General features: G+C 71.6%; 93 protein-coding genes and 3 pseudogenes. 42 read left to right on the top strand and 54 right to left on the bottom strand.

The window, feature by feature from the left end; translation table 11 throughout:
• Positions 1-94 precede the first annotated feature (94 nt).
• Positions 95-658, top strand: coding sequence for a lipocalin-like domain-containing protein (locus JL475_RS19340; RefSeq protein ID WP_016828298.1), 564 nt, complete (start codon positions 95-97; stop codon positions 656-658).
• A 62-nt stretch (positions 659-720) separates the two neighbouring features.
• On the opposite strand, the gene JL475_RS19335 is transcribed toward JL475_RS19340, so the two are convergent.
• Together JL475_RS19335 and JL475_RS19330 are read right to left on the bottom strand one after the other, a co-directional pair.
• On the bottom strand, positions 721-1,887 hold the full coding sequence (locus JL475_RS19335) for a transporter (RefSeq protein ID WP_202279033.1): 1,167 nt from the start codon (positions 1,885-1,887) through the stop codon (positions 721-723).
• Positions 1,884-2,321, bottom strand: a complete 438-nt coding sequence (locus JL475_RS19330) for a Zn-ribbon domain-containing OB-fold protein (RefSeq protein ID WP_016828296.1) — start codon at positions 2,319-2,321, stop codon at positions 1,884-1,886. The genes JL475_RS19335 and JL475_RS19330 overlap by 4 nt, the downstream gene beginning before the upstream one ends.
• Before the next feature lie 445 nt (positions 2,322-2,766).
• On the opposite strand from JL475_RS19330, the gene JL475_RS19325 reads away from it, so the two are divergent.
• The 3 genes from JL475_RS19325 (at position 2,767) to JL475_RS19315 (ending at position 6,194) form a co-directional block, all read left to right on the top strand.
• Positions 2,767-3,579, top strand: coding sequence for an enoyl-CoA hydratase/isomerase family protein (locus JL475_RS19325; protein ID WP_109383192.1), 813 nt, complete (start codon positions 2,767-2,769; stop codon positions 3,577-3,579).
• A 75-nt stretch (positions 3,580-3,654) separates the two neighbouring features.
• Positions 3,655-4,692 (top strand): LLM class F420-dependent oxidoreductase, encoded by a 1,038-nt coding sequence (locus tag JL475_RS19320; protein WP_202279031.1) that lies wholly within the window; start codon positions 3,655-3,657, stop codon positions 4,690-4,692.
• Positions 4,689-6,194, top strand: a complete 1,506-nt coding sequence (locus JL475_RS19315) for an acetyl-CoA acetyltransferase (RefSeq protein WP_202279029.1) — start codon at positions 4,689-4,691, stop codon at positions 6,192-6,194. The genes JL475_RS19320 and JL475_RS19315 overlap by 4 nt, the downstream gene beginning before the upstream one ends.
• Positions 6,195-6,454: 260 nt before the next feature.
• Here the strand turns inward: JL475_RS19315 and JL475_RS19310 are convergent, their stop codons facing one another.
• From JL475_RS19310 to JL475_RS19245, 14 genes are all read right to left on the bottom strand, one after another.
• Entirely contained in the window at positions 6,455-7,609 is a 1,155-nt protein-coding gene (locus JL475_RS19310) for an acyl-CoA dehydrogenase family protein (protein ID WP_202279027.1), read from the bottom strand.
• Between the two features lie 37 nt (positions 7,610-7,646).
• Positions 7,647-8,750: a CaiB/BaiF CoA-transferase family protein gene (locus tag JL475_RS19305; RefSeq protein WP_202279041.1), complete on the bottom strand. Its 1,104-nt coding sequence runs from the start codon at positions 8,748-8,750 to the stop codon at positions 7,647-7,649.
• 66 nt (positions 8,751-8,816) lie between these two features.
• Positions 8,817-9,869, bottom strand: a complete 1,053-nt coding sequence (locus tag JL475_RS19300; protein ID WP_202279025.1) for an LLM class F420-dependent oxidoreductase — start codon at positions 9,867-9,869, stop codon at positions 8,817-8,819.
• 115 nt (positions 9,870-9,984) lie between these two features.
• Complete coding sequence (locus JL475_RS19295) at positions 9,985-10,746, bottom strand: 3-hydroxyacyl-CoA dehydrogenase (protein WP_202279023.1); 762 nt, start codon at positions 10,744-10,746, stop codon at positions 9,985-9,987.
• Positions 10,747-10,788: 42 nt separating this feature from the next.
• Positions 10,789-11,982 carry an acetyl-CoA C-acyltransferase gene (locus JL475_RS19290; protein ID WP_016828288.1) on the bottom strand — a complete coding sequence of 398 codons (1,194 nt, stop codon included), beginning with the start codon at positions 11,980-11,982 and terminating at the stop codon, positions 10,789-10,791.
• 96 nt (positions 11,983-12,078) lie between these two features.
• Entirely contained in the window at positions 12,079-12,882 is an 804-nt protein-coding gene (locus tag JL475_RS19285) for a crotonase/enoyl-CoA hydratase family protein (protein ID WP_202279021.1), read from the bottom strand.
• A 70-nt stretch (positions 12,883-12,952) separates the two neighbouring features.
• Entirely contained in the window at positions 12,953-14,407 is a 1,455-nt protein-coding gene (locus JL475_RS19280; protein ID WP_202279019.1) for an aldehyde dehydrogenase, read from the bottom strand.
• A gap of 269 nt (positions 14,408-14,676) precedes the next feature.
• Positions 14,677-15,642: an LLM class F420-dependent oxidoreductase gene (locus JL475_RS19275; RefSeq protein ID WP_202279018.1), complete on the bottom strand. Its 966-nt coding sequence runs from the start codon at positions 15,640-15,642 to the stop codon at positions 14,677-14,679.
• A gap of 261 nt (positions 15,643-15,903) precedes the next feature.
• On the bottom strand, positions 15,904-17,058 hold the full coding sequence (locus JL475_RS19270) for an acyl-CoA dehydrogenase family protein (protein WP_202279016.1): 1,155 nt from the start codon (positions 17,056-17,058) through the stop codon (positions 15,904-15,906).
• 207 nt (positions 17,059-17,265) lie between these two features.
• Positions 17,266-18,222: a PDR/VanB family oxidoreductase gene (locus JL475_RS19265; protein WP_307825105.1), complete on the bottom strand. Its 957-nt coding sequence runs from the start codon at positions 18,220-18,222 to the stop codon at positions 17,266-17,268.
• Between the two features lie 364 nt (positions 18,223-18,586).
• Entirely contained in the window at positions 18,587-19,069 is a 483-nt protein-coding gene (locus tag JL475_RS19260) for a hypothetical protein (RefSeq protein WP_202279012.1), read from the bottom strand.
• Between the two features lie 331 nt (positions 19,070-19,400).
• Positions 19,401-20,363 (bottom strand): electron transfer flavoprotein subunit alpha/FixB family protein, encoded by a 963-nt coding sequence (locus tag JL475_RS19255; protein ID WP_202279010.1) that lies wholly within the window; start codon positions 20,361-20,363, stop codon positions 19,401-19,403.
• Positions 20,364-20,451: 88 nt separating this feature from the next.
• A complete protein-coding gene (locus tag JL475_RS19250; RefSeq protein WP_202279008.1) occupies positions 20,452-21,252 on the bottom strand; it encodes an electron transfer flavoprotein subunit beta/FixA family protein in 801 nt (266 codons plus the stop codon).
• A 206-nt stretch (positions 21,253-21,458) separates the two neighbouring features.
• The gene (locus tag JL475_RS19245; protein WP_202279007.1) at positions 21,459-22,211 is read right to left on the bottom strand and encodes an enoyl-CoA hydratase/isomerase family protein; all 753 of its coding nucleotides are present in this window, start codon (positions 22,209-22,211) and stop codon (positions 21,459-21,461) included.
• 162 nt (positions 22,212-22,373) lie between these two features.
• On the opposite strand from JL475_RS19245, the gene JL475_RS19240 reads away from it, so the two are divergent.
• The gene (locus JL475_RS19240) at positions 22,374-23,144 is read left to right on the top strand and encodes an SDR family NAD(P)-dependent oxidoreductase (RefSeq protein WP_202279005.1); all 771 of its coding nucleotides are present in this window, start codon (positions 22,374-22,376) and stop codon (positions 23,142-23,144) included.
• 41 nt (positions 23,145-23,185) lie between these two features.
• Here the strand turns inward: JL475_RS19240 and JL475_RS19235 are convergent, their stop codons facing one another.
• The 3 genes from JL475_RS19235 to JL475_RS19225 form a co-directional block, all read right to left on the bottom strand.
• Positions 23,186-24,193, bottom strand: a complete 1,008-nt coding sequence (locus JL475_RS19235; protein ID WP_202279003.1) for an NADPH:quinone oxidoreductase family protein — start codon at positions 24,191-24,193, stop codon at positions 23,186-23,188.
• A gap of 234 nt (positions 24,194-24,427) precedes the next feature.
• Positions 24,428-25,624, bottom strand: a complete 1,197-nt coding sequence (locus JL475_RS19230) for a CaiB/BaiF CoA-transferase family protein (protein ID WP_202279001.1) — start codon at positions 25,622-25,624, stop codon at positions 24,428-24,430.
• A gap of 155 nt (positions 25,625-25,779) precedes the next feature.
• The gene (locus tag JL475_RS19225; RefSeq protein ID WP_202278999.1) at positions 25,780-26,940 is read right to left on the bottom strand and encodes an acyl-CoA dehydrogenase family protein; all 1,161 of its coding nucleotides are present in this window, start codon (positions 26,938-26,940) and stop codon (positions 25,780-25,782) included.
• A gap of 250 nt (positions 26,941-27,190) precedes the next feature.
• On the opposite strand from JL475_RS19225, the gene JL475_RS19220 reads away from it, so the two are divergent.
• The 9 genes from JL475_RS19220 to JL475_RS19180 all read left to right on the top strand — a co-directional run bounded on the left by JL475_RS19220 (position 27,191) and on the right by JL475_RS19180 (position 36,592).
• Positions 27,191-28,687, top strand: coding sequence for a carotenoid oxygenase family protein (locus JL475_RS19220; RefSeq protein ID WP_202278998.1), 1,497 nt, complete (start codon positions 27,191-27,193; stop codon positions 28,685-28,687).
• Between the two features lie 351 nt (positions 28,688-29,038).
• Complete coding sequence (locus JL475_RS19215; RefSeq protein WP_202278997.1) at positions 29,039-30,064, top strand: hypothetical protein; 1,026 nt, start codon at positions 29,039-29,041, stop codon at positions 30,062-30,064.
• A 4-nt stretch (positions 30,065-30,068) separates the two neighbouring features.
• On the top strand, positions 30,069-31,073 hold the full coding sequence (locus JL475_RS19210; protein WP_202278996.1) for a phosphotransferase family protein: 1,005 nt from the start codon (positions 30,069-30,071) through the stop codon (positions 31,071-31,073).
• Positions 31,070-31,474 carry a hypothetical protein gene (locus JL475_RS19205; RefSeq protein WP_202278995.1) on the top strand — a complete coding sequence of 135 codons (405 nt, stop codon included), beginning with the start codon at positions 31,070-31,072 and terminating at the stop codon, positions 31,472-31,474. The genes JL475_RS19210 and JL475_RS19205 overlap by 4 nt, the downstream gene beginning before the upstream one ends.
• Before the next feature lie 25 nt (positions 31,475-31,499).
• Positions 31,500-32,414 (top strand): LLM class flavin-dependent oxidoreductase, encoded by a 915-nt coding sequence (locus JL475_RS19200; RefSeq protein WP_202278994.1) that lies wholly within the window; start codon positions 31,500-31,502, stop codon positions 32,412-32,414.
• Between the two features lie 114 nt (positions 32,415-32,528).
• Positions 32,529-33,674, top strand: a complete 1,146-nt coding sequence (locus tag JL475_RS19195) for an acyl-CoA dehydrogenase family protein (RefSeq protein ID WP_202278993.1) — start codon at positions 32,529-32,531, stop codon at positions 33,672-33,674.
• On the top strand, positions 33,674-34,735 hold the full coding sequence (locus tag JL475_RS19190; RefSeq protein ID WP_202278992.1) for an acyl-CoA dehydrogenase family protein: 1,062 nt from the start codon (positions 33,674-33,676) through the stop codon (positions 34,733-34,735). Before JL475_RS19195 ends, JL475_RS19190 begins: the two co-directional genes overlap by 1 nt.
• Before the next feature lie 91 nt (positions 34,736-34,826).
• A complete protein-coding gene (locus JL475_RS19185) occupies positions 34,827-35,978 on the top strand; it encodes an acyl-CoA dehydrogenase family protein (RefSeq protein WP_202278991.1) in 1,152 nt (383 codons plus the stop codon).
• Between the two features lie 44 nt (positions 35,979-36,022).
• Positions 36,023-36,592, top strand: coding sequence for a TetR/AcrR family transcriptional regulator (locus tag JL475_RS19180; RefSeq protein ID WP_202278990.1), 570 nt, complete (start codon positions 36,023-36,025; stop codon positions 36,590-36,592).
• Here JL475_RS19180 and JL475_RS19175 read toward each other — a convergent pair.
• Together JL475_RS19175 and JL475_RS19170 are read right to left on the bottom strand one after the other, a co-directional pair.
• Complete coding sequence (locus tag JL475_RS19175; RefSeq protein ID WP_202278989.1) at positions 36,580-37,236, bottom strand: TetR/AcrR family transcriptional regulator; 657 nt, start codon at positions 37,234-37,236, stop codon at positions 36,580-36,582. The genes JL475_RS19180 and JL475_RS19175 overlap by 13 nt on opposite strands.
• A gap of 196 nt (positions 37,237-37,432) precedes the next feature.
• On the bottom strand, positions 37,433-37,921 hold the full coding sequence (locus JL475_RS19170) for a PaaI family thioesterase (protein WP_202278987.1): 489 nt from the start codon (positions 37,919-37,921) through the stop codon (positions 37,433-37,435).
• Positions 37,922-38,302: 381 nt separating this feature from the next.
• Here JL475_RS19170 and JL475_RS19165 point away from each other — a divergent pair, with 381 nt between their 5' ends.
• Together JL475_RS19165 and JL475_RS19160 are read left to right on the top strand one after the other, a co-directional pair.
• Positions 38,303-39,799 (top strand): class I adenylate-forming enzyme family protein, encoded by a 1,497-nt coding sequence (locus JL475_RS19165; RefSeq protein ID WP_202278985.1) that lies wholly within the window; start codon positions 38,303-38,305, stop codon positions 39,797-39,799.
• Positions 39,796-40,203 (top strand): nuclear transport factor 2 family protein, encoded by a 408-nt coding sequence (locus JL475_RS19160; protein ID WP_202278983.1) that lies wholly within the window; start codon positions 39,796-39,798, stop codon positions 40,201-40,203. Before JL475_RS19165 ends, JL475_RS19160 begins: the two co-directional genes overlap by 4 nt.
• Positions 40,204-40,896: 693 nt before the next feature.
• Here JL475_RS19160 and JL475_RS19155 read toward each other — a convergent pair.
• A complete protein-coding gene (locus tag JL475_RS19155; RefSeq protein WP_202278981.1) occupies positions 40,897-41,727 on the bottom strand; it encodes an enoyl-CoA hydratase/isomerase family protein in 831 nt (276 codons plus the stop codon).
• Between the two features lie 511 nt (positions 41,728-42,238).
• On the opposite strand from JL475_RS19155, the gene JL475_RS19150 reads away from it, so the two are divergent.
• Positions 42,239-43,354 carry an NAD-dependent epimerase/dehydratase family protein gene (locus JL475_RS19150; RefSeq protein WP_202278980.1) on the top strand — a complete coding sequence of 372 codons (1,116 nt, stop codon included), beginning with the start codon at positions 42,239-42,241 and terminating at the stop codon, positions 43,352-43,354.
• Positions 43,355-43,463: 109 nt separating this feature from the next.
• Entirely contained in the window at positions 43,464-44,309 is an 846-nt protein-coding gene (locus JL475_RS19145) for an alpha/beta fold hydrolase (RefSeq protein ID WP_202278978.1), read from the top strand.
• Positions 44,310-44,464: 155 nt separating this feature from the next.
• On the opposite strand, the gene JL475_RS41240 is transcribed toward JL475_RS19145, so the two are convergent.
• From JL475_RS41240 to JL475_RS19120, 5 genes are all read right to left on the bottom strand, one after another.
• Positions 44,465-44,866, bottom strand: coding sequence for an EthD domain-containing protein (locus tag JL475_RS41240; RefSeq protein ID WP_202278976.1), 402 nt, complete (start codon positions 44,864-44,866; stop codon positions 44,465-44,467).
• 82 nt (positions 44,867-44,948) lie between these two features.
• Positions 44,949-45,833 carry an SMP-30/gluconolactonase/LRE family protein gene (locus JL475_RS19135; RefSeq protein ID WP_202278975.1) on the bottom strand — a complete coding sequence of 295 codons (885 nt, stop codon included), beginning with the start codon at positions 45,831-45,833 and terminating at the stop codon, positions 44,949-44,951.
• 248 nt (positions 45,834-46,081) lie between these two features.
• On the bottom strand, positions 46,082-47,245 hold the full coding sequence (locus tag JL475_RS19130; protein WP_202278973.1) for a thiolase family protein: 1,164 nt from the start codon (positions 47,243-47,245) through the stop codon (positions 46,082-46,084).
• A complete protein-coding gene (locus JL475_RS19125) occupies positions 47,242-48,246 on the bottom strand; it encodes a nitronate monooxygenase family protein (protein ID WP_202278971.1) in 1,005 nt (334 codons plus the stop codon). The genes JL475_RS19130 and JL475_RS19125 overlap by 4 nt, the downstream gene beginning before the upstream one ends.
• Before the next feature lie 68 nt (positions 48,247-48,314).
• Positions 48,315-49,115: an enoyl-CoA hydratase/isomerase family protein gene (locus JL475_RS19120; protein ID WP_202278969.1), complete on the bottom strand. Its 801-nt coding sequence runs from the start codon at positions 49,113-49,115 to the stop codon at positions 48,315-48,317.
• 130 nt (positions 49,116-49,245) lie between these two features.
• Here JL475_RS19120 and JL475_RS19115 point away from each other — a divergent pair, with 130 nt between their 5' ends.
• Positions 49,246-51,213: an NAD(P)/FAD-dependent oxidoreductase gene (locus tag JL475_RS19115; RefSeq protein WP_202278967.1), complete on the top strand. Its 1,968-nt coding sequence runs from the start codon at positions 49,246-49,248 to the stop codon at positions 51,211-51,213.
• A 387-nt stretch (positions 51,214-51,600) separates the two neighbouring features.
• Here JL475_RS19115 and JL475_RS19110 read toward each other — a convergent pair whose 3' ends face one another.
• The 4 genes from JL475_RS19110 to JL475_RS40115 all read right to left on the bottom strand — a co-directional run bounded on the left by JL475_RS19110 (position 51,601) and on the right by JL475_RS40115 (position 54,503).
• Positions 51,601-51,816, bottom strand: a complete 216-nt coding sequence (locus JL475_RS19110) for a ferredoxin (RefSeq protein WP_202278965.1) — start codon at positions 51,814-51,816, stop codon at positions 51,601-51,603.
• A gap of 195 nt (positions 51,817-52,011) precedes the next feature.
• Positions 52,012-52,767: an enoyl-CoA hydratase gene (locus JL475_RS19105; protein WP_202278963.1), complete on the bottom strand. Its 756-nt coding sequence runs from the start codon at positions 52,765-52,767 to the stop codon at positions 52,012-52,014.
• A gap of 272 nt (positions 52,768-53,039) precedes the next feature.
• On the bottom strand, positions 53,040-53,534 hold the full coding sequence (locus JL475_RS19100) for a DUF3237 domain-containing protein (RefSeq protein WP_202278961.1): 495 nt from the start codon (positions 53,532-53,534) through the stop codon (positions 53,040-53,042).
• 492 nt (positions 53,535-54,026) lie between these two features.
• Entirely contained in the window at positions 54,027-54,503 is a 477-nt protein-coding gene (locus tag JL475_RS40115) for a PaaI family thioesterase (protein ID WP_202278959.1), read from the bottom strand.
• A gap of 492 nt (positions 54,504-54,995) precedes the next feature.
• On the opposite strand from JL475_RS40115, the gene JL475_RS19090 reads away from it, so the two are divergent.
• The 13 genes from JL475_RS19090 (at position 54,996) to JL475_RS19030 (ending at position 67,951) form a co-directional block, all read left to right on the top strand.
• Positions 54,996-56,189, top strand: coding sequence for a thiolase family protein (locus JL475_RS19090; RefSeq protein ID WP_202278957.1), 1,194 nt, complete (start codon positions 54,996-54,998; stop codon positions 56,187-56,189).
• Positions 56,190-56,208: 19 nt separating this feature from the next.
• Positions 56,209-56,976, top strand: coding sequence for an SDR family NAD(P)-dependent oxidoreductase (locus JL475_RS19085; RefSeq protein ID WP_202278955.1), 768 nt, complete (start codon positions 56,209-56,211; stop codon positions 56,974-56,976).
• Positions 56,973-57,740, top strand: coding sequence for a crotonase/enoyl-CoA hydratase family protein (locus JL475_RS19080; protein ID WP_202278953.1), 768 nt, complete (start codon positions 56,973-56,975; stop codon positions 57,738-57,740). Before JL475_RS19085 ends, JL475_RS19080 begins: the two co-directional genes overlap by 4 nt.
• Positions 57,725-59,209: an MFS transporter gene (locus tag JL475_RS19075; RefSeq protein WP_202278951.1), complete on the top strand. Its 1,485-nt coding sequence runs from the start codon at positions 57,725-57,727 to the stop codon at positions 59,207-59,209. Before JL475_RS19080 ends, JL475_RS19075 begins: the two co-directional genes overlap by 16 nt.
• 285 nt (positions 59,210-59,494) lie before the next feature.
• Positions 59,495-59,929 carry a nuclear transport factor 2 family protein gene (locus JL475_RS19070; protein WP_202278949.1) on the top strand — a complete coding sequence of 145 codons (435 nt, stop codon included), beginning with the start codon at positions 59,495-59,497 and terminating at the stop codon, positions 59,927-59,929.
• Between the two features lie 57 nt (positions 59,930-59,986).
• Positions 59,987-60,769 carry an SDR family NAD(P)-dependent oxidoreductase gene (locus JL475_RS19065; protein ID WP_202278947.1) on the top strand — a complete coding sequence of 261 codons (783 nt, stop codon included), beginning with the start codon at positions 59,987-59,989 and terminating at the stop codon, positions 60,767-60,769.
• Positions 60,770-60,886: 117 nt separating this feature from the next.
• Positions 60,887-61,264, top strand: a complete 378-nt coding sequence (locus JL475_RS19060) for an EthD domain-containing protein (RefSeq protein ID WP_202278945.1) — start codon at positions 60,887-60,889, stop codon at positions 61,262-61,264.
• A 109-nt stretch (positions 61,265-61,373) separates the two neighbouring features.
• Positions 61,374-62,174, top strand: coding sequence for an SDR family NAD(P)-dependent oxidoreductase (locus JL475_RS19055; protein ID WP_202278944.1), 801 nt, complete (start codon positions 61,374-61,376; stop codon positions 62,172-62,174).
• Positions 62,175-62,222: 48 nt separating this feature from the next.
• The gene (locus JL475_RS19050) at positions 62,223-63,443 is read left to right on the top strand and encodes a cytochrome P450 (RefSeq protein ID WP_202278943.1); all 1,221 of its coding nucleotides are present in this window, start codon (positions 62,223-62,225) and stop codon (positions 63,441-63,443) included.
• Between the two features lie 5 nt (positions 63,444-63,448).
• A complete protein-coding gene (locus JL475_RS19045; protein ID WP_202279040.1) occupies positions 63,449-63,646 on the top strand; it encodes a ferredoxin in 198 nt (65 codons plus the stop codon).
• An 8-nt stretch (positions 63,647-63,654) separates the two neighbouring features.
• Positions 63,655-64,899 (top strand): NAD(P)/FAD-dependent oxidoreductase, encoded by a 1,245-nt coding sequence (locus JL475_RS19040; RefSeq protein ID WP_202278942.1) that lies wholly within the window; start codon positions 63,655-63,657, stop codon positions 64,897-64,899.
• A 297-nt stretch (positions 64,900-65,196) separates the two neighbouring features.
• The gene (locus JL475_RS19035) at positions 65,197-67,047 is read left to right on the top strand and encodes a long-chain fatty acid--CoA ligase (protein ID WP_202278941.1); all 1,851 of its coding nucleotides are present in this window, start codon (positions 65,197-65,199) and stop codon (positions 67,045-67,047) included.
• A gap of 364 nt (positions 67,048-67,411) precedes the next feature.
• On the top strand, positions 67,412-67,951 hold the full coding sequence (locus JL475_RS19030) for a nuclear transport factor 2 family protein (protein ID WP_202278940.1): 540 nt from the start codon (positions 67,412-67,414) through the stop codon (positions 67,949-67,951).
• A gap of 197 nt (positions 67,952-68,148) precedes the next feature.
• On the opposite strand, the gene JL475_RS19025 is transcribed toward JL475_RS19030, so the two are convergent.
• Complete coding sequence (locus JL475_RS19025; RefSeq protein WP_202278939.1) at positions 68,149-69,504, bottom strand: MFS transporter; 1,356 nt, start codon at positions 69,502-69,504, stop codon at positions 68,149-68,151.
• 335 nt (positions 69,505-69,839) lie between these two features.
• Here JL475_RS19025 and JL475_RS19020 point away from each other — a divergent pair, with 335 nt between their 5' ends.
• Genes JL475_RS19020 through JL475_RS19000 form a run of 5 tightly spaced genes read left to right on the top strand, consistent with a single transcriptional unit; the run spans position 69,840 to position 74,748 of the window.
• Positions 69,840-70,676, top strand: coding sequence for an ABC transporter ATP-binding protein (locus JL475_RS19020; RefSeq protein ID WP_202278938.1), 837 nt, complete (start codon positions 69,840-69,842; stop codon positions 70,674-70,676).
• Positions 70,673-71,575 (top strand): branched-chain amino acid ABC transporter permease, encoded by a 903-nt coding sequence (locus tag JL475_RS19015; protein ID WP_202278937.1) that lies wholly within the window; start codon positions 70,673-70,675, stop codon positions 71,573-71,575. The genes JL475_RS19020 and JL475_RS19015 overlap by 4 nt, the downstream gene beginning before the upstream one ends.
• Positions 71,576-71,588: 13 nt before the next feature.
• Positions 71,589-72,713, top strand: coding sequence for a branched-chain amino acid ABC transporter permease (locus tag JL475_RS19010; RefSeq protein WP_202278936.1), 1,125 nt, complete (start codon positions 71,589-71,591; stop codon positions 72,711-72,713).
• Positions 72,713-73,969 carry an ABC transporter substrate-binding protein gene (locus tag JL475_RS19005; protein ID WP_202278935.1) on the top strand — a complete coding sequence of 419 codons (1,257 nt, stop codon included), beginning with the start codon at positions 72,713-72,715 and terminating at the stop codon, positions 73,967-73,969. Before JL475_RS19010 ends, JL475_RS19005 begins: the two co-directional genes overlap by 1 nt.
• 17 nt (positions 73,970-73,986) lie before the next feature.
• Complete coding sequence (locus JL475_RS19000; RefSeq protein ID WP_202278934.1) at positions 73,987-74,748, top strand: ABC transporter ATP-binding protein; 762 nt, start codon at positions 73,987-73,989, stop codon at positions 74,746-74,748.
• 732 nt (positions 74,749-75,480) lie between these two features.
• Here JL475_RS19000 and JL475_RS18995 read toward each other — a convergent pair.
• The 5 genes from JL475_RS18995 to JL475_RS41505 all read right to left on the bottom strand — a co-directional run bounded on the left by JL475_RS18995 (position 75,481) and on the right by JL475_RS41505 (position 81,082).
• Positions 75,481-76,965, bottom strand: coding sequence for an aldehyde dehydrogenase family protein (locus JL475_RS18995; RefSeq protein ID WP_202278933.1), 1,485 nt, complete (start codon positions 76,963-76,965; stop codon positions 75,481-75,483).
• 93 nt (positions 76,966-77,058) lie between these two features.
• Complete coding sequence (locus tag JL475_RS18990) at positions 77,059-78,147, bottom strand: zinc-binding dehydrogenase (RefSeq protein WP_202278932.1); 1,089 nt, start codon at positions 78,145-78,147, stop codon at positions 77,059-77,061.
• Positions 78,148-78,598: 451 nt separating this feature from the next.
• Positions 78,599-79,372 carry a hypothetical protein gene (locus tag JL475_RS18985; RefSeq protein WP_202278931.1) on the bottom strand — a complete coding sequence of 258 codons (774 nt, stop codon included), beginning with the start codon at positions 79,370-79,372 and terminating at the stop codon, positions 78,599-78,601.
• Complete coding sequence (locus JL475_RS18980; RefSeq protein ID WP_202278930.1) at positions 79,369-79,734, bottom strand: DUF4277 domain-containing protein; 366 nt, start codon at positions 79,732-79,734, stop codon at positions 79,369-79,371. The genes JL475_RS18985 and JL475_RS18980 overlap by 4 nt, the downstream gene beginning before the upstream one ends.
• Positions 79,735-79,876: 142 nt before the next feature.
• A complete protein-coding gene (locus JL475_RS41505; RefSeq protein ID WP_202278929.1) occupies positions 79,877-81,082 on the bottom strand; it encodes a cytochrome P450 in 1,206 nt (401 codons plus the stop codon).
• Between the two features lie 344 nt (positions 81,083-81,426).
• Between JL475_RS41505 and JL475_RS40105 the strand changes: the two are divergent.
• Positions 81,427-81,762: pseudogene (locus JL475_RS40105) on the top strand (DNA cytosine methyltransferase); the annotation flags it as partial.
• Positions 81,763-82,009: 247 nt separating this feature from the next.
• Here JL475_RS40105 and JL475_RS18970 read toward each other — a convergent pair.
• The 8 genes from JL475_RS18970 to JL475_RS40100 all read right to left on the bottom strand — a co-directional run bounded on the left by JL475_RS18970 (position 82,010) and on the right by JL475_RS40100 (position 89,344).
• The gene (locus JL475_RS18970) at positions 82,010-82,528 is read right to left on the bottom strand and encodes a nuclear transport factor 2 family protein (RefSeq protein WP_202278928.1); all 519 of its coding nucleotides are present in this window, start codon (positions 82,526-82,528) and stop codon (positions 82,010-82,012) included.
• A complete protein-coding gene (locus tag JL475_RS18965; RefSeq protein WP_202278927.1) occupies positions 82,525-83,991 on the bottom strand; it encodes an FAD-dependent oxidoreductase in 1,467 nt (488 codons plus the stop codon). The genes JL475_RS18970 and JL475_RS18965 overlap by 4 nt, the downstream gene beginning before the upstream one ends.
• On the bottom strand, positions 83,984-84,817 hold the full coding sequence (locus tag JL475_RS18960) for an SDR family NAD(P)-dependent oxidoreductase (protein WP_202278926.1): 834 nt from the start codon (positions 84,815-84,817) through the stop codon (positions 83,984-83,986). Before JL475_RS18960 ends, JL475_RS18965 begins: the two co-directional genes overlap by 8 nt.
• Positions 84,814-85,275 carry a nuclear transport factor 2 family protein gene (locus JL475_RS18955; protein WP_202278925.1) on the bottom strand — a complete coding sequence of 154 codons (462 nt, stop codon included), beginning with the start codon at positions 85,273-85,275 and terminating at the stop codon, positions 84,814-84,816. The genes JL475_RS18960 and JL475_RS18955 overlap by 4 nt, the downstream gene beginning before the upstream one ends.
• A complete protein-coding gene (locus JL475_RS18950; protein WP_202278924.1) occupies positions 85,272-86,087 on the bottom strand; it encodes an SDR family NAD(P)-dependent oxidoreductase in 816 nt (271 codons plus the stop codon). Before JL475_RS18950 ends, JL475_RS18955 begins: the two co-directional genes overlap by 4 nt.
• A complete protein-coding gene (locus JL475_RS18945) occupies positions 86,084-87,427 on the bottom strand; it encodes an MFS transporter (RefSeq protein WP_202278923.1) in 1,344 nt (447 codons plus the stop codon). Before JL475_RS18945 ends, JL475_RS18950 begins: the two co-directional genes overlap by 4 nt.
• Positions 87,428-87,491: 64 nt before the next feature.
• A complete protein-coding gene (locus JL475_RS18940; RefSeq protein ID WP_202278922.1) occupies positions 87,492-88,691 on the bottom strand; it encodes a homogentisate 1,2-dioxygenase in 1,200 nt (399 codons plus the stop codon).
• Between the two features lie 110 nt (positions 88,692-88,801).
• On the bottom strand, positions 88,802-89,344 hold the full coding sequence (locus tag JL475_RS40100; protein ID WP_237407590.1) for a hypothetical protein: 543 nt from the start codon (positions 89,342-89,344) through the stop codon (positions 88,802-88,804).
• Between the two features lie 284 nt (positions 89,345-89,628).
• Here JL475_RS40100 and fahA (JL475_RS18930) point away from each other — a divergent pair, with 284 nt between their 5' ends.
• The 3 genes and pseudogenes from fahA (JL475_RS18930) to JL475_RS40095 all read left to right on the top strand — a co-directional run.
• Complete coding sequence (gene fahA / locus JL475_RS18930) at positions 89,629-90,837, top strand: fumarylacetoacetase (protein WP_202279039.1); 1,209 nt, start codon at positions 89,629-89,631, stop codon at positions 90,835-90,837.
• A gap of 23 nt (positions 90,838-90,860) precedes the next feature.
• The gene (locus tag JL475_RS18925; protein ID WP_202278921.1) at positions 90,861-91,550 is read left to right on the top strand and encodes an IclR family transcriptional regulator; all 690 of its coding nucleotides are present in this window, start codon (positions 90,861-90,863) and stop codon (positions 91,548-91,550) included.
• Positions 91,551-91,788: 238 nt separating this feature from the next.
• Positions 91,789-91,989, top strand: a pseudogene (locus JL475_RS40095) (IS5/IS1182 family transposase); the annotation flags it as partial.
• Between the two features lie 385 nt (positions 91,990-92,374).
• On the opposite strand, the gene JL475_RS18920 reads toward JL475_RS40095, so the two are convergent.
• From JL475_RS18920 to JL475_RS18885, 8 genes are read right to left on the bottom strand one after another with little or no spacing between them, the layout of a single operon-like run.
• Positions 92,375-93,016 (bottom strand): CoA transferase subunit B, encoded by a 642-nt coding sequence (locus JL475_RS18920; protein WP_202278920.1) that lies wholly within the window; start codon positions 93,014-93,016, stop codon positions 92,375-92,377.
• Complete coding sequence (locus JL475_RS18915; protein WP_202278919.1) at positions 93,016-93,777, bottom strand: CoA transferase subunit A; 762 nt, start codon at positions 93,775-93,777, stop codon at positions 93,016-93,018. The genes JL475_RS18920 and JL475_RS18915 overlap by 1 nt, the downstream gene beginning before the upstream one ends.
• Positions 93,778-93,779: 2 nt before the next feature.
• Positions 93,780-94,982 carry a fumarylacetoacetase gene (gene fahA / locus JL475_RS18910; RefSeq protein WP_202278918.1) on the bottom strand — a complete coding sequence of 401 codons (1,203 nt, stop codon included), beginning with the start codon at positions 94,980-94,982 and terminating at the stop codon, positions 93,780-93,782.
• Complete coding sequence (locus JL475_RS18905; RefSeq protein WP_237407588.1) at positions 94,979-95,851, bottom strand: hypothetical protein; 873 nt, start codon at positions 95,849-95,851, stop codon at positions 94,979-94,981. Before JL475_RS18905 ends, fahA (JL475_RS18910) begins: the two co-directional genes overlap by 4 nt.
• Positions 95,848-97,044 carry a homogentisate 1,2-dioxygenase gene (locus JL475_RS18900; protein WP_202278917.1) on the bottom strand — a complete coding sequence of 399 codons (1,197 nt, stop codon included), beginning with the start codon at positions 97,042-97,044 and terminating at the stop codon, positions 95,848-95,850. Before JL475_RS18900 ends, JL475_RS18905 begins: the two co-directional genes overlap by 4 nt.
• Positions 97,045-97,070: 26 nt before the next feature.
• Positions 97,071-97,211 carry a hypothetical protein gene (locus JL475_RS18895; protein WP_202278916.1) on the bottom strand — a complete coding sequence of 47 codons (141 nt, stop codon included), beginning with the start codon at positions 97,209-97,211 and terminating at the stop codon, positions 97,071-97,073.
• A 58-nt stretch (positions 97,212-97,269) separates the two neighbouring features.
• Complete coding sequence (locus JL475_RS18890; protein ID WP_202278915.1) at positions 97,270-97,509, bottom strand: hypothetical protein; 240 nt, start codon at positions 97,507-97,509, stop codon at positions 97,270-97,272.
• Entirely contained in the window at positions 97,506-99,149 is a 1,644-nt protein-coding gene (locus tag JL475_RS18885) for an FAD-dependent monooxygenase (RefSeq protein WP_202278914.1), read from the bottom strand. The genes JL475_RS18890 and JL475_RS18885 overlap by 4 nt, the downstream gene beginning before the upstream one ends.
• 149 nt (positions 99,150-99,298) lie before the next feature.
• Between JL475_RS18885 and JL475_RS18880 the strand changes: the two genes are divergently transcribed.
• A complete protein-coding gene (locus JL475_RS18880; protein WP_307825103.1) occupies positions 99,299-99,979 on the top strand; it encodes an IclR family transcriptional regulator in 681 nt (226 codons plus the stop codon).
• 232 nt (positions 99,980-100,211) lie between these two features.
• Here JL475_RS18880 and JL475_RS18875 read toward each other — a convergent pair.
• Positions 100,212-100,691: pseudogene (locus JL475_RS18875) on the bottom strand (IS6 family transposase); the annotation flags it as partial.

The raw sequence follows: 100,691 nt of genomic DNA, 5'->3' as shown, positions 1-100,691 counted from the left end.
CAACGACTACGGACACACTGCGTCACCACCCGCCGAGCCCGCGGACACCTCCGCACCGCTCAACTTTGAAGACCCGCCGAACGATCGGACCGTCATGCCACCTGCCGCACACACCCCCGACGGGCGGACGCCGCCCGACACCCGCGTCCCCTCCCCCTCGGCACCGGCTCCCGAGGAGAACGCCCCCGACGAGCACACCGCCCAGGGCCTCGCCGCCTCGCTGCTCGGCGGCTGGAACCTGGTCGACCACACCCGGCTGGTCGACGGACAGGTCGTCGGGCACCCGCTGGGGCCGGGGCCGCTGGGACGGCTGGAGTACCGGCCCGACGGGCGGATGAGCGCGCTGCTGATGCGTCGCGACCGTCCCTGGCCCGACGGCCTCTCCTTCACCCGGGCCACCGACGAGCAGCGGGGCGCGGCCGCCCTGGGCTTCGTCGGCTACGCGGGCCGGTACACGCTCCGCGGCGACCTGGTCCTGCACCACGTGGAGATGTCGCTGTACGTCGAACACGTCGGTGACGTCCTGACCCGGCGGATCTCGTGGGAAGGTCCGCGGCTCGTGCTGCACACCGAACCGCGTCCCACCCGCACGGGCGGCACCACGACGGACCGGCTGGAGTGGTCCCGCGACCCCGTCCGACCGGATCACCCCGCGTGAACGCCACCGGGCGCGCCCGACCCTGACGGTCGGGCGCGCCCGGTGACCTCCGCCCCCACGAATCAGAGGGTGTCCTCGCCGCCCAGCACCACGGCGCTGACCAGGGGGGCCGCGGGGCCGCCGGTGAGCAGCGAGATGCGGGCCCCGGGGACCTGGTTGGAGGAGGTGCCGCGCAGTTGCCGGACGGCCTCGGCTGCCAGACCGATGCCGTGCACGAACCCGCCCGCGATGTTGCCGCCGGCGGTGTTGACCGGGAGGCGGCCGCCGGGGGCGGTGAGGTTCTCGACGGTGAGCAGCTCCCCGATGTTCTCCCTGGTCACCAGTCCCAGGTCGAGCATGACGGCGACGGCGGGGCCGGTGAAGTTCTCGTAGATCTGGGCGACGTCGACCTGTTCGGGGCGGATGCCCGCGTCCGCCCAGAGCTCGTCGGCCAGCGGGGCGAGGCCGGCCGAGGAGTAGTCACGGTCGTTCTCGTGCAGCTCGCCCCAGTCCTCCCCCGCGCCCTGGGCCCCGGACAGGACGTAGGCGGGGGTCTGCCGCAGGTCCCGGGCGCGTTCGGCGGTGGTGAGCAGCACGGCCCCGGCGCCGTCGTTCTCCCGGGAGGAGTCGAACAGCCGCAGCGGCTCGGAGATCATGCGCGAGGACAGGTAGGTCTCGTCGGTCAGCCGTACGTCCCGTCCGGCGGCCAGCGGGTTGCGCCCGGCGTGGACGTAGCAGGCCTGGGCGAACGCCCGCAGCGCCTCGGCCGGGACGCCGTCGTGCTCGATCATGCGCTGGGTGCGCAGGGCGCAGACCTGGGCGGGCGAGACCAGTCCGTGCGCGCGGTAGTGCTCGTCGAAGAAGTAGCTGGAGACGGCGGCGGACAGTCGTCCGCTCTGCTGCTGGGCCAGGGCACGGTAGACGATCACGTACCGGGCCTGTCCCATGGCCAGGGCGGTGGCGCCCTGGAGGAGCGCGGCGCCCAGGCCGCCGCCTCCGCCGCCGGCCACCTGGGAGGCCCAGCGCAGGCGGCGGGTGCCGAGTGCGGGGGCGAGCGCGGTGGCGTCGGCGTCGTGGCCGTAGGTGGAGAAGCCGTCGACGTCGGCCGGGTCCACGCCCGCGTCCTCGCAGGCCTCGACGATGGCCTGCAACCGCAGGCCGTCCTCGTCCAGCGGCGCCTTGCCGCGCTTGTGGTACGGGGTCTCCCCGATGCCGACCACGGCCGTCGCGCCGCGCAGTGGGAACGTCATGCCGAGAGCCTCCAGCGCAGGACGGGGGTGTCATGGGTGAGCGGGCCCGCGGGCTGGATCACGCCGTGCAGGGCGGCTCCGATCCGCAGGGTGCTCTCGTCGTCGACGAGCATGCCCAGCAGGCGTACCGAGGGGACCTCGTCGAGTCGGGCCAGGACCACGGTGTAGGGGACGTGGTCGGCGAGTTCGGGCAGGAAGGGGTGCCAGGTGCGGGTCCAGGAGAAGACGGTGGCGGTCGGGGCGACGACCGGCCAGTCGAACGCGGCGCCTCGGCAGCCGGGGCAGATGCGTTGCGGGGCCCAGACGTGGCGGCCGCAGTCCCGGCAGCGGGGGATGCGCAGTTCGCCCCGGCGCAGTCCGTCCCAGTAGGGGCGGTCAGGGCCGTCGGGGTCCGGGGTGATCGGTCCGGCGGTGGGTGCCTCGGAGAGTTTCACGGGTGTCGGCCTTCCTCCGTCGTGCGGTGGGGCGGGTCCTCGATGTCGGGCGGTCGCGCGGGGGCCGTCGGGCCCCCGCGGCCGGGCCGGGCGCGGTGCGGGTCCGAACCGGCGGGCCCGCGCCCACGGGGCGGCGCCGGTCCGGTCCGGGGTGGTCGTCGGCGGGTCCGGGGCCCGGGTGCGTGCGGGGGGTGCGTGCGGCACGGAGTCCGCGCGGGCCCGGCGGGCCCGGTGGTCCTCGGCGGCCCACTCTCCCACACCAACCTAAAGCCTTCTGGTTATCCACGACAAGCGCATGCACTGAACCGTGACACCAGCGCAACCCTTGCCTGTTGAATCTTATGCTATTAGGTTAATTCGACGACCCTTCCTGCCGCCGTGCCGACGACCGCGGCAGCCTCGGCGGGCCGGGCCGATCTCATCGTGACGGGACCAAGGAGCACCGATGACCAGCACAGTGATCGAGACGGAGGAGCCCCGTCCGGGCATCCTGCTCGTGCGGCTGAACCGGCCGGACAAACTCAACGCCATGACCTCCGAGCTCATCCAGGGGCTGCACGAGGTGCTCGACCGTGTCCGGGACGACTCGCGGGTGCGGGCCGTGGTGCTCACCGGGGCGGGCCGGGCATTCTGCGCCGGCTTCGACTTCCGCGGCTACGGCGACGCGCCCGGCGCGGTGCCGGACGAGGGACGCCCGCAGGCCGGTCTGCGGGTGCAGGAGCACATCGTCGACCTGGGCGAGGCCTTCCGCCGGGTGCGCGCGCCGATCATCGCCGCCGTCAACGGGGCCGCGGCCGGAGGCGGCATGGCCCTGTCCCTGTTCTGCGACATCCGGGTGATGGCCTCCTCGGCCGCCTTCCACGCCTCGTTCATCAAGCGCGGCCTGGGCGGCGGCGACATCGGGGTCAGCTGGCTGCTGCCGCGTCTGATCGGCTTCTCGCGCGCCTCCGAACTGCTGCTCACCGGCGGCACCCTGGACGCCGCCGAGGCCGAGCGCATCGGCCTGGTGTCGACCGTGGTCCCGGACGAGGAACTGCTGGAGGCGGCGCTGGACCGGGCGTCGGCGATCGCCGAGAACAGCCCGTTCGGGGTGTGGATGACCAAGAGCGTGCTGTGGGCCAACCTGGAGAACCCGAGCTTCCGTTCGGCCGTCCAGCTGGAGAACCGCACCCAGATCCTGAGCACGATGACCGAGGACCACCAGGAGGCGGTCGAGGCGTTCCTGGAGAAGCGCCCGCCCGTCTACCGCAACCGCTGAGGCCCGCGTGGACGCACCCGACACGGAGCGCGCCGGCCGCCCCCGGTCGCTCCCGCACACCGCGGAGGCACGCGCATGAAGGTCGGATTCCAGGCCGGCTACTGGGGCTCCGGCCCACCGGCGAAGGTCGAGCAGCGCCTGCACGAGGCCGAGGCGCTGGGCGTGGACAGCTTCTGGACCGCCGAGGCCTACGGCTCCGACGCCTTCACCCCCCTGGCCTGGTGGGGGGCGCGGACCTCGCGGATCCGGCTGGGCACCTCGGTGGCCCAGATCTCGGCCCGCACCCCGACCGCGACGGCGATGGCGGCACTGACCCTGGACCACCTCAGCGGGGGCCGGGTGGTGCTAGGCCTGGGCGCCTCCGGACCCCAGGTCGTCGAGGGCTGGTACGGGCAGCCCTACCCGCGGCCGTTGGAGCGCACCCGGGAGTACGTGGAGATCCTGCGCAGCGTCTGGGAGCGCCGTGAGCCCGTGACCTACGAGGGCCGCCACTACCGGCTGCCGCATCCGGGCGGCACCGGGCTGGGCAAGCCGCTGCGGTCCACGGTCCACCCGCTGCGGCCCGACATCCCGGTGCTGCTGGGAGCGGAGGGTCCCAAGAACGTGGCGCTGGCGGCGGAGATCGCCGACGGCTGGATCCCGCTGTGGTTCTCGCCCCGGAGCGACGCGTTCTACCGGGACGCGTTGCACGAGGGGTTCACCCGCCCCGGTGCCCGGCGCGGACCGGAGGACTTCGAGGTCGCCGCGGTCTGCCCGATCGTCGAGCACGACGACGTCGAGGTCGCGGCGAGGAGGATCAAACCGATGATCGCGTTGTACGCGGGCGGGATGGGCGCCAAGGGCGCCAACTTCCACACCGAGGTCTTCGCCCGGATGGGCTGGGGCGAGGTGTGCGCGGAGATTCAGGACCTGTATCTGGCGGGACGCAAGGAGGCAGCGGTGGAGGCCGTACCGACGGCGATGGTGGAGGACGTGGCACTGGTGGGACCGGTCGACAAGATCTGCGAGGAGATCGCCCGCGCGTGGCGTCCCACCTGTGTCACCACGATGATCCTGGCCGGCTGGCCCCGGTCAGAGGCGCGCGGGCGCATCCTGGAGGCGGTGCGCGGATGAACCTCGATCCCCGTACCCCCGTCCTGGTCGGCACCGGGCAGCTCAACCAGCGGGACGACGCCCTCGAACCGGTCGACCTGCTGGCCGCGGCGGCCCGCGAGGCCGAGCGCGACTCGGGCGGCACCTCGCTGCTGAAGTCGCTGGACGCCGTCCGCCTGGTGCGCATGCTGTCCTGGCGCTACCGCGACCCCGGCGCCCTGCTCGCGGAGCGGGTCGGTGCCTCCCCCCGGGACACCGCGTACACCGCCGACGGCGGCAACAACCCACAGGCGCTGCTGAGCGGTGCCGCGTCGGACATCGCCGCCGGACGCGCCGACGTCGTGCTGATCGGCGGGGCGGAGACGTGGCGGACCCGGATGCGGCTGCGGGCCCGGGGCGAGCGCCCCGCCTGGACCGTGCAGGACGAGACGGTGCCGGCCGCACCGCTGCTGGGCGGCTCCGGTCCGCTGCTGGGCCAGGGCGAGAAGCGGATCGGGCTGGAGCCGCCGTCCTGGGTGTACCCGCTGTTCGAGCAGGCGCACCGGATCGACGCGGGCCGCACCGTCGAGGAGCAACTGCGGGTCGGCGCACGGCTGTGGGCGGACTTCAGCCGGGTGGCCGCGGACAACCCGCACGCCTGGATCCGGCGGGCGCACACGGCGGAGGAGATCCTGACGCCCTCGCCGGACAACCGCTGGATCGCCTGGCCCTACCCGAAGCTGATGAACTCCAACAACATGGTGGAGCAGGGGGCGGCGCTGCTGCTGTGCTCCGTGGAGACCGCCCGCCGTCACGGGGTGCCGTCCGACCGCTGGATCTTCCCGCAGTCCGGCGCGGAGGCGAACGACACCCTCGAACTGGGCGCGCGCGGGGAGCTGCACCGCTCCCCGGCGATCCGGATCTCCGGGCGACGGGCGCTGGAACTGGCGGGCACGGACGCCGGCTCCGTGGATCTGGTCGACGTCTACTCGTGTTTCCCCTCCGCGGTGCAGATCGCGGCCCGGGAACTGGGGCTGGCGCTGGACGACGCCTCCCGTCCGCTGACCGTGACCGGGGGGCTGACCTTCGCCGGCGGCCCCTGGAACAACTACGTCAGCCACTCCATCGCCACCATGGCCGCCCGGCTGCGGGACGCGCCGGGGGCGGTGGGACTGGTGACCGCGAACGGCGGCTACCTGACCAAGCACGCGATGGGCGTGTACGGGACGCGGCCGCCGCAGGCCGGTTTCCGGGCGCAGAACGTGCAGGCGGAGGTGGACCGCGAGCCGCGCACCCGGGCGCTGGTGCAGTGGGAGGGCACCGGTGCGCTGGAGGCGTGGACGGTGCTCCATGACCGGGAGGGCCGCCCCGAGCGGGCGTTCCTGAGCGTGCGCACCCCGCAGGGCGGACGGACCCTGGCGGTGTGCCAGGAGGCGGACGACCTGGCCGAGATGACCGGACGGGAGCTGGCCGGCGTCCCGGTGCGGGTGGCCCTGGACGGCACCGCCCGGCTGGCGGACGCCGAGGACGCAGCCGGTCCCTGAGCCGGTCCGCGTGCAGGACGCCCCGGTCGGTTCCGCACCCCTCCAAGGCAAGAGGAGAGGGCGGAACCGACCGGGGCGTCGTCCGTTCCCGCGGTCGCGCGTGCGCGAGGGCCCGGTCGTACGTGTGCGACGACGTCACGCACCGGTGCGGAACCGACCCCGCACCGGGACGGGACGCGTCGTCGTCGCACGCCGTCGTCACGCACCGGTGCCCGCGCCGCCCGAGGGGCGTGGCGCGGGCACCGAGGGGTTCGGGCGGGTCACTTGCGGCCGATGAGGTCCCGACCGATGATCTGCTTCATGATCTCGTTGGTCCCACCGAAGATCTTCTGGATGCGGGAGTCCTGGAAGGCGCGCGCCACCGGGTACTCCAGCATGTAGCCGTAGCCGCCGTGCAGTTGCAGACAGCGGTCGACGACCCGGTTCTGCACCTCGGTGGCCCACCACTTGGCCTTGGCGGCGTCGACCACGGTGAGGTCGTCCTCGCCGTGGGCCAGGACGGCCCGGTCCACGAAGGCCCGGGTGACGTCGAGTTCGGTGCTCAGCTCGGCCAGTTCGAAGCGGGTGTTCTGGAAGTCCGCGATGGGCTGTCCGAAGGCGACGCGCTGCTGGGTGTATTCGATGGTGTCGGCGAGGACCGCGTCGGCGAGCGCGAGGGCGTGCGCGGCGATCGACAGGCGCTCCAGCGGCAGGTGCGAGACCAGCTGGCCGAAGCCGCCGCCGACGGTGCCCAGCACGTGGGAGTCCGGGACGAACACGTCGTCGAAGAACAGCTCGGCGGTGTCCTGTGCGTGCAGGCCGACCTTGGCGAGCTTGCGGCCGCGGGTGAAGCCGGGCATGTCGCGCTCGACCACCAGCAGGCTGAAGCCCTGCGAGCCGCCCTCCGGGTCGGTGCGCACCACGACGATGACCACGTCGGACTGGATGCCGTTGGTGATGAAGGTCTTGCTGCCGTTGACCAGCCAGCCGCCGTCCACGCGGGTGCCGGAGGTCTTGATGCCGCGCAGGTCGCTGCCGGTGCCCGGCTCGGTCATCGCGATGGCGCCGATGAGCTTGCCGGCGGCCATCCCGGGCAGCCAGCGCTTCTTCTGCTCCTCGGTGCCGAGCGAGGTGAGGTACGGGATGGCGATGTCGTCCTGGAGGGAGAAGCCGGACGCCAGCGAGGAGGCGAAGACCTTGGCCAGTTCCTCCTGGACGACGTTGCGGTAGCGGTAGTCGCTCAGGGCGGCCCCGCCGTGCTCCTCGGGTGCGGCGAGGCCGAGCAGGCCCTGTTCGCCCGCGGCGAGCCAGACGTCCCGGTCGATGAGACGCTGCTCGTCCCAGCGCTCCAGGTTCGGGGCGACCTCCCTTCGGACGAACTCGGCGACGACCTCGCGGAACTCCTCGTGGTCGGCGGTGTACAGGCCTCGTCTCATCGTGGCTCCTCGGGGCGTGGTGCGGGTGCGTCCGGCGTCATGGGGTGATGCCCCAGTCGGTGAGTACGGCGTGGGTGTCGGCGCCGGGGGTGGGTGGGGTGGTGGGTGGGGTGGGGGTGGTGCGGGAGAAGCGGGGTGCGGGGGCGGCCTGGGGGATGCCGTCGGGGGTGATGTGGGTGGTGCGGGCGGTGAGGTGGGGGTGGGTGGTGGCTTCGGCGAAGGTCAGCACGGGGGTGACGCAGGCGTCGGTGTCGGCGAAGGCCTCGGCCCACTGGTCGCGGGTGCGGGTGGCGAAGACACGGGTGAACGTCTCGCGCAGTCGGGGCCAGCCCGCCCGGTCCTGGGGATCGGGCAGGTCGGCCGCCTCCAGACCCAGCCCTTGCAGCAGACGGGCGTAGAACTGGGGTTCCAGGGCGCCGACGGCTACGTGCCGGCCGTCGGCGCAGGCGTAGGTGTCGTAGAAGGGGGCGCCGGAGTCGAGGAGGTTGTGGGCGGGGGTGTCGTCCCACACGCCGGTGCCGCGGAACGCCCAGATCATCTGGGCCAGCGAGGTGGTGCCGTCCACGATCGCGGCGTCCACGACCTGGCCGGTGCCCGAACGGTGCCGCTCGTGCAGGGCCGCCAGGATGCCCATCACCAGGTAGAGGGAACCGCCACCGAAGTCGCCCAACAGGTTGAGGGGGGCGGTGGGGCGGGCGCCGGAGGTGCCGATGGCGTGCAGGACACCGGTCACCGACAGGTAGTTGATGTCGTGCCCGGCCCGCTGCGCCCACGGCCCGTCCTGCCCCCACCCGGTCATCCGGGCGTAGATCAGACCGGGATTGCGCTCCACGAACGCCTCCGGCCCGATCCCGAGACGCTCGGCCACCTGCGGACGGAAACACTCCACCAGCACGTCGGCCCGCTCCACCAGCGCCCGCACCACCTCCAGACCCGCCGGGTCCTTCAGGTCGGCCGCCACCGAACGCCTGCCCCGCAGCAGCCAGTCCGCCGCGCCCTCGGGCACCGTGCGCAGACCCCCGCTCGGGCGCTCCACCCGCACCACGTCCGCACCCAGGTCCGCGAGCAGCATCGCCGCGTGCGGACCCGGCCCGATACCCCCCAACTCCACCACCCGCAGGCCGTCCAAAGGTCCGGGCATCATGTCCTCCTCGAGCCCCGCGGCGTGCGGGGCGGGCTTGTCGACGTTACGTGCGGGGGGAGCCGGTCAGCCGGCGGCGAGTGCGGCGACCCGCTCGACGAGCGCGATGCGCGCGGCCCGGTCGCCCGCGTCGGGGCCCACCGGCTGCAGGGACAGGGTGGTGACGCCGGCCGCGGCATAGCCGGCGAGCCGCTCGGCGACCTCGTCCTCCGTGCCCACCAGGCACAGGGCGCGCACCAGTTCCTCGGGCAGCACCGCGGCTGCCTCCTCCTTGCGCCCGGCCAGGTAAAGGTCCTGGGTACGTCCGGCTTCCTCCTCGTAGCCGTAGCGGCAGGCCAGGTCGTTGTAGAAGTTCTTGCCCTTGGCACCCATCCCGCCGATGTAGAGGGCGAGTTGGGCGCGGACCGCGTGCAGCGCCTGTTCGGTGTCGGTGCCGACGGCGGCGGGGACGCCGATGCTGATTCCCAACTCGCCCAGTTCCGGGTCGCGTCGGGCCCGGCCCTCGTCCAGCGCGGGGCCGAAGACCTCGGCCGCCTTGCCGGGGTGGAAGAAGATCGGCTCCCACTCCTCGGCGATCTCGGCGGCCAGCGACACGTTCTTGGGGCCGATGGCGGCGAGCATCACCGGGATGCGGGCGCGCAGCGGGTGGTTGATCAGCTTGAGCGGCTTGCCGAGACCGGTGCCCTGCTCCGCGGGCAGCGGGATGCGGTAGTGCTTGCCCTCGTGGACGACGGCCTCGCGGCGCCAGACCTTGCGGCAGATCTCGACCAGTTCGCGGGTGCGGCCGAGCGGTGCCTGGTAGGGCAGGCCGTGGAAGCCCTCGATGACCTGCGGGCCGGAGGCGCCCAGGCCGAGGGTGAAGCGCCCGCCGGAGACGTAGTCGAGTCCGGCGGCCGTCATGGCCATCAGCGTGGGGGTGCGGGAGTAGATCGGCAGGATGCCGGAGGCGATCCGCAGCCGTTCGGTCTTGGCGGCGATGTAGCCGAGCTGGCTGACGGCGTCGAAGCTGTACGCCTCCGCGACGTAGACGACGTCCAGCCCCACGCGCTCCAGGTCGCGCAGTTCCTCGACGGCCTCGACGAAGCCGCCGCTGTAGTCCAGTTTCATGCCGATGCGCATGACGGGGTTCCCTTCCGTGGGGAGCCGGGTGGGTGCGCCGGCGGTGCCGGGCGGGGACGGCGCCCACGGGTCCGCGACGCAGGTGCGGACCCGTGGACGCCAGGGGGACGGGAGGTCAGCGCGGACCCATCCGGATGGCGCCGTCCAGGCGGATGGTCTCGCCGTTGAGCATCGGGTTCTCCACGATGTGCGCGGCCAGCGCCGCGTACTCGACGGGGTTGCCGAGGCGGGCGGGGTGCGGGATCTGCTCGCCGAGCGAGGCCTTGGCGTCGTCGCTCAGTCCGGACAGGATCGGCGTCTCGAACAGGCCGGGCGCGATGGTGACCACGCGGATCTTCAGCGAGGCGAGGTCGCGGGCGACGGGCAGGGTGAGCCCGACGACGCCGCCCTTGGAGGCGGAGTAGGCGGCCTGGCCGATCTGGCCGTCGAAGGCGGCGACGGAGGCGGTGTTGACGATGACGCCGCGCTCGCCGTCGATCTCCTCGGCGCGGCTGATGCGCTCGGCGGCCAGGCGGATCACGTTGAACGTGCCGATCAGGTTGACCTGGAGGACCTTGGTGAAGTCGGCCAGCGGGAAGGCCCCCTGCTTGCCGACGGTCCTGATCGCGTTGCCGATGCCGGCGCAGTTGACGGCCACCCGCAGGGTGCCCAGTTCCTGGGCGACGTCCAGCGCGGCGGTGATGTCCTGCTCGCTGGTGACGTCGGCGGGGGCGAAGGCGACGTCGTCGCCGAGCCTTTCCGCGACTTCCTTGCCGGGCGAGGAGGGCAGGTCGACGATGACGACCTTGGCTCCGGAGGCGACCAGCTTCTCGACGGTGGCCAGGCCCAGGCCCGAGGCTCCGCCGGTGACCAGGGCGACGCTGCCGTTGATGTCCACGGCTGTTCCCTTCTTCTTACGAGGTGGGTGAAAGGGGGAGGGTCAGAGGCGCTCGATGACGGTGGCGTTGGCCATGCCGCCGCCCTCGCACATGGTCTGCAGGCCGTAGCGGCCGCCGGTGGCCTCGAGGTGGTTGAGCAGGGTGGTCAGCAGGCGGGTGCCGGAGCCTCCCAGCGGGTGGCCCAGGGCGATGGCGCCGCCGCGCGGGTTCAGGCGCTCGGGGTCGGCGCCCAGTTCCTGCTGCCAGACCATGGGGACCGGGGCGAACGCCTCGTTGACCTCGTAGGCGTCGATGTCGTCGATGCCGAGGCCGGCGCGGGCCAGGACCTTCTCGGTGGCGGGGATGACGCCGGTGAGCATGAGCAGCGGGTCGGAGCCGGTCACCGAGAAGGAGTGGAAGCGGGCCCGGGGACGCAGCCCCAGCGCCTCGGCCTTGGCCGCGCTCATGATCAGGGCGGCGGAGGCGCCGTCGGTCAGCGGGGAGGAGTTGCCCGGGGTGATGGACCAGTCGATCTCCGGGAAGCGCGCGCCCATGGCCTCGTCGCGGAACGAGGGCTTGAGGCCGCCCAGTCCCTCGACGGTGGTCGTGGCGCGCACGGTCTCGTCGGTGGTCAGGGTGCGCTCGGTGCCGTCGGCGTCGGTGACGGTGATCGGCAGGATCTCGCTGTCGAAGGCGCCGGAGGCGGCAGCGGCGGCGGCCCGGGCGTGCGAGCGGGCGGAGAAGGAGTCCAGGGCGTCGCGGTCCAGCTTCCAGCGGGCGGCGATGAGCTCCGCGGAGATGCCCTGGTTGACCAGGCCCTCGGGGTAGCGGGCGGCGACCGCGGGGCCGGCCGGGTCCTGGCCCTGCGAGCTGCTGAACATCGGCACCCGGCTCATCGACTCCACGCCGCAGGCGATGGCGATGTCGTAGGCGCCCGACATGACGCCCTGCGCGGCGAAGTGCGCGGCCTGCTGGCTGGAGCCGCACTGGCGGTCGATGGTGGTGCCGGGGACGGACTCGGGCAGGCCCGCGCCGAGGATCGCGTTGCGGGCGATGTTCATCGTCTGCTGGCCCGACTGGGAGACGCAGCCGGCGATGACGTCGTCGATCAGTGCGGGGTCGAGGTCGTTGCGCTCCACCAGGGCGCGCAGCACCCGGGAGAGGAGGTCGGCCGGGTGGATGCCCGACAGCTGCCCGCCGGGCTTGCCCTTGCCCGAGGGGGTACGGATCACATCCACGATCACGGCGTCGTTCATGGGACTTCCTTTTCCTGGGAGACGTGCGGACGGGGGTGGGGTGCGGACGCCCGCGGGGTCGCTGTGCGGGCGTCCGGGGTGGCCAAGGGCCGTAGGTCAGCGGCCGGTCCAGCGGGGTGCGCGCTTCTCGGCGAAGGCGCGCGGGCCTTCCTTGGCGTCCTCGCTCGCCATCAGGGCACCCATCTCCTTGTTGTTGAGCGTCCACAGCTGCGGGTCCAGGTCCGAGCCGTAGGCGTAGCTCTCGCGCAGGAGCCGCTTGCTGCTCTGCACGGAGAGGGGCGCGTTGGCGGCGATGGACTCGGCCAGTTCCAGCGCGCTCGCCAGAACGTAGTCACCGGGGACGACGCGGTTGACCAGTCCCCATTCGAGAGCGGTCTGCGCGGTCATCGGCTCGCCGGTGAAGAGGAGTTCGGCGGCGACCTTGGCCGGGACCTGCCGGGGCATGCGGAACACGCCGCCGGCGGCCGCCATGAGGCCGCGCTTGACCTCCGGGAGGCCCAGTCGTGCTTCCTCGGCTGCGACCACGAGGTCGCAGGCGAGGACGATCTCGGTGCCGCCGCCCAGCGCGAAACCGTTGACGGCGGCGATCAGGGGCTTGTCGATCGGGTGCTGCACCAGTCCGGCGAAGCCCCACTCCTCGTGGCCCTCGGCCGACACCGGCCGCCCGGCGGCGAGTTCCTTCAGGTCGGCGCCCGCGCAGAACGCCCGGCCCGCGCCCGTGATCACGCCGACGCGCAGTTCGGGGTCGGCGGCGATCTCCTCCAGTGCCGCGCCGACGGCGGCGGAGAGGGCGGCGTTCACCGCGTTCATGGCCTGCGGCCGGTTCAGGGTGATGATGCCCACGTGGCCGCGCCGCTCCAGCGTCGCGGCCGCCGCGGCCGTCTCCTTCGAGTTGCTCATGGGTGTCCTGTCTCCTGTGGTGTACGGGTGGGGCCGGTCGGCTGTCGCCGGTGCGGCCCGTGCGCCGGGCTCAGGCGGTCGCGGCCTGCGCGGGTCGGTAGACCGACTTCAGGGAGTGGTAGGGGGCCAGCCCCTCCGGGCCCATCTCGCGTCCCAGACCGCTGGCCTTCACGCCGCCGAAGGGGGCCTGGAGGTCGACGCCGTACTGGTTGACGCCGATGGTGCCGGTGCGGATGCGGGCCGCGAGGTCCATGCCGTGGTCCAGGTCGGCCGTCCAGACCGTGCCGCCGAGTCCGTAGTCGGAGTCGTTGGCGAGGGCGACGGCGTGGTCCTCGTCCTCGTAGCGGATCACGCACAGCACGGGGCCGAAGATCTCCTCGCGCGCCACCCGCCAGTCGTTGTCCACGTCGGCCAGGACGGTGGGCCGTACGAACCAGCCGTCCGTCAGGCCGTCGACGGGTGCCGAGCCGCCGGTGGTGAGTCGGGCGCCCTCGCGCACGCCGAGGTCGACGTAGCCGCGCACGCGGTCCCGCTGGGCGGCGCTGACGAGCGGGCCGACCTCGGTCGCCCTGTCGAGCGGGTCGCCGACGCGCAGGGCGCGGACGGTGTCGGTGACCGCGTCGACGATCTCCTCGTAGCGGGCGGCGGGGGCCAGGATGCGGGTGCTGGCGTGGCAGGTCTGGCCGTTGTTGGTGAGGCTGACGTCCAGCAGTGCGGCGGTGAAGGCGGCCAGGTCGGCGTCCTCGGCGAGGATCGCGGCGGACTTGCCGCCCAGTTCGAGGGTGACCGGGCGCAGCAGTCGTCCGCACTGTTCGCCGATGGCGCGGCCCGCCGCCGTGGAACCGGTGAAGGCGATCTTGTCGACGCCCGGGTGGGAGACGAGCTGTTCCCCGGCCTCGCGGCCGCCCGGCAGCACGTTCAGGACGCCGGGCGGGAGTCCGGCCTCCTGTGCGGCGTCGGCGAAGTAGAAGGCGTCCAGCGCGGTCTCGGGGGCCGGCTTGAGGACCACCGTGCAGCCGGCCGCCAGTGCGGGTCCGATCTTCATGGCGGCCAGTGACTGCGGGTAGTTCCAGGGCGTGATGGCGCCGACGACGCCCACCGGCTCGCGGCGCACGACGGTCTCCCCGATGAGGCTCGGCCGCACGTCCGTCTCGGGCAGTTCGCGCAGCAGTCGCGCGTAGTAGGCGACGGTCATCGAGGCGCTGAACCCGTTGACCGGGATCGAGAGCGACAGGGGCATCCCGTTCTCGCGGCTGACCAGCGGGGCGATCTCGCGTCCGCGGGCCTTCAGCGCGGCGGCGAAGCGGTCCAGCAGGTCCGCCCGCTCCTGGGCGGGCATGCTCCCCCACGGGCCGGCGAGTGCGGTGCGGGCGGCCGCCACGGCGGCGTCCACGTCCGCGGCGGAGGCCATCGCGGTCCGGCCGAGCACCTTGCCGGTGGCGGCCTCGATGACGTCCTGGCCGCTCCCGTCGGCCGGCTCGGTCCACCGTCCGCCGATGAAGAGTTGCCGTCGGTCCAGTTCCATGGAGTTCCCTCGTTTCTTCCGCCTCGTTGGGTGGGCCGTTCCGCCGGGACGTGCCGGCTCCCTGACGGGCAGGGGTGACGGGCTCCAGGGGCGCGCGGCGGCGCGGGTGCGCGGCAGGCTCGCGAGAACGGCGACGGGCGCCGAAGCGCAAGGGCAGCCTGCCTTCATTAAACTAATGGCTATAGATAATCATAGGGGCGCGGGGGTTCCGGTGCCAGCCCCTGCGCGGGTCCGTCGCCCGCGAGGCCCGGCCCGGCACCCGCACCCGCTCAGCCGTCGGGGGCCAGGTCACGCACGGCGCGCACGGGGTCCTGCGGGTCCCCCACGAGGTGGATCACGGGCGTGGTGACCCCGTTGTCGACGTACTCACCGATCCGCTCCCGGCAGTGCTCGGCGGGGCCGTGGATCACCAGTTCGTCCACCACCTCGTCGGGCACCGCGCGCAGCGCCGCCCGGCGGTCCCCCTCACCCCAGGCCCGCCACATCGGTCCCAGGACATCATCGCGGCCCAGCCACTCGTGGAAGGCCCGGTAGACCGGGACGTTGAGGTAGGCGGTGATCATCCTTCGGCCCAGGGCGCGGGCCGTCTCGGGGTCCGCGCCGGGCATCACGAAGATCCGCGCGACGATCTCCTTGGCCGGGTCGCGCTCGCGCACGTAAGGCGCGATCGTGCGCACGTCGCGCGCGGAGAGCCAGTTGACGATCGCCCCGTCCCCCTCCCGGCCGGCCAGCCGCAGCATGCCGGGGCGCAGCGCGGCGATCAGCACCGGCGGCGGCTCCTCGGGGACGAGCCGGGCGGTGAAGCCCCGGACCGCGAAGGTCTCGTAGGTCTCGTCCACCCGCTCTCCGCGCAGGGCGGCGCGCAGGAAGCGCACGGTGTCCCGGACCCGCTTGTAGGGCTCCTCGAAGGGGATGTCGTTCCAGTGTTCGACGATGACGTCGGAGGAGGTGCCCACGCCCAGGGCGAACCGTCCCGGCGCGGCCGCGGCCAGGGTCGCGGCGCTCATCGCCAGCGTGGCGGGCCCCCGGGTGAAGACCGGCACGATCGCGGTGCCCAGCCGGAGCCGGGGCGCCCAGGCGGAGGCCAGCGCCAACGGGGTGAAGGCGTCGGTCTCGTCCGCCTCCGCCGACCAGACGTCGGTGTAGCCCAGGTCGGGCAGGGAGGCGACCAACTCCTTCTGGTCCGCGATCGAGAGTCCCGCCACCGGGAGTGTGATGCCCCAACGCTTCGTCATGCCCGCTCCGTCGTGTGTCGTCGCCCCGGCCGTCGGTGCGGGCCTTCGCCCGTCACCGCGCCCGGCCGTCGCCTTGCCGCCGCGTGTCGTCCGTCCGGCGGACGGCGCCCCTTGCGCCGTCCCGCCCGGTCCGGCTCCGGCGGGCACCCGCACGTGCCCGCCGGAGGTTCCTCGACGCCGTACCGCGGGCCCCCGTCCGCGCGCGATCGGGTCGATCGCGCGCGGACGGCGAGGGGTTGTGGCCCGCGGTCGCGCCGATGGTCAGGAGTTGCGCACCAGATCGCGGCTGATGATCTCCTTCATGATCTCGTTCGTGCCGCCGTAGATCCGCTGGATGCGGGCGTCCATGAACGCCTGGGCGATCGGGTACTCCTTCATGTAGCCGTAGCCGCCGTGCAGTTGGACACCGGCGTCGATGACCTTCCACTGCATGTCGGTGGCCCACCACTTGGCCTTGGCGGCGTCCACCGCGCTCAGCGTTCCGGCGTTGACGGCCCTGACGCAGCGGTCCAGGTAGGCGCGGCTCACCTCGATGCTGGTGCGCAGCTCGGCCAGGGTGAAGCCGACGCTCTGAAACTCCGCGATCGCCTTGCCGAACGCCTGCCGCTCACGGACGTAGTCGAGGGTCCAGCGGAACGCCGCCTCCGCCGAGCTCTGCGCGGCCACCGCGATGCCCAGGCGCTCGCGGGGCAGGTTCTGCATCAGGGAGGCCAGGCCGCTGCCGACCGGGCCGAGCAGGTTGGCGGCCGGGACGCGGGCGTTCTCGAAGAACAGCTCCGCGGTGTCCTGCGCCTGCAGGCCGACCTTGTCCAGCTTGCGCCCGCGGGTGAAGCCGGGGGTGTCGCGCTCCACCACGAAGAGGCTGTAGCCCTTGCTGCCGGCGTCCGGGTCGGTCCGCGCCACGAGCACGATCAGGTCGGCCAGGATGCCGTTGGTGATGAAGGTCTTGGAGCCGTTGAGCACCCAGTGGTCGCCGTCGCGGACGGCGGTGGTGGTGATGCCCCGCAGGTCGCTTCCGGCCGCGGGTTCGCTCATCGCGATCGCCCCGACGGTCTCCCCGGTGACGAAGCCGGGCAGCCACCGCTCCTGCTGCTCCTCCGTCGCGAGGTTCAGCAGGTATCCGAGGACGATGTCGTCGTTGGTGCTGAAGGAGGACTGCAGCGAGGAAGCGCCGACGCGGGCGATCTCCTCGCACAGCACCACGCGGTAGCGGAAGTCGGGCTCTCCCGCGCCGCCGAAGCGCTCCGGCACCGAGAGGCCCACCAGTCCGGCGCGGCCCGCCTTCTTCCAGGTCTCCCGGTCCACGCAGCGCTCCTCGTCCCAGCGCTGCATGTTCGGCACGACCTCCCGATGGACGAAGGACCGCGCGGTCTCGCGGTACGCCTCGTGGTCGGGCTCGAAAAGGTCAGTGTCCATCGGTTCTCCTCGTTCGGGGCAAGGTGGGCACCGCGCGGATCGACCGAGCGACCTCGGTCCGCGTGGGCGGGGAAGGACGACCGCGGTGTCGCGGCGGAAGGGGGCGGGCCGTCCGGGCGGAAGGTCCCGGACGTGGGGACGGCGTCGGGCGGCCGGTGGGTCCCTCGGCGCCCGCGGGGGTCGCCGGGCGCCGGACCACCCCGCCGCTCACAGGTCGAGCACCAGGGTCGCGGAGAGGCAGCGGGAGACGCACGGCATCATCGTCCTGCCCTCCTGCCGCTCCTTCTCGGAGAGCAGGGAGTCACGGTGGTCGGGACGCCCCTCCAGCACCGGGGTCTCGCAGGTGCCGCAGGTGCCCTCGCGGCAGGAGGTGGTCAGCCCGGCCCCCGCGTCGTCCAGCACGTCGGCGAGGGAGCGGTCGGCGGGCACGGTCAGCGTGGTGCCGGAGCGGGCCAACTTCACCACGAAGCTCCCCGGCTCGGAGGCGTCCTCGAACTCCTTGGGGGCGAAGCGCTCCAGGTGCAGGCTCCCCTCCGGCCAGGACGCGGTGAGCTTCTCCACCGCCGCCAGCAGCGGTTCCGGTCCGCAGCAGTACACCGCGACGTCGTCCCGCGGCTCCCCCAGCACCGACTCCAGGTCCAGCAGTCCGCACTCGTCCTGCGGCTGGACGCGCACCCGGTCGCCGGGCTGCTCGGCGAGCACGTCGAGGAAGGCCATGCTGGAGCGCGTCCGCCCGCCGTACAGCAGGGTCCAGCGGGCTCCGGCCGCCTCCGCGCGGCGGATCATGGGCAGCAGCGGGGTGATCCCGATGCCGCCGGCGACGAAGAGGTACTCCGGGCTGTCCACGAGGGCGAAGTTGTTGCGGGGGCCGCGCACCCGCACCACGTCCCCTTCGGCCAGCCGGTCGTGCACGTGCGCCGAGCCGCCGCGACCGGCCGGCTCACGCAGGACCGCCACCTGGAGTTGCGACCGGTCCGACTCGTCGCCGCACAGGGAGTACTGACGGACCAGGTCGTCGTCGAGAAGCAGGTCGAGGTGCGCGCCCGGCTCCCACGTCGGCACGTCGCCGCCGTCGGGCCGCGCCAGGGTCAGACGCACCACGTCCTGGGCCACCTGGTCACGCCGTCGGACGACCAGCTCGTGCACACTCTCGTTCGCCGGCACCGCTCTCACCTCTCAAGCAGTCGCGGACCTTCCGTCCGCCGCAACCAAATAACCTTATGCCTGTAGATTAACTCCATCCTTGATCCACCGCCACCCCTCTTTTCGAAGAAGGTCCACGCACGCCTCCGGAGCAGCCGAGGACAAGGGAGTCACAGCTCAACAGGGGTGCGGGAGAAAGGGATGGCAGCACGACGGAGACGTGCGGCACCTGCCCGCCAGCAGGCGCAGCCTCACGGCAGCAGGATTTCCTGAAGGGCGTAGGGGCGAATCCGGGGTTCGGCTGCGAGAAGCCTCAGCCGCCCCGGCCCGGCGACGGCGGTCGGGAAGCCGGTCGGGGGCAGGGCCGCCGGATGATCGGCGGGCTTCACCCGCGTCGGAAGAACCCCGTCCCGGCGGTGCGCGTGTCGCGCAGTCGACCGCCGGAGGAGCGTACGACCCACATGTGTCCGAGCAGGCCGATCGCGAGGCGTGCGACGGCGTCGCCCCAGGCGGGCAGGACGCCGCCGGGAGAGTTCCCGAAGAGGACGAGGCAGAGCAGCAGGCTCGCGGGCACGACCACCAGGAGCGCGTACCCGTACCGCACCCGCGAGGAACGGTTCCGTCCCAGTCGGACCCCCGCGAGGCCCGCCGGGATCTGCGCCAGCAGATGGAGCGCCACGCAGAACAGGGGCACCGCGAACAGGAGGGTGAAGGGTGCGTCGGCCGTCGCGTCCCCGGGCGCGGTCGCGTACGCGGCGTCCAGCAGCCAGGTCGGGGGAACGAGGAACGTGCACAGCAGCAGGAGTCCGCTCAGATGCGCTGCGGCGAGATGCCGGGGCCACGGCGCCGACACGCGCGTGCGCGGCACCTCGGCCCGTTCCGTGGCGCCGGCCCCCGGTCCATGCGTCCGCTCCCGTCGACGGCCTCGGGAGCGGGGGCGTGCCAGGACGGGGGGAGCGCTCCTCCCCCGGCCACTCACGGCGGCATGCCCCGCACGTCGCTCGCGCCGCTCCTGTCGGGCATCATGCGCCGTGCCCCCGACCTCGGGCAAGGGGCTGTCGTACGACGGGACCCTGCCCGGCGGCACGCGGGGATCCGCCCCGCGCCTCGGGAACGCGCCCGGCGCGGGCACGGGCCGTGTCATGCGTGTGGGCGCCGCCGGCCGGTGACCGGAGACGCCCGCACACGCACTCCCGAGGTCAGCCCTTGCGGGTCTTGATCTCCTCGGTGAGCTGGGGTACGACGTCGAAGAGGTCGCCGACGACGCCGTAGTCGACGAGGTCGAAGATCGGGGCTTCGGCGTCCTTGTTGATCGCCACGATCGTCTTCGAGGTCTGCATGCCCGCCCGGTGCTGGATCGCACCGGAGATGCCGGTGGCGACGTACAGCTGCGGCGACACGCTCTTGCCGGTCTGGCCCACCTGCGCGGTGTGCGGGTACCACCCCGCGTCGACCGCCGCACGCGAGGCACCCACCGCCGCGCCCAGCGAGTCCGCCAGCGCCTCGATGACCGCGAAGCTCTCCGCGCCACCCACACCACGACCACCGGAGACCACCACGGCCGCCTCGGTCAGCTCCGGACGACCCGTCGACTCACGCGGCGTCCGCGCCACGACCTTGGTGCCGGTCGCCTGCGCGGAGAACGACACCGCCAGTTCCTCGACCGCGCCCGCCGCCGGGGCCGTCTCCACCGCGGCACTGTTCGGCTTCACCGTGATCACCGCAACACCCTTGGATACACGGGACTTGGTGGTGAACCCGGCCGCGAACACCGACTGCGTGGCCACCGGACCCTGCTCACCGGCCTCCACGTCGACCGCGTCGGTGATGACACCGGAACCGATCCGCAGCGCCAGACGCGCCGCAATCTCCTTGCCCTCCGCCGACGACGACACCAACACCGCCACCGGCGACACCGCCGCCACCGCGGCCTGCAACGCGTCGACCTTCGGCACCACCAGGTAATCGGCGTACTCGGCTGCCTCGTGGGTGAGGACCTTGACCGCACCGTGCTCGGCCAACACACCAGCGGTACCGGCGGCACCGGCACCCACCGTGACCGCGACCGGCTCACCGAGACGACGCGCCAGCGTCAACAGCTCCAGAGTGGGCTTGCGGACCGCACCGTCCGCGTGGTCGACGAAGACGAGAACTTCAGCCATGGGACTTCTTCTCTCCAGCTTGCGAGGGATCAGGGAAGGGGAGCGAGACGAGCCGCGGACTCAGATGAACTTCTGACCCGCGAGCCCCTCACACGAACTTGCGCTCCGCGAGGAAGGCGGCGAGCTGCTTGCCGCCCTCGCCCTCGTCCTTGACGACCGTGCCCGCGGTACGCGCCGGACGCTCGGTCGCGGAGTCGACCACCGTGTACGCGCCCTCCAGACCGACCTCCTCGGTCTCCAGGCCCAGGTCGGACAGGTCCCAGGACTGAACCGGCTTCTTCTTCGCCGCCATGATCCCCTTGAACGAGGGGTACCGCGCCTCACCCGACTGGTCGGTCACCGACACCACCGCCGGCAGCGACGCCTCCAACTGCTCCGAAGCGGCGTCCCCGTCGCGGCGGCCCTTGACCGTGCCACCCTCCACCGAGACCTCGGACAGCAGCGTCACCTGCGGCACACCCAGACGCTCCGCCAGCAGCGCCGGCACCACGCCCATCACACCGTCCGTCGAGGCCATACCGGAGACGACCAGGTCGTAGCCGGCCTTCTCGATCGCCTTGGCCAGCACCAGCGACGTACCGATCGCGTCGGTACCGTGCAGATCGTCGTCCTCGACGTGGATCGCCTTGTCGGCGCCCATGGACAGCGCCTTGCGCAGCGCGTCCTTGGCGTCCTCCGGGCCCACCGTCAGCACGGTGACCTCCACGTCGTCGTCGCCCTTGTCCCGACGGTCTTCCGAGATCTGCAGCGCCTGCTCGACCGCGTACTCGTCCAGCTCGGAGAGCAGACCGTCCACGTCGTCGCGGTCGACGGTCAGGTCATCGGCGAAGTGCCGGTCGCCCGTGGCGTCGGGCACGTACTTCACTGTGACAACGATCCTCAAGCTCACGTTCCCTCTCCCACGTTCGACGCGCGCCGCCCGTCCGGGCCGATACCCGCGTGCGGCAACCGACCATCCGTTGTGTCCCCGGAGCGGTGCGCACCGCGTGAATCCGGGGGTTGCGCGAACCTGCGCACCTCTCGCGCGATCGCCTCCGGGGCGATCACGCCGACGCCGTTCCAGGTCCGCGGGCCCTGCATCCGTACCGACGGACCTCAGCGCTTGAGGAACCTCTCCTGCGCCTCGCTGAAGTAGTCCGTGGCCAGCATCCGTACCTGTGCCTCCGCCTCGCTCTCCAGCACGGACGCCAGGTCCTGCTCCGGCTGAGCGAAGATCCCCTTGGTCTCGGCATACATCGCCGGCGACCCCTGCCCCAGACGTTCGGCCAGGTCGAGCGCGCGGTCCACCGCGCTGCCCGGATCGACGAGTTCGGTGACGAGCCCCATCGCGTCGGCTTCCTCGGCGGTGAAGTCGTTCGCCAGCAGCATCAGTTCCTTGGCGCGCGCCGCGCCGATGCGCCGCGGCAGCGTCCAGAAGAGACCGGTGTCGGGGACGAGACCGAGCCTGCCGAACGAGGCGGCGAACCGCGCGTCCCGACTCGATACGACGAAGTCGGTGGCCGCGACCAGCGAGAGACCGAGGCCGAACGCCCCTCCCTCGACCGCGCTGATGATCGGCTTGGGCCCCCCGACCAGCCTGTTGACGAGTTCGGTCAGCACACACAGGCGCACCCGGGCGACCTCCGGATCGGTCGGCATGCTCCTGATGTCACCGCCCGCGGAGAACATCGGCCCCGCACCGGTGAGCACGACGGCGACGACGTCGGGGTCCTGCGCGGCGGCGTCGAGCGCGGCGATGAGCTCGCGCCGGTCCTGGAGGTCCAGGGCGTTGCGCCGCCGGGGGCGGTTGAGTTCGAGAACCGCCGTGCGCCCTCGCTTCGTGGTCAGGACTGCCGGCTCGTCGGACACGGTTTCCTCCTGGGCTGCCGCGCTGTCGGCATGTTCAGCACCCGCCTCGGTGCGCGACCTCATACGGTGCGGGCGATCGTCCCGGCCCACTATAGACACACCTCGTCTCATAAGACACCATGGCCGGAGGACAGCCATGGCCGCCCGAGTGCAGGAGTATCAGTGGAGATCAACCTCAGTTCACGCGTCGCCCTCGTCACCGGTGCCGGCAGCGGCATCGGGCGGGACTTCGCCCGCATCCTCGCCGAGAGCGGTGCGTCGGTCGCGGTCATGGGCCGCCGTGCCGAGCAGCTCGCCGAGACCGTGACGGCCATCACGGACAAGGGTGGACGCGCCCTCGCGGTCCCCGGGGACGTGACGTCCGAGGAGGACGTGCAGCGCGTCATGGCGGCGGTCAAGGAGTGGGGCGGACGCCTGGACATCCTCGTCAACAACGCGGGCATCTACCCGTCCGGATCGATCGCGAAGATGCCCGAGGAGACCTGGGTGAGAACGATCGACACCAACCTCACCGGCGTCTTCCGGTGCAGCCGGCACGCCGCCCGGCTGATGAGCGAGAACGGATACGGGCGGATCATCAACGTCACCTCCCCGTCGTCCCTGCTCGGCGCCCTGGGGCAGAGCGCGTACGCCGCCTCGAAGGCCGCGCTCAACTCGTTCACGAAGTCGAGCGCCGCCGAGTTCGGCCGCCGCGGGATCACGGTGAACGCGCTGCTCATGGGGGTCGTCGCGACGGACTCGTTCGTCGGCGAGTACTCCCCGGCCGCCGTCGACGCGCTCGCCGCCGGACTGCCGGTCAAGCGCGCCGGCACCGCCGAGGACGCGGCGGGCGCGCTGGTGCTGCTCGCCTCGGAGGCCAGTTCCTACATCACCGGCGCCATGCTGCCGGTCGACGGCGGGATGAGCAACGTCATGCCGACGCTGCCCTCCTGACCGCTACGGTGCCGGGCCCGCGGTCACGGGCCCGGCCACGGTCACGGCAGGGAGGGGTTGATCACGAGCCGGGTGTTCGCCCCGCGTTCGCCGGCTCGTGTCAGCACCTCGGCCACGTCCCCGAGCCCGAACTCCTCGTACGCGGTGGGCGGACTCACCCTGCCCTGCTCGACGAGCACGAGGAGTTCCTCGACCATGGCACGGGCCCGGTCGGGGAACTCCTCGTTGAAGCGCAGGAGGTTGACGCCGACCAGCGACGCCGCCTTCATGATCAGCAGATTGGCCGGGATCCGGGGGACGGTCCCGGCCGCGAACCCCACGACGAGGCAGCGGCCGCCGAAACGCAGGCTCCGCACCGCCAGTTCCGTGGCTTCGCCCCCGACGGGGTCCACGACGACGTCCAACCCGCCCCCGGCGAGCGCCTCGACCTCCTCGCGCCACCGGAGGGACCGGCTGTCGACGACGTGGTCGGCCCCCGCGGCGAGCGCCGCCTCGCGCTTGGCCGCGGTCGAGGCGGAGGCGATGACCTTCGCGCCGAGCGCTTTGCCGAGTCGCACGGCCGCACCCCCGATCGCGCCGCCCGCCCCGAGCACCAGCACCGTTTCACCGGGCTCGACACGGCCCAGGGTCAGGGCGTGGAAGGCGGTCTCGAAGCTGGTGCGGAACAGGACCGCGGCCGCGTCGGACATCCCCGCCGGCTGGCGGACGAGGTTGGCGCAGGGAACGATCGCCCGTTCGGCGAACGTGCCGACGGTGGAGCGCCGTCGGAGCGGGCCGGGCACGAATCCGTAGAACATCACCTTGTCGCCCGGGGCCACCGAGGTGACCCCCGGCCCGACCGAGGTGACGACGCCGATCCCCTCCGAGCCCGGGACGAACGGCGGCTCCGGGACGATCTGGTACCGGCCGGTGGCGATGAGGACGTCCCCGAAGCTGACGCCGGCCAGCGTGACCGAGACCGCCACCTCGTGCGGGCCCGGCTCGCGCTCGTCCACCTCCTCGACGGCGAAGGTGTGCGGATCCCGGGTTCGGGCGACTACGGCTCGCATCGGGCGTGCCCCTTCCGAAGTGGTCGGCACGTGCCCGAACGGCGCGCGCCGTGATCGATTCGCCTCGGGCGGGCCGGGCGCCCGGTACCCCGTCGTACGCGTCGGTCCGGCCGCCCGGCGGTCTTGCGGGTCCGGCGGCGCCGGACCCGCAGGACCCCTTCTGCCCTTCTGCCCGGCACGTCCCGCGCCGGGTCGGCCCGGGGTCGCGCACGCGCGGCCCCGGGCCTCGCGGCCTCAGCCCTCGGGGTTCGTGGCCTCGGTCGACGACTCGAAGACGATCCCGTCCCGCAGCAGCTCGTCGACCTCCGCGATCCCGAACGACTCAAGGATCTCCCGCGTGTGGGCACCCCTCTCCCGGGGCGCGCGGGGCGTGCCGGACGGCGTCCGGGAGAAGCGCGGGGCGGGGGCCGGTTGGGAGACGCCGCCCACCTCGATGAACACCTCACGCTCCCGCAGGTGCGGGTGTTCGCGTGCCTCCGTGAGCGACAGCACCGGAGCGACGCACGCGTCGCTGTCCATGAAGAGCTCGGTCCAGTGGCTCTGGGGCTCCGACCCGAACACCTCGGCGAAGGCCGAGCGGATCGCCGGCCAGGCGGAGACGTCGGAGCGGTCGGGCACCTTCCCCTCGAGGCCGAGGACCTGGAGGAGTTCCGCGTAGAACTTCGGCTCCAGGGCACCCACGGCGACGAACTTCTCGTCGCTGGTGCCGTACGTGTCGTACCACGGGGCCGCGCCGTCCAGCCGGTTGGCGCCCCGCCTGTCGGTCCACAGATCGGAGGCCATCAGACCGTGCAGGATGGAGGTGAGCGAAGCCGCGCCGTCGACGATCGACGCGTCGACCACCTGCCCCCGGCCCGATCGGCCCGCCTCCAGCAGGGCGGCCAGGACACCCATGACGAGGTAGGTGGCTCCCCCGCCGAAGTCGCCGAGCAGGTTGGCGGGCGGGAAGGGGCGGGTCCCCTCGGGGCCCGGGGTGAGCGCCCCCGTCACGGCGACGTACCCGATGTCGTGGCCGGCGCGCGAGGCCAGCGGACCGGACTGGCCCCACCCGGTCATCCGGCCGTAGACGAGCGCCGGGTTCAGCTCGTGGCACCTCTCAGGCCCGATGCCCAGGCGCTCGGTGACCCCGGGGCGGTGGCCCTCGAGGAGGACGTCGGCGCGGGCGACCAGCTTCTCGACCACGCCGAGGCCCTCGGGGGTCCGCAGGTCGACCACGATCGAGCGCCGGTTGCGTCTCAGGACGTCCTTGGTGGGGGCCACCCAACTGATCGGCGGCCCCGCCCGCTCCACGCAGATGACGTCCGCCCCCATGTCCGCGAGCAGCATGCCCGCGTGGGGGATCGGCCCGATCCCGGCGAGTTCGACCACGGTGATCCCGGCGAGCGGACCGGTCGGCCGGGCGTTCTCTTCCTCGTCGTTTTCCTCTGGCATCACGTCAGCTTTCCTCTCCTGCCTGTCCAGGTGTAGATGGGCGGTGGCCGCCGCGCGGCACGGCCGGCCGTCTCCGGCCGGTGCGGTCGGCGGGATGCGCCCGGTGCGCTCGGCCGTCTCCGGCCGGTGCCGTCGGCGGGATGCGCCCGGTGCGGTCAGCGGTTCCGCAGTCCGAGCGTGCCCGCGATGATGTCCCGCTGGATCTCGTTCGTCCCGGCGTAGATGGTCGGGGCGATGCTCAGCCGCAGGTGCCGCTGCATCTCGAACTCCATGCTGTAGCCGTAGCCCCCCATGAGCTGCACCCCCTCGAGCGCCACCCGCTTGGCGGTCTCGGTCGACTTGACCTTGGCCATGGAGGTGGCGCGCACCCGCTCCTCCTCCGTGCCGATCCCCTCGGCGACCCGCCGCGTCACGTCGTGCACCAGTGTCCGGGTGGCCTCCACCTCGATCGCCAGATCGGCGATGCGGTGACTCACCGCCTGGAAGCTGCCCACCGGGGCCCCGAACTGGCGGCGCTCCCGGACGTAGGCGAGGAGATCGTCCAACGTACGTCGGGCCATGCCCAGTTGCTGGGCGGCGCACACGATGCGCTCGCCGTTCAGGCAGGCCATCAGCTGACGCCAGGCCCCGCCCACGGTGCCGACGACCGCTTCGTCGGGCACGAACACGTCGTCGAAGAAGACGTCGTTGACCTCGCTGCCGCCCAGGGTCGGGATGGGGCGGACGACCACTCCCGGCGCGTCGGCCGGGACCTCGAACATGGTCAGCCCGTCGTGCCGCCGCTCCTCGCGGGAGGTGCGGGCGACGAGCAGGAGCGCGGTGGCGTGCTGGGCGTCGGAGCACCAGGTCTTCTGCCCGGTGATGCGGTAGCCGCCCTCCACCCGGTCGGCCTGGCAGGTGATGGCCGCCGCGTCCGAGCCGGCCTCCGGCTCGGAGATGCTGATGGAGTAGACCTTGCCCTCGCAGATCGCGCCGAGCGCGGCCGCCTTCTGGGCCTCGGTGCCGAACCGCTTGTAGACCCCGGCGACGGTGTGCGAGGGGCCCATGCCGTGGACCGGCGCCAGGCCTCGCCACAACTCCTCGAAGGCCAGAACCTGATCGATCAGGCCCCCGCCGCTGCCGCCGTACTCCTCGGGCACGGAGACGCCCACGTAGCCGACCGCGGCGAGTTTGGCGTACAGCTCCGCGTTGTGCTGCTCCTCGCCTCCGTCGGTGAGGGCATCGCGCTGCTCACGGGTTCCGCACTCGCGCCGGCAGAAGTCCCGCACGGCTTCCACGAAGTCCCGCTGCTCGCCGGTGAACGCATGGGTAGTCAAGGCGCCTCCTGTTGCCGCGGCATGACCGATCGCGACACGAATCTGGGGGTGAGAACGACCATTCACTCGAGGGTGGGTGGGGTCGGTTCCTTGAAGCTACCAGCCAAGGGCGCTGCGGCCTACAGGTCTGAAGAATTTTCGGAACGATCGTTTACGTCTCGCAAAACGCGGTGTTAGCCTCGCCGCACCACAGTCCACATGGACGGTGGTGCCCGTCCATGGCACCGCCGTCACAGCCTGGAGGTACGCCATGGGGTACCCGCTTCCGGACGAGGTCGCGTTCAAAGGGCCCTTCGCGCCCATGCGCTTCGAAGCGACCGTCGAGGAATGCATCGTCAGCCAGGGTGAGATTCCCAAGGAACTGTCCGGGGGGTTCTACCGCACCGGTCCCACCTGGAAGCGTCCGACCAAGCAGGGCACCAACCCGCTGCTCAGCATGGACGGCATGGTCCAGGGACTGATCCTGGACAACGGCCGGGCCGACTTCCGCAACCGCTGGATCCGCACCCCCAAGTACGTGCTCGAGGAGGGCCGGCAGCACGGCGTCTTCGAGTGGCTCGACAGCGGTTTCGGCGACTGGCGCGACTTCGCCTACGGGGACGTGACCCGGGACGCGCTCACCTGCGGAGTCCCGCAGGGCACGAACAACATCAACATCTTCCCCTTCGCGGGCGAGGTCGTCGCGCTCAGCGAACAGGGCGGCCCCCCGATCGCCCTGGACCCGATCACGCTCGACACCAAGGGCATCGTGCCCTGGTCCTCGAAGCTCAGCGCGGGCGTGCACCTGCCCACCGCGTTCGGCGACGCCGACCTCGCCGCCCACCCCAAGTGGGACCACGAGACGGGCACCCTGTACGGCTGGAACTACCGGGACGTCGCCCCCTACGTGACGATCCACGTCATCAGCCCGGACGGCCAGGTCGAGACCCGCGACCTGCACGACGCCCCGTACAACACGGTGGCGCACGACATCTGGCTCACCCCGGAATGGATGGTGATGCCCTTCCAGCCCTTCACCATCTCGCAGGAGCAGGTCCGCGAGCGGCAGGTGGGCATCTGGGGGTGGGACGAGACGCTTCCGATCGTCATCGCGCTCATCCCGAGGAACGACATCCAGGGCAAGATCAGATGGATCAAGACGGACCTGCCCCCGCAGTACGTCATGCACACGATGTCGGCCAACGTGGAGAACGGCAAGCTCACGCTGGACGCCCCCGTCTTCAACCGGCCGCCCTTCCCCTTCGAGCAGGACCTCAAGGTGGGCGAGGAGGTCGCACTGTTCTTCTCCGTCGCCAAGAGTTTCCTGGGGCGCTGGACCATCGACCTCGCCACCGGCGCGACCTCGAGCGAGCAGCTCTCGGACCGCCCGAGCGAACTACCCAAGGTGGACGAGCGGTTCTACGGCAAGGGCTACCAGTTCGGCTTCCAGGTCGGCGGCGTCGTCAAGCGCAAGGGCATGTCGATGAACAGCCTCGTGGTGACGAACATGCGCACCATGAGCGAGCAGGTCCACCAGATCCGCGAGGGTGAGCCGGCCGCGGTGCTCGAGGCCACGTTCGCGCCGAGGCGCCCGGACTCCCCGGAGGGCGACGGCTACATCATCGTCCCCGTCTCCTGGTGGGCCGACAAGCGCGGCCAGTACCTCATCTTCGACACCGACGACATCACCAAGGGCCCGGTCTGCACCATCGACCTGCCCTTCGCCCTCGGCTGGACCCCGCACGGCCACTGGTCCGACTTCCGCTGACGCAACCCCGAGTGCGTCCGGCCGGCCGTGAGGCGACCGGCGGCACGCCCCCGGCCTCGGACGCGGCCGCAACGCGGCCCCGACCCTCCTCCGGTACCCGCCTCGCCCCGGCGGCGAACGCGCCGCGGAACCCCGACCGCCCCTCGACGCGGCCAGGACCGGCCCGGACCGGCACCCACCGCCGCGTACCGCCCGGCGCCCCGACGGCCCCTCCGCGGGCCCGTCCGACGGGCCGCCCCAGCGCTCCCCCAGCGCTCCCCCGGTGCTCGTCACCGAGAGGCCTCGAGTCCACACAGACCGTTGACCCCGGGGCAACCAGCACATACTATTGAGATTCAGTGACTCACAAAGATGGGACAGATCATGTCGGCGTTGATTCCTGAAGGCCTGACCCCCGCGGACGAAGGCACCCACCTCTGTCCTCCCGGATTCGACGGGCTGTGGGGCGACACGTTCTGGGTCAGCGTGGTCGACCCCGAGGCGAACGTCCACGGCGTCAACCACTTCCACCTCACCAACAAGGGGTACGCCCGCCTGACCGCCTTCTACATCATCGACGGCGAGCACCAGTGGTACGGCAACAAGATCCCCTTCGACGCCGGCCAGGGCGGCATCACCTCCTTCGGTGACGAGCGCATCTCGTACGAGGTCGTGCGGCCCTTCGAGGAGATCCGCATCCGCCTCGACGGCACCCGGTTCGCCTTCGACCTGACCTTCACCGGTCGCTTCCAGGCGTTCAACTACGACAACTTCGAGCGCGACCCGATGAAGAACGTCGGCAAGACCGCCGTCGTGCACGGCGGTCACTGGGAGCAGGCGCTGGCCGTCACCGGCACCGTCGAGCTCCGGCACGGTCCCAACCGCGGCGACGTGCGCCAGATCGACTCCTTCGGCTTCCGCGACCGCAGCTGGTCCACCCGGTTCTCCGAGGAGTCCCCGTGGGCCGACTCCCAGCGCCCCGACCGCCAGGCCCACTTCTGGCCCTCGATCTCGCTGCCCGAGCGCCACATCAGCCTCATGGGCATCACCGCCACCAAGACCTCCGGCGACCAGGAGCCGGTCGTGGCCGGCTTCGTCTCCGACAAGGACGGCTCCCGCGAGGTCAAGTCGGCCGAGATGGTCCCCGTCGTGGGCGACCTGCGGACCCAGTCGTCCTTCGGGTACCGGATCGAGCTGGCCGACGGCGAGGTCCTCAACGTCCGCACGACCGACCACTTCGGCACGATCAAGCTGTGGGACCGCGGCGAGAACGACCTCGAGAACCGCTTCGACTGCTACGAGCCCTTCGTGGCCTTCGAGGTCGAGGAGACCGGCGAGCGCGGCGTCGGCGTGTGCGAGTACAGCGTCATCCCGCCCCGCCCGCGCTGGCAGGCATGATCCCATGAGCGAGTCCCGCTTCACCGAGCGCGTGCGGGAGGTCGTCCTGACCCGTCTGCCCGAACTCGAGGTGCGCGAAGTCGTCTCCGTGGACCGCCTTTCCGGCGGGCTCTCCTTCGAGACGTACACCGTCACCACGAGGACGGCGGACGGGCCGGGCCGGCTCATCCTGCGCCGTGAGCCGACGGGTGGTCCGCTGGCTCCCTACGACATCGGCTTCGAGGCCGACGTCTACCGGTCCCTGGCCGACTCGAACGTCCCCGTCCCGCGGGTGCACCTGCACGAATCCGACCCGGACGTCCTCGACCGTCCGTTCGTCGTCGCGGAGTTCGTCACCGGGGAGGCCTTCGTGCACTCCTCGGCGCGGTTCGAGGAGGCGGGAAGCCGTGAGGCGGTCCTGGACCGGTTCACGGAGATGCTGGCCCGGGTCCACACCCTGCCCGTCGAGGGCCTGCCCTGCGGGCCGGGCGGGGTGGGCACCGGGGCCGGCGACGAGGTCCGTCACTGGCGGAAGCGATTCGCCGAGGTGGAGCTGTCTCCTCGGCCCATCCTCCGCCGGGTGCTGGACGTCCTGGAGGAGCACGCGCCGACCGAGTACCCCCGAGCCCTCGTGCACGGTGACTACCGGCTGTCGAACCTGCTCTGGAAGGACGGCGAGATCACCGGCGTCCTGGACTGGGAACGTTCGTTCATCGGCGATCCCCTCGCCGATGTCGCCTTCACCCGCAACAAGGCCCTCGCCGGCTGGTGCAGGATCAACGGCCCGGCGGCCGAGCGGTACACCGAGCTGACCGGCTACGAGATCGACCCCCGGCGCATCCTGTTCTGGCAGCTCGTCGAACTCGTCAAGGTGGTGTACGTGGGCATGGCCTCGGCCGCCGCGCTGGCCCGGGGGACCACCTCGGACCTGCGGCTGCTCTCCGTCGCCAACGCCTCCACCGCCGTGGAGCCGGCGATGGTCAAACTCACCGACGCACTGGCTTCCGGAGCCGAGGGAGGCACTCGATGATCTGGATGAGGACCGAGGAGCTCATCGACGCGGTGCACAGGTCCCTCCTGGAGAACATCGCCCCCGCCGTCACGGACCCCTACGCGAAGGTGCAGGTGATCGCCGCCGCGCACGTCATGTCCGAACTCCGGCAGCGGATCCTGGAAGGCGATCCCGTGGTCCGCGACAACGCGGCCCTCGAGACGCTCCTCGACTCCTGGGGCGCATCCCGCCCCACCGGTGACGACGGCGACCCCCGGGTCGCCAACCGGCACGCCCGCGACGCCGTGGTCCGGGCGGTGGCCGGGCAGGACGAACCCCGGGCCCGCGAGATGACGGCCGAGGTCGCGCGGATCGAGTCCACCCTCGCCAAGGACGACATGCGGTGGGTGTGCCGGGACGCCATGGCCACACTCGAGTGATCCACGGAAGCAGGGACCCGAGGCCATGCGGATCGGACTGAGCATCAGCGGGCTGGCCGACACGGCCGACGAAGCCAGGCGCGCCGAGGAGGCGGGCTTCGACTTCGTCGGCTGCGGCGAGCACGTCTTCTTCCACGGCCCCACGCCCAACGCGTTCGTCGCCCTGGCCGCCGCGGCGGGGGCGACGAGCCGGGTCCGGCTGGTCACCTCGATCGCCCTCGCCCCCGTCTACCCGGGCGCGCTCTTCGCGAAGCTGACCGCGGCGCTCGACGTGGTCAGCGGGGGCCGACTCGATCTCGGAGTGGGTGCCGGCGGGGAGTACCCGGCCGAGTTCACGGCGGTCGGGGTGGACGTGAACGAGCGTTTCCGTCGATTGGACGAGGCGCTCGCACTCCTCCGGCGGCTCGGCCCCGGCAGGCCCGTCACCTTCGACGGCGAGTTCACCGCACTCGACGGCGTCACCCTCCGGCCGGCGCCCGCACAGCACGACGGCCCACCCGTCTGGATGGGCGGCCGGGGCGAAGGAGCGCTGCGCCGCGCCGGACGGTGGGCCGACGTGTGGATGCCGTACCTGCTCGATCCGGCCCGGGTGCGCGACGGGCTGGAGAAGGTGCGCGACCACGCGGCGGCACAGGGCCGCGACCCCCGCCCGCTGAGCGGGGCGCTCCTGGCCTGGACGGCCGTCGACGAGGACGACGCCTGGGCGCGCGCCACCGGTACGGCGGCGGTGAGCACCACCTATGACCAGGACTTCTCGGGTCTGGCGGACCGCTATCTCCTGCTCGGCTCACCCGACCGGGTGCTGGAGCGGCTGGCGGAGTACGCGCGGGCCGGTGTCGAGCACGTCCTGTTCCAGGTCGCGGCCTCCGACGCCGCGGACCGCAGGCGGATCATCGACACACTCACCGAGCGGGTACTGCCCGAGGCCGGAAGGCTCTGACCCTTCCCGCGCCCGGCTCCGGTACCCGGAACGCTCGGAAAACGCGGTGCGCGACGCCGCTCGCCGAACAGCGTCGCGCACCGCTCCCTACAACACATGTGACGGGAGGTCGACATGCGAAATCCACTCGTTCCCCCGGTCGTGGGCGAGGGCCCGCTGCTGCGGTCCCTGCGCGCCGAGGTACGTGCGTTCACGGCCGAGCAGGCCGCCGCGGGAACGTTCGTTCCCCGCGTGGACACGTGGCTCACGAGCTGGGACCGCGAGTTCACCCGCGAGCTGGGCCGGCGGGGATGGCTCGGGATGGTCGTCCCGAAGGAGTACGGCGGACAGGGCCGGACGTTCCTGGAACGCTTCGTCGTGACGGAGGAACTCCTGGCCTCGGGCGCGCCCGTTGCCGCGCACTGGATCGCCGAACGCCAGGTCGGCCCGTCGCTCCTGCGGTTCGGGAGCGAGCAGGTCAAGCAGACGTTCCTGCCCCGGATCAGTCGGGGCGAGGTGCTCTTCGGCATCGGCATGTCCGAGCCGGAGTCCGGGTCGGACCTGGCCAGCGTCCAGACCCGGGCGACCCGGTGCGAGGGGGGCTGGCGCCTCACCGGCACCAAGGTGTGGACCTCGGGCGCGCACCAGGCCGACTGGTTCATCGTGCTCGCACGCAGTGCCCCGCTCGACGAGCGGGCCAGGCACGCGGGGCTCAGCCAGTTCCTCGTCGACCTCGGCTCGGACGGCGTCACCGTCGCGCCGATCGTCTCCATGAGCGGCGAGCACCACTTCAACGAGGTGCACCTCGACGACGTCTTCGTCCCCGACGACCTCGTGCTGGGGCAGGCGGGCGACGGCTGGCTCCAGGTGACCTCCGAACTCGGCTACGAGCGCAGCGGTCCCGAGCGGATCCTGTCCACCTGGGCGCTGCTGGCGGCCGCGACCGGGTGCGTCGAGAGCGGCGCGCTGCCGCAGGACCCGCAGCTCGGCCGTCTGGTCGGTCGCGTCGCCGCGCTGCGGCAGATGTCGTTGGCGGTCTCGAACGCGCTGGAGGCACGGCAGGACGCGGACACCGCGGCGGCCGTGGTGAAGCTGCTGGGCACGACCACCGAGGGCGACATCGCCGAGTACGTGGCCACGCTCGCCGCCAACGGCGGGTTGGACGAGGGGGTGCGCGTGCTGCTGGACGCGGCGCTCCTGCAACGTCCCGGGTACACGCTGCGGGGCGGCACGAACGAGATTCTCACGGGCGTCGTCGCCCGCGGACTGGGGCTGCGCTGATGACTGGACCCGAAGGCAGACTGACGACGGAGCTCACCGCCGATCCCGACCTCGTCGAGATCTTCACCGAGCTCATGGACAAGCACCGGTCCGCGACCGTGCCCGCGGCGCGGAGCGATCTCGACCGCGCGCTGTGGGAACGGCTCGACCGGCTCGGGTTCACCCTGCTGTCGACGGGCGAGGAGCACGGCGGCAGTGGAGGGACCCTCCTCGACTCGACGGCGCTGCTCGGACTCGCCGCGGGAGCGGGTGCCGCGGTCCCCCTCGCCGAGCACGATCTGCTCGCCGCCTGGCTCCTCGCCGAGGCCGGGCTGCCGGCCCCCGCCGGCATCCGCACCGCGGCCCACCCGGACGCCGACGGGCTGGCCCTCTCGGTGCCCTGGGCCGGGCGGACGGACGGTGTCGTCGCCCTGTGGCACGACCCGTCCGACCGGGTGTGGCGGGTCGCGGACCTGGCGGGCGAGGACCTGGCGGTGACCGCGCGGGACGACCTGTCGGGGCTGCCGCGCGCGCACGTCCGGTTCCCCCTGCGGGCGCTGCGGGCGGGTGCCGTGGTGGATCCGGAGGTGGCGGAGCGGTACACGCTGCGCGGGAGCCTCGCGCGCTGCGCGCAGATGACCGGGGCCATGGAGGCCGCGCTCGACCTGGTGGTCGCGTACGCGAACGAGCGGGTGCAGTTCGGACGTCCCGTCGGCCGTTTCCAGGCCGTCCAGCACCTGGTCGTCGGGATCGCCGCCGAGGTGTCCCTGGCGCGGGCCGCGACGAACGCCGCCGCGCAGTCGGTGATGGTGCGCGGATGGGACGACGAGCACACCCGGTTCCTGGTCGCCGTCGCCCGCTCGGGTGTCGGGCACGCCTCGTCCCTGGTGGTCCGCTCGGCCCACCAGGTGCTGGGTGCGATCGGGACGACCGCGGAGCACCCGCTGCACCGGTTGACCAAGCCGGTCCTGGCCTGGCGCGCCGACTTCGGCTCGATGCGCGAGTGGGACGTCCGGCTGACCGAGTCCGCGGTGCGGGCCGGCAGTGCCGGTCTGTGGGAGCGCGTCGCTCCCCTGTCATGACAGCGTACCGACGCGAACGAGCCCGTCGCCGCACGCCCCAGGACCCCCTACGCAATGCCGGGCGACCGGCGAGAACACGAGGAGCACACTTGTGAGACGCACACTCTTCGACGAGGACCACGACGCCTTCCGCGCCTCGGTGCGCACCTTCGTGGAGCGTGAGATCCAGCCGTACTACCAGGAGTGGGCCGAACGCGGACTGGTGGACCGGGAGCTGTACACCAAGGCGGCCCGCCAGGGCCTGGTGGGGCTCCAGGTGCCGGAGGAGTACGGCGGGGCCGGCGCGACGAGCTACAAGTTCAACGCGGTGTTCATCGAGGAGACGATCCTCGGCGACGCCAACCTCGGCTCCCTGCGGGTGCACTCGGAGGTCTGCCTGCCCTACCTGCTGCGCTACTGCTCGCCGGAGCAGCGGAGCAGATGGCTGCCGGCCGTCGCCCGCGGCGAGCTGGTGCTGGCCCTGGCGATCACCGAGCCCGGTACGGGTTCGGACGTCGCCGGTGTCCGGACCACGGCGCGTCGCGACGGCGACCACTACGTCCTCAACGGGGCGAAGACGTTCATCACCGGGGGCGCCAACGCGGACCGGGTGCTGGTGGTGTGCCGGACCGCGCCGGCCACCGAGGACGACAGGCGCGCGGGGCTCTCGATCCTGGTCGTGGACACCCGCAGCCCCGGCTTCGAGGTGGGCCGCAAGCTGGACAAGATCGGTCTGCGCGCGCAGGACACCATGGAGCTGTCCTTCACCGACGTCCGGGTCCCGGTGGAGGACCTGCTGGGGGGAGAGGGGAACGCCTTCGGGTACCTGGCCCACAACCTGGCTCAGGAACGGCTGACAATCGCCGTCGCGGGAATGGCTTCGGCCGTGCGGGCGCTGGAACTGGCCACCTCGTACGCCCAGGAGCGGAGCGTGTTCGGCAGGCGTCTGCAGGATTTCCAGAACACCAAGTTCGTCCTGGCCGAGTGCGCCACCGAGATCGCGGCGGGGCAGGCGCTGGTGGACCAGTCGATCGAGGCGCTCGACCGCGGCACGCTCACCCCCGCGGACGCCGCGCGGGCGAAGCTGTTCGTCTCGGAGATGCAGCAGCGTGTCGTCGACAAGTGCCTCCAGGTGCACGGCGGTTACGGCTACATCAACGAGTACCCGATCGCCGGCCTGTACGCGGACGCGCGCGTCACCCGCATCTTCGGCGGTACCTCGGAGGTCATGAAGTCCATCATCGCCAAGTCGCTCGGCCTGTGAGCGCGGCGGGCGGTCCGGCACGGGCGTCTCGTAGAATCTCCGCCATGCCCCGTCATCAAGAGATCCTGCTGGCAGCTGAACGCCTGTTCTTCGAGCGCAGCTTCGACGGCGTCGGGGTCGACGACATCGGCAGGGCGGCCGGGACCAGTGGTTCGGCGATCTACCGCTACTTCTCCGGCAAGGACGAGATCCTGGCCGCGCTCTTCAGCCGGGTGCTGGACGAGCTCCTCGTCCGCTCCGGCAGGCCCGGCGACGATCCGCACGAGGAGCTCGAGTGCCTGCTGCGCGGCTTCATCGAGCTGGCGACGAGTCACGAGATGCTGGCGGCGATCTGGGTCAGGGAGCAGCGTTCGCTGGCGGACCCCTACCGGGGGGAGCACGTGCGACGCCTGCGCCGCTTCTCGGACCGGTGGGTGGACTGCCTCGACCGCAGCTATCCCGGCCGCTCCCGCGAGGAACTGCTGATCGCCTCCAGGGCCGTCCAGACGATGCTGCTGGCGGAGGCCCTGCGTCCGCCGGAGACCCGGCGGCCGGCCGGGTCGCACGAGCTGATGCTGCGGATGGCGCGGGCCGGCCTGAAGGCGCTCGAGACGGACCGGCCTCAGGACTCCTGAGGTCCGGCCCCCTCGGGCCCCCGGGGCGGGGCCTGCGGCAGCAGGGCGAGCGCGGCTTCCGTGATCACCTTGCGCGTGTACTTGCTGCCGGGGCGGTACCAGCGGGAGACCCACAGGCACTGGCCGAGCAGCAGTCGGGCGGTGACCACCGGGTCGGCCTCGGCCAGCAGGCCGTCCTTCATGGCGTCCTTGAGGACCTTGACCCACAGGCTCTCGTAGTGCCGGCTGAAGGAGCGCCAGCGCTCGTAGGAGTCCTGGGGCAGCCCACCGCCACCGAAGAAGACGGGCAGGTAGCCCCGCATGCGCACGGCGGCGTCGACCTGGAGCGTGATCAGGGCTTCGAGCTTCTCCCTCGCCGTGTCCTCACCGGCGACGATCTTCTCGGCCGCCTCGGTGAGTTCCTTGGTGCTCCGCTCGAAGAGCACCGCGATGATGTGTTCCTTGGTGGGGTAGGTGCGGTACAGCGTGGCGCGTGAGACGTTCAGTCGGTCCGCCGCCGCGGTGACGCTGACTCCGTCGTGCCCCTCCTCCGCATAGAGCTTGGCGACAGTGGTGGCCAGCGCATCCGGGTCGATCACCCGACGCGGCCGCCCGAGCGGCCGCTTTCCCTCGCCGTTGGCGTCCTGATGTCGTGACCCTGTCACTTTGGAGACTCTCCGTTTCTGGAAGGGGTGGTGCGGCCATGATACGGCGAGTCTCGCCAATGACTCCCGCCGTGCACCCGGTCACACCGTCGTCGGCGGCACGTGCGCGGTGCGCGCGCCTCGCGGCCGGCCGGCCCGCTCCAGCGCGTCCACCCCGGTCCGCTCGCCACACTCGCACATCGCGCCGCCCCGCCGGTCACCGGTTCGGCCCCCGTGAGTATTCCAGCGCGCGGCGGGCCTCCCGGCTGTGGCGCACCGACATCACGCCACTGGCTTCCGCCCGGAGCACCCCGTCGGAGCCGGTCACCCGCACCTGCGCGAAGACCACGGTGCGCCCGGAACGCCGGACCGAGACGGACAGTCCCATGGGCAGGTCACAGGGTTGGTAGTAGTCGACGGTGAGCGAGGCCGTCGCGATGCCGTCACCCGCGTCCACCGCCCGCACGCACGTGACGCCGAGCGCGTGGTCGACGGCCGCGGCGACCACTCCGCCGTGCACGGCGCCGTTGGGGTTGACCGGGATGGGACTGCTCCTGGCGACGAACTCCCCCTCGCCGTCGGTGAGTCGCAGGCAACGCACATCGAAACCGGTCGCGAAGGGCAGCGTGTTCGCCCACGCGCACCACTCCTCGTCCGACGCCTCGACGGGCACCAGGGGGTACTCCTCGGACGCTGCAACGGGCATGCTTCCCCTCCGGCTCGTGGTTCGGTGCGGCACTTGCGGCCACCCCCGCGGGGTGCCGGGGTCCGCGCGCGTCGCCTCGGCCCCGCAGGGGCGTCGGCCGGGTGCACCGCGGAGGTCCGGGGCTTCCCGTCCACTGCCGTGCCCCGCCTCGGGGACACACTACTATTTCGAGACGGATAATGTCTAAAGGTTGATCGGCGCACCCGTTGACCCCGCGCCCGCGATCCCTATAGTGAGACACGCAACGTCAAAATTGTGGTGCGTCGGGAAACCTTTCGTCCGCACCGCTCCGACGCCTGGGCAGGCGCCGTGACGGACGGGGCGGACATGACCACCGCGCGAGCGGCCGGCGGCCGGGGCACACGGAAGTGGGGAGTGGGAATGGGCCACGATGCACAACTCGACGGTGACTGGAAGCCGTCCTCGTGGGACTACGTACCCGAGTACGGCGACCGCCCCCCGCCCTGGCGCCGTCTCCTGGTCGAGCGGATCCTGCGGCTGAGCGCACGCCGCCGTCCGGCCGAAACGGCCGTGGTCTGCGGGGACCGGACGCTCACCTGGCTCGAGTTCGACCGTCTCGCCGACCGCGCCGCCGACGGACTACTGCGCAGCGGACTCCGACCGGGCTCCGTCGTGGCGCTCAGCGCCACGAACCTCCCGGAGACCTTCGCCATGATGTTCGGCATCGCCCGGGCAGGCATGACCGTGCTCCCCCTCAACCCGATGAACTCGCCCAAGGAGATCGAGTTCCAGATCTCCGAGGCCAAGGCGGACCTGACGATCTCCGCGGCGGGTCCCACCGTCCTGGACGTCATCGACCGGGGCCGACCGGACGTCGTCCACGAAGCCGACGTCGAGGAGACCTCGCCCTACTGGGTCCGCTTCACCTCCGGCACCACCGGCCTGCCCCGCATGTTCCCCAACAGCCAGCGCAACATCAGCCTCCAGGCCCTCCACATGGCGCTGGACCTCCGGTACCGCTCGGACGACACCTTCCTCGTCAACGCCCCCCTCGCGCACGCCTCCTTCAACTTCGCGCTCGCCGCCGTGCAGGCCGGGGCCAAGGTGGTCCTGCACGAGAAGTTCGACCCGGAGAACCTCTGGCAGGACTGCGCGCGCCAGGGCGTCACCCAGATGTTCATGGTCCCCACGATGCTGGCCGCGGCGCTGCAGCACCCCGGCGAGGCCCCCGATCTGCGCACCGTCTTCGTCACCGGGGCGACACTGCCCCCCACCCTCAAGAAGGCGGCCGTCGAGCGGTTCCCGCACGTCGACTTCACCGAGCTGTACGGGACCTCCGAGCTCGGCATGCTCGCGCTGCTGCGCGGCGACGAGAGCGCCGGCCGCGAGGGCTCCGCCGGGCTGCCGCACTTCGCCGCCCGGATCCGCATCCTCGACGACGAGGGCAACCGGCTCCCCGCGGGCGAGATAGGCACCATCTACCTCCAGGGCCTCATCATGACCAGCGGCTTCAACGGCTCGGTGCCCGCGCCCGCGAACTCCGCCAGGGACGGGTGGGTCACCTCCGGGGACATGGGCCATCTCGACGAGGACGGTTACCTCTACCTCGCGGACCGCCGCTCCGACCTCATCGTCACCGGTGGGATGAACGTCTACCCCGCCGAGGTCGAGAACGCCCTGCTCCAGGCGCCCGGAGTGCGCGAGGTCGCCGTCGTCGGGACCCCCGACGACTACTGGGGCCAGAAGGTCACCGCGGTCGTCGTCGGCGACGCCGACCAGGAGGCCCTCGACACCCACTGCCGCGACCTGCTCGCCTCCTACAAGATCCCCCGCCTCTACCGCTTCGTCGACGCGCTCCCCACCTCCCCCACCGGAAAAGTTCTCCGCCGCCTGCTCCGAGAGGAAACACAGGAGTGACCACCACCGCCCGGGACACCCTCCGCGAGTTCATGACCCGGATCGGCGATCCGGCCACCGCCCGCCAGGCCTTCGGGCTCGTCGCCGAGGACTTCGTCGCCAACGAGCCCGACAGCCTTCCCTACCGGGGACAGCACCACGGCCCGCGCGGCCTGCGCGCCCTGCTGCGACAGGTCAACGAACTCTTCGAACTCTCCATCGAGAACGTCCAGGTCACCGACGCCGGACCGGACCGCGCCCTGGCCGACGTGCAGATCCGACTCGCCTCGCGCACCACCGGCAGGAAGCTCACCACCCGGGTGCTGGAGCTCTACCGCGTGGAGAACGGCAAGCTCGTGTCCCTCGACGTCTTCTACCAGGACACCCACGCCCTGGTCGCACTCCTCGACGAGCGCGGACAGTGACGCGGCGCGCCTAGCCGGAACTCCGGCAGGGAGACGGACACGCACGCGCGAACACAGCCGCCCAGGACGCCGGCGCACAGGGCGCAAGGGAGCCGGGCGTGCGGCAACGGCAGGTTCGGCCCTGGCCACGGGTGCCGCACAGGGCATGGGCGGGTCGAGCGCACGGCTTCTGTCCGAGGACGGGCCGCTGTCCTGTGGCCGACATCGACCACGGGACAGCGGCCCGGCTCGTCACGGGGGCGAGCGTGCGGAAAGCGTGCTGCTGGTCGTGTCGTCCACCGAAGTCCGGGAGCGGGAGGCGCGCGACGCCGAGGAGCACCGCGGCCGCCCGGACGGACTCGTCGGCAGTGCGCCCACCGCCTTCACCGGGAGGACCGAAGCGTAGCGCCGGCGGTCCCACCGCCTCAGAGAGGACGGCAGCACCTGCCCATGCCCACATCGAGGGTCAGCCGACTGCGTGTCGGCTGACCCTCGCCGTCGTCACCGAGGAAGGCGCAGAGCGGCGGGGGCCGCTCCGGGGTGCGTCCACCGAGCGTGTCCACCGGGCGCTCCCGGTCCCGCGCGGGCCGCCCTCACGGGCCATGCTCCCGCCTCCCGCGCCCCTGACATGCGAAAGGGCCTACCGACCCGCTCGGTGGACCCTTCGCCGCGTGCGGGGCCGGCGCACGCGCCCGTGGTCCCGCCCCGCACCCCCTACTTGCCCAGTCGGCGGCGGAGCCCCTCCATGGCCTCCGCCATTCTCGGGTCGGCCATCAGCAGCCGCTGCGCCACCCACTCCCGCTCCAACTGCTCCATGAGGGTGCTCTCCGCCGACTGCAGGAGCAGCCGCTTGGTGGTGCGGACCGACCGGTCGTAGACGTCCGCGAACGGCCGCGCGAACTCGTGGGCGGCGTCGAGGAGTTCGTCGGGCTCGACCACGGCGTCCACCAGGCCGAGGTCGAGCGCCTCCTCGGCGCCGATGGTGGTGCCCCTGGTCAGGATCCGGAAGGCCTTCGCGTGGCCGACGACGCGGGGCAGGATCCAGCTCAGCCCCATCTCGGCGGTGAGGCCGAGGGAGGGGAACGACGTCGCCAGTTTGGCGGTACGCGACATGACCCTGATGTCGTGCAGCATGGCCAGCGCGAACCCGCCACCCGCGGCAGCCCCGTTGATCGCCGCGACCGTCGGGGTGCCCAGCTGGGTGAACCTGGCGACCCAGCGCCCCACGCCCAGGTGGTCCACCCGGCGCGCCTCGTAGGGCAGGACCGGGTTCCCGGTCCGCCCCGCGGCGCCGTCGGTCCCCAGTTCGCCGACGTCCAGCCCGGACGGGCCGTTGTCCATGAGCGTCTTCGCGTCGAGGCCCACACAGAACGAGGAGCCCGCACCCGTCACGACGATCGCCCGGACGTCCGGGTCCGCGTCCGCGGCCTCCGCGGCTTCGATCAACTCGCCGAACAGCGCGCCTCCGACCGAGTTGTGGTGTTCAGGGCGGTTGAGGGTCAGCACCGAGGTCTTTCCTTCGGTGCCGACGATGATGTCACTCATGGAATTCCGGATCACTCTCCCACCATTTATGACTCTCTGAGTCTCAAAAGATATCTCCGCGACACGGTCTCCTGTCAAGACGCGCGCGCTCACCCCAAGGCGACATCACCCCGCTCAGGACCGGCCCGCCCCCCACTCGGCCCCGCGGCACACACACCCCTCACCCGCCCCCTCGGCCGACCACCCCCACCGCCAAGCCCCACCCGCCCCCACTGCGTCGACGCGCGTCGCACACCATTGCCCTAATGAGATTGCGCGTCTATTATTTCGAGTCCTGCGCGCCGTCGCACGACCCGTCGAGGAGCGAGAGCGACGCCGTGGACGACGTCCTCGGGGCGCCCGGGACGACGCGGCCCGAGGCCCTGCCGCCCCCGAGACAGGTGCCCGCGAGACCCGCCCCCCGCCGCGCTGCCACGCCCGCTTCACGGACCTGCCGACGAGCATCCCGGCACAGACCCGGAAGCAACAGACCAAGGCCACCCCACGGGGTGCTTCACGAGAGGCAGACACCATGAAGGTGCTCGTCGTCGGAGGAACCGGGCCCACCGGTCCGCACGTCGTACAGGGCCTGCTGGACCGAGGGCACGACGTCACGCTCTTCCACCGGGGGGTCCACGAGCCCCCGGAGCTTCCCGAGGTCCGCCACATCCACGGTGATCCGCACTTCCGCGAGACGATCGAGGAGGCGCTCGCCCACGAGCAGTTCGACGTCGTGGCGTGCATGTACGGGCGGGTCAAGACCTTGGCCGAGTGGTTCGCCAAGCGCTGCGAGCAGTTCGTGGCCGTCGGCGGGGTCCCGTCCTACAAGAACGTCCTCGGCTGGACCACCCAGCGTCCCCCCGGCGCGGTGCTCCCGACCCGTGAGGACGGCCCCCTGGCGGACACGGAGGGCGAGGCGTCCTCCTTCGCCGGCAAAGTGCTCGCCGCCGAGCGCGAGGTGCTCGGCCGCGCCCGCGACGGTGACTTCAGGGGCACCGTGATCCGCTATCCCGCCATCCACGGTCCGCGCAACCAGAACCCCCACGAGTGGATGGTCCTCAAGCGGATGAACGACCGCAGGCCGTTCATGATCCTGCCCGACGGCGGACTGGGCATCCTGGGCCGCTGCGGAGCGCGCAACGCGGCGGAGGTGCTGCTGCGCTGTATCGACCGGCCCGAGGCCGCCGACGGCGAGGCGTTCAACGCCGCCGACGACACCCAGTACTCGTGGCGCCAGTGGGTGGACGTCGTGGCCCGGGCCGCCGGGGGCTCGATCGAGATCGCCTCCCTGCCCGCGGAGCTGGCCGGCCCCGTCCAGGCGAGCCTGATCCCGCTGCGCGACTACTCGCCGCAGACGCTCTTCGACACCACCAAGGCCAAGACCCTCCTGGGCTACCAGGAGGTGATGACGGCCGAGGAGCAGATCCGCGAGACGGTCGCCCGGCTGCTGGAGACGCCGCCCGACGTCGACTCCCAGATCGCCTTCGTCGACACCTTCGGCTACGACCGTGAGGACGCCCTGGTCGCCGCCTACCGGAAGGCCGTCGAGGAGGTCCGCGAGACGGCCGGATGGGACGCCCCGGCGCTGCACCATCCGCTCCCGCACCCGAAGAAGGCCGGTCTCGGCCCCGACGAGATGGGGAGGTAGCGGTGACCGACGACGAGCACCGCGGCACACCGGAGCAGGAGAAGGGCGTCCCACGCGCCCACGGCAGGAACGCGACGGCAGAGCACACGACCAGGCAGGAGCGGTACTGATGCACATCGGCCACATCGAGGTGGAGCCCGGTGTCCGGCTCCATGTCCAGGACCTGGGCGAGGGCGAGCCCGTCGTGCTGCTGCCCGGTTTCGGCATGGCGCACGAGACGTGGGACGGCGTCGTCCGGCGGCTGACCGAATCCGGTTACCGCGCGGTGTGCGTCGACCCGCGCGGTCACGGCCTCTCGGACCGGCCGCTGCACGGGTACGACGTCCCGAGGCTGGCGAAGGACGTCGTGGCCGTGCTGGACGCGCTCGGGATCGACTCGGCCACGATCGTCGGCTGGTCCTTCAGCGGCCAGGTCGGCTTCCAGCTCGCCGCGACCGCGCCCGAGCGGGTGAGCCGGCTGGTCCTCGTGTGCTCCAACGCGGTGCGCACGACGCGCAGCGAGGAGTTCCCCTTCGGACTGCCGGCCTCGACCCTGTTGCCCACCCTGCTCGAGGGCGAGCTGAACGACCGCATGACCTCGCGACGGGCGGGGATCGCCAACGCGTTCGCCTCCCCGCCCGACCCGCATCTGCTCGAATGGCTCACCACGCTCTCCCTGCGCATGCCGTCGTGGGCCGGCGCCGCGGTCTGTGTGGCGCTGATGGAGACCGATCTGGTGGCCCAGATCCCGCACGTGCGGCAGCCGGTGCTGCAACTCATCGGAGCCGACGACAAGATCTTCTCCTTGAAGGGCGCACGGTGGCTCAACGAGCGCCTCACCGACGCGACGCTGGTGCCGCTCGAGGGGTGCGGCCACTACCCGATGCTCGAACGTCCCGCCGACTTCTTCGACGCCCTGCACGCCTTCCTGTCGAGCACGGCCCCCCAGGCCGCCGAGCAGGTCGCGGCGGGCTGAGCCCAGGAAAGCCGACAAGGGGACGGGACATGCCAAGGGGCGGCGGCGGGCCGGCCCACGACGGCGCCGGTCCTGCCCGCGCACGCACGGAACACGCCGGCCCCGGCAGGACCGGAAGGAACGGTTCTGCCGGGGCCGGCGGTCGTGACGGAGGTTCAGCCGCTCACGGGCTCGGAGACGTACTGGTCGCACATGAACGCCATCTTCGACGAACGGTCGAGGAACTTGTCCTCGTCGTCGAGGAACGCCGCGAGCTGGTCCGGCTCCTGGACCAGACGCTGCATCCCGGCGAGCGCCTCGCGGTCCCGGAACGTGATCACGGTGATGGCGTCGTACGGGTCGTCGCCGACGGACGCGTTCGTGTCGGAGGTGCTGGCGTGCTCCCCGGAGGAACGGACCAGGTTCCTCGTGTAGCTGTCGTAGAGGTGGCCGAAGCAGCCCTGCGCCATCTTGGCGTGGACCTCGTTGTAATGGGCGGCGAATTCCTCCTTCGTCGTCCCCGGCTTACGCTTGAGAAAAAGGACGACACTGATCTTCTGGGACTCCGTGTTCGTCACTTCGCATACCTTTCTTTCGACCTGCTGGATATTTTTCGGATGGTTCTCTGGTGGCCCGCCCGGATATCCCGGCAGCGGGCCGTCACGGAATGCCGGCGCCGGGGACGTCGACCGGGAGCTGCACGATCGACGCGCCGCGCACGGCGGCGGCCTCGGTCGCGTCCCAGGTGGGCGCGAGGCAGACGTACAGGGTGGAGCGGTCCGGACCACCGAGGGCGCAGGCGTAGGCGCCCTCCGCGAAGACGTGCTCGGCCAGGATCCGGCCGCCCTCCGCGACGCGCAGGACGCGCTTGTGCGGCGGATCGGTCACCCAGATCGCCCCTTCGGCGTCCAGCGCGATGCCGTCGGCGGAGACGTCGATCACGGAGAGGAGTTCACCGGCGTCGGTGGTGGCGGGCGGTTCACCGAAATTCGCCCATGCGCGACGACCGGAGAGATTTCCGTCCTCGAGGTCGAACGCGGTGAGCCGGTTGGCGAAAGATTCGCCGACGACCAGGGTCTTTCCGTCGGGGGTGATCACCGATCCGTTCGGGAAGGCGAGGTTCTCGGCGACCTTCCCGAAGGAGCCGTCGGGGTCGACCCGCCAGAGGTCCGCCGGGGCCACCGCCTGGCCGCCCCGGAGGTCGAATCCCATGTTCCCCACGTAGGCGCGCCCTTCGGCGTCGACGACCATGTCGTTGAGGTGGTGCGGGATCACGTCGCTCAGGTCCGCGTGGACCACCGACTCCTCGCCGTCGCGGCGCATGATCTTCCTGTCCTTGACGGAGACGAACAGCATGCGCCCGTCGGGGAGGAAGCCCAGACCGCCCGGCTGGTTCGGCACCACCGCCTCGAGTCGGACCTCCGCGGTGGCGGACACCGACAGGACCTGGTTCGTGAAGAAGTCCGAGAAATACAACCGGTCGCCGCGCCAGCGCGGGCATTCCGGATAGGTGAGGTGGCGAACTGTGGTCGTGAACTCGGACATGGCCTCTCCACCCTTCTCGACGCATTCCCCCTCGCCGGGGTCCGCGTCCACCGGTTTCGATCGCGACGTTAGACTCGGAATCTCAAAATAACAATGCTCCGATCCGCATTTCGTCGCCGATCCGCACATCGGTGCGACCGGGCGGGTCCCACCGGGCCCGCGGTGCCGGGTCGACCGGTCGTCCGGCCCGCCCGGCGCCGCGGGCCCGGCCACGGCGCCTGTCGCAGGAGCCCCGCGCACCCGGTCGCCTACACCTCCACGACCACCGCCCCGCCCATGCCGCCGCCGGCGCACATGGCCGCCATGCCGAGGCCGCCGCCCCGACGCCGCAGGGCGTGCACGAGCGTCGTCACCATGCGCGCCCCCGAGGCGGCGATCGGATGGCCGAGGCTGCACCCCGAGCCGTGGATGTTGATCTTCTCCTCGTCGATGCCGTGCACGCGCGCGGCGGCCAGCGGCACCGAGGCGAAGGCCTCGTTGATCTCCCAGAGCGCGATGTCTTCGGCGGACAGCGAGGAGCGCGCCAGGAGCTTGGTGATCACTGCGGCGGCGGCCATGCCGGTGCGGTGCGGCTCGACCCCCACGGCGCCCCAGCCGCGGATCCGGGCCAGCGGGTCGAGTCCGTGCTCGCGGGCGTACGCCTCGCTCACGACCATGAGCGCGGCTGCCGCGTCGTTGATGCCGCTCGCGTTGCCCGCCGTGATGGAGAAACCCTCGATCTCGGGGTGCACCGGCGACAGCGCGGAGAGCTTCTCCATCGACGTGCCGCGTCGGGGATGCTCGTCCTGGTCGAAGGTGACCTGCTCGCCGCCGAGCGTGACGGACAGCGGCACCAGCTCGTCGGCGAAGAGGCCCTCGTCGATCGCGGCGACCGCCCTGCGGTGCGAGCGCAGCGCCCACGCGTCCAGTTCCCGCCGGGACAGGCCCGCCTCCCGGGCGGCGCTCCAGCCGACGGTCAGCGTGACGTCGTCCGTCGCGCCGTCGTAGTGGGGGAAGGTGGGCCCCATCCCGGTGCGGGTCCGATCCGAGCCGGGCTCCCGCCACTCCAGGGCGGGCGCCGTGGAGGCGGACTCCGTCCCGCCCGCGACGACGGCGTGCGCGGCCCCGCCGCGCACGGCGCCGGCCGCGTTCCCCAGCGCGGTGAGGCTGCCCGCGCAGTGACGGTTCACCGCCTGGCCGGGGACGTCGAGCATGCCTGCCGCCACCGCCGCGTGGCGGGCGATGACCCCGCCTCCGGCGAGCGACTCGGCGAGGATCACGTCGTCGACGGCTCCGGGCTCGACGCCGGAGCGCTCGACGCACGCGAGGAGCACCTGCCGGGCGAGTTCGTCGGCGCCGGTCTCTCTCAGCGTCCCCTTGAACGCCGTGCCGACGGGGGTGCGGACCGCGCTCACGATGACCGCGTCGTTCATGCCGCCACCTCCTCGACCCGGGAGGACATCGTCGTCAGCCGGTTCTCGATGAGTCCGCACGCCTCCTCGACCACCCGGTCGACGAGTGCGGAGACGGTGGGGATGTCGTCGATCAGCCCCTGGACCATTCCCACCGTCCAGATGCCGAGTTCGGGGTCCCCCTCCTCGTAGACCCGCCGTCCCCGGGCTCCGGCCACGAGTTCGCGCACGGTCTCGAAGCGGGGGTCCTCCGCGAGCCTGCGCACGACCTCGCGGCTGACGCTGTTGCTCGCCACCCGGGCGGTGTTGCGCAGCGGGCGGAAGATGAGCTCGGTGTCCCGCTCGGTGGCCGCCACGATCGCCTCCTTGACGGGCGTGGCGATCGGCGACTCCACCGTGCACATGAAGCGGGTGCCCATGTTGACCCCGTCCGCGCCCAGGGCGAGCGCGGCCACCAGGCCCCGCGCGTCGGCGATCCCCCCGGAGGCGATGAACGGGATGGACAGGGTGCTCGCCGCGCGCGGGAGCAGGACCAGTCCGGGGATGTCGTCCTCCCCCGGGTGGCCGGCGCATTCGAACCCGTCGATGCTCAGCGCGTCGACGCCCACGGACTGGGCCTTGAGCGCGTGCCGGATGCTGGTGCACTTGTGGAGGATGCGGACGCCCGCGGGCTTGAGCATCTCGACGAACTCGGTCGGCAGGTTGCCCGCGGTCTCCACGATGGTGACGCCCGAGTCGATGATGGCGCGGCAGTACTCGTCGTACGGCGGCGGGTTGATCGACGGCAGGATCGTGAGGTTGACGCCGAACGGTCGATCGGTCATGGTCCGGCAGCGCTCGATCTCCCGGGCGAGGTCACCGGGGGTCGGCTGGGTGAGCGCGGTGATGAACCCGAGGGCGCCGGCGTTCGCCACCGCCGCCACGAGTTCGGCACGCCCGACCCACTGCATCCCCCCTTGCACCAGGGGGTGTGTCACCCCGAAGAGTTCGGTGAAGCGGGTCGAGATCCTTCGATGGGTCATTCTGTCTCCCTGACTGGCTGGTCGGCCGCGGACCCGTCCGCGGTGTGGTGCGCGTGCTCCCGCGGTGCTCAGCGCCCGCGGAACTCCGGCGGCCGACGCTCCTGGAAGGCCGTGATCCCTTCCAACAGGTCCTCGGACGCGAGGGTCTGCTGCTCCAGTGCGAACGAGAGGTCGAGCACCTCTCCGGCTCGTTGCGCCGTGAGCCGGTTCAGGGCCCTCTTGGTGCCCTGGACGGCGAGCGGTGCGCGGGCGGCCATCCGGCCGGCGATCTCCAGCGCGACCGTGAGCGTCTCCTCCGGGGTGTCCACGAGGTCCGTGACCAGCCCGAACGTGTAGGCCGTGGCCGCGTCGAGGGGGTCTCCGGTGAGGAGGTAGCGGCGGGCCCGCAGCATTCCGGCCGATTGGGGCCAGGCGACGCAGCCTCCGTCGCCGGCCACGAGGCCCACCGCCACGTGCGTGTCGGCGATCTTCGCGGCACGTGCCGCGACGACCGCGTCACAGAGCAGGACGATCGTCGCGCCCACCCCGATCGCCGCTCCGTGCACCGCGGCGACGACCGGCTGTGGGATCGTCATGAACGCGTCCGCGAGGCGCCGTCCGTCGTCCACGGTCCGCTGTCGCACGTCGACGTCCGCGTGCGCGAGTCGCATGAAGTCGAAGTCGCCGCCCGCCGAGAAGACCTTGCCCGTCGCGGCCAGCACGACCGCCCGGACCGAACGGTCGTCGGCGACCGCGCCGAGGACCTCGACCATCTCGCGGTGGAAGTCCTCGTCGACCCGGTTCATCAGGTCGGGGCGGTCGAGGGTGATCTGCAGGACGCCCTCGGACGGTCGGCTCAGCCGCAGGCACACGAGCTTGGATTCATCCATTCTGAGACCTCTCGTATCGACACCTTGGTACCTTATTGAGACCGACAGTCTATTATCTCAACAGCCGCGTGGCCAGTGGCGGCTCAGCGGGCCACCACGGGGCACACTCCCCACCGACAAAGGACAAAGTGTGACACTTTCGACATTCGACATCGGAACCGACGACGTCGACAGCGCCGCTTTCGAGGAAAGACTCGCCTGGGCACTGGAGGACGCCAACCTCCCCACGATCCTTGCCGTCCTCACCCACATCACGGGCAACTGGTCATACCTGCAAGACCAGTTCGCACCCGGCCCCATGCGCGGCCCGGGCGACCACGACGACGCCGGACTGCCGGAGGACTCCCAGGAGAAGCTGCGCGCGGTCGCCCACCGGGTGATCCTCGACCACCTGCGCGGGAACCTGCCCCACGCACCCGCCCCGGCGCCCGAAAAGCTCGCCGAGATCCTCGGTGTCGTGGTCGGGGACGCCGTGCCCGCGGACACCGCCGGCCTGCTCGCCGAAGAGCTCGGCACGGCCGACCGGCAGCCCGCGCCCCTCACCGAGCGCTCCCGCCTGGACGCCCCCCACACACTGATCGTCGGCACCGGCTTCTCCGGCCTGGCCGCCGCCATCCGGCTCGAACAGGCCGGGCTCCCCTACACCCTCATCGACAAGAACGAGGCGGTCGGCGGGACCTGGCACGAGAACACCTACCCCGGGTGCGGCGTGGACACCCCGGTCCACCTGTACTCCTTCGCCTTCGCCCAGCGCTCCGACTGGCCGCGGTACTTCGCCGGCCAGGGCGAGGTGCACCGCTACCTCGTCGACGTCGCCGAGCAGCACGGCATACAGGACAAGGTCCGGTACGGGACCGAACTGGAGGCCGCCACCTGGGACGAGGACGCCCAGCACTGGCACGTCACCCTGCGACGGTCGGACGGCACGGTCCAGGAGGCCGACTTCGAGGTCGTCATCAGCGCCGTCGGACAGTTCAACCGGCCCTCGCGCCCGAAGCTGCCGGGGCTGGACTCCTTCACCGGGCCCGTGGTGCACACCGCGGAGTGGGACCCCGACCTCGACCTGACCGGCATGCGCGTGGCGGTCGTGGGCAGCGGGGCCTCGGCCATGCAGCTCGTGCCGGCCATCCGCGACACGGCTGCCCACGTCTCCGTCTTCCAGCGCTCGCCCCAGTGGATCCTGCCCAACCCCAACGCGGGCGCCGACGTCAGCGAACAGAAGAAGTTCCTGATGGAGCACGTGCCCTGGTACCTCGGTTGGTACCGGCTCCGCCAGGTGTGGAACTTCGGCGACCGGATGTACCCCATCCTGCGCGTCGACCCCGCCTGGGAGCACCCCGAGCGTTCGGTCAACGCCGCCAACGAACGGCACCGCCGCTTCCTCACCGGGTACATCGCGCGCCAGTTGGCCGACCGCCCCGACCTGATCGAGGCCAGCACCCCCACCTACCCCCCGTACGGCAAGCGTCCGCTGCTCGACCACGGCTGGTTCGAGTCCCTGACCAGCGAAAACGTCGACCTCGTCGCGGAGAGCGTCGCGGAGGTGGACCGGGCCGGTGTGACCACGACGTCGGGGCGCCGCGTCGAGGTCGACGTGATCATCCTGGCCACCGGGTTCGACGCCATCAACATGCTCGGCCCGATGGAACTGCGCGGTCGCGGTGGCACCGCGCTGCGCGACGCCTGGGGTGCCGACGACGCCCGCGCGTTCCTGGGCATGACGGTGCCCGACTTCCCCAACTTCTTCATGCTCTTCGGTCCGAACACCAACGCCGGACACGGCGGAAGCCTGGTGATGACGGTCGAGATGCAGGTCCGCTACGTGATCGAGCTGCTGACCCACATGAGCGAGAACGGGATCGGCAGCGCCGAGGTCCGCACGGAGCCCTTCGAGCGTTTCATGACCGAGCTGGACCAGGCCCTCGAGGGCGCGGTGTGGAGCCACCCGGGCATGACCAGCTACTACCGGAACGACAAGGGCCGGATCGTCACGAACCTCCCCTGGACGAACGCCGAGTACTGGGCCCGCACCCGTCATGTGGATCTCGATGACTACGCACTCACCCCGAGGAGGTCGACGCCGCGTACCGCAGACTGAAACCACAGGTCACCGGGCTGGCGTGACGCGCACGAGGAGACGCACGCCGGCCTCGCCCCGCGCGGCGCCCGCGGGAACCGCGGGAACCGCGGGAACCGCCTCCGGGGCGGAGCGACCCTCCCCACCGACCGGGCCCGAGCCGCGGTCGTACCGCGCACGAGAGGCCGGACCCGCCTCCGCGTTGACGCCCCGTCCGGGAGCGCCGCGGCCCGCGACCGGAGCGCCATCGCCACGGCCGTCAGCCCAGGCGCGGGCACAGGCACAGGCACAGAGGAACGATCGACGCGCGACCGGAAAGCCGGCCGCCGCGGCAGCACAGAAGCGCGGCACCGCCGAAACCGACCTCGATCGGTCCCCGCGAGCCGCGCACCACCGCGCCGGAGGCGGCTAACCCGCCGCGGCTCCCGGATCCGCCGCGAGGACCGTCAGCGCACGCTCCGGGCACGCCCTCGCCCCGGCCCGCGCGTTCGACTCCCGGCCCGAGGGAACCTCACCGTCGAAGGGCAGCACGTAGCCGTCCTCGTCCAGCCGGAACAGATCGGGCGCGGCGACGGCACACTGCGCGTGCCCGGAACACAAGCTCTGATCGACCACTACGCGCATGTCAGCCCTCCAGACGGATGAGCGGCGCCTCGTGAGGATCGAGCGCCGCCAGGATGCGTGTTCCACTTGAAACGGGGTGCGGGAGAGCACCCTCGTGCCCGCGGGCGGACCCGGGGCGTCGATGTCGGAGCGAGCGCGGTCGCCGGGGCGGCGGCCGGCCCAGGGGGCTGCCCGTCGGCAGCCCCCTGTCCCGATTCACTGCTTGCGGAAGCTCGCGACGACCTCCTGGATCGCCGGCCCGGTCGCCGAGGACGCCTGCGCCCACGACTCGAACTCGAGGGTCGCGCCGAAGTCACCGGTCCGCGCCACGCCGACCGCCGACTTGATGTCGCGTGCGAGCGCCGGGTCGATCGCCGCCCAGCGCACGGCCGTCTCATGGGCGGCGGCCAACGGATCGTCGGCGACCCGAAGGGCGAGCCCCTGGCTGACCGCCTCCTCGCCGCGCAGGGCGCCGCCGTCGAGCAGCAGCGCGAGCGCCTTCTGCGGGCCGAGGGCGTCGACCAGGAACCACGTGCAGCCGCCGCCGGGGTGCAGGCCGATCTTCGAGAACGTCGCCGCGAACGACGCGCGCGGGCCGGCGATGCGGACGTCGCACGCCATGGCGAGGTTCAGTCCGGCACCGACGGCGGCCCCCTGCACCGCCGCGATGGTCGGGATCTCGAGCGCCCGCAGCCTCAGGAAGCTGTCGTAGACGGTGTGCAGGTGGCGGCGCAGGTCAGCGACCGAGCGCTCCGCGGCCTCCCCGAACAGGGCGGGCAGATCCGCGCCCGCACAGAACGCCGTTCCCTCACCGGTCACGACGAGGGTCCTCGCCCCCGCGTCGGCGGCCACGGTCGACACGGCGTCGCCGAGCTCCTGGATCATCGCCTCGTCCAGGCAGTTGCGCCGATCCGGGTCGGTCAACGTCAGGGTCCAGCGCCCGTCGTCGTTCCGTAGATCAACCTTGCTCATCCCGCAGTCACGCTCCGTCCGCATCACACTCGACGCCTCCGTGGCATCAGGGCGCCCCTTCCCGGTCCGGCAGGGGCGCACCCGATCTCCGCTCGGGCCGCGATCCATTTTTCTGATATTTAAGATCTCACAATATTCGGCGCGCCGGGCGCCGGCGGTCCCGCCTCGACCCGGGCCGGGACAGGACCGCCGCAGTGCACCGAGGGGGCGGGCACCCGCACGCGCCCGCCCCCTCCCCGAGCCGGGCCCCGCGTCGGACGGGGCCCGGCCGGTCATCGAAGGGCGTCCACCCGGTAGCGGAAGCCCGCCTCGGTGATCGCCCCACGCCCCACGGCGAGCGTGCGGTTGAGCCAGTCGTACTTCTCCGAGGCCGTCTCGAAGGAGTAGGTCAGGATCCAGTCGATCTCGCTCGGGTCGACGCCCGCACCGCTCCTGGCCTCCATGACCTTGGGCCAGGGCCCCAGGCGGCCGGCGGTGTAGGTCATGAGGATCAGCTCACCGTCGTCCGTCCGCAGCACCAGCCGCACGTCGGGGGCGACGTAACCGTCCGTCCGCAGGATCCCGTAGTCCATGCCCTCCAGGATGGTGGCCTTGAGGCGGGGGCCTTCGACCCAGCCCCCCTCCACCCCTCCCACGATGCGCTGCCCGTAGGGGGTCTCTCCGAAGGCGTAGGACGGACGACTGTGGGACTTGAGCTCGACGAGATAGTCGAAGAGGAACTCCGTCTCGATCGACACGGGGTCCATCGCGCTGCCTTCCGTGGCCATGTGGTCCGTTCCCTTCGTCCCGGGTCGACCGACGCGTCGGCCGGCCGCAGCGATTCCGGCCGGTCCGCGCGCCGCACCGGCACGCGGCAGTGCCGCAGAGGAGGAGAGCCGCACCCGCCCCTTCGGGTCGGAGGCCTCCGCACACCCCCGGAACTCCGGCGAGCGCGCCACCGCGCAGGACCCGCCCGGTCGACGTCGCCGCGGACCGGCGCGGCCCCGGAACCCGGGGCGGCGGGCGGCGGCCCCCGGGCCGTCACCGACCCGGACCTCCCCGCCACGCGCGAACCCGGCCCCCCGTACGGTCGTGACCGGCGGTCACGGACCGGGAGGCGGTCGGCCCCGGCCGGATATTATGAGATGCATTGACTCACAACCCGGGAGGGGCGTCAAGGAGGGTCACCGAGGGGGACCGCCACCCCGACGGCAGGCCGCGACCGGCCGACACGCACCCCCGCCGACGGGCCGGGGCGGCACTCCTCCGCCATCACGGACTCAGCCCGCTCCCCCGGCACTCATCCGCAGGGCCCCCTGGGTCGACGCGCAGCGGACGCCGTCCGCCCCCTCCATCTCGACGTTGACGAAGGCGACACGCCTGCCTCCCGGCACGAACTCCGCGCGCACGAGGACCGGCGGCATGGCCGAGCGGTGGAACTGCGTCGCCATGCTGATCGTGAACGCGTACGCGTGCGAACGCGCCCCCCGCACAGCCATGACGCCCATGACCTGGTCCGCGGCGCTGGCGAGCAGCCCCCCGTTCACGGCACCGTTGGCGTTGAGCGGGAAGAAGCGCGAGTCGAGGACGAACTCCGCCCGCTCCTCGCCCATGGCCGAGCACTCCAGCCCCAGCGCGGCCACGCTCGGCATCCGGTTCGCCCAGTCCATCCAGTCCTCGTCGGACGCCTCGGGCCGCGGGGGCTCGGAGACGTTCGTGACCGCCGGGACGCCCCCGGGGTTCGCGTCAACACTCACGTCGTTCCTTCCGTCGAGACCGGGCGGACCCGGTCCGCCCCCCTTCCGCGGGACGGACCTTGCCGCACCTCTTATGAGACACTATAGTTCAAAACTATGGCTCGAGGGCAGACGCGAACCGACCGCTCGGCAGCGGGAGTCGAGTACGGCGCACGCTCCGGGTCATGCCCTCGAACACCGCCATGAACACGTGACCGCGTAAGGCGCGTCCGGGCTCACACACCCGCGTGCCACGCCACCACGAGCCCGTCGGACCGGCCGCTCCCACCCCGCGCCCGGCATCCGCACCCCGCCTCGCACGGGGTGCGGGCACCGGCCGTACCCCGCCCCACCGTCGCCGCGGCGGCACCGTCCGCCCGGACGCCCCGGGGCGGCCTCGGGGCGGCGGCGCCCGGTCGTGGAAGCACACCCCGCCCCGCACCCGACGGGGCGTACGCGCACCGGACCCGAAAGCACATCCACCGAGCCGAACAGCCTCTTGGGGAGCCAGACATGACCAACACCGCCGTGATCGTCGACGCGATCCGCTCGCCCGTGGCGAAGGGGAAGGCCCCCCGGGACGGGAGGCCCGGCGGAGCCCTGTCCTCACTGCACCCGGTCGAGCTGCTGGGCCAGGTCCTGCGTCAGCTCATCGACCGCAACGGCATCGACCCGGCGATCGTGGACGACGTCATCACGGGCTGCGTGAGCCAGGTGGGAGAGCAGTCCGGGCCCGTCGGTCGCTGGGCCTGGCTGGCGGCGGGGCTGCCGGAGAGCGTGCCGTCGGTGACGGTGCACCGGGCCTGCGGGTCCAGCCAGCAGGCCGCCGACTTCGCCGCCCAGGCCGTGATCGCCGGGGCGCACGACATCGTCATCGCCTCGGGCGTCGAGTCGATGAGCCGCATCCCGATGCTCACCGCCCGGATCGGACAGGACCCCTGGGGCCCGTCCGTCGCCGAGCGCTACGCACCCGGGCTCGTGCCCCAGGGCGTCTCGGCGGAACTCATCGCCGCCCGCCGGGGCTTCAGCAGGCACGACCTGGACGTCTTCTCGGCCCGTTCCCACGCCAACGCCACGGCCACGGACCTCAGCGGCGAGATCGTGCCGGTGACCCTCGCCGACGGCACGGTCGTGAGCGCCGACGAGACGGTCCGTCCGCAGACGACCGTCGACGGCCTGGCCGGCCTCAAGCCGTCCTTCGAGACCCCCGAGATGAGCGCGCGCTTCCCCGAGATCGGGGAGTGGAAGGTCACCCCGGGCAACTCCTCCCAGCTGGCCGACGGGGCGTCCGCGCTGCTCATCATGTCCGAGACGAAGGCGCGGGAGCTGGGACTCCGCCCGCGGGCGCGGTTCCACGCCTTCGCCCTGGCCGGGGACGACCCGATCACGATGCTGACGGGGCCGATCCCGGCCACCGAGAAGCTGCTCGCCCGCACGGGCCTGACGATCGACCGGATCGACCACTACGAGGTCAACGAGGCCTTCGCCCCCGTGCCGCTGGCGTGGGCCCAGCACTTCGACGCCGACCCGGCACGCCTCAACCCGCGCGGCGGCGCCATCGCGCTGGGTCACCCGCTGGGCGGTTCGGGCGGACGCCTGCTCACCACGGCGCTCCACGGTCTCGAAGCCACCGGCGGCCGCTACGGCTTGGTCACCATGTGCGAAGCCGGCGGCATGGCCAACGCCACCCTCATCGAACGCCTCTGACAGGAAGAAGACACCACTGATGAACATCACAGGAAGCTCCGCCGTCGTCACGGGCGGCGCGTCCGGGCTGGGGCTGGCCACCGTGCGCCGCCTGCTCGACGAGGGCGCCGCGACGGTCGTCATCGCGGACCTGGAGGCGTCCCGGGGCAAGGAGGTCGCCGACGAGCTCGGGGAGCGCGTGCGGTTCGTGCCGGCCGACGTGCGCGACGCCGACGCCCTGGAGAAGGTGCTCGACGCCGCCGAGGCGGCGGCCCCGCTGCGTGCCGTCGTGCACTGCGCCGGTCGCGGCGGTCCGGTGCGCCTGGTCAACAGGGACGGCAGTCCGGGCTCGCTCGAGACCTACGCCGAGATCGTGCAGATCAACCTCGTGGGTTCGTTCAACGTGCTCCGCCTGGCCGCGGCCCGGATGGCGCGCAACGAGCCGCTGGACGGCGACCGCGGGGTGGTCGTGCTGACCGCTTCGGTCGCGGCCTTCGAGGGCCAGATCGGACAGATCCCCTACGCCTCCTCCAAGGCCGGCATCGTGGGCATGACCATCGTGGCTGCGCGGGACCTGGCCTCGAAGAACATCCGCGTCTGCACCATCGCGCCGGGCACCTTCGACACCCCGCTGCTGGCGCGCCTGCCCGAGGAGGTCCGTGGCTCGCTCGCGGCCACCGTGCCCCACCCCAGCCGCCTCGGCGACCCCGACGAGTACGCGAAACTCGCCCTGTCCATCATCGACAACGGGATGCTCAACGGCGAGACCATCCGCCTGGACGGTGCCATCCGGATGGCACCGCGATGAGCCGCACCGTCACCTTCGAGGTGGACCGGGGCGTCGCGGTCGTCACCCTCGACCGGCCGGACGTACGCAACGCCATCGATCTCGCCACCGCGCGGCAGATCGCCGCGGCCCTCGACGAGGTCGACGCCCGCGAGGACGTCCTGGCGGCCGTGCTCACCGGGTCGGGGCCCGTCTTCAGCGCCGGGATGGACCTCAAGGCCTTCAGCGCCACGGGGGAACGCCCCCTCGTGGAGGGCCGGGGAGCCTTCGGGATCTGCGAGCGGGCCACCAAAAAGCCGCTGATCGCCGCGGTCGAGGGCAAGGCTCTCGGGGGCGGCATGGAGATCGCCCTCGCCTGCGATCTCATCGTCGCCTCCGAGGAGTCCTGGTTCGGCCTCCCCGAGGTCAAGCGCGGACTGGTGGCCGCCGCGGGCGGCGTCCTGCGCCTGCCGCGGGTGGTGCCTCCCGCGGTCGCCCTGGAGATGGTCCTGACCGGCGAGCCGGTGGACGCGGCGCGCGCCCACGCGCTCGGCCTGGTCAACCGGGTCGTCGCGCCCGGCACCGCCCGGGAGCGGGCGGTGGAGATGGCGCGCGTCATCGCCGGGAACGCGCCCATGGCGGTGCGGGCGGCCAAGCACCTGGTCACCTCGGCCCAGGACTGGTCCGCGGCCGAGATGTTCGACCGCCAGCGCGAGGACGTGGACCGCGTGCGGTCGTCGGCCGACGCGGCCGAGGGCGCACGGGCCTTCGTCGAGAAGCGCCCGCCCGTATGGACGAACACCTGACCCTCCCTCCGGTCCGCGCCTCCCGGCGGGGGACGACGACGCAGGAGAACCACCACCACATGACGCCCACGACAGACTCGCGCGCCGTGCTGATGCTGGTCGTCCTGTCCCTCGCCGGGACCGCGGTGGCCCTCAACCAGTCGATCGTGCTGCCGCTGCTGCCCGACCTGCCGCGGCTGCTCGGCACGGGCCCGGCCGGCGCCTCGTGGCTCCTCACCGCCACCCTGCTGGCCGGCGCCCTGGCCACACCGACGATCTCCCGTCTCGCCGACATGTACGGCAAGAAGCGCATGGTGCTGGTCTCGCTGGTCGCGATGGTCGTGGGCTCCCTCGTCGGGGCGCTGACCGACTCACTCGCGCCCATGCTCGTCGCGCGGGCGTTGCAGGGCACCGGCATGGCGCTCGTCCCGGTGGGCATCGCGCTCATGCGCGACATGCTCCCCCCGCGCCACGTCCCGCTGGGGGTCGCCCTGATGAGCGCGACGCTGGCGGTGGGGGCCGGTGTCGGGATGCCCCTGTCCGGGCTGGTCGCGGCCCGTCTGGACTGGCACGCGCTGTTCTGGATCACCGGCGGGCTCGGCGCGGTGGTGCTTCTGGCCATCGCCCTGGTGGTCGAGGAGTCCCCGGTGCGGGCGCCCGGGAGGTTCGACCTCCCGGGGGCACTCCTGCTGTCCCTCGCGCTGAGCGCCCTCCTGCTCGCCCTGTCGAAGGGGGGAGCCTGGGGGTGGACGTCCCGGCCGACGCTCGTCTCGGCGCTCTGCGGAATCCTGGCCCTCGCCGCGTGGGTGCCCCAGCAACTGCGCGCCCGCCGCCCGGTGGTCGACCTGCGTCTCGCCGTGCGCCCCGAGGTGCTCCTGGTGAACCTCTCCGCCCTGCTCATGGGGTTCGCGATGTACACCGATCTCCTCGTGACCTCGCAGCTCCTGCAGGCGCCCGAGCACGAGGGGATCGGCCTCGGCATGGACCTGCGCCGGGCGGGGCTGTGGCTGGCGCCCAACGCCGTCACCTTCGGCCTCATGGCCCCGGTGACGGCCGCGGTCGTCCGACGCCACGGCCCGCGGGCGACGCTCCTGGCGGGCGCCCTCCTCATGGGCGCGACCTACCTCGCCAGGTCCGCGTTCAGCAGCGGTCTGGCGCAGGTGGTCGCCGGCTCGGTGGCCGTGGCGGTCGGCGCCTCGCTCGCCTACGCCGCCATGCCCACCCTCATCATGCGGGCCGTCCCGGAGAGCGAAACGGCGTCCGCGAACGGACTCAACACCCTGCTGCGCGCGGTCGGCACGGCGTTGGCCAGCTCGGTGGTCGCGGCCGTGACGACCACCTACGTACTGGGCAGCGGCGCGGCGAGCTACACCGACCCCGACGCCCTCATGGCCGTCTTCCGGGTCTCCGCGCTGATGTGCCTGGGGACGATCCTGCTCACCGTCCCGATGTTCTTCCTGCGCGGCGCGTCGCGGTCGGGGACGTCCTGAGCGGACACGCCCCGCCCCCGGTCGGCACCGCGGCCCCCGGGCCGCCGGCCGGGGGCCGGGGGCCGTCGCCGCGCGACCGCCGCACCCGGTCCGGCCGCTGGTGCCCACCCCCACTCCGGCTCCGCATTCGAGCTCCTCATTCGAGCTCCGCATTCCACCTTCGCAGGACGATTGACCTGCCACATCTAATCTGAGACGCTTAGTCGCACAATCCCTCCGGACGGCGGCCGAGCGCGACGCCCCGAGCGTTGCTCGGTCACCTCACCTCGAGCATCGGGAGACATCATGGCCCTGAACGACAACATTCAGAACCTGTCTGCGACCGACAATGTTCGTATCGTGGCGGAATTTTCCGACCTGTACTTCTTCAAGGGGGACAAAGCGGCTGCTTTCGAGCTGCTCGCCGACGACTTCGTGGCCGTGGAGGCCGAGGGCCTTCCGTACGGCGGAGAGTGGCGGGGTGCCGACGGCTTCGACCGCATGATCGGTCAGATCACCGACCTGTTCGAGTCCACGGTGAACACCTTCCACGTCAAGTACCGCGACGCCGGCGACGTCGTCCTGGCGGACGCCGACCTCAACATGAAGAACCGTCGCACCGGCAAGGTGCTGCCGATGCGGGTCATCGAGCTCTGGTACGTCGTCGACGGGAAGATCGAGCGGGTCGAGGTCTTCTACCAGGACACCAAGGCCGTGACGGAGCACGCCGAGGGCAAGTGACGGGGCCCGCCCCCATTGCCGCACGTCCGCACCGGACCTGACCGACGGAAGGCCAGCATGAGCAGCACCTCCTCCCCCCTGCTCCCCGAGGGCAAGGTCGTGTTCGTCACCGGGGGCTCGGGAAACCTCGGTTCGCAGTTCGCCGCCTCCCTGTCGGCCGCCGGGGCCCGGGTCGTCATCGGCGGACGCAACGTCGAACAGCTGGAGGCCACGGCCCGTCGCATCCAGGAGGCCACCGGCAACGAGGTCAGGTACGCCGCGGGCGACCTGACCGACGCGGCCGGCACATCCGCCCTCGTCGAGGACGTCTGGTCCGCCTTCGGGCGCGTGGACACCGTCGTGAACTCGGCGGTGCCCAGCGGCAGTCCGCAGCAGGGCGACCTCCTGAGCACCCCCGACGAGGCCTGGCTGCACTTCTTCGACCCCGTGATCCTCGGCGTGGTGCGCATGGGCCGGCATCTGGTCCCGAAGATGGCCGCGTCCGGCGGCGGCTCCTTCGTCAACATCGTGTCCCCGACCGGGATCGTGCCCTCGCCCGGGGTCGACGCCTACGGCGTGGCCAAGGGCGCCCTGATCATGCTCACCAAGTACATGGCCAGGGAGTGGGGCACCTGGAACATCCGCGCCAACGGGATCGCCCCCGGTCTGATCATCGACGACCAGTACGTCACGCCCGAGACGATCCCTCGCAACGCGGCGCTCTCCAGCGCGCTCGAGCGCACCTCGCTGGGACGCTGGGGCCGACCCGAGGACCTGGTGGGCGTGGCCACCTTCCTCGCCTCGGACGCGGCCGCGTTCGTCAGCGGCCAGATCATCTCCGTCGACGGCGGACGCTTCTGACCTACGGGCGACGGTCCCGACCGCGCGCACGCGCGCCAGCGGACCGCTCCCCTTCCACCCACACACACGAGCCCGTCGTCCGGTCCCGGGGGCCGGGCGACGCCTCGGGAGGACCTCTTGATCAAGCTGGTCGCCGTTCTCTCCCGGAAGCCGGGCCTCTCCGTCGGGGAGTTCCGCAGTCACTACGAGCAGGTCCACGTCCCGCTGATCCTGTCCCTGGTGGGACCGCACCTCCTGGACTACCGCCGCAACTACGTCGACCACTCGACGGCCTCGGGCGGGGCCAATTCCGCTCCCGGACAGGACCTGTTGGACTTCGACGTCATCACCGACATGTGGTACGCGGACCGGGCCTCCTTCGATCGCGCGATGGAGGTGTTCCGCGACCCCGGCCACGCGGCACGGGTACGGGCGGACGAACTGACCTTCATGGACCGGGGCAGGAAGCGCGTCTTCCTCGTGGACGAGGTGGGCGCGGACACGGCCACCGGGTGAAACCCTGCCCGCCGACCGCTCCACCGCCCCTTCCCCACCGGTCCGTCGCCCACCGAACGACTCCTCACCGATCTCCGACCACTCACCTCCACACAGAAGGACGCGGCACATGATCGAGCAGGCCCTATCGGGCAAAGTAGCGATCGTCACCGGCGGGGCCCAGGGCATGGGTGAGACGACCGCCAAGCTCTTCGCCCGGGCGGGCGCCGAGGTGGCCGTCGTCGACCTCAACGAGGAGGCCGGCCGGCGCGTCGTCGAGAAGATCGAGGCGGAGGGCGGCCGGGCCACCTTCATCGCCTGCGACATCTCCCGCGCGGAGCAGGTGGAGTCCATGGTCGCGGCCACGGTCGCGACGTACGGGCGGCTCGACTGCGCGGTCAACAACGCCGCCGTCGCCAACGACAACGAGCCGGTGGCCGAGTTCGACGAGGCGACGTACGACCGCATCATGGCGGTCGACCTCAAGGGCACGTTCCACTGCAACAAGTACCAGATCAGGCAGTTGCTGGCGCAGGGCGGCGGGGGCTCGATCGTCAACGTGGCCTCCATCGTGGGCTTCCGCCCGAACCGGAACTCGCCCGTCTACAACGCGGCCAAGGCCGGGGTGTGGTCGCTGACCCAGAGCGCGGCGCTCGACTACGGCAAGTACGGCATCCGGGTCAACTGCGTGGCGCCGGGGGCGATCGACACGCCGATGCTCCAGGAGGGCCTGCGGGCGCGCCGGCGCGACGTCGACGCGTACCGGCGGATCATGAGCAACCTCCACCGCATCGGCGAGCCGGACGAGGTGGCCAACGCGCACCTGTGGCTCTGCTCGGACGCCTCCTCCTACATCACCGGCTCCGTGCTGCACCTGGACGGCGGGTACGTCCAGACGCCGCCGTACGAGTTCCCGCTCCTCGACGACTGAGGCGAGAAGCTTTCTGACTTGCAGGTTCGACACGACGAGGTGGACACGATGAGCAGTGACATGAGCAGCGCGCCGGCCTACCCCATGGCCCGGGGGTGCCCCTTCTCCCCTCCGGCGGAGATCGGTCGGCTCAGGGAGGAGGAGCCCGTCGCGCGGGTGCGCACCTGGGACGGCAGCCTCCCCTGGCTGGTGACTCGTTACGACGACGTGCGGGCGATCCTGTCCGACCCGCGGTTCAGCTCGGACCCGGGTCGGGACGGCTACCCCGTCACCTCGGCGGGGATGAAGCAGCAGCACAAGGCGAACCCGACGTTCATCGCCATGGACGACCCGGAGCACGCCCGGCACCGCAGGATGATCACCGGCGAGTTCTCCGTGCGCCGGACCGAGGCGCTGCGCCCGACCGTCGAGCGGATCACCGAGGAACTGCTGGACGCGATGGAGGCGGCGGGCGGCACCGCCGACCTGGTGACGGACTTCGCCCTGCCGCTGACCTCGACGGTCATCTGCGAACTGCTGGGGGTCCCCCAGGAAGCGCACACGTTCTTCCAGGAGCACAGCAACGCCCTGCTCGACGTCAAGGGCGACCCGGCCAGGGCCGGTCGCGCGGTCGAGGAACTCACCGACTACCTCGCCGCGCTCGTGACGCAGAAGACGGCCGAGCCGAGCGACGACCTGCTCGGTCGGGTCGTCGAACGCCGGGTCAAAACGGGCGAGATGACCGAGCGGGAGGTCGCCTCCCTCGGCATCCTCCTGCTGGTCGCGGGGCACGAGACCACCGCGAACCAGATCGCGCTGGGCGTGCTGTTCCTGCTGCAGAACCCGCAGTACGCGGCGATCATGCGCGAGGGCGACGACAAGGCGGTCGCCGCGGCGTGCGAGGAACTGCTCCGGCTCCTCACGGTGACCCACATCGGGCGCCGTCGGGTGGCCGTCGAGGACGTCGAGGTCAACGGCGCGCTGATCCGGGCCGGCGAGGGGGTCATCGCCTCCGGCGACGCCGCCAACCGCGACCCCCGGCAGTTCGCCGACCCCGACCGGATGGACATCCACCGGGAGCAGAACCACCACGTCGCCTTCGGCTACGGAATCCACCAGTGCCTGGGGCAGCCCATCGCCCGCATCGAGCTCCAGACCGCCTACCCGGCGATCCTGAAGCGCTTCGCCGACCTGCGGCTGGCGGTGCCCCTCGACGAGATCGACTACCGAGGCGACATGGTCGTCTACGGCGTCCACTCCCTGCCCGTGACGTGGGGAGACGAAAGGTGAGCGAGATGAAGATCGAGATCGACTACCCCAAGTGCATCGGCGCGGGCCAGTGCGTCCTCGAGGCGTCCGAGGTCTTCGACCAGGACGACGACGGGATCGTCGTCCTGCTGGACGTGGACCCCGCCCCGCACGCGGCGGCCGTGCGCTCCGCCGCGCACGCCTGCCCGGCCCGCGCGATCGTCGTCGACCACCAGGAGCCGTAGTCCCCGCCATGACCTCAACCATCGAGCCGAACACGGACGGCACCGCGGTCGTCGTCGGCACCGGCGTCGGAGGCGTGCGCACGGCGCTCGGCCTGCGCGAGCAGGGCTTCCGGGGCAGGATCGTCCTGTTGGGGGCCGAGTCGCAGCTGCCCTACGACCGGCCCCCGCTGTCCAAGCAGTTCCTCTCCGGCGAGTGGGACGCCGAGCGGCTCTCACTCCTCACCGAGAGCGCGGCGCACGAGGCGCGGATCGAGCTGTGGCCGGGGACCGCGGCCCGGGGCCTGGACGTCCACGGCGGACGTGTGCTGCTCGACGGCGGACAGAGCCTCGCCTTCGACCACTGCGTCATCGCCACGGGGTGCCGTGCCCGGCCCGCGCCCTGGCACGTCGAGTCGGGCCTGCACGTGATCCGCGAGCTCGCCGACTCGGCCGCGCTGCGCAGGGACCTCTCGGCGGGCGGACCGGTCGTGATCGTGGGCGGCGGGTTCATCGGCATGGAGGCCGCCGCGACCGCCGTCCTGCTCGGCCTCCCGGTGACCGTGGTGGACCCGGATCCGATGCCGTTGGCCCGTTCCGTCGGACCGGAGATCGCCGCTCTGCTGACGGACGTCCACGTGCGGCACGGGGTCGTCGCCCGCTTCGGGGTCGGCGTCGAGGACGTGCGGGGACGGCGCGGGGACCTGCACGTGCGCCTGGCCGACGGCACCGCCCTACGGGCGGCCACCGTCGTCGTCGGCATCGGCGCGGTGCCGAACGTCGAGTGGCTCGCGGGCTCCGGTCTGCACGTCGCCGACGGGGTGGCGTGCGACGAGCACGGGCGCGCGGTGGGCGCCGAGGGCGTCCACGCAGTCGGCGACGTCGCCCGGTGGCGCGGCCCGGAGGACCTCGACGCCCGCCGGACCGAGCACTGGACCAACGCCGTCGACCAGGCCGCCGTCGTCGCCCACAACATCGTCCACCCGGACCGGCCGGGGCGTCAGGACGCCCTGCCCTACGTGTGGAGCGACCAGTACGACCACAAGGTGCAGGTCGTGGGGCGTCCCGCCGGGGCCGCCGACTGCAAGGTCCTGGAAGGCCCGGACGGCCCCCGACGCCGGGTGGCCGCCCTGTACTCCGACGACGCGGGCGCGCTGGTCGGGGTGACCGCGGTCAACTGGCCCAAGGCCACCGTGCTGGCCCGCAAGCTGCTGGCCCGCCGGGCGGGCGTCGGCGAGGCCGTCGACGAGGTGCAGGCGCTCGCCGCTCCGCGCTGAGCGGCCGCCCCGGCGCCGCGCGCGTCCGCGACCGCACGCGAGGAGGCGCGCCGGCTCTCCGGAGGAGCTGCTCGCGTCCCCGGAGGGTCGCCGCACACCCTCGGACCGAACTTCGGGCCGCATCCGCCGACCGGCGGGTGCGGCCCGAAGTCGTGCACGGCACGGTGGCCCGTGAGCCCCCACCCGCGCTCCGCTCCTCCCCTCCCCCGCCACACCCGTTCCCTTATTGAGACTGCCCGTCTACTATCGAACGGCAGCGTCCCGTGGCGAGAACCCCCGATGAACGAGAGGCACGTCGTGAACGAGTCCTTGCAGGCCCTGGGATACCCGGAGCAGCGGCCCTTCCGCCGCACCCTCGACATGGCCACGCTCCCCGAGGCCTTCCAGCTGACGGTGGAGGCCTACCCGCACGCGGTGGCCCTGCGCACCGAGGACGACTCGCTGCGTCTCAGCTGGCTGGAGGCGGCCGACCTGGTGGAGATCCTGGCCGGAGCACTCGCGGGTCTGGGGATGGGACGCGGCGACACGCTCGCCCTGCTCCTGACCAACCGCCCGGAGCACCAGCTCATGGACCTGGCCGCACTCCACCTCGGGGCAGCCACGACCTCGGTCTACTCGACGCTGCCCCCGGTCGACCTCGCCTACAACATCGGCGACTCGGGCTCCCGCGTCGTGGTCACCGAGCCCTCGCTGGAGGCCGGGCTCCGGGAGGCGATCAAGGACCACGGCCTGTCGGTCGACCATGTGATCGTCCTCGACCACGCACAGGTGGAGGCCCTGGACGGCGCGCAGACCCATGCCTACGGCGACCTCCTGCTCCGGCCCGCCCCGGAGGGCTTCGACTTCGCCCGCACCTGGCGGGCGGTCTCGCCCGACGACGTCGCCACCGTCATCTACACCTCGGGCACCACCGACCTGCCCAAGGGCGTCGAGCTCCAGCACTCCGCGATCCTGCACACCGTGGACACGTACCACGAGGCGGCCCCCCTGTCCGCCGGCCGACGCCTGCTGTCCGGGATGCCGATGGCCCACATCGGCGAGCGGATCATCTCCTACTACCTGGCGGTCACCCAGGGGCACTGCGTGACCTTCTGCCCGGACATCAGACAGCTCAACACCATGTACCTGCGCGTCCGGCCCGCGATGATCTTCCTGGTGCCGCGTTCCCTCGAACGCTTCCGCAGTCTGATCGAGGCGTACATAGGCGACCAGCCCGGCGAGGAGCGACGCACGCGTCTGCGGCGGGCCGGCGCTCTCGGCGAGCAGTTGACCGATGCCGAACAGGCGGGCCGTGCCGCGCCCGCCGAGCTGCGCCGCGAGTGGGAGGAGCTCGCCGCGGAACGCGCGGACCTGCTCGCGGTCGTCGGCCTGGACGGCGTGGAGTACGCGGTCGTCGGCGGCGCCTACGTGGACGTCGACCTGCTCCGGTACTTCCTCGGCCTGGGCCTGCCGGTCCGCGAGGGCTACGGCTCGACGGAGTGCTGCGCCCTGGCCACCCCCGGCAGGCTCTCCGACGAGTACCGCATCGGCTACGCCGGCCCCGTCGCCACGGGCATGGAGCTCAGGATCGCCGAGGACGGCGAGATCCTCCTGCGCGGCCCGCGGCTGATGCGCGGCTACCGCAACAAGCCCGAGGCGACGCGGGAGGCGATCGACGCCGACGGGTGGCTGCACACCGGCGACATCGGCGTGCTCAACGAACTCGGCCAGCTCAGGATGGTGGACCGCAAGAAGGACCTCATCATCAACACGAACGGCAAGAACATCTCGCCCGTCCGCATCGAGAGCCGCGTCGTCCTGGCCGGCTCGCTCATCGGCACGGCGGTCGCCACCGGTGACTCCAGGGCGTACGTGTCCGCACTGCTCGTGGCCTCCCCGGAGGGGGTGGCCGGCTACCGCCGCGCGCACCCGGAAACGGCCGCGCTCGACGACGAGGCGCTGGGCCGGGACGCCGGTTTCCGCGCGGCCGTGCAGCAGCAGGTGGACGCCGCCAACAAGGACCTCTCCGCCGTCGAGCAGATCAAGACCTGGACGCTGATCATGAGCCCGTGGGAGGTGGGCGGCCACGAGATCACCGCGTCCAACAAGCTCAAGCGCCGTGCGGTGCTGGTGAAGTACGCGTCGACGATCGACGCCATGTACCACTGAACCCGGACCCGATCGGACCGGACCCGGCCGACGCCCGCACCGGCGTGCGGGCCGCCGTCCGGACGTCGGCCCGGAACACGGGCACTGCCGTCACGGCCTCGGCCGAGGACCGCCGCCGCGCCGCCCCACCAGGGAGCGGACCCGCGGTCCTCCCCACGAACCGCCGCCGACGCCCTCGGGGGGTGTCGGCGGCCTCGGCATGAGCGGGCCTTCTCGGCACCCGGCCGACGGGAGGACACGACCGTCGGCCGTCCGGCAGCCGCGGGCCGCGCGCACCCTCCCCGGGGAACTCGGCAGACATCGGCGAGGGGTGGGGAACAACCCTCGCACCACGCAGCAGGAACGCGACGACGAGGGAAGAACCATGACCGGTACGCCTTGGACCGACACCCACACCGACGACCCGCACCGCGGCAGGCCCGCGGCCCCCGCCCGACCGGTCGGGACCGACACCCCCACCGGCACCCGGCCGGACGCCGCTCCCCCCGCCGTGGGAGGGCAGCGGGCCGAGCCCTCGCAGAACGTGGCCACCCTCTCGACGTTCCTGGGCCTGCTGGCCTCGCGGGAGACGATGCGGCAGGCGCTGTCCCTGGTGGCCGACGACTTCGTGGCCGTGGAACCGGCGTCCCTCCCCTACGGGGGCTCTTACCACGGGCCCGCCGGGCTCCTGGACATGCTGCGCGCGGTCAACTCCGTGGTGCGGCTGGACATCGAGGACATCCGACTGAGCGACGCCGGCGATCTCGTCATGGCCCGGGTCGAGGTCGTCCTCGTGGCGCGCGACACCGGTGAGACCCTTCGTACGCGCATCGTCGAGCTCTACACGGTGGCGGAAGGGTCGATCAGGAAGTTGGACATCTTCTACCACGACACGGCCGCGGTCCATCAGCTCCTCGGCACCTGACCGCCCGACACCCTCCGGCTCCCGTCCGGCGACCGGCATCCGGCGACCGGCGACCGGCGTCCGGTCAAACGACGCCGGAAGACCGGCCTGACCTCCCGTGCGGGGTCAGGCCGGTCTTCCGTGGCCGTCCGACCGGACGGATCCGTCCCTCATCGGCAAGGCTTACGGCCGTGCCGCCCGCGCGGCGGCACGCGGCGCTATTCGCTGTAGCGGGCGATGTCCGACCGGTTGGTCTCCGGCACCGCGAAGATCGCCACGGCACCGCTCACCACGTAGATGACGGCGAGGAACGTGGTGATGTAGACGGGGTTCCCGCCGCCCCACGCCATCAGCGCGCTCGCGATCAGCGGACCCAGTCCGGCGACGGACGAGGTGAACTGGTAGCCGAGCGAGACGCCGGTGTAGCGGGCGTTGGAGGGGAAGAGTTCGGAGATCATCACGCCGTGCGCGCCGACGGCGAGACCCAGGAAGCCGTACCCCAGGATGAAGGCGAGGAGCAGCAGGGTCGAGGAGCCCGAGTCCACCAGCGGGAAGAGCACGAAGGACGTCGCGAGCATCAGGACCATGCCGGTGACGTAGACCGGTCTGCGCCCGAAGCGGTCGGACGCGGCAGCGCCTATCAAGGTGGTCACGGGGTTGACCAGGGAGGCGATGAGGAGCGCGGACAGTGCCGTGCTGCTGCTGTAGCCCGAGCCGATCGCGTACGACAGGGTGTACACGAGCACGACGGTGCCGGTCAGCGCGATGCTCAGGGTCAACATCACGACCAGGATCAGCGGGCGGCGGTCACGCGTGAGCACCTGCATCAGCGGGATGCGACCCTCCCGGACCGCGGGTTCGGCCTTCTCGAACACCGGGGTCTCGTCGGTGCCGGAGCGGATCCAGACCGCGATCGCGACGAGGACGAGGCTGAACAGGAACGGCAGTCGCCAGCCCCACCCCAGGAACTGCTCCTGGGGCAAGTCGGAAACCAGCCGGAAGACCAGCGTCGCCATGATCACGCCACCGGCGGGCCCCAGCTGGGACGCGGCGCTCCACAGACCCCTGCGGTGCGCGGGCGCGTGCTCGACCGTCATCAGCAGCGCGCCGCCCCACTCGCCGCCGACCGACACGCCCTGGACCAGCCGGACGAGGATCAGCAGGACGGGCGCCCACACGCCGATGCTGGCGTAGGTGGGGAGCAGCCCGATGACCGTGGTGGCGAGCCCCATCACCATGAGGGTCACGACCAGGACGCGCTTGCGCCCGATCCGGTCGCCCAGGTGGCCGGCGATCACACCTCCCAGGGGGCGGGCGACGTAGCCCACCGCGAAGGTCGCGAAGGCCCCCATCAGGGCGACGGAGGAGTCCCCTTCCGGGAAGAACAGTGCGGCGAACACGATGGCCGACGCCATGCCGTAGAGGTTGAAGTCGTACCACTCGATCAGTCCGCCGAGGAAGCTCGAGACGAGCACACGCCGCTTGCGGGCGGCCGTTCCTCGCTCGGTCGGTGGCGATTGCGTCCCGGGGAAGGAGCTGTCGTCCTTCGTCCCGTCGACCATGTCCTGAGCCATGGGTGATCTCCCTGTGCCGATGGATGGATGCGAGTTTTGAACTCGCAAGTCGCAATAAGGGCGATGGCGGCACACCCTAACAGCGGTCGACCGGATTGCCCCCTGTCGCGCGACGGACTTTTCCGCTAGCCCTCGACGCCACCCCGGACCCGGAGCGCGGACCGCCGGGGCGATGCGACCCTTTCAAAGTCACCCATCTCAAAACTCTTGCACGTCCGCGCCCCGTCGTACATATTGTGAGACCACATGTTTCATAACGGTGGGGACCGGCCCCTCGGACGTCGACGGCGGCGCCCGAGGGGCCGGCGCCCCACCCGTGCGACGAGGAGATACATGTGGCTCCCTCTCCACCGGCGGCGACGGCGCTCGGGACCGTGCCCGCCGCCCCCGACCGGCCCGACCCCGTGCTCGAGGTGCGCGGCCTGGGGCAGCGGTACGGCGCGCACCAGGTGCTCGACGGCATCGACTTCTCCCTGCACCGCGGCGAACTCCTCGCCACGGTCGGCCCGAACGGCGCCGGCAAGACGACACTCTTCAACTGCGTCACGGGTGTCTCCAGGCCGCGGACGGGTTCGGTGGTCGTCGCGGGCACGGACGTCACCGGTCTGCGCCCGTCGGCCGTCGTCCGGGCCGGGATCGCGCGCACGTTCCAGCACCTGGCGTTGTTCGAATCCCTGACGGTCCGGGACAACCTCCTCCTGGGCCGCCGGCACGCCATGCGCACCGGCTCCCTGGCCACCACGCTGAGGCCGCTGCGCACCCGCCGCGAGGAGGCGGACAACCGCGCGGTCGTCGCCGCGCTGATCGAGCGCTACGGCCTGTCGGAAGTCGCCGACCGGCCGGTGGAGACGCTCCCCCACGGGGTGGGCAAGGTCGTGGAACTCGCGCGGGCGGTCGCCATGGAACCCGCGGTGCTGTTGCTCGACGAGCCGGTGGCCGGGCTCAACCCCGAGGAGTCCGCCGAGTTCGCCGAGCACCTGAAAGCCCTCCGCGAGGAGCGTCCCGAGCTGGCGATCCTGCTCATCGAACACGACATGCCGCTGGTGCTGACCCTCGCCGACCGCGTGCTCGTCCTCAACTTCGGCCGCGAGGTCGCGACGGGGACCCCGGAGCAGATCCGTCAGGACCCCCGTGTCATCGATGCCTATCTCGGCCGGAGGAGTGCGGAATGACCCAGGCAGAGATCTTCCAGGCGCTGGTCTCCGGCCTCGCGCTGGGTGCCGGTTACGCGTTGTTGGCGGTCGGCGTCGTGGTGGTCTACTCCGCGACCGGGATCCTCAACTTCGCCCAGGGCGCGTTCGTCCTGATCGGCGCCTTCACCACCTACCAGGTCGGCGTGGTGTGGGGGCTGCCCTTCCTGGCGGCCGCCCTCGCGTCACTGCTCGTCGGAGCCCTGCTGTCGATGCTGACCGGCATGACGCTGCTGCGACGTTTCAGCAAGAAGGCGCACTTCCCGGCCGTGATGGCGACGGTCGGCCTGCTGTTCCTGGTCCAGGCACTGGTCGCGGGCCTGTGGGGCGACGAGGCCCGCGACCTGGGCGATCCCTGGGGACTGCGGGTCGTCGAGGTCGGCGGGTCCGTACTCGCGCTGTCGGACGTGTGGACCGCCGCGACCGGTGCCGTGCTCCTCGTCGCGGTCTTCGCCCTCATCCGGTTCAGCCCGATCGGGCTGGCGATGCGCGCCGCGGTCAGCGACGAGGAGGCCGCCGTGGCCCAGGGCATCAGCACCCGGACGGTCACCGTCTTCGCCTGGAGCCTCGGGGGCGCGCTCGGGGCCGTCGCGGGCATCCTGCTCGCCGCCGGCGCGTCCGGCGTCAACAGCACCCTGGGCATCGCGGCGTTCGCCGCGCTTCCGGCCATGGTCCTCGGCGGCATCGACTCCCCCATGGGCGCGCTGCTGGGCGGACTGTTCCTGGGCGTGGCACAGCAGTTCGCGATCCTGCTCCAGTCGTCGGTACTGGAGCCGCTCGGCGCGGGATTCCCCGGCGTCCTCCCCTACCTGATCCTCGTCGTGATGCTCGTCGTACGGCCCCAGGGCTTCTTCGGAACCCGGGCCGTGCGTCGTTTCTGAGAGAGCGGGCGTGATGCAAGAACACCTCCTCACCGAGCCGGTCCCGCCGCGGGGTCGGCCCCCACGCGAAGTCCCGCGTTCCGCCGGGCGGCTGCTCCTCGCGGGGCTCGCCTGCGTCTATCTGGCGACCCCCTTCCTGGTCCAGGACCACATCCTCTTCCTGCTCTCCTACTGTGCGGTGATCGCGCTCGCCGGTGCGGGCGTGGTCCTGCTGGTCGGGCGGGCGGGCACGGTCTGGATCGCGCAGCCGTTCTTCATGGGTCTCGGGGCCTACCTCGCCGTCGCCCTCGCCGACCGCTTCGCCCCCGGCTTCGTGGTCGTCGCCGTCGCGGCCGGGGCGGCAGCGGCGGCAGCCGGTGCGGTGACCGGCTGGTTGGCGGTCCGGCTCGGGGGCCTGGAGCTGGCGATCGTCTCGTTCGGCGTCGTCCTCATCGGCGACTACCTCGCGCGCCAGCTCACCTCGCTGACGGGTGGCTCCGCGGGCAGGGCGACCTCCTCGGTCGAGGTGTCCGTCGGGCCCGTGAACTTCGAGGACCTCGGCTCCTTCTCCGCGGAACAGGGCCTCTTCTGGGCGACCTGGGCGGTGACCGCCGCCTGCCTCGCCCTCAGCGCCTTCCTCCTGCGTCGCGCCCCCGGCCGGACCTGGGTGGCGTTGCGCGACAACGAGCGGGCCGCCGAGGCGATCGGGATCGACGTGCGGCGGGAGAAGATCGGCGTCTTCGCGCTCGCCGGTGCCTTCGGCGGACTCAGCGGGGCGATGCTGGCCGGCCTGCGGGAGTACATCGCCCCGGAGGACTTCGGCTTCACGATGGTCACGCTGCTCATGGCGGTGGTCATCGTCGGGGGCGTGACCCGACTCGCGGGTGCGGTCGTCGGCGCCCTCGCCCTGCCCGGCCTGGAGTTCCTCGTCTCCGAGTTCGCGGACAGTCCCGCGCTCGGCTGGTTGATCAAAAGCACTGCGGAGGACAGCGGTTTCTTCACCGCGGGCTCGTTCAACCTCCTGATCTTCGGCGCGCTGATCCTGGTGGTGCTCCTCGTGGAGCCGCAGGGCCTGTTGGGCGGCGCCGCCCGGGTGATCGACACGTGGAAAGAGACCGCGGCCGACCGAACGGTCCACGATGAAGGAGAAGTCAAGTGATGCCCTCCCGTACCAGAACCGCACTCGCGGCGCTCGCCGTCGGCGCGCTGCTCGCCACCGCCGGCTGCGGTCGCGGCGAGTCGAAGGGATCAAACGACACGGCCGCCGCGGCGCCCGGTTTCGACGGACGCACGCTCACTCTGGGCGTGCTCAACGTGACGTCCGGCCCTGCCGCGTCGTCCTTCGCCCCCATCGGGGCCGGCGCGAAGGCCTACGTGGACGCCCTCAACGCGCGCGGCGGCATCGCCGGGAAGTACCCCGTCGAACTGATCACCCGCGACACCGCCTACGACCCCTCCAAGACCGCGCAGGCCTACGAGGCCACGAAGCGTGAGGTCGCGGCCTACGCCCTGGTGACGGGCACGCTGTCCACCGACGCGGTGCTGCCCCAGGCCCGCAAGGACGACGTCCTGGTGTTCAGCGCGTCGGCGGACGGCAAGTTCTTCCACCAGAGCCACGTCCTGTCCATCGCGATGCCCGCCCAGAGCCAGTTCCTCAACGGCGCCGAGTACCTCACCCGGGGCGACGGCAAGGGGCGAAAGCTCTGCTCCCTCGCCACCGAGGGCCCCCGGTTCGAGACCGCCACCGCGGTCGTGGAGTACGCCGGGAAGAAGATGGGCATGCGAACGGGCCCCTCCCTGGCGGTCCAGTCCGGTGTGAAGCCGACCACGCAGATCCAGCAACTCAAGAAGGCCGACTGCGACATGGTGATGATGAGCACCGCGCAGATCCCCGAGGCCCCGGACGTGCTGACCGCGGCCATCGAGCAGGATTTCGAGCCGACCTGGATCGCCAACGCCGGTTCCTGGGGGCCGTTCCTCAACGACGGTCCGCTGTACGACTACACCACCGAGCACATGGTGATCATCACCGAGGGACTCCCCTGGGGCGCGGACGACGCGGGGATGCGGCAGCTCCTCGCGGACCAGAAGAAGTACGCCCCGGACGCCCGGCCGTCGGTCGGCTTCCTCTGGGGCTACAACCAACTGGCGGCGGTCGAGGCCGTGCTGACCGAGGCGGCCGAGCAGGACGACCTGTCCCGAGCGGGCATCATGCGGGCCCAGGCGTCGCTGTCCTCCCTGGACCTGGCCACCTACTACCCCCGCCCGTGGGGCGCCGCGGCCGACCGTGGCCAGCACACGCAGTACTGCGTGCTGGTGCCGTCGAAGTCCGGGAAGGACGGCACCGAGGAGACCGCGTGCCACCAGAAGGTCACGCAGGACGTCCTGGACTACCCCTACCCGGCGGGAGACTGACGGTGCGTACGGGTGCGGTGCCGAAGGGACCGGCGGAGCTGCGCATCGACGACCTCACGGTCGCCTACGGTCGGCGCAGCCCCGCCGTGCGGGGACTGTCGGCCCGGGTGGCCGCGGGTTCCACCCTCGCCCTGCTGGGTGCCAACGGGGCCGGCAAGACGACGGTAATGCGGGCGATCACCGGCCTGTTGGGCAGCCACGGCGGACGGGTGGTGTCCGGCTCCGTCCTTCTCGACGGCGTGGACATCACCCGGGCCGGACCCGCACAGCGGGTGCGCATGGGCATGGCCCAGACGATGGAGGGGCGGCGCGTCTTCGCGGAGTTGAGCGTGGAGGACAATCTCCGCGCCGGGGCGTGGACCCGTCGCGGCAGAGCGGCGGTCGCCGCGGAACTCGCCGCGGTCTTCGCACGGTTCCCCGAGATCGCCGACCGCCGTGCGGACAAGGCCGGTTACCTGTCGGGCGGCCAGCAGCAGATGTTGGCGATCGGCCGCGCGCTCATGGCCCGGCCGCGCCTGCTGCTGATGGACGAGCCCTCGCTCGGGCTGGCCCCCAAGCTCGTCGACCGCGTGGCGGAGATCGTCGAGGAGATCTCCGCCGAAGGCACGACCGTCGTGCTGATCGAGCAGAACGTCGCGATGGGCCTGGCCGTGTCCGACCGTGCCATCGCGCTGGAGACCGGCCACGTCGCGCTGGAGGGCGACGTGGCCACCCTCGCGCAGGACGACCGGATCCGGGCGGCGTATTTCGGTGGCCGGCTCGACGTGGCCGACGCCTGACCCTAGGTCCGCGGTGCTGCGTGCCGAGCCTCGCCTCTGCATGCCGGTCCGCGTGCCGGTCCGGCACGCGGACCGGGCCCCGCCACGGGAGCACGGCCGGTCGGCTCGGCTCACCAACAAGGCCCCTGAACTGACGAGTCGAGACTTCGCACACCTCACTCCACGGCAGAGGTGATCTGCGCGCCGCGCCTTCGCCGCTGTCACCGCGGCGGTGGCCACGCCGAAGACGCTCACTGCGCACGCTGTCCTCGGTTGATGCCGGGCACGAAGACCCCGTAGAAGTTCAGCATCTTCACGGTGCGCGCCCGAGTCCGGTCCTTCATGTACGGCCAGGCGACTTCCACGAGGCCGTCTGCATTCAAGAGCTGGCGGACTCGGGGACGGTATGCAGCAGAAGAGACGGGATCTCCTCGACGGGGAAGTCATTCACGGCGTACCTGTTTCCTGTGCGGCGATCGCGGTCACTCCGCCTTTCCCTCCTCACTTTGAGCCGGCGAGAAAAAGCGCGCACGTGGGCCGCTGAGTTCGACCAGCCTGTGCCACAGGCGGGAGCAGTGCGCCCGCGACCGGTCCGAGCGGACATCGGCTGACAGGTCCGCTTGCACCGGTGTGTCGCAAAGAGGGGCGTCGCGGTGTGCGGCACCGCACAGGACTCCGCCGGACACCCCACCACAGTAAGGGTGGTGGGGTGTCCGGCGGAGTGGCGGTCCGGAAAGCGGTCCGGGGCGCGGGTCAGCGCCCGAGGCGGCTCCGGAGCGCCGCGACCTCGCTCGCGACGAACTGGTCCAGACCGGCCTCGACGTCCGGGTGGAGGACGGCCTCTCCCGTGGAGCCCGCGGCGAACGGACGGTCTCCCTCGGGTGCGGCGACGGTGCGGCGGTGGGTGAACTCGTCGAAGCCGGCCTTGCCGTGGTAGGCGCCGTAGCCGGAGTGACCGACACCGCCGAACGGTGCACCGGGGACGGTCTGGTGCGCGAAGCAGTCGTTGCGGGTCACGCCTCCCGACGTGGTGCCCTGCACGAACGCCCGGAAGTCCGCGCCGTCTTCCCCGTAGTAGTAGGCGCACAGCGCCGCCGGGCGGACCTGGATGTAGCGGATCGCCTCGGAGATGTCGTCGTAGGGGAAGAGGGAGATGACGGGACCGAAGACCTCCTCGTCGTTGATCTTCGCGTCCGCCGGGATGTCGGTCAGGATCGTCGGAGGGATGAGCCGCTTGCCCGGCGAGGGCAGGTGCGCCGCCTCGTCGGGCGCGACGGCCTGGAGTTTGGTCGCTCCTCTGGCGGTCGCGTCGTCGATGAGCGCGGTGATCCGCTCGTAGTTGCGGTCGTTGATGATGGCGACCGCCGCGGGGTTCTCCAGGAAGGTGGGGAAGAGCAGCCGGAACTCGGCCTCGAGCTTGGTCCGGAACGTGTCGAGGTGCGCGCGGGGCACGAAGACGTACTCGGGGCAGGAGCAGACCTGACCGCTGTTCATCGCCCGTGCGAGCGCAAGGCGTTCGGCCGCCCGGTCGAGGTCGGCGTCCCGTCCGAGCACGACCGGGTTCTTGCCGCCGAGTTCCAGGGTCACGGGGACCAGGTTCGCGGACGCGGCACCCGCGACCGCCTTCCCGACCGCGGGAGATCCGGTCAGGACGATGTGGTCGAGCGGCAGACTCGAGAAGTCCCTGGCCGTCTCGAGGTCGCCGAGGACGACGGCCACCTCGTCCTCGGCGAAGTACTTCGCCACAGCCTGCGCGAGGACCCTGCCGGTGCGGGGGTGGTTCTCCGGGAACTTCATGATCACCCGGTTCCCCGCGGCCAGGGCGGCGAAGGCGGGGTGGACGGTGAGGCTGACCGGGAAGTTCCAGGCGCCGATGACACCCACGACGCCCTTCGGCTTCTGCTCGATGAAGGCGGGCGGGGGGCCGTCGAGGACGACGGGCTTCATCCACTCCTCGAGGCACTCACGGTTGACCTTGACGTCCTCCAGCCAGGACAGCACGTCGAACATCTTCGACAGCGCGGTGGGCCGCCTGCCGTAGTCCTCCTGGAGCGCCTCGGCGAGGGGGTCGGCGGCCTCCAGGACGGCCAGCATCAGCCGGTCGATGCGGTCACGGCGCACCTCGGCGCTCGGGGTGCCCTCCGCGAGGAACGCCTCGCGCTGGAGGGCGAGGACGCGCTCCAGCTCCTTCTTGTCGACGTGCTCGGCGGTGACGGTTCCGCTGTTCTGCTCGCTCATGTTCCAGTGCCCATCCTGTCCGGGGGAAGAGGGTGCGGGTCCGTGGTGCCCTCGCGCGACACGGGCGGGCGTCGCGGGCGGGCGTCGGCTCGCTCAGAACGACGTGATGACGACCCGGGTCATGTTCGGGTCGCGCAGGGCCTGGTAACCCTCGTTCACCTGGTCCAGGGAGATCTCCTTCGAGACCAGGTCGTCGAGGTTGAACCGGCCGGCCAGGTAGAGCTCCGCGTACATCGGGAGGTCGCGCTTGGGGACGGTCGATCCCATGTAGACCCCCTGCACCCGCTTCTGCGAGACGACCGCGTCGATGCTGGTGAAGGTCAGCGACGTCTCGGGGTCGATCGAGCCGATCAGGTACAGGCCGCCCCCCTTCGTCGCCATCTCCCATCCCTGCTTGGTGACTTGCGGCATCCCGACGAAGTCGAAGACGGCGTCGGCACCGTCACCGGTGATCTCCCGTACGGCCTCGACGGGGTCGGTCGTTTTCGAGTTCACGGTGTGGGTGGCCCCGAAGCGGCGCGCGGTCTCCAACTTCTCGTCGGCGACGTCCACGGCGACGATCGTCGTGGCACCCGCCGTGACGGCCCCGCTGATCGCGTTGAGCCCCACCCCGCCGCAGCCCATGACGACCACGGTCTCGCCCGCCTGCACCCGCGCCGTGTTGACGACCGCGCCGGCGCCGGTGGCGACACCGCACCCCATGAGCGCGGCCTGGGGGAACGGCATCAGGTCGGGCAGCCGCACCAACTGGCTCTCGTGGACCAGGCACTGCTCGGCGAACCCGCCCAGGCCCATGCCCTGGAACAGCGGCTTGCCGTTCAGGCTGAGCCGCGGCGGCTGATCGGCGCCGCGCAGCGTGGCCTCGGGGTGACGGCACTGGTTGATGCGGCCGGACAGGCAGCGGTCGCAGCGGGCGCAGTACTGGACGAGGCAGCCGACCACGTGATCCCCGACGACGAACTCCGTCACGTCCGGGCCCAGACCCACCACCACTCCCGCGACCTCGTGCCCGAGGACGGAGGGGACCGGGAGGCCGAGGTCGTGCTGCGCTGCCGCGAGGTCGCTGTGGCACAGGCCGGACGCCTTCACCTCCACCAACACCTCGCGGCCGATCGGGTCGGCGAGATCGACGTCCGCGAGCGTGAACGGGGCGCCGAACGCTTCGACCACCAGTGCCTTCATGAAGACTCCTTCCGAGAGCTTCGGGACGCGCCGATCGGCGTGCCCCGACCACGCGCATGCTCCACGCCGTGCACGGGGCGGTCGGTGAACCTCCGTCCCGCTGAGCGCGGTTCGGACCGGACCGTTCCGTGCGTGCGCACGACGGATCGCTGCTCGTCCGCCGTCGACACAGGCCGGGCCACCACAGAGCCTTTTGAAGCAAGCCGTCTCAGTATGGCCACCGTCACAGCGGCCGTGTCAAGGTGCTGTGACCCGGCGGCACGCACGGTCTTCGGAGCGGATGCCGGACACCTTGGTCGCACGGCCGACCACGCGCGCGGGGTGGGCCGCGGGAGGGCCGGCGCGACCGCCAGGGGGCCTTTGAAGTCGTGGTACCGGCGTTCGACCGCGCCCTGGCCCTTGTAGTGGACAAGGATCTGGTCCGGGCCGGCCTGCTCGGCCGGGATGCTCGTCAGCAGTGCCCACCAGCCGTCCATCGCAGCCTCGGCCGCCAGGACGTCCTGGTCGAAGTGTCACCGAAGGGCGGGAGGCTCGCCTTCGCCTCCGGTGATCGTCCAGCGCAGGCAGGAGGCGACGTGCCGCTTGGCTGCGATGACCCCGATCCGGGCCATGATCTTCTGGTGGGTGCCGTAGTGTCGGCCGCCCGCCGCGCCGGCGAGCTTGTCCATCTCCCCGCCGGCCCGGGCCAGTCGCTTCTCGCGGGCCCGGCGCTGGCCCGCCGCGACGGCGGTGGAGTGCGCCGGGATCCGGCCATGGTGTGGACGTCCTCCAGCACCCGGTAGCTCTCCCGCGCGGCGGCCGGTTTGTCCACGTCCCGCTCGGGCACCCAGCCCACCGCCTGTGTTTGTGCAGCGTCCAAGGCCGCGTAGACCTCGTCCTTGACCTGGGCAGCCGGGACCGGCGCGATGAAATCCACCCCGGCCGCGAGCAGGGCGGCGACATTCGTACAGGACACCGGCTTGGAATCGGCGACCAGCAAGAACTCCCGTGCACCAGCCATGCCTTGCAGGTCCTTCATCGCGCCGACGACCTGGCTGGCCTCGGCCGCACCCCCGTCGAAGACACGAGCGTGGACAGGAATGCCGCCGTCGGCGGACACCGCGAGTCCGGCCTGGACCTGCTTCAGGTCCACCCGCCGGTCCTCGGGGCGCCCGTAGCTGACGACCGGGTACTGCTCGTCCTGGTCCTCGGCAGGGAAGGCCCCATGGACAGACATGCTGGTCATGTCCCAGTGCAGCCTCGACACGTCGATCCCGAACTCGGCGATCGCCCGGGCGCCGACCGTCCCGCGATTCTGTCCAGCTCCGGCGCGATCGCATCCAGGGCCCGGGCCGGACGGTCGTCGTTGAGCAGGGCCGGCTCGATGCCGAACACCTCCTCCACCGCCCAGGTACGGGCCCAGTCACCGACCCGCACCAGCGGCGCGGGCGGGGTCAGCCGGTTGACCACCAGCGCCTCGATCACCTGCCCATGGGTCAGATGCGCGCTCGCGCCTCCCGGACACACCTCGTCGACGATCCCGGCGACATCCAGCCGGCGCAGAAACTCGGCAGCGACAGGCAGAGCGCCCAGACGCTTCTCCACCACGGACGTCACCACCACATCAAGGCGCTGACGCTGAGACCGAGGCCGCGGAAACCGGGAAGCCCTCGACACACCCCACACGACCGGCCCAGGACACCCCCGGACCGGTCACGTCCTGCGAATCAACGACCCGCGAAGTACGGGACTAGTTCCACCGCAGCGGCAGCGAGTTGAGGCCCAGGACGAGCCCGTGCTCGGTCGGCTCCTCGACCAGTTCGTAGTCGGGGATCTGCCGGTGCCACTCCTCCATCATCACGGCCAACTCCTGGCGCCCCAGGTGCGATCCGGGACAACGGTGCGGGCCGGCCCCGAAGGCGAGGTGTCGGGTCTCCTTCCGGTCCAGGTCGACCGTCCGCGCACGGGGGTGCGCCTTCTCGTCCCTGCTCGCCAGCGAGAGGGGGAAGTGCGCCACCTGTCCGGCCTTGACCGGGCAGCCGTGGAAGTCGGCGTCCCGGGTGGCCTTGCGCGCGGTCTGCACGATCGGGTAGACCCGCAGCAACTCCTCGACCGCGTGCGGGATCAACTCGGGCTCGGAAGCGATGCGGCGACGGTCCTCGGGGTGCTTCGCCAGGTGGTACATGAAGTACGAGGCCTCGCCCGCCACCGTGTCCAGGCCCGCCATGAACAACTGCAACAGGCAGTTGATCAGGTCCGCATCGGGGATCGGGACACCGTCGATCTCCCACGTGATCGCGGCGCTGACGATGTCCTGCGCGTCCGGATCAGGGTTCGCCCGACGTTCGGCGAGGAGTTCGCCGAAGTACTGCATCACCTTGTGCAGCGCCGCGGCCTGGAGGGACCGGTCCGGGTCGCTCTCGGTATTGCCGTGCAGGATCTGGTGTTCCCAGACCATGAATTCGTCGAGCTTCTCCAGGGGCATTCCCATGATCTGGAGGAAGACGATCGACGGCAGCACCTGAGCGAAGTCGCGGACGTAGTCGCACTCGCCCTTGTCCCGCAGCCGCTCGATCAACTGGGCGGCCAGACGCTGCTGTTCCTCCTTCAGGGACTTCGTGCGGGCCGGCGTGAACCAGGCCCCGAGCAGCCTGCGCCACTTCGCGTGGAGCGGCGGGTCCAGCATGATCGGGATCCACATGTAGTCCGGATCCTGCTGGGTCGGATCGACGACCGCACTGGACCACAGGTCGGCCTGTTGCAGGCCTTCGAGCAGCGCGTCGTGATCAGTGAAGATCCAGTAGCCCTTACCCTCCTCGGTCCACACCGCGGGCCGGGACATGTCCTGATACCGGTCGAGCCGGTCGAACAGCCACCCGACCGGCGTGGGCGGCGGACTGTAGACGTAATCCACCACAGGACAGTTGGGATTTTCGGTCGGTTGAGTCTGCTTCACCAGGGCCCCTCACCGATACAGCGTCTAATTTTATGGACGCGACATCTCATTATGCATAGGGTGCACCCGTGGGGCAACGGTCCTGCACCACCCGTACCGACACCGAAGAATTTCCCCTCAACTCCCTTTGAAACTTGGCTACTTGCCCATCGGCGCCCCATGAAATCCCAGATGGAAACGGCACCTCGCCGCTTCGGATCCGCCGCGGAAACCTCCCCGTGCCCGCTCGCGGCGGAGGGCGGGCACCGACCCGAGGCGGCAGACGGAACGACGGTGCCGCCGTCGCGGAGAAAACAACAGTGAGGCACCGGTCGACCACGTCACCGCCGCCGAACCGCCCCCCACCGACCCACGCCCGAGAGGCAGAACCCGAGTCGCTGTTCGGGCCGGGCCGCGCCCGCTGGGTCAGCATGGCGGAGGCTCTGGGCTGGGGCGCAACCGACCGGCCCGTCCCGACGGTCTGCGCCGGCGGCGGGCCCGGTGGCGGGCCCGAGCCATTCCCCTCCGGGTCTCGGCAGACTCTCGCCAACGCTCGCGACCGCGGCCACTGGCAGCCCCAGCACGTCGGCGCACACGTAGTGCTCGAACCCCAGACCCGCGGTGCGGGCCGGACCGCCCGACACGGTGCGCGCGCCGCCACTCCCGCCCACGAGCCGGCGCCCACATTCACCAGTAAGGCCACCCAGCGGATCAAGCCCACCCCCGGGGCTCTGTAAGCGGCGCTCTCTCCGGGGTGACCGGCACACCCGTCACACATGACCCCATGTAGTCCGTGGCTCCTGCCCGCCTGCGTGTCTGTGTTCTCTCACCCCCAGGACGGGCGCCCGCCTCCGGGTGCACCTGTTGGTCGTCACTGCGGAGGCGGCGCCCAGCGCCCGTCACGGCCCGTACCCCAAGGTCTCGGGGCACTCGAGCGCTGCTCACGACCTACGCTTGCGCCTGCACGGGAGTGCGATGCCCCCACGTGAAGACCGGGTCCGACCCGTCGCGCTGCGAGGCGACCCACGTGGGGTCGAGGGCGTCGGTCATGCGGACGACCCGGGACTCGTCGAACACGACCACCCGGTCGGCGATGCCCCAGGAGCCGTCGCGCCGCTCGAACCGGTCGACGTACCGGCAGCGGATGATCGCCAAGTCCTGCTCCCCGCCGGGCTCGGCGGGGGCCTGCCGCAGGAAGCACAGGCAGTACGACTCGACGTCGGCACTGTTCTCGCCGGTGAACTCCACCAGCACGTTGGAGATGAAGTGCTGGGAGGAGTCGATGGTGCGGTGACGGCCACGGATGTCCTCGACGAGGCCCGAGGCGTCACCGGTGTAGGCACCATGGACGTCGATGGCGTCGTCGAAGTAGCAGGCCGCGATGGCGTCGTGGTCCAGCCGGTCCACCGCCCGGGCGTAGCGGAACAGGACGTCCTGGATCTCGAAACGGTCGTCGGCGCGACTCATGCGGAAATCTCCTCGACTCGGGGTGACAGTGCGGCGGCACGTGCGGCCGCCTCTCGGCCGGCGACTCGGCCCAGGACCAGTGCGTGGGCGACGGAGTTGCCGCCGCCCACGTAGCGCTCGCCGAGGACGCCCCCGGCGGCCTCGCCGGCCGCATACAGCCCCGGGACCGCCCGGCCCTCGACGCCGAGGACCCTCGTCCTGGTGTCGATCTCGAGTCCGGTGTGGGTGCAGACCAGCTCTGCGGGCAGCATCTTCACCGCGAAGAAGGGTCCGGTGGCGATCGGCGCGAGGTGCGGGTCGGCACCCTTGGCTGCCAGGGACTCGTGGCGCAGGAAGTCCTCGTCGCGCCCCTGGACGAACAGTTCGTTGAACCGGTCGACGCTCGCGACCAGGTGGTCCGCCGGTACGTCCATCAGGTCGGCGAGCTGCTCCAGAGTGTCGGCGCGCAGCACGACGCCCTTGGCGACCTCCTCCAGGATCCGGTCCGCGGTCCAGTCCGCGTAGCCGCCCGGCAGTCCGGTACGGGCCGCGTCGTCGAACACCGACCAGACCCAGCCGCCCTGGTCCTTGAGGATGCCCGGGCTGACCGCGTAGGGTGCGTCCTCGTCCATGCAACGCCGCCCGTCGAGGCCGACGTTGATGCGCGAGGCGGGCGGGAAACCGCTCTGCCAGTGGTGGTAGCGCTGGAACTCGGCGGTCACCAGGAGCAGGCCCCAGCCCTGCCCGAACAGCGCCAGGTCGTGCCGTTCGGCGAAGCGGATGTGGTCGCCCCGCGAGCCCGGCGCGGCGACCACGAACAGCGCGTCGCCGGCGATCTCGGCGTCGGGGAGGAATCGGCGGACGAGTTTCGGGTCGGCCGCCAGGCCGCCACTGGCGATGACGACGGCGGCTGCGGTGGCCTCCTCGCCGTCCAGGACGACGCCGCGGACGACACCATCGCGGATCACCAGGTCCTCGACCCGGCTGCCGAGGGCGAGGTCCACGGCGAGCCGGGCGCGGGCTCTGTCGAGCACCTGCACCAGGCCGTAGCCCTGGTCCTTGGGCACGTGGCCGCGCCAGACGTCCTCCACTCCGGCACGGGTCAGCCCCGGTTCATGGGCGCTGCGCGAGACCTGTGCGGGTATCTCGACGCCCAGGTCGAGCAGCCAGTCGACGACCGCGCTGGACTCCTCGCAGAACATCCGGACCGGGCCGGGCCGGAGACGCCAGCCGTTGAGGTCCATGTAGTGCTGGAACATGCGCTGTGGCGAGTCCTCGACCCCGAGGCTCTGCTGGACACTGGTGGCCGAGGCGGTCAGCAGCCCGGCGGACAGCTGGGTGGAGCCGCCGATCTCGTCCTCGGACTCGAGGAGCAGCACCCGTGCGCCCGCCTGGGCGGCCGAGACCGAGGCCGCCAGACCGGCGCCGCCCGCGCCGACGACGATGACGTCGTAGTCGTAGGCGATGGTGTCGGACTCAGACATGCTGCGAACCGCCGTCCACGGGAATGTTGGCGCCGGTGATGTACCGGGCGCTGTCGGAGAGCAGGAAGTACAGGGCGCCGAAGACCTCCATGGGCGCGCCGAGGCGACGCAGCGGGACGGTGGTGAGCGCCCGGTCCATGGCAGCCTGGTCGTCGCGGACCCAGCGGGTCATCTCGGTGTCGATGTAGCCCGGCGCGATCGAGTTGACGCGGATGTTGTCGGGGCCGAGCTCGACGGCCATACACGTGGTGAGGTGCTTCACCGCGGCCTTCGAGGAGTTGTAAGAGGCCCGGGTCGGCCGGGCGCGTACGGCGGCGACCGAGGCCATGTTCACGATCACGCCGCCGTCGACGGTGCGGAAGTGGCGGGCGGCCGCCTGGCCGCCGTAGACGACACCGTTGACGTTCACGCCGTAGGTGAGCGACAGCTGCTGCGGCGTGATGTCGGTGAACTCCGCCTGCGGGAAGACACCGGCGTTGTTGACCCACAGGTCGAGCCGGCCGAACTCGCGCAGGGCGGTGGCGACCAGTTCGTCGCCGGCGGCGGGGTCGGTGACGTCGGCGCCCACGCCGACCACGCGGCCTGCGCCGTCGACGCCGGCCAGGTTGGCGTTGATCTTGTCGGCGACGGATGCCATCGCCTCCTGGTCGAGGTCGCCGCCGACGCCGTTGACACCGCGACGGGCCAATTCCTCCAGGAAGAGCGCGCCCATGCCACGACCGGCTCCGGTCACGACGACGGTGCGGCCGACCAGCTCGGGGTTGAGGGCGGGCAGGGCGTCGTGGTTGACGCGGCCCGGATTGTCTTCGGGGGTCTGGGTGCTCACGGGTGCTCCTTCAGGTGGGGTGCGGATGGTTCGGGCGCGGCGCCGTCGCGGGTCACGCGGCGGTGTACGAGCCTCAGTTCGGCGGGGTTGTCGGGGGTGCGGCGCAGCCGGTCGTCGATCGTGGTGATGCGGTCGATCCGGGCCGCCCCGGAGGCGAGGTCGTGGGTGGTGACGATGAGGAGGTTGGCGCGTACGTCGTACTCGCCGGTCTCGGCCGCGGGCCGGACCAGCACGTTGGTGATGACGTGGTGCAGGTGCGGCGCCGCGGCGTGCAGGTCGCGGGCGAAGGCGACGAGTGCGTCGCGGCCCGTGACCGGCTTGTCGTATGTCGGGGAGTCGAAGACCCCGTCGGCGACGAACGTGTCGGCCCATGCCTCGGCGTCACCGGTGTCGATGGCATGCGACTGGGCGGCGTAGAGGTGTTGGACCTCGAGGAGGGTTTCGAGCAGGGGGGTCACGGCTTTTCCTCCAGACCCGCGAGGATGCGGTGGTAGAGCCCGCCGGACGTCAGTCCACCGTCGACGACCATCTCCTCGCCAGTGATGTACGTGGCGTCGTCGGACAGCAGGAACGCGACCACGCGCGCCATCTCCTCGGGGGTCGCGAGCCTGCCGGCCGGGACCGACCGCAGGCTCTCGTCCACGAAGGTGGTGTCGGCGGCCTGGTGCAGCAGTGGCGTGCCGGTGAGTCCCGGGTGCAGCGAGTTGACGCGGATACCGAGAGCGGCGAGTTCGAGCGCGCCGACCTTCGACAGCCCGCGTACGCCCCACTTACTGGTGCCGTACGTGGCGGAGAAGTAGCCGACCATGCCGGCGATGGAGGAGATGTTCACGACGGCCGCGCCGCCGTCCTGCGCGCCCCGCGCCAGAGCGGGGGTGAGCGTCTTGAGACCGTAGAAGACGCTGGACAGGTTGACGTCCATGACGCGGCGCCACTGCTCGACGGTGGTGTCGGCGATGCCGGCACGCAGGCTGACACCGGCGTTGTTGACCAAGCCGTGCAGCGGCCCTGCGGCCTCCACCTCGCCCGCGAGCACGCCCCACGAGTCAGCGTCGGCGACGTCGAGTCGGACGGCCCGCCCTGACCCACCGGCCGCTGTGAGCTCGGAGACGAGCGCCTCGGCAGCGGTCACGTCGATGTCTGCTGCCCAGACGTGCGCCCCCTCGGAGGCGAGCGCCAGGCAGTCGGCCCGGCCCAGGCCGCCGGCGGCGCCGGTGACCACGACCGAACGGCCTTCGAAGCGTCGTCGGTCGGTCGGCACGGGGCTCACAGCTCCAGCTCCTTCCCGCGGGTCTCCTTGAGGAAGAAGGTGGCGCCGAAGGTCATGAGCGCGGTCACGATGATGTAGCCCGCCGGCGCGAGGTTGTTTCCGGTGACATTGATCAGAAGCGTGGCGATGAACGGCGCGGTACCGCCGAGCAGCATGTTGGTGACGTTGTTGCTCATCGCGATACCGCTGTAGCGGTAGCGCGCCCGGAAGATCTCGGCGTACGTCGCGAACGAGACACCGTTGACGAGCCCGATGAAGAAGGTCAGAGAGCACTGGGCGAGGACGGCGGAAACCGGGCTGCCCTCGCGCATCAGCATGAAGGCCGGCAGCGCGATGACCGCGGTGACGCCGCTGCCCAGGAAGAACACGGGCCGGCGGCCGATACGGTCACCCGCGTACCCGGCGACCGGGAGGCTGATGACGGCGGCGACCATGGCGAGGCACGTCGACATGAACGCGAAGTCGGCCGAGTGACCGCCTTCGGTCTGCAGATAGCTGGCGGCGTACACGCCGGCCACGTAGTAGCCGCCGACGATCAGCGCCCCGAGGAAGATGACGAGCACGATCTGGCGCCACGCCTGCGCGAACACCTCGGCGATGGGGTACTTCGCGACCTCGACCGTCTCGCTGTCCTGGACGGCCTCGAACTGTTCGGTCTCGGGCAGCTGGCTGCGGATGTAGAGGCCGATCACGCCGATGAACAGGCTGAGGATGAACGGGATGCGCCAGGCCCAGGCGCGCACGATCTCCTCGCTGACGCTGACGGTGAGCACCAGCGCGACGAGCGAGGCGAACAGCGAGCCGAGATAGGTGCCGGTGTTGACGAACGAGGTGTGGAAGGCCCGTCGGTGCGCCGGCGCGTGCTCGGACACGAAGGCGTTCGCGCCGCTGAGCTCACCACCGGCCGCGAAGCCCTGGAGACAACGGCACAGCACCAGCAGGCAGGTCGCCCAGAGGCCGAGTGTGGCGTACGAGGGGATCAGGCCGATCCCGGCGGTGGCGACGGACATCAGCAGGATGGTCCAGGTGAGCGCCTTCTTACGGCCATACTTGTCGCCCACGTGGCCGAAGAGGACGCCGCCGGGCGCCCGGAGGAAGAACGCCACCGCGAACGCGGCGAAGGTCGAAAGGAGCGCCGTGTTCGGGTCGCTCTCGACGAAGAAGTGCGTCGCGATGAGGGTGGCCATGTAGCCGTAGATGCCGAAGTCGTAGTACTCGACGACGGTGCCGAGGACCGCCGCTCGGATGACCTTGAATGTGGAACGGGGGCTCGCGGCGGCCGGGGGCGACAGAGCCGCCGACTCGCTGGTCGGCGTCGGTTCGGTGGCCAGGTTTTTCATGGATCGGTCCTTTGGATGCGCTTTACGGATGGTTGATCGCTTGTCGGGCGCGGCAGTTGACGGCTCACGCCTGTCGGCCTGCCCAGACCCACGCGTACTGCTGGTCGTCGACGGCCTGTCCGCCCTCGCCCAGTTCGAGCGGGCGGTAGGTGTCGACCATGACCGCGGACTCCTCGAAGTGCTCCGCTCCGAGGGACGCCTCGATCGCCGCCGGCTGCGGGCCGTGGGCGTGTCCGCCCGGGTGCAGCGAGACGGAGCCCTGGCCGATGCCGGAGCCCTTGCGGGCCTCGTAGTCGCCGCCGCAGTAGAACATGACCTCGTCCGAGTCGACGTTCGAGTGGTAGTACGGCACCGGGACGGCCAGCGGGTGGTAGTCCACCTTGCGTGGCACGAAGTTGCAGATGACGAAGTTGTCGCCCTCGAAGACCTGGTGGACGGGCGGCGGCTGGTGGACCCGCCCGGTGATCGGCTCGAAGTCCTCGATGTTGAAGGTGTACGGGTACAGGCACCCGTCCCAGCCCACGACGTCGAAGGGGTGCGTGTCGTAGACGAACCGGGTGCCGACCACTCCGTGCCGACCACCGCGGTGCTTGACCAGCACCGCCACGTCGCGTCCCTCGGCCAGGTGGATCCCGGTCGGCCCGTGCAGGTCCCGTTCGCAGTAAGGCGCGTGTTCGAGCAGTTGGCCGTCCTTCGACAGGTAGCGCTTGGGCGGCGCGATGTGGCTGTTCGCCTCGATCGGGTACAGCCGGCTCGGTCCGTCGGTGACGTCGGGGACCCAGCGGTGCGTGGTGGCGCGGGGCAGCAGCACGTAGTCGCCGGCTCGATAGGGCAGCACGCCGAACACCGTCTCGACCACGCCGGTACCGGCCTCGACGTAGACGCACTCGTCGCCGATCGCGTTGCGATAGAGCGGCGAAGCCTCGTCGGCCACGACGTAGGAGATGCGCACGTCGCCGTTGCCGAGCACGAGCCTGCGCCCGGTCACGGCGTCGATGGTCTTCGCCTCATCCGCGTCGAACAGGTCGTGCAGCTTGAGATGGCGAGGCTTGAGCGGATGGTTGACGACTGTCGACTGGTCGGGCAGTTCCCAGATCTCGCTCGCGACGATCGCCGACGGGACGCCCCGGTGGTACAGCAGCGACGAGTCGGAGGAGAACCCCTCCTCCCCCATCAACTCCTCGTAGTAGAGCTTGCCCGCGTCATCACGGAACTGCGTGTGCCGCTTCGGCGGCACCGTGCCGACTCGACGGTAGTACGCCATGACCCCTCCGGCGTGTTGACCGATGAATTGAGTCACCGAGAACCGAGTGACCGATAAAGGAACACCGCGTGTTCGCATTTCGAAGATCCTCAGTTAGGGTGCGGCCCATGTCAATACCTCTCGTCTTCCGACATCTCGTGGACGACGCCGCGGTCCTCCCTCCCGGCCTGGCGCCGCTGCCGCACGCCGTGGCCGACCTCGACGACCTGGCCCGGCTCGCCGCGCCGCAGCTGTTCCCAGCGGGTCTGCGGGTGAGCGTCGTGGCCGGGCAAGCAGCCGTCCCGGCCGCGCTCGACGCCGTCGCCGTGACCGACCGCCTCGTGCTCGCCGCCCTGGAGGTCAAGCCGAATCCCGCGCTGCCCGTGCCCGCTCAGGTCGACGAGCCGGCCGCGCTCGGCCTCTCCGACACCGTGTACGTCGAGGTGCCGCGCCCCGGTGGCCCCGTATGGGAGCAGACCCTCGCCGCGGTCGCCCGACACGGCTTCCGGCTGAAGTTCCGCACCGGGGGCACCGAGGCCGCTGCCTTCCCCACCGAGAGCGAGGTGGCCGCGTGGATCCACGACGCCGTCGCCGCAGGCGCCGCCTTCAAGTGCACGGCCGGGCTCCACAACGCGGTCCGGCACACAGGGCGCGAGACCGGGTTCGAGCACCACGGGGCTACCTCAACGTGCTGCCGGCCACCGCGTGGGCCCGCGCCGGAGTCCCGCTGTCCGACGTCCGCGCCGCTCTCGCCGAGTGCGACCCGGGCACGCCGGCCCGGGCGATCACCGCGCTCCCCGCGGTCGACGCCGCCGCCGCGCGGTCGACGTTCACTTCGTACGGGTCCTGCAGCGCTCTCGAACCGCTCGAGGACCTGGCCGGCCTGTGCATGCTCGACCCGGCCACCGTCTGCCCGTCACTTCGTCACCCGGAACACCGATACCGAAGGGCTCTCCACATGAGCACTCCTCCCGTCACCTGGGTCAAGGCTGCGGCCGGCAGCGCGTACGACGTCGACAACCTCCCGTACGCCGTCTTCTCCACCGCGGAGTCCGGCCCGCGCATCGGTGTCCGGATCGGGGACCACGTACTCGACCTGGGCGCCGCGGCCACCGCTCTGCGCCCCGACTGGACGGTGCTGCTCGACACCGCCGCGCTGAACCCGCTCATGGCCGACGGTCCGGCGACCTGGGCAGCGGTCCGCTCCTGGGCCGTCGAACTGCTCACCGACACCGCCTACCGCGACCGTGTACGGCTCGTGCCGCTGGCCGATGCCACCCTGCACCTGCCGTTCGAGGTCGCCGACTACGTCGACTACTACGCCTCCGTCGACCACGCCACCAATGTCGGTCGGATCTTCCGCCCCGACGGCGATGCGCTGATGCCCAACTGGCGCCACCTTCCGGTCGGTTACCACGGCCGTGCCGGATCCATCATCGTCTCCGGGACACCGGTGCGCCGTCCCGCCGGTCAACGCAAGGCCCCGACCGACCCCGCGCCTGTCTACGGGCCGTCGCTGCGCCTGGACATCGAGGCCGAACTCGGCTTCGTCGTGGGCCGTTCGGTCCCGCTCGGCCAGCGGGTCGCCACCTCGGAGTTCACCGAGACCGTCTTCGGTGTCACCGGCGTCAACGACTGGTCCTCCCGCGACATCCAGGCCTGGGAGTACGTTCCGCTCGGCCCGTTCCTCGGCAAGTCCTTCGCCACCACCATCAGCGCGTGGGTCACCCCGCTCGCCGCGCTCGAGCACGCCCGCGTCGACCTTCCCGGCCAGGACCCGGCCGTTCTGCCGTATCTGCAGGAGAAGGGCCCCTCGGGATACGACATCGAGGTGGAGGTCGAGGTCAACGGCACGGTCGTGGCACGCCCGCCGTACTCCTGCATGTACTGGTCGCCCGCGCAGATGCTGGCCCACCTCACCGTCAACGGCGCCTCACTGCGGGTCGGCGACTTCTACGCCTCGGGCACCATCTCCGGCCCGGAGAAGCACCAGCGCGGCTCGTTCCTCGAACTGTCCTGGGGAGGCAAGGAGACATGGACCGCCGGCGGGCAGGAGCGTACCTTCCTCGAGGACGGCGACGAGGTGGTCCTGCGCTACTCCGCGCCCGGCGCCCGAGGCCGCATCGGCCTCGGAGAGGTCCGTGGCAAGATCCTTCCCACGGTCTGAACCCTGATTCCCGGAGAGGTGTCATGACGCCGTCGAACGAGCCCGAAGGCGGTGGCTCGCAGACCCTGGAGCGCGGCCTTGCGATTCTGCTCGAACTCAGCCGCCACTCCGAGGGGTTGAACACCAGTCAGGTCGCGGCCGCGACCGGGTTCCACCGCTCCATCGCGCACCGACTTCTCGTCTCCCTGCACCGGACGGGGTTCGCCGCGCGCGACGACGACGGCCGCTACGTCGTGGGCCCGACCGTGGCCGGGCTCCTCGGCGACGCCGGCCCCAGCCTGCGCACCATCGCCGAGCCCGTCCTCCAGCGCCTGGCGCAGAAGCTGGACGCCACCGCGAGCCTCGTCGAGGCCATCGGCACGGCGGCGGTCACCACGGTCGTGGCCGAACCCCCCACCGACGGGCCGCTGTTCTGGTACCGCAAGGGAAGCCGCGACCCGCTCGACCACGGCTCCGGGGGCCTGGCCTGTCTCGCCGCCGGTCCCCCGCGCGTCTCCGAGCCGGAGCGTGTACAGGGGATCCGTGACGCCGGTTACATCGTCACCCACGGAGAGGTGAACGTCGGCGCGCATGGCATCGCGGCACCGTTGCCCGGTTGGCCGGTCCGGGCGGCGATCAACGTGGTCACCTCGGATCCGCAGCTCGCCGACCAAGCGATCCCGCACGTGCTGGACGCGGCCGCAGCCATCGGCGTCCCGAGCGATCACCTCTGAGAACCCGGCGCCGGGCTTCGTCAGGACAGCAGCGAGGCGAGTCGGGCTGCGGCGCGCAGGACCTGTGCGGCAGCTTCTTCGACGTCGTCCCCCTGGAAGACCGAGACGCCGATGGACGCCTTGCCCAAGCGCTCCCAGGCGCCGCATACGGACCAGACATCTCACCCGGCCCCTGCCAGGACCGGCTCAACGGCCGACCCACAGCGCCTATTGGGCGTGCCAGGACGCCGGCCGCCCCGTTCGCGTCCCGTTCCGCGGCCGACGGCTCAAGCGGTGGCAGCGCCGGCACAACACCACCCACGCCACGATCCGCTGCGTCGGCGAGCAGGCCATGGCCACGCTCAAGGGCCGGCGCCTGCTGCGGAAACCTCGCTGCGGCATCCACCGCATCACCGACATCGTGAAGACCGTTCTCGTTCTTCACCACGCGTCAACGTGAGGGTGGAAAGCGCTCAGTACCCCTCCGGCCTGCAGCCCTCGCCCGCCGGCCATGACGGAACCGGCAGCAGGTCCCGCACTACTGCCCACTCCGCATCGCTCATGTCCGAGTCGTACCGGGGCCGACGCTCCGGCCGGTCGGCCGCGTTCCCGAGCCGATGGGCGAGGCAGTCACCCCCAGGAGGGACGAACTGGACTCGACGAACCACGACCACGCGACACTTCGACACCGGGGCCTCTTGCTTCTCTCTGGATTCGACCACCGCGAGCTGCCAGGAGGTCTTTCTTCCATTGGCCCCGATCGACCCATCAGCAACGTAGGACTCACTGCCGAACGGGCCACTCCGATCTCTCGGGGCGGCCCGTTCGGTGGCTGCGGACGCGGGTCAGACGGCGGCGGGGGCGAGCACCGGCGCGCCCGTCCTGTCGCGGAGTTCCTCCTCGGTGACTCCCGGGGCGAGTTCGACGAGCCGGAAGCCCTCATCGGTGACGTCGAGGACGCCGAGGTCGGTGACCACGCGGTGGACGCAGCTCCGGCCGGTGAGCGGCAACGTGCAGGACTCGACCAGCTTGGCGCTGCCGTCCTTCGCCACGTGTTCCATCAGGACGACGACGCGGCGGGCACCGTGTACGAGGTCCATCGCTCCGCCCATGCCCTTGATCATTTTCCCGGGGACCGCCCAGTTGGCGAGGTCGCCGCGCGCGGAGACCTGCATACCGCCCAGGACGGCGACGTCCAGGTGACGGCCGCGGATCATGGCGAAGGACAGCGCCGAGTCGAAGAAGGCGGCGCCCGCGACCACGGTCACCGTCTCCTTGCCCGCGTTGATGAGGTCGGGGTCGACGGCGTCCGGGGTGGGGTAGGGGCCGGTGCCGAGGATCCCGTTCTCCGAGTGGAGGACGACATGGACGTCATCGGGCAGGTGATCGGGAACGAGGGTGGGCAGGCCGATGCCCAGGTTCACGTACTGGCCGTCAGCCAGTTCGCGGGCGGCGCGGGCCGCCATCTCGGTGCGGGTCCAGGCCATCAGACGGCGCTCCCTTCGCGGACGGTTCGCTTCTCGACGGGCTTGGCGCCCCGCTTTCGCACCTCGACCACGCGCTGCACGAAGATGCCGGGCAGGTGGACGTGTTCGGGGGCGATCTCACCGGGCTCGACGAGTTCCTCGACCTCGGCGACGGTCACCCGGCCGGCCGTCGCGCACAGCGGATTGAAGTTGGCCGTGGTCCTGTCGAAGACGAGGTTGCCGTGCCGGTCGCCCTTCGAGGCCCGCACCAGGGCGAAATCCGTGCTGATGGACCGCTCCAGAACATACGTCTCGCCGTCGAGGACACGGGTCTCCTTTGCCGGGGACTCGACCGCGACCGAGCCGTCGGCCGCGTACCTCCACGGCACGCCGCCCTCGGCGACGGCGGTGCCCACACCGGCCGGGGTGTAGAAGGCCGGGATGCCGGCGCCGCCCGCGCGCAGCCGTTCGGCGAGCGTGCCCTGCGGGACGAGTTCCAGCTCCAGTTCGCCGGACAGGTACTGGCGGGCGAACTCCTTGTTCTCGCCGACGTAGGAGCCGGTGACCCGGCTGATCCGCCCGGCCCGGAGCAGGATGCCGAGGCCGTGGTCGTCGGTGCCGCAGTTGTTGGAGACCACCCTCAGGTCGCCGGCACCCTGCTCGTGGAGGGCGTCGATCAGCTCCTGCGGCACGCCGCAGACGCCGAAACCGCCGACGGCGAGGGTGGCGCCGGAGGGGATGTCCGCGATCGCCTCGGCCGCGGACGCCACTGTCTTGTCCATGTTCACGCCTCCACGGCCGGCTCGATGCGGCCGGTCACGGCGCCGAATCCGATGGTGGTGCCGTCGGCGCCCGGGGCGGTGGCGGTGATGGTGATCTCGTCGCCGTCCTCGAGGAAGGTACGGACCGAGCCGTCGGGCAGTGTCACCGGCGTCTCGCCGCCCCAGGCGAGCTCCATGAGGGAGCCCCGCTGGTTCTCCTCGGGGCCCGAGACGGTCCCGGAGGCGTAGAAGTCGCCGGTGCGCAGCGAGGCGCCGTTAACCGTCATGTGGGCGAGCATCTGGGCGGGTGTCCAGTACATGGCGGAGAACGGCGGGGTGGCCACCAGGTGGCCGTTGAGGCGGACCTCGAGGGTGAGGTCGAGGCCCCAGTGCTCCTTCTCGGTCAGGTACGGGCGGAGCTCGTGCTCACGCGCCGGCGGGGCGACCCGTGCGGCCTCCAGGGCGTCGAGCGGAACCACCCAGCAGCTGACGGAGGTGGCGAACGACTTGCCGAGGAACGGGCCGAGCGGCACGTACTCCCAGCTCTGGACGTCGCGCGCGGACCAGTCGTTGACCAGCGTCACGCCGAAGACGTGCTCGCGGAAGGCGTCGACGGCGACGGGCCTGCCCAGCTCCGAGGGGGTGCCGACGACGAAACCGACCTCGGCCTCGATGTCGAGGCGCGAGGACGGGCCGAAGCCGGGCAGTTGGCCGTCGGCGGGCCGCTTCTGCCCGTTGGGCCGCACCACCGGCGTCCCGGACGGCACGACGGTGCCGGCCCGGCCGTGGTAGCCGATGGGGAGGTGCTTCCACTGCGGGGTCAGCGGGTCGCTGCCCGGCCGGAACATGCGGCCGATGTTGGCGGCGTGGTGCTCGGAGGCGTAGAAGTCGACGTAGTCGGCGACCTCGAAAGGCATGCCGAGACCGACGTCGGTGAGCGCGTGCAGGTGCGGTTCGACGGCGGGGCGGGCCGTGGCGTCGGTCAGCAGCCGGGTGATGTCGGCACGGACCTGTTGCCAGCGGGCACGGCCCTGGGCCATGAAGGCGTTCAGGGAGCCCCGCGCGAAGGTGTCGTCGCCGAGGGCTGCGGCCAGGTCGAGGACCTGCTCGCCGATGGCGACGCCCACGCGCGCCCCACCGCCGGACTTCGGGGTGAAGACGCCGTAGGGGAGGTTCTGGATCGGGAAGGGTGAGCCGTCGGGGACGGTGACCCAGGTGGTGGTCATTCGTGTTCCTTCACAGGGGTGTGGAGCAGGGCCCGCGCCTCGCTGACGGGACGGGCGGTGGAGCAGGAGCCGTACGAGACGAGCGCGTGGCGCGCCGCGACGGCCTGTTCCCCGGTCAGCGTGTCGGCGCGGCGGGCGAGTTCGCCGCCGTCCTCGATCTCCAGGACGGCTCGTACGGCAGCCTCGTCCCCACCGTCGGCAGCGGTGGCCGCGGCGAGGAGCAGGTTGAGGTAGCCGTGGTGGGTGAAACCCGTCTCCGGCGCGGTGTGGCGGACCACCTCGTGCAGTCCGGCGGTCGCCTTGAACGGCACCCCGGCCGCGACGCAGGCGCACACGAACGCGGCGACCTGCTCCACCGACGGGAACAGTTCGGCGCGGACCCCGCCGCAGCGGAGCTTGGCGCCGAGGGGACGGGTTCCGGCGTGCGCGGCGAGCGCGGTGAGCAGTGGCTCGGGGTGTGCCTGCACGACCGGCTCCGCGTACAGGGGCACCTCGCCGGGCACGTCCTGCAACGTGGCCGACACCGCGTCCAGGGCGGTGTGCTCGTCCTCGCCGAAGGCCTTGAGGGGCACTTCGAGGAGGGCGAGCCGCAGCCGTGGGTCGGCGAGGATCTGCGCGCAGGCCGCGGCGAGGGTCTCGGCGTCCTGGTCCGCGATCAGACCGAGCTCGAAGACCTCGCCGTCGCGCAGCAGGGAGCGCAGCTCGCCGAGCCGGGACGCGGGAACGAGGAAGCGGTGGGTGTGCATCGCCTCCCCGGCCGCCGCGTCTGCGCGGTGCCGCTCGACCGCCCGGTCCATGGGCAGCGCGGTGGGCGGGAACAGGCCCGCGTCGTCGACCAGCGCGTCCAGCAGTGCGTGCGGGACCGTCATGCTCGCCGCCCCGCCCAGCTCCAGGCGTATGCGCCGTCGTCACAGGCCCTGCCGCCCTCGCCGATCTCCAGTGGGCGGAACGTGTCGACCATGACGGCGAGTTCGTCGAAGAACTCGGCGCCGATGGAGCGCTCGTAGGCGCCGGGCTGCGGGCCGTGGCTGTGGCCTCCCGGGTGCAGCGAGACGGAGCCCTGGCCGATGCCGGAGCCCTTGCGGGCCTCGTAGTCGCCGCCGCAGTAGAACATGACCTCGTCCGAGTCGACGTTCGAGTGGTAGTACGGCACCGGGACGGCCAGCGGGTGGTAGTCCACCTTGCGTGGCACGAAGTTGCAGATGACGAAGTTGTCGCCCTCGAAGACCTGGTGGACGGGCGGCGGCTGGTGGACCCGCCCGGTGATCGGCTCGAAGTCCTCGATGTTGAAGGTGTACGGGTACAGGCACCCGTCCCAGCCGATCACGTCGAACGGGTGGTGGGCCTGCAGGAACCGGGTGCCGACGATCTCGCCGCCCGCACCGCGGTGCTTGACCAGGACCTCGACGTCGGTGCCTGTGCCCTCGACCAGCTCGGTCGGCCCGTGCAGGTCGCGCTCGCAGTACGGGGCGTGCTCGAGGAGCTGGCCGTAGCGGGACAGGTAGCGCTTGGGCGGGGCGATGTGGCTGTTGGCCTCGACGCAGTAGGCGCGCAGGGGCTCCCCGCCCTGCGGGATCCAGCGGTGTGTGGTGGCGCGCGGGATCACCACGTAGTCGCCGGCGCGGGCGTCGAGCACGCCGAAGACGGTCTCGACGCGGGCGCTGCCGGACTCGACGTAGACGCACTCGTCGCCGATGCCGTTGCGGTACAACGGCGAGGCACTCCCGGCGACGACATAGGAGATGCGCACGTCGCCGTTGCCGAGGACCAGCCGACGGCCGGTGACCACGTCCGTCTCCTGCCAGGCGTCGTCCTTGAACAGCTCGTGCAGTTTCAGATGACGGGGCTGCAGAGGGTGGTTGGGCACGGTCCTGGCGTCCGGCACCTGCCATACGGAGGAGTCGGTGATCGCGGAGGGGATGTGCTTGTGGTAAAGCAGCGACGAGTCGGCGGAGAAGCCCTCCTCTCCCATCAGCTCCTCGAAGGCGAGGGTGTCGCCGTCGTAACGGAACTGGGTGTGCCGTTTCGGGGGGATGGTGCCGAGGCTGCGGTAGTGGGCCATGAGCCGACCTCCTTTCGTAGGGGGTGTCAGAGCGCACCGGCGACCGGCACGGGTGCCGCGTCGGGGGCGGGTGCCGCGTCGGGGGCGGGTGCCGCGTCGGGGGCGAAGCCGCGTCCCGTGGCGCCGGTCGGCGCCTTCGCCGACGCGGGGGCAGTGGGTTCGGACAAGGAGGACTCCGTTGTCGTCCGTAGGAGGGTGAGGTCGTCCGTAGACGTGGGCGTGCGGTTACGCGGTCCTCTCTGCCTCGGCCACCAGGGCGGCGAACCGCTCCGGGGTGAGGTGGTCGAGCGCGGTGAGCATGGTGAGGCGGACGAGGAACGGCACTCGGCCCGCTTCGCCGGCCCGGTCGATGGCCTCGCTGAGCGTGCGCCAGGTGGCCTCGGCATGCGCGATGGCGCGGTCCTCGTCGTCCTGGACGGCGACGGCGACATCGGTGGGCGGAGCGGGTTCGGTGGTGGTGGTCATCGCGCTCCTCCTGCGGTGAGCTGGTCGGTGAGGTGTCGGGTGAGCGGGCCGAGCGGTTCGCCGGTACGGATCCGGGCGAGAACCAGACCGTCGGGTCGGACGAGGAGCGCTTCGCCCTCGGCCAGGCCGAGGCGGGTGGCTGCCTCGTGGCCCAGAACCGGCACGCCGGGGGCGGGTTCGCCCTCGGTGGCGAGGGCGGTGACGGGCAGGTGGGCGGAGAGTTCGGACGCCACGCGTGCGGCGTCGGCGGCGGTGGCCGCGGCGATCAGCGAGAAGGTGGCGCCGCGCAGGGCGTGCAGGCCGGTCTCCTCGCCGCCCACCGGGACGACCTTGAGGTCGGGCAGTGGGTCGCCGGGGAGCGGGCCGCTCGCCGCCGGGGCGGCTGTGTGGGTGAGCGGCGAGGTCCGGCTGTGGGTGGCGCTGGACTGGCGCGGGTTGATGAGGTGGGTGAGCACCGGCCGCGCCAACGCGAGTTGCAGGACGGCGTCCCGGGTGAGGCGGTAGCCGTCGGTGCCGGGCGTCATGAACAGGGTGGACTTCTCGGCCTGTTCGGCGTTCTGCCGCCAGGCGTCCCGCCGTTCGTCGGCGACGGTGCGCAGGATCCGCTCGTCGGCCCCTCCGTTCACCACGGCGGCCAGTGCCCAGGCGTAGACGTCGGCGTCCTCCAGACCGGAGTTGAGGCCGCGCACGCCGAAGATCGGGACCAGGTGGGCGGCATCGCCGGCGAACAGGACACGGCCGTGCAGGAAGGAGCCCAGGGCGCGGGCATGAGCGCGGTACAGGCTGGACCACTCCAGGGTCCACGGCTTCCTGGTGCCGAGCCACTCGAGGTGACGGGTGATCACGGCGCGTACGTTCTCCTCGCGGATCGCCTCCTCGGGGTCCTCGTCGGCGTCGATCTGGTAGTCAATGCGCCAGATGTCGTCGGGCTGGCGGTGCAGCAGGATCGTCTGGCCCGGGTTGGACGGCGGGTCGAACCAGGCCTGCCGTTCGGTGGGCAGTTCGCTTTCCCAGTGGATGTCCGCGATGACGTACCGGCCCTCGTAGCTGGTGCCCTCGAGGTGGACGTCGAGCGCCTTGCGGACCGCGCTGTGCGCACCGTCGCAGGCGACGAGGTGGCGGGCGCGCAGGACGCGCGGGCCGGCCGGGGTCTCAGCCTCGACGGTGACCTGGCCGTCGTCCTGGGTGACGCCGGTGACCCTGCTCTTCCAGCGCAGCTTGATCCGCGGCTCGGCGAGAGCGGCGTCGAGCAGGATCTGCTCGGCGACCGACTGGGAGATGTTCACCATCGGCGCCCGGACGTCCGCCTCGCCGTGCGGCATGGCGAAGGCGAGCACCTCGGTGTCGCGGTAGTGGCTGCGGCCCGTGGTCCACGGCAGGGACAGCCGGGCGAACTCCCCGCCCACGCCGATGCGGTCCAGGACCTCCATGGAGTGGCGGGAAAGGCAGATGGCCCTGCTGCCGTGGCAGACCGAGTCACCGGCCTCCAGCACGGTGACGGCGACCCCGCGGCGAGCCAGGCCCAGGGCGACGGCCAGGCCTACGGGTCCCGCTCCGGCCACCACGACCTGCTCGGGGCCGGCGCCGGGCGCTGTAGAGGTGAAGTCCACGAAGTCGTGATGGTGCGGTTCGAAGTACACGAGGACACACTTCCCAGTTGTTGCAAATAGTGAAACAACGTGTTACGAATGTTGCAACACCTTCGTCGCGATAATGTCCTCACGTCAAGAGGCCAAGGGGAAAAAGTTCCTTCATCGCGGAAAGAAGGACCTGAGGGAAGGGGCGCGAGGTGGCCGCTGGAGGTTCGCAGACGCTGGAGCGGGGGCTCATGGCACTGCGCATGATCGCCGAGGAGCCGCAGGGGCTGACGGCCAGTGAGATCGCGGCCCGGCTGGGCGTTCACCGGTCCATCGCGTACCGACTGTTGACGGCACTGGTGCGGCAGGACTTCGCTTCCAAGGACGAGGCCAACCGGTACCGCATCGGCGTCGCCTTCTTCACCCTGGCCCAGCAGTCCCGCCCCCCGATGCTCGACACGGCGCAGCCCGTGCTGCGTGACCTCGCCGCGGAACTGGGCGCCACCGCCTGCCTCGTCGTCCGTGACGGCATGGAGGCGGTGGCCGTCGCGGTCGTCGAGCCGCCCGGCTCCGGCGCCCGGCTTTCGTACCGCATCGGGAACCGGGACCCCCTCGACCGGGGCGCCGGCGGCCTCGCCCTGCTGGCCGCCGCGGAGCCCACGCCCGACGAGCCCGAGCGGATCGCCGACGTCCGCGTCCGCGGGTACGCGGTCACCAGCGAGGAAGTCCTGCCCGGTATCTTCGGCGTCGCCTCCCCCGTGGGCGCCCGGCCCGACGAGCAGCCCGCCGCGGTGACCGTCCTAACTCATCATCAGGACTTGGCGGAGGCCGCTGCCCCCGCCGTCGTCGCCGCCGCGGAGCGCCTCACCACGGCGCTGAGTCCGTCCGTCTGACCGGCCAGGGATCCGTCTCCCGGGCGCTTGCCCGGCGTTGTCACGTTGTTGGGTGTATGAGTGTCCGAGGGCGCGTCGGGGCGTGGTGGGCTTGCGCTTCGGGCCCGGAGTCAAGCCGTGGCAGACCGGCCGACAGCGCCGGTGACCTGATCCCAGATGGCGAAGCAGACGGTCATCTCGACGCGGTGTTCGGGGCGGCCATCAGGTGGCGACGGGGCCGGAAGTGCGGTGAGATGCAGCTGAACGCGGACAGGAACCGCTGGGCCCCGCCGATACTGCGGAAGCCCTTCATGGCGCGTTCGCGCTGCCTCGTCGGCTGGTGACTGTTCTCGGCCCGGCTGTTCAGGCCCTGGTGACAGCGGTGCTCGACCGAGGGCCTGACCTCGCGGTGGGCCGCACGGTGGGAGCGGAGCTTGTCGGTGACCATCCCCCGCGGCAGGGTGCGGGTCTTCTTGAGCAGTGTGCGGAAGAACCGCCGGGCCGCGGCCTTGTCCCGGCGGGACTGGACGAGGATGTCCAGGACGGTGCCGTCGGTGTCGACGGCCCGCCACAGGTACTTCCGTTCCCAGTTGATCTTGATAAAGACCTCGTCCAGGTGCCACGTGTCCCCCGGGCCGGGGCTGCCGGCGGCGCAGCGCGTTGGCGTAGTGCTGCCCGAACTTCGCGCACCAGCGGCGGACGGTCTCGTAGGAGACGATGACGCCGCGCTCGA

This window comes from Streptomyces sp. M2CJ-2 (assembly GCF_016757295.1).
GTDB lineage: Bacteria > Actinomycetota > Actinomycetes > Streptomycetales > Streptomycetaceae > Streptomyces.
The sequence above is the reverse complement of the archived record's forward strand: the minus strand, read 5'-3'. Positions and strand labels throughout refer to the sequence as shown.

Bases quoted from the DNA above. Each gene is read 5' to 3' on its own strand.
- JL475_RS19270 (WP_202279016.1), bottom strand. From the start codon at position 17,058: ATGGACACTGACCTTTTCGAGCCCGACCACGAGGCGTACCGCGAGACC.
- fahA (WP_202279039.1), top strand. From the start codon at position 89,629: ATGAGCACTCCTCCCGTCACCTGGGTCAAGGCTGCGGCCGGCAGCGCG.
- JL475_RS19040 (WP_202278942.1), top strand. From the start codon at position 63,655: ATGACCTCAACCATCGAGCCGAACACGGACGGCACCGCGGTCGTCGTC.
- JL475_RS19190 (WP_202278992.1), top strand. From the start codon at position 33,674: ATGACTGGACCCGAAGGCAGACTGACGACGGAGCTCACCGCCGATCCC.
- JL475_RS19210 (WP_202278996.1), top strand. From the start codon at position 30,069: ATGAGCGAGTCCCGCTTCACCGAGCGCGTGCGGGAGGTCGTCCTGACC.
- JL475_RS19075 (WP_202278951.1), top strand. From the start codon at position 57,725: ATGGACGAACACCTGACCCTCCCTCCGGTCCGCGCCTCCCGGCGGGGG.
- JL475_RS19055 (WP_202278944.1), top strand. From the start codon at position 61,374: ATGATCGAGCAGGCCCTATCGGGCAAAGTAGCGATCGTCACCGGCGGG.
- JL475_RS19125 (WP_202278971.1), bottom strand. From the start codon at position 48,246: ATGACCCATCGAAGGATCTCGACCCGCTTCACCGAACTCTTCGGGGTG.
- JL475_RS19100 (WP_202278961.1), bottom strand. From the start codon at position 53,534: ATGGCCACGGAAGGCAGCGCGATGGACCCCGTGTCGATCGAGACGGAG.
- JL475_RS19120 (WP_202278969.1), bottom strand. From the start codon at position 49,115: ATGGATGAATCCAAGCTCGTGTGCCTGCGGCTGAGCCGACCGTCCGAG.
- JL475_RS19015 (WP_202278937.1), top strand. From the start codon at position 70,673: ATGACCCAGGCAGAGATCTTCCAGGCGCTGGTCTCCGGCCTCGCGCTG.
- JL475_RS18985 (WP_202278931.1), bottom strand. From the start codon at position 79,372: ATGACCAGCATGTCTGTCCATGGGGCCTTCCCTGCCGAGGACCAGGAC.
- JL475_RS19285 (WP_202279021.1), bottom strand. From the start codon at position 12,882: ATGAGCAACTCGAAGGAGACGGCCGCGGCGGCCGCGACGCTGGAGCGG.
- JL475_RS19150 (WP_202278980.1), top strand. From the start codon at position 42,239: ATGAAGGTGCTCGTCGTCGGAGGAACCGGGCCCACCGGTCCGCACGTC.
- JL475_RS19235 (WP_202279003.1), bottom strand. From the start codon at position 24,193: ATGCGAGCCGTAGTCGCCCGAACCCGGGATCCGCACACCTTCGCCGTC.
- JL475_RS19255 (WP_202279010.1), bottom strand. From the start codon at position 20,363: ATGGCTGAAGTTCTCGTCTTCGTCGACCACGCGGACGGTGCGGTCCGC.
- JL475_RS19105 (WP_202278963.1), bottom strand. From the start codon at position 52,767: ATGAGCAAGGTTGATCTACGGAACGACGACGGGCGCTGGACCCTGACG.
- JL475_RS19155 (WP_202278981.1), bottom strand. From the start codon at position 41,727: ATGAGTGACATCATCGTCGGCACCGAAGGAAAGACCTCGGTGCTGACC.
- JL475_RS19005 (WP_202278935.1), top strand. From the start codon at position 72,713: ATGCCCTCCCGTACCAGAACCGCACTCGCGGCGCTCGCCGTCGGCGCG.
- JL475_RS19010 (WP_202278936.1), top strand. From the start codon at position 71,589: ATGCAAGAACACCTCCTCACCGAGCCGGTCCCGCCGCGGGGTCGGCCC.
- JL475_RS19145 (WP_202278978.1), top strand. From the start codon at position 43,464: ATGCACATCGGCCACATCGAGGTGGAGCCCGGTGTCCGGCTCCATGTC.
- JL475_RS19290 (WP_016828288.1), bottom strand. From the start codon at position 11,982: ATGAACGACGCCGTGATCGTGGATGTGATCCGTACCCCCTCGGGCAAG.
- JL475_RS18900 (WP_202278917.1), bottom strand. From the start codon at position 97,044: ATGGCCCACTACCGCAGCCTCGGCACCATCCCCCCGAAACGGCACACC.
- JL475_RS19130 (WP_202278973.1), bottom strand. From the start codon at position 47,245: ATGAACGACGCGGTCATCGTGAGCGCGGTCCGCACCCCCGTCGGCACG.
- JL475_RS18945 (WP_202278923.1), bottom strand. From the start codon at position 87,427: ATGAAAAACCTGGCCACCGAACCGACGCCGACCAGCGAGTCGGCGGCT.
- JL475_RS19025 (WP_202278939.1), bottom strand. From the start codon at position 69,504: ATGGCTCAGGACATGGTCGACGGGACGAAGGACGACAGCTCCTTCCCC.
- JL475_RS19300 (WP_202279025.1), bottom strand. From the start codon at position 9,869: ATGCGCATCGGCATGAAACTGGACTACAGCGGCGGCTTCGTCGAGGCC.
- JL475_RS19045 (WP_202279040.1), top strand. From the start codon at position 63,449: ATGAAGATCGAGATCGACTACCCCAAGTGCATCGGCGCGGGCCAGTGC.
- JL475_RS19080 (WP_202278953.1), top strand. From the start codon at position 56,973: ATGAGCCGCACCGTCACCTTCGAGGTGGACCGGGGCGTCGCGGTCGTC.
- JL475_RS18995 (WP_202278933.1), bottom strand. From the start codon at position 76,965: ATGAGCGAGCAGAACAGCGGAACCGTCACCGCCGAGCACGTCGACAAG.
- JL475_RS19340 (WP_016828298.1), top strand. From the start codon at position 95: ATGCCACCTGCCGCACACACCCCCGACGGGCGGACGCCGCCCGACACC.
- JL475_RS19215 (WP_202278997.1), top strand. From the start codon at position 29,039: ATGGGACAGATCATGTCGGCGTTGATTCCTGAAGGCCTGACCCCCGCG.
- JL475_RS19090 (WP_202278957.1), top strand. From the start codon at position 54,996: ATGACCAACACCGCCGTGATCGTCGACGCGATCCGCTCGCCCGTGGCG.
- JL475_RS19170 (WP_202278987.1), bottom strand. From the start codon at position 37,921: ATGCCCGTTGCAGCGTCCGAGGAGTACCCCCTGGTGCCCGTCGAGGCG.
- JL475_RS19305 (WP_202279041.1), bottom strand. From the start codon at position 8,750: ATGCCCGGACCTTTGGACGGCCTGCGGGTGGTGGAGTTGGGGGGTATC.
- JL475_RS19220 (WP_202278998.1), top strand. From the start codon at position 27,191: ATGGGGTACCCGCTTCCGGACGAGGTCGCGTTCAAAGGGCCCTTCGCG.
- JL475_RS19200 (WP_202278994.1), top strand. From the start codon at position 31,500: ATGCGGATCGGACTGAGCATCAGCGGGCTGGCCGACACGGCCGACGAA.
- fahA (WP_202278918.1), bottom strand. From the start codon at position 94,982: ATGACCACCACCTGGGTCACCGTCCCCGACGGCTCACCCTTCCCGATC.
- JL475_RS18965 (WP_202278927.1), bottom strand. From the start codon at position 83,991: ATGTCTGAGTCCGACACCATCGCCTACGACTACGACGTCATCGTCGTC.
- JL475_RS19050 (WP_202278943.1), top strand. From the start codon at position 62,223: ATGAGCAGTGACATGAGCAGCGCGCCGGCCTACCCCATGGCCCGGGGG.
- JL475_RS18890 (WP_202278915.1), bottom strand. From the start codon at position 97,509: ATGACCACCACCACCGAACCCGCTCCGCCCACCGATGTCGCCGTCGCC.
- JL475_RS19070 (WP_202278949.1), top strand. From the start codon at position 59,495: ATGGCCCTGAACGACAACATTCAGAACCTGTCTGCGACCGACAATGTT.
- JL475_RS18970 (WP_202278928.1), bottom strand. From the start codon at position 82,528: ATGAGTCGCGCCGACGACCGTTTCGAGATCCAGGACGTCCTGTTCCGC.
- JL475_RS18925 (WP_202278921.1), top strand. From the start codon at position 90,861: ATGACGCCGTCGAACGAGCCCGAAGGCGGTGGCTCGCAGACCCTGGAG.
- JL475_RS19030 (WP_202278940.1), top strand. From the start codon at position 67,412: ATGACCGGTACGCCTTGGACCGACACCCACACCGACGACCCGCACCGC.
- JL475_RS19085 (WP_202278955.1), top strand. From the start codon at position 56,209: ATGAACATCACAGGAAGCTCCGCCGTCGTCACGGGCGGCGCGTCCGGG.
- JL475_RS19275 (WP_202279018.1), bottom strand. From the start codon at position 15,642: ATGACGAAGCGTTGGGGCATCACACTCCCGGTGGCGGGACTCTCGATC.
- JL475_RS19335 (WP_202279033.1), bottom strand. From the start codon at position 1,887: ATGACGTTCCCACTGCGCGGCGCGACGGCCGTGGTCGGCATCGGGGAG.
- JL475_RS19205 (WP_202278995.1), top strand. From the start codon at position 31,070: ATGATCTGGATGAGGACCGAGGAGCTCATCGACGCGGTGCACAGGTCC.
- JL475_RS19195 (WP_202278993.1), top strand. From the start codon at position 32,529: ATGCGAAATCCACTCGTTCCCCCGGTCGTGGGCGAGGGCCCGCTGCTG.
- JL475_RS18940 (WP_202278922.1), bottom strand. From the start codon at position 88,691: ATGGCGTACTACCGTCGAGTCGGCACGGTGCCGCCGAAGCGGCACACG.
- JL475_RS19065 (WP_202278947.1), top strand. From the start codon at position 59,987: ATGAGCAGCACCTCCTCCCCCCTGCTCCCCGAGGGCAAGGTCGTGTTC.
- JL475_RS19320 (WP_202279031.1), top strand. From the start codon at position 3,655: ATGAAGGTCGGATTCCAGGCCGGCTACTGGGGCTCCGGCCCACCGGCG.
- JL475_RS18990 (WP_202278932.1), bottom strand. From the start codon at position 78,147: ATGAAGGCACTGGTGGTCGAAGCGTTCGGCGCCCCGTTCACGCTCGCG.
- JL475_RS18915 (WP_202278919.1), bottom strand. From the start codon at position 93,777: ATGGACAAGACAGTGGCGTCCGCGGCCGAGGCGATCGCGGACATCCCC.
- JL475_RS18920 (WP_202278920.1), bottom strand. From the start codon at position 93,016: ATGGCCTGGACCCGCACCGAGATGGCGGCCCGCGCCGCCCGCGAACTG.
- JL475_RS19280 (WP_202279019.1), bottom strand. From the start codon at position 14,407: ATGGAACTGGACCGACGGCAACTCTTCATCGGCGGACGGTGGACCGAG.
- JL475_RS18905 (WP_237407588.1), bottom strand. From the start codon at position 95,851: ATGACGGTCCCGCACGCACTGCTGGACGCGCTGGTCGACGACGCGGGC.
- JL475_RS19110 (WP_202278965.1), bottom strand. From the start codon at position 51,816: ATGCGCGTAGTGGTCGATCAGAGCTTGTGTTCCGGGCACGCGCAGTGT.
- JL475_RS19325 (WP_109383192.1), top strand. From the start codon at position 2,767: ATGACCAGCACAGTGATCGAGACGGAGGAGCCCCGTCCGGGCATCCTG.
- JL475_RS19230 (WP_202279001.1), bottom strand. From the start codon at position 25,624: ATGCCAGAGGAAAACGACGAGGAAGAGAACGCCCGGCCGACCGGTCCG.
- JL475_RS19135 (WP_202278975.1), bottom strand. From the start codon at position 45,833: ATGTCCGAGTTCACGACCACAGTTCGCCACCTCACCTATCCGGAATGC.
- JL475_RS19310 (WP_202279027.1), bottom strand. From the start codon at position 7,609: ATGAGACGAGGCCTGTACACCGCCGACCACGAGGAGTTCCGCGAGGTC.
- JL475_RS19315 (WP_202279029.1), top strand. From the start codon at position 4,689: ATGAACCTCGATCCCCGTACCCCCGTCCTGGTCGGCACCGGGCAGCTC.
- JL475_RS19165 (WP_202278985.1), top strand. From the start codon at position 38,303: ATGGGCCACGATGCACAACTCGACGGTGACTGGAAGCCGTCCTCGTGG.
- JL475_RS19180 (WP_202278990.1), top strand. From the start codon at position 36,023: ATGCCCCGTCATCAAGAGATCCTGCTGGCAGCTGAACGCCTGTTCTTC.